Source organism: Vibrio sp. 1-Bac 57 (genome assembly GCF_037546855.1).
Lineage (GTDB): Bacteria > Pseudomonadota > Gammaproteobacteria > Enterobacterales > Psychromonadaceae > Psychromonas.
In genome coordinates this window covers 1-115,343 of record NZ_JALAAC010000003.1, presented here as the reverse complement: position 1 = coordinate 115,343, position 115,343 = coordinate 1, and the positions used below count along the sequence as shown (strand labels likewise).

The following is a 115,343-nucleotide window of genomic DNA, read 5'->3' as shown; positions in this document are numbered from 1 at the left end:
ACCAGTAGTGACATGACTAATAATAAGGGCAATAAAGCACAACTTAATGCTAACGCATTCGCCAATAATAGTTTCCGACTTGATAAGTCACTTTTACTGATTATGCTATAGCTACCCATTGCAATCATTAATATCACCCAAGTGATATTTAAGGCGATACTATCTAATGCAAAGATATATTCGAGGTATAACCCCAGCAAAAATAGTTGTACAAGCATTCGTAGCAATGAAATTATTGTGCTTTTATTGATCCCTAATTTGAAATGGGCATTAATAAAAAGAGGGATTAATAGTAATGATGCAAATAATCCGAGCTGTGGCCAGCTAATATCAATACTTGCTTGCATATCACCCCTTGCTACGGATTTATTTCACAAACCATCTTAGTTGTTAGGATGGTTTGTAATTTTTATCGTAAAATATTGTAGGAATTAAATAATGGTGCTTATTGAGCGTCAACTGGTAGCCAGTCAACGCTAACACCTGATTGATTAAACATCTCTTCACTGAGTCTAATTTTATCTCCCCAGCGTGATAGGAAATCTTCACTTTGTGTAGGGCAATGTACTGCTTTGATACCTGTTTGGATTATTTTTGCTGCGCAATTTGGGCAAGGAAAATGAGTGACCCATATTTCACAGCCTTTTAAGTCCCGTTTTGCGTATAAAATTGCGTTCTCTTCAGCATGTAGGGTTTTGAGTAATTTAATTTCACGATTATCGGTTTCAGCACTATCAGAAATCCCCTGCGGATAACCATTAAAGCCCAATGAAACAATGCGGTTATGTTCGGTAATAACGGCACCTACCTGTGTAGAGGGATCCTTACTCCATGATGCAACGAGCTCTGCCATTTGGATGAATCGTACTGCCCATTTAGAAATCATATTTATTGTAATCCTTTATCATGTTGTTTATCTATTGTGCTGAACAGTCGCTCATGACACAAGCTTTAGTGTTTAATTATTAACAGATAATTAACACTTTATTTTGTAATATGGCAATAAATTAGTAATCAGTAATTTCTGTGTTAAATTATATTTAACCTATGATTAAATAGTTTAGAATATGCTTAATGCTAACCCTTGTATATGATGTTTTTTAATCAATCGAGGAGCAGTTATGACATTCATTTTCTCTAAATTACAATGTAATAAAAATATGATGATATTTGCTGTAGTAGGCGTGTTATGTTTGTTTCCTATTATCTCCTCTCCAATAGCATTGGTCCTAGGGTTTACGCTCGCTACAATAGGATTAGTGCCGACTCAAATTGATGTTGCTAAGCTCACCAAAAAATTGCTGGCACTTTCTATAATAGGGCTAGGATTTGGTATTAATGTTGATCAAGCAGTTCAAGCGAGCGCAGGTAATCTTGGCTTAATTGTAGGCTCTATTTTTAGTACATTATTGATTGGTATGCTGCTAACGAAGGTATTTAAGATTGATGCGAAAACTGGCCACTTAGTTTCTTCTGGTACCGCCATTTGTGGAGGCAGTGCCATTGCCGCAGTCGCACCTGCTATTCAAGCGAATAGTGAACAAACCTCTCATGCCCTAGCCACTGTATTCATTTTAAATAGTATTGCCCTGTTTGTTTTTCCTCTTATCGGTCACGCCTTGGGTATGAGCCAATATAATTTCGGTTTATGGAGTGCGATTGCCATTCATGATACATCATCAGTTGTGGGTGCTGCTTCTGCCTATGGCGATGAAGCATTGCAAATAGCCACCACTGTTAAATTAGCGCGGGCTTTATGGATCATTCCAATTGCTTTCATTAGTGCGATTATTTTTAAGGGTGACAGTAAGAAAATAACCGTGCCGATGTTTATTATTTACTACTGTGTGGCTATCGCTATAGCGCATTTCATACCGCAGTTTGATGCTTTATACCAACATGTATTTTTTGTTAGTAAGCGTTTATTAGTATTGTGTTTATTTTTAATTGGCTGTGGCATTACCGTGCGCACCATTAAAAATGCAGGTTATAAACCAATGTTACTGGGTGTTTTATTATGGATAACCATTGCGACAGTTGTACTGGCTTATATTGAACTAGTTTAGGTCTAACGATAGTTATAACTATCCTCGTTATCTTTATGTTTGGGTCAACGAACACTAACAAAGTGAAATAATATTAATTGCTGTAAGCAGATGATTTAAGGTTCAAGCGTAAGGTTCAAACGAGGCCGCCAACGGGTAAATTTAGCGTAGCAAGCACTGCGCTGTTTTTTTAACTATATTATCATTCGGTCAAAGGTTATAAGGAGTAGGGGGTATTGTAAGGGCGTTTTAATAACAATAAATTTGACCAGTTTTTTTATTCTATTAGCATTTTTGATACTAATGATTGAACGCAATCGCTATCAAGTATCAGCTCCACCTCTCAAGTTTTATCTTTTTGAATATCACTGTTACCTTGTCTTTTTTATTAAAAATTATTATTTGATGTGCCGCTGATCCTGCTAAAAAATTGTTTTTTCACTGTCTAGAATCGGTTTGAGATCTTCATTGTATTGCTCTAAGAAAGGCTTCTGAAATTACTAACATTGAAATACTGTGTTAAAGAATAAAGTAACCTATTCATTAATAAGCAATACTGCGCATCTATTCATGAGGCGGTTTATCACTTTTCTGTGTACTCACATAATAGAATAATAGTGAAAAAGCTAATAATGAAAATGCCGCAGCCATAATACCATGGCTTAAAATAGCTAGGATGATCGCTATGAACACGAGAGTGATCATGAATTTTGTTTTAAACATAAGCCCTTCTATTAGTAGTTGTTGTTTAATGTTGCTATCGTGTGCTGCTGTTATCATTTACTGTTGATATCGTTTACTGGTGAACAGGACCTATTATTAACAAGCTTAAGCAAAAGCGATAATACAAAATTGTTCTAACTAATATCATTCCGGCTTAGTCAATCATTACCTATTAGTATTCTGTAGAGAATGAAGGTTTATAAATACCAAAAGAGGGGCTCTATGAGAAAGACAGATAAAAAAATAGATAATAATTTACGTGTAGCATTAACTGAAGTTTGTGAAATAGCATTGGATACAGTGCAAGACTATCAATGGATAACTCATAGCGTGAAATACGATGCATTTCCGGCTTCTTTACAAATAAGTTGTGGCTTTGGCTCGATACAAGCTATTGAACAGTTACAACGCGATCAGCAAGATGTTGTGTTAAAGAAATTAATTGTGAAACATTTAATGGCAGTAGGGATAAATTTAAAAGACGTTAATAAACAAGTGAAGTTTGTGGTTGCTTGATGATAGGAGAGTCGGCATGTTTGTTAAAGCAAATAATTAACTCAGCGTACTGTTTCACGCTGAGTTAATATAATTTCACACTAAGTTAATCTAGCGGTTCAATTAACCTTTGTATATTTTGGGATTAAATACATCACGTAACCAGTCCCCTAATAAGTTAATCACTAATACCAAGCTGATTAATACAATGCCTGGGAAAATAGTTATCCACCATGCTCCAGAGAATATGTATTTAAAGCCGATACTGATCAGGGCACCTAATGAAGGTTGATCCACTGGCAAGCCAAGGCCTAAAAACGATAAAGCCGCTTCAGACATAATTGCATTGGCAACTTGTACCGTTGAAATGACTAAAATAGGCGATAAACAGTTAGGTAGAATATGACGGAACATGATCCGCATTGACCTAAAGCCCATCACTTGCGCAGCTTCTACATACTCTTTTTTCTTTTCTGCTAATACAGAAGCACGAATAGTACGTGCATATTGAGGCCACTCTGCGACCCCAATGATCACTACTAACATCACCACCGCATAATCAGCAAAAAATTCAGCACCAAAGCTTGCCTTAAAAATAGCCGTGATAATGATCGCAACCATCATCGTTGAAAATGATAATTGAACATCGGCAAAACGCATTAAAAAGCTATCTATACGACCACCAAAATACCCTGCTGATAAACCTATCACTATGCCCAGTACTAATTGCACTGCAACGGCCAAAAAGCCAATCGTTAATGACAACCTTGAACCATATAATATGGTGGATAAAATGTCGCGGCCTTGGTCATCCGTCCCAAGTAAAAAGCGAGATTCGCCGCCTTCTAACCATGAAGGTGGTAGCTCAGAATCCATCAAGTCGATGGACATTAAGTCATAGGGGTTAGTTGGCGAAATAACTGGTGCAAATAGTGCAGCAAGAAAAAAGGTTAAGAATAAAACAAAACTAAACATCGCCACTTTGTCGCGTTTAAAGTGGTAAATAAAGTCAGAATCTTTTAGTTGCTGCCAGCGTGATGGAGCAGTATTTTGTTGAGTAACACTATTCATTTTATGCTCCTTTACCTGTGATGTTAACGGTTGGATTGACTACGCCGTATAACAAATCAACGATAGTATTAGTGACCACAAAAATAAGTCCTACAAAGATCACATAGGCGGTAATAAGTGGCGTATCAACACGATTGATCGCTTCTAGAAATAAGAAGCCAGTACCAGGCCATTGGAAAACAGTTTCCGTTAAAATGGTATAAGCAACCATGGTCCCAATTTGAACACCGCCGACGGTAAGTACTGGCAGCATGGTGTTTTTAAGAGCATGTTGATAATAAATTTTATTCATTGCTAAGCCTTTAGCCGTCGCAAATTTTACATATTCAGAGCTTAATGCTTCTAGCATCTCTGAACGTACCAAACGAATAAACAAAGGCAGCATAATAGAGGCGAGTGAGATACAAGGTAATACTAAATGTAATAAACCATCTTTGGTTAAATAGCCCGTTTCCCAACCGAGTACCGAGATAGTTTCCCCGCGGCCATAGGAGGGTAACCACTGCAGCTCAATGGCAAAAATGTACATTAAGATGATAGCGGTTAAAAATACCGGTATTGAGATCCCGATACTACTGAAGGCCATGATTATTTTTGTCCATAAGCTTTTAGGATGAATCGCGGAATAAACACCAAGGGGAATAGAGACCACTATAATAATGAGAGTGGCGCCCAATACTAATTCCATTGTCGCTTGTAACTTATCTAAAATAACGTCTACGGCAGGTCGCTTAAAGAAATAAGAGTTACCTAAATCTCCTTGCACTGCACTAGTAATAAAACGAGTGTACTTGGTAACATAAGAGTCATTTAAGCCAAGTTCATCGCGTAAAACTTGTCGTTCTGCTTCTGATACGGATTGGCCTACCATTTCTCGAAGTGGATCGCCTAGGTTATCTTGGATTGCAAATGCGACTAGGCTGATCACAAACATTACGATTAATGCTTGGAAAAGTCGCTGGACCAAAAAGGTAAACATCAGTTGTTTCCTATAAAATGATTAACGACCCAAAGGTTGGGTCGTTTTATTGTGGTGTTAAAAAATTAAAGTTGTTTATTTTACCTATTAGGTAGCAAACTAAAATAGGCTCTTTTTATACAACAAGAGCCTGTAATTAAGCAGGCTTTAAATTATCTCAGCCTGAATGCTACCTTTATTTAACAACTAAATCGCCTAAGTACGGGAAGTTTAATGCATTAACAATAGGTGAAACATTTAGAGTAGATTTTGCACCCCAAGCAAGGTTCTGCCAATGAAGCGGCACAAATGCAGCATCGTTATATAGAATTTGTTCAACTTCTTGTAACATTGCGGCACGTTTTGCAGGATCTGTTTCTGCATTGGCAGTGTTTACTAAGCTATCTACTTTAGGGTTTGAGTAATGGCCACAGTTGTAAGCGCCTCTACCCGTTTCCGTATCACGCGTCATGGTTAAGAACTCAGAGAAGTTTGCAGAATCTTCAGTATCTGAATGCCAACCAATCATCAGCATATCCGCGGCACATTTATCAAACTCAGGCCAGTATTGTGCTTTAGGCATAGTTTTTAAATCTACAGTAATACCAATCTTAGCTAGCATTGATGAAGCTGCTTGCGCAATCTGTGCATCATTTACGTAACGGTTATTAGGTGCAATCATTGATAATTTAAAGCCTTTCTCATAACCCGCTTCTTTCATCAATTGTTTTGCTTTTTTCAAGTCATAACGAGGCGTTAAATTTGCATCATAACCGGCATAACCTGCAGGGCCTTGTTGTCCCGCTGTTGTTGCAAAACCTTTCATGATTTTTTTCACAATAGCTTCATTGTTAATTGCATACACAATAGCTTGGCGTACACGGGCATCTTTTAACGCTTCATTTGAACTTTGGTTCATTTGTAGTGTAATAATACGGGTACCAGCAACCGTGGTTAGCTCGATGTTTTTAGTATCGATAACACGTTTTTGATCGTTAGGTGCAACTGGGTGAATTAAGTCCACATCTCCAGAAAGTAGCGCAGCAACACGAGTTGCATTCTCTTTAATTGGCACCAAGGTTAGCTTATCAACATTACCTGGTGAGTTTGTATCCCAGTAATTGTCAAAACGGTCAAATACTACCTTTACGCCTTGCTCACGAGATTCAATAGTAAATGGGCCCGTACCTGAAACGTGTGTTGATGCAAATGAACCACCATGTTTAATGATAATTGATTTATCTACACCGTCCATATCACCTGAATAGAACTTACTGTCCATTGGGAAAAGGTAAGTGGCCGTTTGTAGTACTAATGGGTACGGTTCAAATGAAACGAGCTCAACCGTGTAATCATCTATTTTTACTAGCTTCTCGTACGGTGAAAATACGTTTTTAAAGTCTTGAGACGTTTTTAAACGATTAAATGTCCAAACAACGTCATCAGCCGTCATTGTATTACCTGAATGGAATTTGACACCCTTACGAAGTGTAAAGCGGAAGGTGTTATCATCTACACGTTCCCATTTTTCAGCCAAACGAGGCTCAAAATCAAATTCTTTAGTAAAGCGCACTAGTGGATCAAATAACATGTGTGACATTTGTAGCACACCACCAGAAAGTTGCTCATGTGGATCAAGTGTTACTGGGTCCGAATCATAGGCAATGGTGATATCAGCAGCAGTGGCTGAAAAATTTAACCCTGTAGCAAGTAATGCGATGGCTAATTTTGTTTTTAAAAACTTCATTTACAACTCCTTTTATGAAAAAAACATTTAATTATTAACTTTATAATGGTGAAATTTTGTTTAGATACTACTCCGCAACCCTTTAAACTCAGGCATCAATGAAATTAAATGCTGGCTATAAGGGTGTTGAGGATGGGTAAATAATTGCTCACTCTCGTTTACTTCTAATAATTTTCCTTGTTGCATCACACCGATGCGGTCGCATACTTGGCGTATAACGGGTAAATCATGGCTAATAAATAGCATGGTTAGATTTAGCTCATCTTGTAAATCTTTAAGTAGATTTAGAATCTGTGCCTGTACCGATACATCAAGTGCTGATGTTGGTTCGTCACAAATTAATAAACGTGGTCTGGTTGCTAAAGCACGCGCAATAGAGATACGTTGACGTTGACCACCGGAAAATTCATGAGGGTACTTAACCCCAGCCATTCTGCCTAGCCCCACATGGTCTAATAAATCGAATACGATTTGTTGTATTTGTGATTCATTAGCGGCTAGTTTATGAAAACGAATGGGCTCGGCAATAATATCGTAAATCTTCATACGCGGATTCATCGACGTGTATGGGTTTTGAAATACCATTTGCATTTGACGACGGAAAGGGCGACGTTCACGTTCTGATTTAATCGCCGTTAAGTCAATACCTTCAAAAGTTATTTTGCCTTCGTTAGGCGGAAATAAGCCGGTAATAACACGTGCAATCGTTGATTTTCCTGAGCCGGACTCACCCACTAAACCAAAAGTTTCACCTTCATTAATACTAAAGCTGACGTTTTTGTTGGCTTGAACGTATTCGCGTTTGCTCTCAAAAAATGAATCTTTAGTGACAAAACGTAAACTGACATTTTCAACATTTAATAGTGGGCCATCATAATCACGCTGTTCTTCACTTTGTCCTAACCAATGGTTTTTAATATCCAGAGCTTGCAGTTCATGTGCTTCTTCGATGTAACTTACCAGTGGAAATCGGTCTAGTTTTCTATCTGAACGTGGTACGGCTGAAATTAAGCTACGCGTATATTCATGATCCGGATCGCCTAGCACTTTAGCCGTTTCACCAAACTCAACTAAATCACCACGATACATTACCGCTATTTTGTCGGTTACGTTAGACACTACACCCATATCGTGGGTTACCAACATACAGCCAACATTTTTTTCAATACATAAACTACGAATCAATGTCAGTATTTGATCTTGAATAGACACATCAAGTGCCGTGGTTGGTTCATCGGCAATAATTAAATCGGGTTCACCTGATAATGCGATGGCAATAACCACACGTTGGCGCATACCGCCAGAAAATTGATGCGGATATTGTTTAATTCGAACTTCAGGCTCTGGAATACCCACTTGTTGCATTAAGTTGATAGCACGTTTTAATGCTTCACCTTGACTCACATTTAAATTGGCATGAATGGTTTCTAGTAACTGTTGCTCAACGGTGAAAAGAGGATTAAGCGACGTCATTGGATCTTGGAAAATAAAACCAATTTTATTACCGCGCACCTTACGCATCTGCTCAAGTGTTAAACCTGATATTTTTTCACCATCTAAAAAAACTTCACCAGCAGCAATGACACCGGGAGGGCTTAATAAATCTATGATCGCATTACCAACTGTAGATTTACCTGCACCTGACTCTCCTACAACGCCAACTATTTCACCACGATTGATCGAAAATGAAAGCGATTTGACCGCTGCATGTACACCAAAACGAGACGGGTATTCAATACGAAGGTTTTTAACTTCTAATAACGCCATTTTAATTATTCCCTGCAGGCTTTAAGAATTTTAGTTTGATAAAACCTTGTATATATATGTTTTTGTGATTGAAAACACATTTATAGCATCCTTTTTCTTACTAAATCCAATAAATTTTCAATCGATCACATTAATTTAGGGAATCGATATCGACAATTCTTTCATGCTAATTTTGGCTATGACTTCAAATTAACAGCATTAATTTTGTATGTTAAATAACCGCAAGCGGTTAAGTGGTTTATTTTCAATCGCATTAATCGCCTCATAAATACAACTTTTAGGTAAGCATTTTCCTAATTCTTGTACTTTTTAATGGTTTCATTTTATAACCTCTGTAAAGCTTCGATCGGATACTAATCAGTGTTATATTTACACCTTGAAATCATCAATATTTTTATTTTAGGCTCGTTATGAAACATCAACAGGCTGTTTTTTTACAAGAAATGGGTATTACCCACTGGCAAGTAAGAAAACCGGCGCTATTTAAAACTGAAGAAGCTCTTAAGCAGTTAAATTTATCTGCATGCAAACTGTTAGTCGTGTGTACAGAGGAGGATGCAAAACATGAGTTGATGGCTGCTATCATTAGTGCTTTTCAAATAAAATCTGATCAGGTGGTTTATTGCTCTTTAGCGCAATTTGAGAATCAACAGGGTAATTTACCCACATTGATTTGGTCTACACTTGGAGAGGTTGCTTCTTCACCGTCTCATCAATTATTAAATTCACCTTCTTTAGCTGAACTTGCGACAAATGCAGCGGCTAAAAAAGTACTTTGGAAGCAGTTCTGTGCCTATCAACAATAAACAATCTGTAACATCTATTATTGCCATGGCGATTACCGATCTCCCTGAAGTATTAGCGATTGAGGTGCAGGCTCATAGTCACCCTTGGTCTGAAAAAATCTTTCTGAGTAATTTTGGTAAGCGTTATATTAATCATGTGATCATGCTTGATGATAAGGTCGTCGGTTATTTTGTTGCTAGTTATGTTGCAGGAGAAGTGACCCTGATGAATATTGCTATTTCTCCTGTTTATCAAGGAGCTGGTCTGGGTCGAGCATTGTTAAATTATTTAAAAACCTTTTCACTCTCGCTATCGCAACAGGAAATCTGGCTAGAAGCTAGAGCTTCTAATACGCCTGCAATCAAACTGTATCAAGCGTTAGATTTTGTAGAAGTGGACATTCGGCCTGCTTATTATCCCGCCGATAATGGCCGTGAAGATGCTATTATCATGTGTTGTTATTTATAAACTTATTTGCACCTGCTTATAAACAAACTTTAAAAAGTCATAAAGTAGCTCTTTAAAGTTATAGACCATTGGAAATTTATGATCTCTAAAAATCAGTTAAAACTCATCCACTCCTTAGAGCAGAAAAAGCAACGTAAGAAATTGGGATTGTTTTTAGTACAGGGTGAAAAAAACGTCAGTGAGTTATTTAACTCAACTTTTGAGATAGTTAATTTATTTGCGACCAGTGAATATATTAATCACCATGCAGATACATTAAGTGCTAACAAATTAGTGGCTTTGACCATTGAGAGTACGCAACAAGAGTTACAAAAAGCAGGGACCTTAAAAACTAATAATAGTGTGATCGCAGTGGTTAAATGCAAACAGTATTCTATTCCAGAAATAGGCGAAAACGAATTGATCTTAGTGTTAGATCAAGTGGGGGATCCAGGCAACTTAGGTACTATTATTCGTGTTGCAGATTGGTATGGGATTGAGCATATTATTTGTAGCCCTGACTGTGCGGACCTTTATAACCCTAAAGTGATTGCTGCAACAATGGGATCTTTTGCGCGTGTACAAGTCAGTCATACTGAGCTTAGTGAGTATTTATCTGCACAGGTTAAACCTATTTACGGCGCTTTCTTAGAAGGAAAGAACATTCATCGTAGTGAACTAGCTAGTGCCGCATTTATTGTGATGGGTAGTGAGTCACATGGTATTTCTACTGAAGTAAGTCAGTATATTAGCGATAAAATAACAATTCCTAACTTTGGCCAGGCAGAGTCATTGAATGTAGCAATGGCCACGGGAATCATTTTAGATAATTTTAAGCGTTAGGTTTTTATCCCTTAATAATCCGGTCTGATAGGCCGGATCATGTGAATGAACTCCTCATTATTATTCACCTTATTTTTTCGCATCTGCTTAGTTTTAATCGCCCTATAGCAATGTTCAGACCGCCAGCTTATACCTCAAAAGCTCACACCTTAAAGCTATACCTTAAAGCCACACCTTGAAGTCAGACCTTAAACTAAGGTCTTCAGTTGATAGTTCAGGGTAGAGTCCATTAAACCACGTCACTGAACACTTCTATTGCTATCAAAATAACTTAATAAGCGTTTATTTTTATCCTGATTAAAGTAATAAAGATGACATCAAAGGTAAGTTTAATTTTGTGCCGTAAAAAACACCTTTCCTGCATTTTTGAAAATAGTGTCGTTAAAAGGTTGACAGATGTTAATGATATCTATTATCATCTTTGTCGTTGGCAAGAATACTGTCGTTATAGCTAACAGTAATTAAGCATTGAGCATTTAAGCCATGAAGTTAATGTTGATTGTTGTTAGTTCAGTATTTTGTCGATGGTTGTTACTGAGAGTCTCCATGCTAGGTAACACCAAAAACCATGACTCATGATAATAGATAACGTTTTATTTATTATGAAATTTTGATTGAAGGTTTGCGCACACAGGCGTTCGATTTAGATTGATGCTATTTTTCGCAGGATATGCCAGCTGTTGATAGATAGTAATGAGTTAAATGGTAATCGGTAAAATTAATATTGCAGCTACAAAGGCGGGGGGTTGGAGTAGCCTGCAATATTAATCCCACTTTACAAGTTGATTTCCCAGCTTAGCTATTTTTACACCTCGAAGTATCATAAATATTCATTTCCCTATAAAAAATCTTAAATCTTAACTTTCAATTCTTAATTCTTAATTCTTAATTCTTAATTCTTAATTCTTTCATTTCTATTGATTGTTAACGCTTAATTTTCTTGTTCAGAAAAGACTAAAGTCGACTTACACTTTCGGCATAAATAACGGGTGCCTTTTTTAATATTATTATGCCGACGAATAGTTAATTGATGCTGCGAGCAAGAGCAGTGGTAAATAAATAATTTACCTTGAACATCTGTAATATCTAATTGATGGGTTGTATTGGCAGGTAAATGAAAAACCTGTGTCATGATTTGTTGCCATTCTTTACCGTGTGGTTTGACTTTACCGTAAAGCTGGTAAGTAATTAAATGTGCAATTTCATGGGCAACGACATGCTCAATAAAAATAGCTTTATTTTGTAGATATAAGATTGGATTGAATTTAATCAGGTTTTTTTGTAGATGTGCAGTACCTGCGCTTCGACCACGTTGATTAAAGAAATAAGTGGGGCGAGGAAAAGCGCGATCAAAAAAGCACTCGGCTAAAATGAAACAATCTTCACCTTTCACTGCGAGTGCTTTTTTATCTTCATACGTTAGCATCATTCAATATTAAATCGTTTTTATAAAACGCTTAAATTAAAATGCAGCCGCTTTAAGAGCGTCTACTTTATCTAGTGCTTCCCAAGGGAATTGCTCACGACCAAAGTGTCCGTAAGCTGCTGTCTCTTGATAAATAGGTTTGATTAGATCTAACATTTCGATTAAACCGTAAGGGCGTAGGTCAAAATGTTCGCTTACTAAGCTAACGATTAAGTCTTTTGCTACTTTTTCAGTACCAAATGTCTCAACGCTGATTGATGTTGGCTCTGCAACACCAATTGCATATGACACTTGGATCTCACAACGGTCAGCTAAACCTGCAGCAACAATATTTTTTGCGACATAACGTGCTGCATAAGCTGCACTTCGGTCTACTTTTGAAGGATCTTTACCAGAAAATGCACCACCACCGTGACGTGCTGTACCACCGTAAGTATCTACGATTATTTTACGTCCTGTTAAACCACAGTCGCCTACTGGCCCACCGATCACAAAACGACCGGTTGGATTAATGTGGAATTTAGTACGTTCAGTTAACCATTCAGCAGGTAAAACCGGTTTAATGATCTCTTCCATTACCGCTTCAACTAAATCTGATTGTTTAATATCTTCACGATGTTGCGTTGAAAGTACAACGGCATCAATACCGACGATTTTACCTTGGTCATAAGCAAAGGTAACTTGGCTTTTAGCATCTGGACGTAACCAATCTAGTTGGCCACTTTTACGTACTTCCGCTTGTTTTTTAACAAGGCGATGAGCATATGTAATTGGCGCAGGCATGAATACTTCTGTTTCATTGGTCGCGTAACCAAACATTAAACCTTGGTCACCGGCACCTTGTTCACGAGGATCTGAGCGGTCTACACCTTGGTTAATATCAGGAGATTGCTTACCTACTACGTTTAGTACGGCACAAGAGTCGGCATCAAAACCCATTTCTGAACTTGTGTAACCAATTTCACGTACGGTATCACGTGTGATTTGTTCAATATCAACCCAGGCATCAGTGGTGATTTCACCGCCTACCATGACCATGCCCGTTTTTACGTAAGTTTCACAAGCAACGCGTGCTTTAGTATCTTGTTTTAAAATGGCATCAAGTACGGCATCAGAAATTTGATCGGCGATTTTATCTGGATGACCTTCAGAAACTGATTCTGAAGTAAATAAGTCACGTGACATGTGAACTCCTATTCGGGCTATTTAAATAAATTATTTTGGATGTTTTTACATCTAGACGTCCATAATACATTTTTTTGTGATGGATAACACCCTATTATTTATAAATAAGATAGAACTGTTTGCTTACTTTATTGGTCAAAGGTGGTTAAAATTACTGTAAATTTTCTTAAACATGCTGTGCTATAGGTTATACTCGCTGGCATTTTATTTTACGGTTATGTTTCTTCTGTCTAATCGAGACTCTCTATGCCTTTGTTACATCAAATTAAAACTATGTTTAAAAAAGTGCTTACTTTAGTAAATCACTTACCTCGCTTGCATTTTTGGTTGATCATCTCTTTATTTGTTTTTTTACTGATTATTAGCCTTATTCCTGCTTCTAACCCTAATGGAAAAACAATTAAACGTGAATTAACTCTTCCTATTAGTGAGTCATTAAAAGATGACTATGCGGTTGCTGAGCCAGCAAAAGTAAATCGTGATGCAAATAAAACATTACTTCCTGACTTTTCTGCCAACCGAGAAATAAATATCACTATTTCTGCGGGTGATACGTTAAGTGAAATTTTTTCTAAGGAAGGTTTGTCAGCCGCAGCTTTACAAGAGTTATTAGAGGTTGATACGGAGCATTTACGCCTTGCTAATTTACTGCCAGGGCAAGAAGTACAGCTTTTGGTTAGCCCTAGTAATCAATTATTATCCTTAAAAGTGATTATCGACCGCGCTAATACATTAAGTTTTGTTTTAAAAGATGGTGCTTATGTATCGAACTTAGAAGTTAAAGAGGGCGAGTGGCGCAATAGTTATTATCAAGGCAGCGTTACTGGCAGCTTTTATGTTAGCGCAAAAAAATCTGGATTATCTGCTAGCCAAATCCAACAAGTATCTCGTGCCTTGCAAGATAAGTTTGATTTTAATCGTCAACTTCGTGTTGGTGATAGCTACCATGTGTTAGTGGCTAAACAATATATAGATGGGGTTTATAGTTTTGATAGTGAAGTATTAGCTATTTTGCTTAAAACCCGAGCACGTACCTATACCGCATTTTTAAACGAAGATGGCCGTTATTATGACAAAGATGGTAAAGGTTTAAGTAAGGCTTATCGTCGTTACCCAGTCAACGGACATCCTCGTATTAGCTCGCGTTTTAATCCTCGTCGTTTACATCCGATTACTAAACGAGTAAGTCCTCATAATGGAACTGATTTCGCTGTTCCTGTTGGTACTAATGTCTATGCTACCGGTGATGGCGTTGTGGTAAGGGCTGGTTATCACCCTGCTGCAGGTAATTATATTGTGCTCAAACATGGTCGTAAATATACAACTCGTTTCTTACATCTAAGCAAAATATTAGTACGTAAGGGGCAACGTGTAGAAATGGGTAAATTGATTGCTCGCTCGGGTAATACAGGACGCTCTACAGGTGCTCATTTACATTATGAATTTCATGTTTATAACAAACCGGTTGATGCGATGAAGGTTGATCTGCCTTTATCACAAGAAGTGCCACAGAAAGATATAAAAGCCTTCAACCAACGACGCGACCTTTCATTACGTGAAATGGGCGAGTTGTAGGATAAAATTGATAGTCATTAATATTTATTAATAAAACTAGTTATTAATGTATGGGTTGTTAATTATTAAGCCGATGTATTAAAGAAGAAAGGGTATTGGATGTTATTAAAAAGTGATGCATATGAACAATGCATAAATTATTTTGCTGATAATTTAGCGATATTTGAACAAAAATCAGGTTCACGCACTGGGCAACCTATTTCTGATATCGTTCTTGATCAAGTTTCCGATATGCTGATGAACTTTTGTTCACAACAGCCCCAACTAAGTAATGAAACTCGTTTAATTGTTGTTGCTGAAGGTGACCAATTAGTTGAAGATATTGAGCAGATACTAGGCAAAAGCTGGGAGCGAAAAGCAACCAATGAACAGCAAATGTTTATAGAAGAATATTTTTTATTATTAAAAAATAGCTTGGATTCGCAGGTAGCGCATTTGTAGCTTTTCTTGGTTTGTCGCTACACATAATTGTTATTACAAAGAAAAAGTTACAAAGATAAAACGAAAAAACCAATCTATACGATTGGTTTTTTTATATGCAGATTATATATCAATGCTTTACATCACCACTTTGTATGGTTAAACATTGATAATAGCGCCATTAAGATCGCCATAATGCGTAATCAATATCCACAGATTAACGAATAGTATGATGAAGGTGTACTACTTCTAATAGCTGATCTTCACGTTCAAATCGGCTTTCCATTACTTGACCTAACTCTGAAATATCATGGTCAAAGTTTAACAATGTTTTATCCGATGCATTTTCTGCATAGGTGTCATTAAAATTCAACGCCACATCAGTCGTGGTGGTGATACGAGAATATAACTCTTGAGCAATTTTTAAATTCTCTATGCCATCCATTCTCGATTGTTCAATGATTTGCTCATACACCTCAAAATGTCCTGTTGAAGCATAATCCAATAACTGTTGGCAAAACTCTGTGATCACCTCTTGTTTAGGTAAGCAGCGTTTTTCTTGTTGGTAGGGTGGCAGGCCCGCTAATTCACAATATAAGACAACGAGTTTTTGACGTGCATCTAACCAATTATCTAAAACAGATAGTTCACCACCCCATTCTTCTTTTGCTTGTTTTATTTTTTTAAGCATAAAAACCTCTTCTAAATGAAATAGCTACAAAACTAACTGACTAAAAATTAAGTGAAATAATGGCGCTCGTCAATATAAATTTAGTTTATATAGCAATCACCATAATTACTGTGAGCTTATGCCCAATGTAATTGCTTCAAATACAAATATTTTATATTAATCGTTACCATTGTAACGAATAACTAAAACGAGAAGAAAAAATAACACTTGTTCAATAGTGGTTTGATATTGCACTATACCCGTTACCAATCAAAATGCATTATTCAGTAGCTAACTCGGATATCAAGGCAAGGCGTAACATGATGACAATGACTAGTCCTTATCGAATGTTACAACGCAGCATTGATTTTCGAGTTAGCTACCCATAGGGCAAGTCGTGAGGCAATCATCTTCGTTCCTGTTATAAAACGGGAAAAAGTTTTGATATAACCCGTTAGATCTTCACCTTTATGCCTATAGCTTGTTCACCTCACTGCGAGCTGATTTTTGTATTTTGAATGATAACGGGTATACATTATTTATTCCTCCCCAAAACGAGTATTTAAGATGGCAGAGTTACAAACTGCGTTAGATGAAAACGCATGGTGGTTTATTTTATCAGAAGGCAAGTTAGTTGCGTTTGATAAAGGTGATTTCATTCCCTTTGGCAATGTTAATGAATTACCTTTTCCTGAAGGGGTAACGACTAATAAACGATTGTTAGGACAATATAAAGATCAACCTTGTTATCTAGTAGAAGTTGAAGATAGCTTAGATATTGGTTTAGGTGGATACGTCACATTACGTTCGTTATTGGGGCGAATTGATGATCTGTTATTTGATATGGCTGGGCGTGCATTTCAAATTGCATTGTTTTATAGAACCCATCAATTTTGCGGTCAATGTGGACAAAAAATGCAGCCCATTGATTGGGAAGTAGCGATGAAGTGCTACCATTGCCAACATCGGACATATCCGCGTGTTTCCCCTTGTATTATTGTTGCAATCCGTAAACATAAGCAGATATTACTAGCATTGCACAACCGTCACCAAAAGGAAAACTATCCTGTTTATACAACGTTAGCAGGGTTTACCGAAGCGGGTGAAACTTTAGAGGCTTGTGTTGAGCGTGAGGTTTTTGAAGAGGTGGGGATTAAAGTTAAAAATATCCGTTATGTAAGCAGCCAGCCTTGGCCTTTCCCTCATTCATTAATGATGGGCTTTATTGCTGATTATGATTCAGGCGAACTAAAAGTTGATCCGCATGAGTTAATTGAAGCAAATTGGTATGATGCAAATAATTTACCAGTGATACCAAAGCATGGCACAATTGCACGTAAATTAATCGAAAAAACACTTAAAAGGTGTCGCTAATTGTGTCGCCAATTGTATCGTTAGTTATATGACTAGTTAAAAATTTTGAACGACAAAACAGGATTAAGGCGCGTTCATTTATTTTAAATGTTAGTATGTGCGCCAATAATTAAGCTGATTTGTAAACTCGGCGCGCCATTAATAGACAGAAAAGAAAAGGTTACCAATGACTGAATTAAAAAACGATCGTTATATTCGTGCTTTGTTAAAGCAAGAAGTAGATAAAACACCTGTCTGGATGATGCGTCAAGCAGGCCGCTATCTACCTGAATATAAAGCGACTCGAGCACAAGCGGGTGACTTTATGTCGCTTTGCCGTAATGCAGATTTAGCTTGTGAAGTAACATTGCAACCATTACGTCGATTTGACCTAGATGCAGCGATTCTTTTTTCTGATATTTTAACTATTCCCGATGCAATGGGCTTAGGATTATATTTCTCAGAAGGTGAAGGCCCTAGATTTGAGCGTCCTATCAGCTGTAAAAAAGATGTTGATAACCTGATCATGCCAGATCCTGAAGGTGAACTTCAGTATGTAATGAATGCGGTCCGTACCATTCGTCGTGATTTAAAAGGCGAAGTGCCATTAATTGGTTTCTCTGGTAGCCCATGGACGTTAGCAACTTATATGGTTGAAGGAAGCGGTTCAAAATTCTTCACTAAAATTAAAAAAATGGCATTTGCTGAACCGCAAACATTACATCTGTTATTAGATAAATTGGCAGATTCTGTGATTGCTTATTTAAATGCACAAATTGCTGCAGGTGCTCAATCTGTGATGGTCTTTGATACTTGGGGTGGTATTTTGTCGCCACGCGATTACAAAGACTTCTCATTGCAATATATGCATAAAATAGTGGATGGCTTAACCCGTAACTACGATGGGCAAAAAATTCCGGTGACTTTATTCACAAAGAATGGCGGTCAATGGATCGAACAAATTGCTGACACTGGTTGTGATGCAATTGGTTTAGATTGGACAATTGATATCAAAGAAGCGAAAGCGCGTGTTGGTTCGCGTGTAGCATTGCAAGGTAACATGGACCCATCGATGTTATACGCGTCACCAGAACGTATTCGCCAAGAAGTGGCGACTATCTTAGAAGGTTTTGGTACAGGCAATGGTCATGTGTTTAATTTAGGACATGGTATTCATTTAGATGTACCACCTGAAAATGCGAAAGTGTTTGTAGATGCCGTGCATGAATTAAGTGTGCCTTACCACAAATAAAGACTGTTAATATTTATTCACTAAAAAAACATACTTCGGTATGTTTTTTCGTTTCTAGCCAGTGCTTATTCATCATATGCTTATGCTTGGCATCTTAATATTGATTGTCGGTTAAGGTATTTTTTCTTTTGCAAAGAGCCGTTTATTCTATTGGGATCATAAGTACCTGTCTGAGTGCAGCTTTATTCTCTCCTTTGATTAAATCAGCTAACGTGTATTGATCTAAACAATCAAAGAAAGATTCCATTGCTTGTGCAAACATTCTTTTTAGCTGGCAACTTGATGTGATCACACATTGGTTATCTTTTCCAAAGCATTCAACCAATGTTGAACCTTGTTCTATAGAGCGTACCAACTGGCCTATATTTATATTTTCAGGCGCTGTATTAAGCTTTATTCCTCCATTTTTCCCCCGAGTTGCATTGATATGATTGTTGGCACTAAGTTCCTGCACTACTTTCATCAAATGATTTTTTGATATTTGATATCGCTCAGCGACTTCTTTAATAGTGATAATGTGGGAAGTTTCTTTTGCAGCCGCAAGGTAAATTAATACTCGTAATGAGTAATCGGTAAAACGAGAAATGTTCATATAAAGCACCTATGTAATGATATTTAATAATGGCATTATTTTGTCTCTACCGCCTTAATATCTTAAAGAATTATTTTAAATGCATCGATTTATAAGATACATATAGTTTACATCTTTAATTTTGTATGTAAAATCGCACTCAAATAAGATTCATTTAAAATGCATCTTTTATTTGTACGTTAAATAAAGGATTTTTATTTTAGAAGTTTTTGAATTTAAGGTTGTTAATTAAAGGCTAAATACTCATCAAAAGGAGCATGTTATGGGAGAGTATAAAAAATTGTGGTGGACCCTCTTAGGGGTGCTTGCCATTACCTTTTCATTATTAGGTTACTACGGAACAGAAATTTATCGTACGGCACCACCGATACCAGCATCATTTGTTTCTGAGCGTGGTGATATTTTTACAACGGAAGAAAAAATATTAGACGGTCAAACGGCTTGGCAATCAGTAGGTGGGATGCAACTGGGATCAATATGGGGTCATGGTGCTTATCAAGCGCCCGATTGGACAGCGGATTGGTTACATCGAGAACTTGTTAATTGGTTGGATTTAGCGGCAATGGACGAGTTTGCTAAACCTTTTGCTCTATTAACCGGAGAGCAGCAAAACACATTACAATATAAACTTAAAAATGATTACAGAACAAATACCTATGATCATGAGAAAAATACAGTCACCTTATCAGTAAGGCGTCTGCAAGCGATTGAGCAAACGGGTGAGTATTATAATGCGCTCTTTGGCGGTGCACCTGAATTACAAAAAACGCGTGAAAATTATGCCATGAAAGAGGTGACATTACCAAGTGCAGAGAGAAGGGAGCGTTTAACTGAATTCTTTTTTTGGACCGCTTGGGCTGCCTCAACTGAACGTAGTGACGGTAATGCAACTTATACAAATAATTGGCCGCATGAACCATTAATCGATAATAAACCCACTACTGAAAATATTTTATGGTCTGTTGTGAGTATTGTATTGTTGGTTGCCGGTATTGGTGCTTTAGTATGGGCTTGGGCATTTTTACGAAAAGAAGATGAAAGTGAACCTGTTGCGCCACTCAATGATCCTATCTTATCTTTCGCGTTAACAGCTTCGCAAAAAGCATTAGGCAAATATTTATTCTTGGTCGTGGCTTTATTTACTTTTCAAATTTTTATGGGGGCACTCACCGCACATTATACCGTTGAAGGTCAAGGCTTTTATGGTATTCAAACTTCAGAATGGTTTCCTTATAGTTTAGTGCGTACTTGGCATATTCAATCTGCTTTATTTTGGATCGCCAGTGGTTTTTTAGCGGCAGGATTATTTTTAGCACCTGTCATCAATGGAGGTAAAGATCCTAGATTCCAAAAACTCGGTGTTGATGTGCTTTTTTGGGCACTGGTTCTAGTCGTTGTTGGCTCATTTATAGGTAATTATTTAGCGATTGCGCAAATAATGCCAGCAAATTTAAATTTTTGGCTAGGCCATCAAGGTTATGAATATGTTGATTTAGGGCGATTATGGCAAATTGGTAAATTTATTGGGCTTGTATTGTGGTTAACGTTGATGATGCGTTGTATTGCGCCGACGTTGAAACAGAAAGGTGATAAAAACTTATTAGTTTTATTTATGTTCTCATGTATCGCGATTGGTTTATTTTATGGGGCGGGTTTCTTCTACGGTGAAAGAACACATCTCTCTGTGATGGAATATTGGCGTTGGTGGATTGTACATCTATGGGTTGAAGGTTTCTTTGAAGTTTTTGCTACTACTGCGTTGGCATTTATTTTCTTTAATATGGGATTAGTTTCTCAACGTATGGCGACAGTGGCTTCATTAGCATCTGCCTCATTATTCATGTTAGGGGGTATTCCGGGTACTTTCCATCATTTGTATTTTTCTGGTACGACAACACCTGTTATGGCAGTCGGTGCGACCTTTAGTGCACTCGAAGTTGTGCCACTAATTGTGCTTGGATATGAAGCTTGGGAGCACTATAAGTTGCAAAATCGTGCGCCTTGGATGGACAGTGTGAAATGGCCTATTATGTACTTTGTTGCAGTTGCTTTTTGGAATATGTTAGGCGCTGGTGTATTAGGGTTTATGATCAATCCGCCAATCTCTTTATATTACATTCAAGGTCTTAATACGACGGCAACCCATGCGCATGCTGCATTATTTGGTGTGTACGGTTTCTTAGCGCTCGGCTTTACCTTATTGGTATTAAGATACATTCGCCCTCATTTGAAATTTGATGAGCGTTTAATGAAGGTTTCTTTTTGGTGGATGAATGTAGGCTTAGCACTGATGTTATTTACTAGCTTATTACCCATTGGCATTATTCAATTTATTGCGAGTGCATCAGAGGGGCTTTGGTATGCACGTAGTGAAGCCGTTATGCAAAGTGATACATTAGTTACATTGCGTTGGGCACGTACCATCGGTGACATCGTGTTTATGATTGGTGCATTAGCGGTCACTTGGCAAGTGACTAAAGGTGTCTTTTTTTCGCCAGAAAAAATAGTGAAATCGAAATGTTAACTTAAGCCTCTTTGATTGGTGTTGCGACGTTTGTATTGCTTATAAGTCATGATTCCAATTAACGTATAATGAATAAAAATGACGCTTGTTAGCGTAATACCGAACAGTTAAGAAAAGTTAGTTTATTTTTAGCTGAAGAAGATCAAAATCCTATGACTCAAAAGGTCATAGGATTTTTTTATGGCGTTTTCAGAAGCACTCGCTCGCACTTCGATTAATCGTTTTACTGAATTTTCTTCTTTGTCAGATATCTTAGAGCCAGACGTTATTGAATCTTGCCTAAGCGCATCGTTGGGGAATTGAATTAGGTTATCGCGAAATGAACCGCATATGCTTGAAAGTCGTTTTACATTACGTAGCAATCTACCTGAATTAATTGATCAAGAGTGATGAAGTGTTTTACTTGCTTATAATTAAATTCGTTACAAAATGATACTGATGGCGAAATCACTTAAAGGTGATTTTGCTAATCTATTGGACTTCAGAGGTGCGTCTTTTCGTATTATTCATACTCCGTGATGCCGATATATGCACCAGAAAACGTTCCAAAGATAGTGATAGATATAGCAATAAATGCCGCCCAGTTTAAGCTAGAGGGAAAGCGAGAATGAAGTTATCCTAGGTATTTAAAACCTCTAAGAGTCGATATCCGGTTGCTAAAAGTAAATATGCCTTTCACCTTAAGTGAATGACATTATGCTGCAGAATGTATTTTTATTTTGCCAAGCATAAAACCAATAAATATTGTTTTTATGCTTGTTTGCTAAAATCAAATTAATTCAACTCAACTTAATTCAACTCAAATTTCACCTGCCACCTTTGATGTTTACTTCGACGCCCCGCTAATTTGTTTGTAACCAACTAAGATTTAATCTTTAATCTTAAGTATTCAGACTAACTAATAAATCATTCCAGCTATTTTGCGACCATCTAATTGTCATGAAACTATTATATTAATAGCTAGATTTGTATATAAAATGAACGGTGTGATAATGTATGTTAACTACCGCTAAAACCAATTTAGTTAATTATCTGTTTATTTATGTTGGTTAGATTATATAAATGCTTGGTTATCGACGTTGTAATAAGCCCGATAATGATTACAACCAATGCTTTACTTGTATTTCTTCTCGCCTGAATAAAGCTCTTATTTAATTCAATTGCTATGAATGGCAATTTTGCCATGCAAATGGAGGTGATATGCCGTTATTTATAGAACACCAACAATTAAACATTCGTCGTTTTGTTGATGAAGATAAAAATGACTTTATTAGCTTAGTTCAGCACCCGTTATGTATGAAATACAGCATGACAGGGGTTTTATCAGAGCAGCAAGCGAGTAAGTTTTTTGATACGTTAATGCAGAACAAAAAACACAAAATGTATGCGATTGAAGAAGCTGAAACTGGTCTTGTGATTGGTTGTACTGGATTACAAGATTGTTTTATTGAAGAAGACTTATGTATTGTTTTTACTCTGCGTTTATTGCCCGAATTTAATCAACATCAAGATTTACACCCTGCATTAAAGCAGTTAATAGAACAACTCACTTCCCTACATCAACTCCCGAAACTACAAGCAGTGGTTGCTAAGAAAAATCAGTTTATTATGCAACTGCTGGCAGATTTGAGCTTTGAAAAAGTCAAAGTAGTCACCTGTCGTGGCATCGATAGTTACTTATATCAAACTTGTTGATCCATCGATTACCGTCTTATTTGAATAAATAGTGTTATTTTTTGTATTTTTATTCAACAAAACGAATAAAAGTGCTTTTAATTCGGGTAGAATGCCGCGCAAGTTCAACTTTTTGGAAAAGCCAATCACTTGAATTTTTCACCGATGAAAACATTAACCGAGGAATGTGGAATATAATGGAAAATAGCCGAACAATTAAACGCGCACTGATCAGTGTTTCTGATAAAACTGGTATTGTAGAATTTGCACGCGAACTAGCAGCTAATGGTGTTGATATTTTATCAACAGGCGGTACTTGTAAGTTACTTGCTGAAAACAACATTAAAGTAACTGAAGTATCTGATTACACTGGTTTTCCTGAGATGATGGACGGCCGAGTAAAAACATTACATCCTAAAATTCACGGTGGAATTCTTGCTCGTCGTGGTATCGATGAAGATATTATGACGGCAAACGATATTCAAGCAATTGATATGGTTGTTGTAAACTTGTACCCATTTGCTGCGACAGTAGCAAACCCAGATTGTACATTAGAAGACGCGATTGAAAATATCGATATCGGCGGTCCAACAATGGTACGTGCTGCGGCAAAAAATCATAAAGACGTTGCGATTGTTGTTAATGCTTCTGATTACTCACGTATTTTATCTGAAATGAGTGAAAATAACGGTAGCCTAGTTTACAAAACACGTTTTGATTTAGCGATTGCAGCTTACGAGCATACTGCACAATACGACGGTATGATCGCTAACTACTTCGGTACTATGGTACCAAGCTACGGCGAAAACAAAGAAGGTGATGAAGAGTCTAAATTCCCACGCACTTTCAATGCACAATTCCAGAAAAAACAAGATATGCGTTACGGTGAAAATTCTCACCAAGCCGCTGCTTTTTATGTTGAAAACAACATTCAAGAAGCATCAGTATCAACTGCAACGCAGTTACAAGGTAAAGCATTATCTTACAACAATATCGCCGATACAGATTCAGCATTAGAGTGTGTTAAAGAATTCTCTGAGCCAGCCTGTGTGATCGTTAAACATGCAAACCCATGTGGTGTTGCTGTAGCTGGCACAATCTTAGATGCCTATGAAGGTGCTTACAAAACTGACCCTACATCTGCATTCGGTGGCATCATTGCGTTTAACCGCGAATTAGATGCTGCAACGGCTGAAGCGATTACTTCACGTCAATTTGTTGAAGTAATTATTGCACCATCTGTTAGTGCAGAAGCTGCGGCAATCGTTGCGACTAAAAAGAACCTACGTTTATTAGAATGTGGCGAGTGGGCTAAGCAAACTACAGAGTTTGATATTAAACGTGTTAACGGTGGTTTATTAGTTCAAGACCGTGACCAAGGTATGGTGGGTTTAGACGACCTTAAAGTTGTGTCTAAACGTCAACCTACAGATGCTGAAATGTCAGATTTATTATTTAGCTGGAAAGTGGCTAAATTTGTTAAATCAAATGCAATTGTTTACGTTAAAAACAGTGCTACCGTTGGGGTAGGTGCTGGCCAAATGAGCCGTGTTTACAGTGCAAAAATTGCAGGTATTAAAGCTGCTGATGAAAACCTAGTGGTTGAAGGTTCTGTTATGGCATCGGATGCATTCTTCCCCTTCCGTGACGGTATTGATGCAGCAGCAGAAGCTGGTATTAGTTGTGTTATCCAGCCTGGTGGTTCAATGCGTGATGATGAAGTTATCGCAGCAGCGGATGAGCACAATATGGCAATGGTATTCACGGGAATGCGCCACTTCCGCCATTAATCTTATTTTGCTTTGTGATTTGGCTCGTCCTCTGCGTTGAAAGTACTCACTTGCAGTAGCAAGCTCCGCGCTTTCGCCTTGATGACAAGCCAAACCCCTTAGCAAAAAACACAATTAATTATTGTGTTATTAAGCAATCAAGTAGCAAGCTCCTTGCTGCCTCTTGATTGTTAGTAAAATTACTTAACACAATTAGATTAATCAATTTGAATATTGTAGGGCGAACTTTGGTTCGTCTTTATTATTTTAGATAACTTATTTTTAAGGTTCCTATTATGAATGTACTGATTATTGGTAATGGCGGTCGTGAACATGCGTTGGCATGGAAAGCGGCACAAAACCCTGAAGTTAAAAATATCTTTGTAGCACCAGGTAATGCCGGTAGTGCCTTAGAAGATAAAGTCACTAACGTTAATATAGGTGTTGAAGATATTGATGCATTAGTTGCTTTCGCAAAAGACAATAATGTTGAATTAACCATTGTTGGCCCTGAAGCACCGCTTGTTATTGGTGTGGTTGATGCGTTCCAAGAAGCAAACTTAGCATGTTTTGGTCCGACCAAAGGTGCCGCACAGTTAGAAGGCTCTAAAGCATTTACTAAAGACTTCTTAGCTCGTCATGATATTCCAACAGCTTGGTACCAAAATTTCACTGAAATTGAGCCGGCTTTGGCTTACGTTCGTGAAAAGGGCGCTCCTATTGTGATTAAAGCCGATGGTCTTGCTGCAGGTAAAGGCGTGATTGTAGCAATGACATTACAAGAAGCTGAAGATGCTATTCAAGATATGCTAGCGGGTAATGCATTTGGCGAAGCGGGTCATCGCGTGGTCGTTGAAGAGTTCTTAGATGGCGAAGAAGCATCATTCATTGTAATGGTTGATGGTAAAAATATCGTGCCAATGGCAACTAGCCAAGATCATAAACGTGTTGGCGATGGCGATACTGGACCAAATACCGGTGGTATGGGCGCATATTCCCCTGCACCAGTTGTAACGCCTGAAATGCATGATCGCATCATGGATCTTGTTATTCGACCGACAGTTGAAGGTATGGCTGCTGAAGGTAATACTTATACTGGTTTCTTATATGCCGGTCTTATGATCATGGCAGATGGCACACCTAAAGTAATCGAATATAACTGTCGTTTCGGTGATCCAGAAACACAACCAATCATGTTACGCATGCAGTCTGATATCGTTACTTTATGTCTTGCTGGTGTAAATGGCGAACTTGAAGATATGGTTGCTGAGTTTGATCCACGTGCTGCTATTGGTGTGGTATTAGCTGCTGGCGGTTACCCTGCTGATTACACTAAAGGGCATGTTATTTCAGGTATTCCTGAAGCCTCTGAAGGCCTAAAAGTATTTCACGCAGGTACTGCTGAAAAAGACGGTCAAGTGGTGACAAATGGTGGTCGTGTACTTTGTGCTACAGCATTAGGTAATACAGTGACAGAAGCGCAACAGAAAGCCTATGAGCTTACTAAACAGATTAGTTGGGATGGTATGTTCCATCGTAACGATATAGCTTACCGTGCGATTGCACGTGAAAATAGTAAATAACTCAGCTTATTTGTAAGTTAACTAACTTCTCTCATGATTGTTCAGAGAAGTTAGTTCCTAGCAAAGTGTTAATCCCATCTACTTATTACACCTACTCATTACCTCTGCGAATTTTTCACCTCATGGATTACTGGTTTTTGCATCATCAACGGTAACGGCTTTAGGCAACTTTTTACATGTTAACGACTGCTATTCAACTAGCTTACTGATCACTGCTACATCATTATGCAATGTTTTATGTACTGGGCATTTATCTGCAATTTCTAAAAAGCGAACTTTCTGTTGTTCGTCTAAATCGCCTACAAAACTGATATTACGCACAATCGCTTCTATGCCATTTTGTTGTTCGCAGTTATTGCAATCATCTTGATAATTACGGGTATGTGTAAGTTCAACTTTGATATGTTGTATGGGTAGTTTTTTGCGTTGCGCATACATTCTTAGGGTCATTGATGTACATGCGCCTAGACCGGCGAGTAGATGCTCGTAAGGATCTGGTCCTGTATTTTTCCCGCCTACGCTAACGGGTTCATCAGCTAACCAATAGTGGCTTGATGTGCTTACATGCTGGGTAAATTTGTGATCTTTTTCTTCAACCAGAACATGCCCTTTAGGCAGTGTTTTTTTGTCACTGTTTGTTTGCGTGTTTGTATCGTTGTTAATATACCGACTAGCCCATGCTGCAATAACATCTGCTGCATATTCTGAATCATTTTTCTGGCTTAATAAGTGGTCTGCATTATCTAAGCTTACGAAACTTTTAGGGTGTAATGCTGCTTGGTATATTTTTTCAGCTTCACTGATATTAACGATGCTGTCTACTGGGGAATGCATCACTAACAGCGCTTTTTTGAGTTTGCTAATATGTTGATTACCATAGCTATTAATATCATCTAAGAACTGCTTCTGTATGGTGAAATTTCTGCCTGCAAGTGTTACTTCTGCTTCGCCTTTATCGTTAATGTCATCAATGTGTGCTGCAAAATTATGAGCGACATGTGCAGCATCAGATGGAGATCCTATTGTCACAACAGCAACGGATTCCGGTACTTTTTGAGCAACGCCTAATACGGCAGCACCACCCAAACTATGCCCAATTAGTAATTTAGGTGCATGATACTCTTTACGTAAAAAATCAGCGGCTGCCACTAAGTCTTGTATGTTTGATGAGAAATTTGTATTGGCAAAATCTCCATCGCTATTACCTAACCCGGTGAAATCGAAGCGAAGCACTGCAATCCCTTTGGCCGTTAACGCTCTGCTAATGCGAGATGCAGCGGCAACGTCCTTACTGCATGTGAAGCAGTGAGCAAACAGCGCATAGAACCTGACGTTTGCTTCAGGAGTCTCTAACAGTCCACTCAGTGTATGACTACCACTAGTGAATTCTACTTTCTGACGCATAGTACATTCCTTCTTTAGTTGATTACTAATAAGTACATAGATGACTAAACATTAATGAGGCTGTTATATATAACATGTTGTTTAACAAAATGATGGTTTGTGTTGTTTTTTATAGCGTTAGTTTTATTTGAAAAGTATTGGTGATTTGTTACCTGCAATCACATTAAATATAGGAAGTGCCATCAACCATAGAAAGTGTGATTAAAAATAGGAAAGAATTAAAGCTAGGAGGGGGGAATTAAAGTGTCTAAAAAAGCCCTCAAAAGAGGGCTTCTAATAACATATCCATTCAACTTACTTATTTAAAAGCAATTTATTTAAAAGCCATTTATTTAAAAGTAATACGCTGTAAGCGAGTGGTCAGTTATTTTAAATACAAATACTCGAAAGTATTTTATCCGCGTAACAAAAGATTATTTGTTTACCGCTTCTTTAAGAGCTTTACCAGAAACAAAAGCAGGAACGTTAGCTGCTTTAATTTGAATGTCAGCACCAGTTTGTGGATTACGACCAGTACGTGCTGCACGATGATTTACTTTAAATGTACCAAAACCGATAAGTTGAACTGGTTCACCATCTTTTAGGCTATCAGTTACGCTAGCTAAAATTTGCTCTAGGGCAGCTTTAGCTTGTACTTTAGTTAGGTCTGCTTTTTCTGCGATATCTGCAACAAGTTGAGTTTTGTTCATTATTTGACTTCCATTAGTATAAAAAAATGCATAAGAATTTAAACATATTATTTAATGTATTGCATTCATTCCTCGCAAGTAAAGGATAATAATCATTTAAATTAGTAAAATAGGGGTTTATTTACTTTATTGTGTTAAAAATCACACAACAGTGCGGGTGGTTGTGCCCTGCGGTTCAAATTTTGTTCGCCACATAGCACTTTGCATGACCCGAATATTACGCAGCCTAGTCGCCTAAACGAATTTTTTTGATAAAGATTATGTCGTTTGGGGAGGACTCTGAGGATAAGCTCTACTGACTATTTATGCTGCGTTTTGCTTAATTATGCACATCGTGACATATCAAATGTCATCTTGAGCGGCACTGTATAACACCATTTTAAACTACAGCGTATTACTGCACATAACTACTTAAAACTAACTACATATAACTACATATGACTTAGCTATATAACAAAAATCTATTTGGCCTTAATTAAAAAGCCAGCAACATATAGCAAAAATAGTTCTTAAAAATAACCCTCAAAAATTAACTGTTCTGAACATTGACCATTGAACATTGAACATTGAACATTAAATGTCTACTGTAGAGATACCAATATTGGTACTTTCAAGAGACTTTATATAAGCACGAATTGATTTAATGAGTTCCGGACTACGTTCATTATTTAACATTTTTAATAGGGTTTCTTGAACTGCTAAATGTTCAATAAATAATGGCTCAAGCAACAAGGTTGCTTCATCAATTTCTTGATCTGTTTGTAATTCAATAAAACTAGCAATGGTTGCAAAGCTGGTTTGGCTTGCATTTAATGCTTCCTCTTTGGACTTAGTAGAAAACGAGTTGAAGATACAGTTAGTAATCACACAAAAATCGACAGCTGGATAAACGCCATAGAAATCATAATCATTGCTTTCTGGGATAATCGCATCAAAATTTTCTTCTTGGATGGTAAAGTTTATTTTAGCGCCTTTTACGGTCAGTTTTTCCCAAAAAAGTTGTAGGATATTTTCAGCCGTTTCTCCATGTTCACTTCCAATTGCTTGGCTAAACATTTTAAAGTGAGTAATATTTTGCTCTGCTAATGCCATGCAAAAAACATTTTGTTGCCAAGCTTGTAAATTGGAAAGTTGATCATTGATGGGAAGAGATAGCATAGTAGTCCTATTTGCAAAGGCAAAAGAAGCTAAGGTTATAGGCAAACTTGAAGACTGTCTGCAGATATTTTGCGATTTTTATTTTTTCCTTAAAAAAAGATATAAAAAAAGCGACTTAGAAAGTCGCTTTTTTAGATTCTAGAGTAGAGTTAGACTTAACCCATGCCGTATTTTTTCAATTTTTTGCGTAACGTACCACGGTTAATACCCAACATAGTTGCTGCACGAGTTTGGTTACCACGAGTGTATTGCATAATGATATCTAACATTGGCGCTTCAACTTCTGCCAATACTAATTCATATAATTCAGTTGTGTCTTGACCATTCAATTTTGCTACATAACCAGATACAGCTTGACGTACTGAGTCACGTAGTGGACGTTGAGTTATTTGCCCTGTAGCAGGAATACTAGTTGTTGTTGTCAGTGCTTCTTGAGAAATATTTTGTTCAAACATGGCTGTTAACTCTTTTAATTACAATTGATTTAAATAAGTTTCTAATACGTTTAATTGCTCACTAGCATTTTCTATCGCATTAAATTTTCGCTTAAAATAACCTAACCTGTCTTGCGCTTGCAAATACCACCCGACATGCTTCCTAGCGATTCGAGGTCCCATTACATCACCATAAAAAATATGCAAAGCCTGCACATGATCTAATAGCATTTGTGTAATTTCCGTTTGTGCCAAACGCTGTGCATGTTGCCCAGTGTTTAGAAAGTGGTTAATTTCATTGAATATCCAAGGGGCACCTTGTGCACCTCGTCCAATCATGATGGCATCAGCTCCTGTGTAGTCCAGTACAGACTTAGCTTTCTCCACAGAAGTAATATCACCATTTGCAATCACAGGGATTGTTATACTTTCTTTAATTTTTTTTATCGTGTCATACTCTGCTTCACCTTTAAAAAGGCACTGTCGAGTACGACCATGCACGGTTAGTGCTTGGATACCTGCTTGTTCAGCAATCTGTGCAATCTCTATCCCATTTCTATTTTCTGGATCCCAGCCAGTGCGAATCTTCAAAGTAACAGGCACATCAACGGCATCAACAACACTCTCTAAGATAGCTTTCACTAACTCAGGGTGTGGTAGTAATGCAGAGCCTGCTTTTTTCTTATTCACTTTTTTGGCGGGACATCCCATATTAATATCAACGATCTGAGCACCTAGCTGCACGGTCAATCGTGCGGCATTAGCCATTGCTAGCGGTTCAGAACCAGCAATTTGTACAGAACGAATACCTGATTCGTTATGGTAATCCATTCGTAACTTAGATTTAGTACTATTCCAAACACGAGGATTGGATGAAAGCATTTCTGACACAGCTAGCCCAGCACCTTGTTTGCGACAAAGTTCTCTGAACGGCCTATCTGTGACGCCTGCCATCGGCGCTAAAATAAGATTATTGTCTAATTGATACTTTCCAATGCGCATATTCTAAGCGTTCTCTAAGTTAAGGCGGCGTAGTCTACGCATTTTTTACTGCAGAATAAAGGTTAATAATTAAGCATTTTGAAATTATTTCGCTTGCAAATTGAGCAACACTTTGTTCTCAGTTATTTATAATCGCTTTAAGCGTGCTTAATTCCAGATAAACGCGCCCATTCATCTTTGATTTTTGCCTCATCCATAGCAAACCATTGGCTATAAACTTCAATCAATTCTTCAGCTTGTTGCTCTAAAATACCTGATAATGCTAAAGCACCATTAGCCTTCACTAAGCACTCAATACTGCTTGATAATTCACGTAACGGGCCCGCTAGAATATTTGCCACAACAACATCTGCCACAATACCTTCAGGGACGTCGTCTGGTAAATATAACTCAAGTTGTTCTGATACGTTGTTACGTTGTGCATTATCTCGGCTTGCAGTGATCGCTTGTGGGTCTATATCAATGCCTATGACGCGTTTTGCACCCAGTTTTAGTGCTGCGATAGCCAAAATGCCTGAGCCACAACCAAAATCGATAACCACCTTATCTTGCAGGTCCTGAGCATCTAACCAAGACAAACAGAGTGCAGTCGTTGGGTGAGTACCGGTGCCAAAAGCAAGGCCAGGGTCAAGCATTACATTAACCGCATTTTCATCGGGAACGGGCTTCCAACTTGGGCAAATCCACAAGCGTTCACCAAATTGCATGGGATGAAAGTTATCCATCCATTCACGTACCCAGTCTTTATCTTCTAGTTGCTCAACTTTAAATGCAAAGTCTTCCGCAAGTAGGTTACTCTCTTTTAATAAAGCAATAACGGGTAGCATATCGGCATCAGCCTCATACAAACCAGTGACGTCGGTATCACCCCATAGGCGGGTTTCACCTGGCATTGGTTCAAAAATAGGGGTGTCTTGCGAATCAGTAAAGGTAGCCGAGAGGGCGCCATTATCCATTAATAGTTCACCAATCTCTTCCGCATTTACATTGCTTGCGTTTAATTTAAGTTGGATCCAAGGCATGATTATCTCTTTTTTAGTTGAGTCAATAGATAGCGCGCAAGAATACAGGGAATTTATTAATTAATATAGCGTCGTAAAATACGGTTTGCTGATCCTTGTATATTGAATGGAATGTGCGCGTAAGTTTAAAATTATTGTTTTATCATTGATTGTTATTCAATATTTGCTTACTTTAGTAGGATTTTTCTGATCTTTACAAATAACTTTCTGATCTTTAGTAATAGTTTCAGACAGTTCATTGTAAAGTATCATCTTATTTTGAAAATAACAGTTTGTTACGAAAAGGGTATTTCGATGAACAAAATAGTGATTATTGATGATCACCAGTTATTTTTATATGGTCTAAAACTAACCTTAGAAAATGAAAATAATTTGGTGGCTACATTTGATAGCCCAATTGAGGCGCTAGTAGCAATAAAAGAAATTCAGCCAGATTTAATTCTGATGGATCTATATATGCCTGAAATGAATGGTTTGGCAATGATCGATGCATTAACAGAGGCGCAGATAGCTTCTCCTGTGCTTGTATTGTCAGCTAGCGAAGATTATCACGATGTGTATCAGGCTTTAAAACATGGTGCGGTAGGTTTTATTCCTAAGTGTTATTCTCCAGAAGCTATGTTAGCTGCCTTGAAAACCGTGCTTAGCGGTGAGTTGTTTGTGCCTGAAGAAGTCGCAATAAAGATTAATCAGATTGAACAAGTTGAGGCTGAAAATGAACAAAAATTACATTTATCTGATAGACAAATGCAAATTTTGAAGTTAATTCATGAAGGTAAAAAGAACCGAGAAATAGCTGATGTATTATGTATTTCTCAGGATACAGTAAAATTTCATCAAAAAAGGCTATATGCGACATTACAGGTATCAGGCAGTTCGAGTCGTATAAAAGCTGTTGAAAAAGCACTTGAGCTTGGTTTGTTTAAATCTTAACTTGGTTTATTTAAATATTAATCAGGCTTATTTAAATCTCAATCAGGCTTATTGATGCTTTTTATTTTAGTAATTGTTTTAATAAAAACCTTAAAGAAGCGGGTTTTACGGGTTTATTGAGTACTTTATAGTTTATCCCTTTGCCCGTTTCTTGCACTTCTTGTAGTTTTCCTGGATCAGCCTCACCCGTTAATAATACCGCCGGAATGGTATCTTGCTGACGAATCGCTTTAATAACATCAAGTCCTGTTTTTTGGTTTGGTAATCGATAATCTGAGATCACTAAATCGTAGCGATTACTCTTGTACTGTTGTAAACCTGCTTCAGCTGTACTTGCACTGTCGACAAGGTAACCCCAATTTTCAAGTAACATACTTAAAGCGCTTAAAATGCCTGGGTCATCATCAATTAATAATATTCTGTAACTAATCGAGTGACTAGCAAGTTGATTCAAATTAATCGATGTCGGCGCAGTAGCGACGGTTTCTAACGGTAATTGAAAGCAACTACCATTAGGCCCTGTGATTGCCACTATCTGTGTTTTACACAATGCAGCTTTACGTTGAGCGATTGCTAACCCTAACCCAATGCCTTTACTTTTATTATGTAACGGATTATCAGCTAGTGCTACTTCATCAAATAAATGTTCATAGATAGACGTTATGATCGGCTCACCTTGGTTCCATACCTGTAATAACGCATTACCCTTGTGAGCTCTAACCGATAATAATATTTTTGCTGCATTTTCTTGCTTACCATGAACAATCGCGTTACTAAGCAATGTCTCCACAATTTCAATTAATAATTGTTTGTCCATTTTTACGGTAATGTCAGGTACGCGACCAGTGATATTAATGTCTAATCCAGAAGCTTGACGTTGATATTTTTTGACTAAAGGTAATAGTGTAGAGGCGACATTAAATTCAGTCAGCGAAGGAGTGATTGCATTGCCATCTAAGCGTGCTAAATCTAATAAGCTAGATAACCAACGTTCCAGCTCCTCTGACGCTAATTTGATGTTATTTGCTAGCTGATAGTGAGGGGTATCATTAAGTTTATTTTCTAACAAGTGTCCATATAAAGATAAGCTACTTAGTGGCTGACGTATATCGTGAATTATACGGTTTAAATAACGAGCACTATGCTGACTAAGGATAGTGTCTTTTTCTGGTTTTATATCTGTTTCTTGTTTTGGTGATTTATTATTCCGCATCTGTGTATTCACAGTGAGATAGCACATAGTGATAAGAAAAGTGCTGTTAAATAGAAATACTAAGGCATCACTTTCCCCCAATACACATGAAAATACATAACAAACTGTTAAAAATATATTGTTAAATATTAATAGTGGAATGCTGTAGGAAAACAAATAAGCATAAAATAGAGGCAGTAACAGCGTTAAATATAAGAAGCTATTTTGATAGGTTTGTTCTTGGAAATGACTATTAATAGCCACAAATAGAGTGATTAAAAGCGCACTGATTAGAATAATGTTTTGTGCTAATTTGTCTTTTTTATAAATCAGACTGACGAGCGCCATTATGCATAATAATAAAATAGTTAACGGTATATAGAATGCAGTAGTAAAAGTAGGCGGTGAGTCAAAAACAGTATAGCTTTGTGCTATGCCGATTGAGAAAAAGAAAATGAATGATGCAATGATAACAATATTAAAAGTGCGAAATGATTGCCATCTAACATGATTTTTGGGTACTTTTATTGATTGCATCTGATTATTCATTTATTAGTATTAAGTGATTGCTTCATTGATCTTCCCATGCGCTGTAGTGATTCTATTTTGCATAATGGAAATGAATCAAGAAGTGTATTCAATGAAGTCTGTAAAAGATAGCTAAAAAATAAACGATAGGTAAAAAAAAGCCTAACAAAGTTAGGCTCGCCTGCAATATGTCTTTTTATTACAAATTTAATAAAAAATCCATTTAAATGGCATTAAAGTGGGTGTACTACTATGCCTCAATTCCTTAAGACCCATATAGAATGCCTCAAGAGTGGGTATAAAGTAACTACCCGTTCGGGTAGTTTTGACATATTCTTGCACAATCTTGAATGAAAATTAGGCGAACAGCTGTGTTAATGAACAGAACCATTAATCGATTATTTTTCAGGTACAAATTTTTGCGCACTTTGTAAGGCAAATGAGTAACCTTGTGCACCCATGCCACAAATAACAGCACAAGCGACATCTGATAAATAAGAATGATGTCTAAATTTTTCACGTTTATGGATATTAGATAAGTGTACTTCCACAAACGGAATCGCCACGCCTAATAGCGCATCACGAAGGGCAACGCTAGTATGTGTAAACGCAGCAGGATTGATAATAATAAAATCAATTTCTCCAGCGCTGTCGTGAATTTTCTCAATCAGTTCATATTCGCGGTTGGATTGAAGGTGAGATAATTGAATATTTAAGTGAGTGGCTTCTGACTCAAGCGATTCAATAATATCTGTTAGGGTTTGGCTACCGTAAACTTCCGGTTCACGTTTCCCTAATAAGTTAAGGTTCGGTCCATTTAATACTAATACTTTCACTTGCTACTCCTTTTGAACAGAAGTCTCATAAAAAAACTCCTCGAGAACGGTTAGGTTATCGAGGAGTTTAGCGAGAAAGCCAGCAATTGGCTATGTCGGATTGATTAAAATCAGTTGCCGTTAAAGCCTATCTAATTTCTTGATTTTCTTTAATCAACTTATCAACCACACTTGGGTCGGCTAAAGTTGATGTATCACCTAATTGATCACTTTCACCGGTTGCAATTTTACGTAATATACGACGCATAATTTTGCCTGAACGTGTTTTAGGTAAGCCTTCTGCCCAATGTAAAATATCAGGTGTAGCAATCGCACCAATCTCTTTACGTACCCATTGTTTCACTTCAGCGTAAAGCTCAGGAGAAGAGTATTCACCTGAGTTTAGCGTCACATAGGCATAAATACCTTGGCCCTTAATTTCATGAGGAACGCCTACAACAGCGGCTTCTGCAATCTTAGGGTGTGACACTAATGCGCTTTCTATTTCAGCGGTACCCATTCGGTGTCCTGAAACATTTAGTACGTCATCAACACGTCCTGTGATCCAGTAATATCCATCTTCATCGCGGCGTGCTCCATCACCTGTGAAGTACATGTTTTGGAAGGTTGAAAAATAGGTTTGTTCAAAGCGGTCATGGTTGCCATAAAGCGTACGCATTTGACCAGGCCAGCTATCTAGCATCACTAAGTTGCCTTCAATTGCACCTTCTAAAATATTACCTTCATTATCAACTAATGCAGGTTGCACACCAAAGAATGGGCGCGTTGCAGAGCCTGGTTTGAGATCCGTAGCACCCGGCAGAGGAGTAATTAAGATACCACCGGTTTCTGTTTGCCACCATGTATCAACAATAGGACATTGCTTATTACCAATTTTATCGTAATACCATTGCCATGCTTCAGGGTTAATCGGCTCGCCTACGGACCCTAATATACGTAATGAGTTACGATGAGTCCCTTGTATTGCTTCGTCGCCTTTTGCCATCAATGCACGAATAGCAGTAGGTGCAGTGTACAATATCGTCACATTATGCTTATCAACCACTTCACTCATACGAGCTGGAGTGGGGTAGTTTGGTACACCTTCAAATAACAGCGTAGTCGCGCCATTCGCTAGGGGTCCATAAACTAAGTAACTATGACCAGTGATCCAACCTACATCGGCTGTACACCAGTAAATATCACCTTCTTGATAATCAAACACATATTTAAAGGTCATCGCTGCATACACTAAGTAGCCACCGGTAGTATGTAATACACCTTTAGGTGTGCCGGTAGAGCCTGATGTGTATAGAATGAATAGTGGATCTTCCGCATTCATTGCTTCTGGTTGACAATCTGGTAGTTGTGATTGAGTGACCGTTGTCCAATCTAAATCTCGACCTTCAACCCAATTAACGTCACCGCCAGTGTTTTTAAATACAATGACATGTTCAACACAGTCAGTACCATCACGCGTTAATGCTTCGTCTACATTTGCTTTTAGTGGGACTGTACGTCCGCCACGTCGACCTTCATCGGCAGTGATCACTAATTTTGAACTACTATCAACGATTCGACCTGCAATCGCATCAGGAGAGAAACCACCAAAAACAATAGAATGCACTGCACCGATTCGAGTACAGGCTAACATTGCTACTGCTGCTTCAGGCGTCATTGGCATGTATAAACAAACCACATCGCCTTTTTTAATGCCCTGTTCTTTTAAGGCATTAGCAAACTGACAAACTTGTGTATATAACTCTTGGTATGTGATTTTTGCATCTTGGTCAGGTGAATCCCCTTCCCATAGTAATGCAACTTGGTCAGCTTTCGTTCCTAAGTGGCGATCGATACAGTTAACAGAAACGTTTAATTCACCATCCTCAAACCATTTAATATTGACATTGCCTGGAGCGTAAGAACTGTTTTTGACCTTGGTGTAGGGTTTTATCCAATCTAGAATTTTACCTTTTTCACCCCAAAATGCCTCTGGATCTTCGATAGATGCTTTGTATTCAGATAGATATTGGTCATTGGTTAGCAAGCTATTTGCCGCTAACTCAGGTGAAACTGGGTAAATAGTATTTCCGCTCATTGTTCGCTCCGTTATTACATAATAATCAATTGCTCATATTTTTATTTTTTAGGTATAGCTTAATAAATAACCACAGCATTCTAATCGAGAGGGAAAATAGTTATTGTGAGGAATGCCTATGTTGTTAAATAAATGTTATCTCTCATTAGGTTAGCGTCGTTTATGAGATCAACATCAAAAATAATAAGTGTTTTTTTGAGTGGTTGAGGAGGTTTTTTATTGTTTTTTTATTAACTTTTTTGACTTTTTATCTAAGCTCTAATAACTGACTAATTAATCAGGTACCCAGTATTAACCAAAATATGAGTATAAAAATGGCATTATTTAAAGGTTATTGGGTCATGAGCATACGGGTAACTTTTATTTAAAGATGGTTAGCCAAAAATGATCAGCCCGAATAAACGTATTGGTTAGTTTGCAATATTCAGTTAAATACTGGAGGTCAAATGAAAATCAAACAACAGGGTTTTGCTATTTTAATCACCGCAATTGTATTAAGTATTGCGGGAGTCGCCTATACAGCGAGCATGGCGTATTTACAGATCATCGATAATCAAGTGTTGGGTAACTACTATCGTAATAGTGAGGCTTTTGTAAATGCAGAGTCGGGCATTAATTTAACCTTAAGCAAGCTGAAAAATGTGTCAACTGCCACTAATATGCTTGATAACCTACCTTACATTTACACCGCTTCACTTAATGCTACGACTTCATATCAGGTCACTGTAACTCAACTAAGTAGCAATAAATTACACATTATTTCCGTCGGACATTCACAAGATGGCACTGCATCAAAGCAAGTTTCGGTGCAAGTTTATTACGATATCGCGTTTAATATTCCCACTGCACCTCTTTCTAGTAATGGAAAATTACAAATTAATGCGGCGGATTCAATCAATGATGGTTGTGAAGGTTTAACTGTCGCTGAATGCCGTTCTCCGGGGAGTATTGCGGCACAAATTACGCTTAGCCAGCCAAGCTTTACATTACCTAGCACTGTGCTTGCTCAGGAAAATAACGATCAACCAGTACCTGATTTTTGTTTGGATGATTCATTACAGGGCGATAACATAGACCTTAGTGCTATCTATGGTTCGCTGTTCGATCAAGATGGGCTGTCTCGCTTTAAACAAATTAACCTCAACCAGTGGGGCAGTGCAGCTTCGGCATCCGGCTCTGTTTTTGATCAAGTACAACCGATTGAAGATATGAATAGCGCCACTTCACTATTTGAAAATACGTTTGGTATCACCTGGCAAGACGCAAAAGGTGAATTAACAAGCTCATCGCAAGTGGCGCATATTGATATGGGAAACCTAAATAACGGTAGTTGTTCTGAGCAGTTGCAGAATGTGGATGACCTCATTGATATTATTTATATCACTGGAGATTGTGATATTAAGCAACAACATACATCGACAAATAGCGCGGGTAATAAACACTTTACTATTGGCTCAGCAGATGACCCTAAATTGATTTTCATGGAAGGAGGTTCTTTTACTGCCTTGCCTAATACACACAGTGCGGTGATCGGTTTATTGTATTTATTACCGGACTCTGAAGAGGTTATCGATGAAAACGGTAATCTTGTTTATATTGATGGCATTAAACAAACTGCGCAAGACATGAGTATTGATTTAGCGGGTATTCAAGTAAATGGCGCTTTATTAAGTGAATACAGTTGCTCGGTGAGTAGCGTAGTAAGCAATAATTTTAACAGCGATAACTTTAACAACAACTTTAACAACAACTTTAACAACAATAATAGCCTGCCACCTTTATCAATCCGTTACGATAAAAATGTACTCAATCAACTTTATAAAAAATTAGGGATGACAGACGCCACAAGCAATTATCAATTAGTGGCAGGAACATGGAGAGATTTCTAATGACCAATAATAAAAACAAACCTCAAAATAGAGGCTTTTCATTAATTGAAATTTTAATTGCTCTGATAGTGGTCAGCTTAACGACGGTTAACATCACAGGCTTACAAAAGAAAGTGACAGAACAGCAGCGTGACAATATCGCACGTACAGCGATGATGTCATTAGTAACGGGGAAAATGGAACAGGTATTGAGTATTACAGATATTAATCAGTTATCTGATCTGCATGATGTGTCTGAAACTAATATAGACATTGCCAATACTAAATTCTCAATATCGTGGGCGATTGCAGATGTTGTAGCTGGTTTTGATCATGGTGGCGATTTTAAACAAGTGATGATGGATGTTTCATGGCTTAATGCTCAGGGAGAAGTAGAAGACTTTACCCATGCTCAGCAAGTTAATTTAACGTTGCTGACATCAGAAACAAATAATGCTTCATCAACCAACCCATACGCACCGACGATTGCCTCATCGATAGGGCTAAATGAATTTATTTATTTTCAGCCAAAGCTTGAATATCAACAAGGATCGTTTGTTATTCATGATAGCTATTTATACCAAGCCTCTGCTGACTACGCGATGGATCTGGAACATCCTCATTTGGTCACTGACCCTGACACTGGGATCACTAGCGCAAGTGAAGGTTGGATAGGTTTTGGAGTCATTGATGATCCCGCATTAGCAAGCCACGATGATTTAGCCGTGTTATTTACGGAATAATAACGATGTTATGATTTTGTGATAAGTAAGCTTCGTTGATATGTTATTCTTGAACTATTAAAGAACACAGCACTCTAATCGACATCATTTACATGAAGGAATGTTTGGCCAATGATTGAAAGCCAACTGATTATATTACAACAAGCTAAAACGTATTTAACGTCTGTTTCTGAACAGCAATATACACAAATTATTTCGCCTTACTTTATGAGTTCTGCGGGTGCACACATGCGCCACATTCTAGATCACTATTATGCGATTATTAATGGCTTGTCAGAAGGACTAATTGATTACGATAAACGCAGTCGTGGAGGCATTATTGAAAGTTCTCCGAAAGCTGCCCTGCAGTCGATACAAGAGATCTCTGATTTTTTAAATGCATTAACAGCGCAACAATTGCAACAAACTATTAAGTTATCAACTGAAATTTCAGTAACAGATAAGCAAGTTGCAATAGTGGATACAAGTCTTGCCCGTGAGATTATCTTTACTGGTAGTCATGCAGTGCACCACCTAGCAACGATTAAGCACATTGCACAAGCTCAGGAAATAGACGTAGAAGGTAGTTTAGGTATTGCACCTGCAACGGCCACTTTTTTACGCGCAGGTTAATATAATGTGTACATTAACGTATCGTTTAAATGATCAAGGTTATCAGCTTTTTTTTAATCGAGATGAGCAGATAACACGTCCCCAAGCTATTGCTCCTAGTATTGATACAAGTTTAAATGCCGCTTATCCCATTGACCCAACCGGTGGTGGCACTTGGATTGCAGTACATCAAAGTGGTGTGAGCCTTGCATTATTAAACTATTACCAAGCGCAAATCGACCCAAGCCTTAAGAGCTTCGTAAGTCGTGGCGTTATTATTCCGCAATTACTAAAACACGCCGACAGTATTCATCAACAATTATTGAATATGGACTTAAGTGTTTATCAAGCCTTTCAATTATGTGTTTTTCATTCAAACTTATCCGCACAAACTGACAGCTCAGAACAAGCATTTCAATATATTTGGGATGGACAGCAATTGACATTCTCAGCTTTATCAACAGCAGACTCATTGCCCATCACCTCATCAGGTGTCGATTATGAAACCGTGACAGCCTATCGTCGTGCACAATTTCAATTGCAAATAGATACTCAAAAATCCAGTGAAAATGATTACTTTGATTATCACCAACATCAAGGGCAATCAGGAAAGTGTTCTGTGAAAATGTATCGAGAGGATGCTAAAACAGTGAGCTTTACGCAGATTTCTGTTAATCAATCACTACCATTAGGCGAGAAAGTAAAGGTTGAATATTTGGATTATTTAAATGATCTATCTGCACTAGCGAAATCAATTACTCTATAGGGAGAGTAATTAACTCGCTAATTATATATCCGTTACCATTCAAGATGCTTGCCTCACAACTTGCCCTGTGGGTCGTTAGCTCGAAAAGCAATTCAGCGTTGCAACATTCGATAAGGACTAGCCATTTAAGATGTAAATACTTGTTTTTACATCTACCGGCAGAGGATTAACGTAGTTAATCGCTCGATAGGTCATCATGTTACGCCTTGCCTTGCTGTCCAAGCTAACGACTGAATAAAGCATCTCGATTGATAACGGGTATATAGTGCATTTTATCATCTGTTAGCGGCAGATTTGTTTTTGTTAACAGCTAATGATTTATTGTTAATCATTAGCTGTTCGTTCTTTGCTTTTAGTAATGAGGCGGGCGCATCTCTTCTTTTTCAGAAGCTAATTGATTCGGCTCACTCTCTTTTAACTTAATAGCTAACAAAGCCACTTGTTCAATCAACTGCTGTGTACGGCGTTGTTGTTCAAAAATCTCTTTATTTAATGTGTCTATATTATCTTCTTGAAAAGCCGCTTTCATTTCCAATTGTTCAATACGTTGTTCTAATTCTACTTGTTTGCTATCCATTGTGTCTCTTATAAAGGCGCTAGGGGCCAAATTTCTAATAATCCAGCAGAGCTTTCAGTCACAATTGCTGAATCACTCCATAATGTCGCTGAGTATACTACAGCTGTTTTAGGACGTGTTTCTTTTCTTGGGGTCACCGTCCAATCTTGTTTTGCTAAACCTGTTTTGGTATCCCATAACACTACTTTCTTGGTGCCATTACCGGTCAACAAATAATTGCCATCTTTGATGAATCGTACCGAGGAGAAAATAGATTGTCGAGCCCTATAAATGAGTGTGCTTTTTAATTTCCCTGTTTGTAAATCCCATATTTGAGAGGCCTTTTGGTTATCTGCTATAAAAGCAAAACGACCATTTTTTTCTAACCTAACCATGCTAATACGTTGTGTAAATTCAAATTTCTGTATTACCTGCGCGCTATCGGTATCCCATAAAAAAGCTTGATGATCGTTACCACCAGATAATACATAACGGCCATTACTGGACATGTCGATGCTGTTTATTTTTTCACGGTGTAATGGCGCTTCTAAACGGCGTCCAGTGCGTAGATTAATATGAACTAACTTACCATTAACCTGTCCATAAACAACGAATTGGCCATTTTCAGACAATTGGATATCTCTGATTGGTGAATCAGAAACTTGATAAAATCCCAGTGATTTACCTGTTTTTGTATCCCATAATGCAAATTCGTCACGGCTGGCAGATAATGCAACACTGTTATTTGATGATAAACGCACAATAAAAACATCGTTGTTTTGTCCCTGGTGATGATACCAGTTGAAAAGCAGTTTATTATGCCGATTATCCCATAAACTGATGCCATGGTGGATCGACGATGTCAGTGAATAATCTCCATTTTGAGAGAGTTCAGCTGCAAAGGCACCTTGCACAGCATGTTCATATTGCTGAGTCGGTTGCGAATATTGTTCACAAGCCGTTAAAAACAAGCAGCTTGTGAGTAAAATAGTTTTTAAAGTATTAGCTAATGGCATGATTAAATTGTCTTTGTTGATAAACAGCTTTAAGGTTAGTATAAGTAAACTGTTTTAGATACTTGCTTTACAACTTTTTGAAGTAAAATCAAAGCTATCTGTTTTAATTTAATATTTGGAGTAACAATGAAAAACGTTTTTAAAGTTTCTTTATTAGCAGCAGCAGTTGCAATTACTGTTGGCTGTAACCAAGAAGAAGAACAAGTAACTTCAACTCAAGAAACTGCTGCGGTAAGTTTTAAAAATGATAATGAAAAAGCGGCCTATGCAATTGGCGCATCATTTTCTCGTTATGTTTCTACTACACTAGAGAAGCAAGCTGAATTTGGTATGACACTAGATAAAGAAATCATTCTGCAAGGTATTACAGATACATTACGTGATAACTCTAAATTAACAGATGAAGAGATGATCGAAACGCTAAAAGCATACGATACAAAAGTGAAAGCGGCTGCTGAAAAAGTACAGCTTGAAGCGGCAGAAAAATTAGCTGCTGAAGCAAAAGCATTCCTAGATGAAAATGCAAAAGCGGAAGGCGTAACCGTCACTGACTCTGGTTTGCAATACTCAGTGATCACTAAAGCAGACGGTCCAAAACCTGCTGCTGAAGATACAGTGACAGTTCACTATGTAGGTACATTAGTTGACGGTACTGTTTTTGATAGTTCTGTAGAGCGTGACCAACCAGCTAAATTCCCACTAAACCGTGTTATCCCTGGTTGGACGGAAGGTGTTCAGTTAATGAGTGTTGGCGAGAAATACAAGTTCGTTATTCCTGCTGAATTAGGTTACGGAGAGCAAGGTGCGGGTTCAATCCCACCGGGTGCAACGCTTATTTTTGAAGTTGAATTATTAGATATTGAAGCTGCTGATGCACCAGTTGCTGAAACAGAAGAAGCACCAGCTGCAGAATAGTTTTATCAAAAAATAGCTATTTTAAGTAGTGTTATTGAAAGGTCGCGAAAGCGGCCTTTTTTATTACTGGCATTTCTTATTGCCCTTTATTACTACCATTTCTTATTACCATCTATAGCGGTTATATTTTGTTGATATGCAATGTATTCAAGTGTTTCAGGGCGTTTTTATTCTTTAGCCTTAACCTACATCATTACGTTCAATGCTTTGTAAAACCCATTGTCCAGACCTAAAGGATAAATGACAAACACTGGCGTTGTGGACGTTAAACATCCGGGGAGCATCCACTGGAATTTGCAGTATTTTTTTAATTAACATCACTATTGATAAACCATGTGTCATCACCGCAATCGACTGTCCTTGATGCAGTTTGTTCAACGCATTAATTTTATCAAACAAACGCATTTGCACCTCGGCTAAGGTTTCTCCCTCACCAATTCTATAATCTAATTCAGCCGAAAATAAACGTGTCAGTTTCTCTCTATCTTTATCCGTTAGTTGGCGCTTTGCTTGACCATCCAAATAATCATAACTAATTTCACGAAGTAGAGGACAAGTTTGTAATGGCAATTGCTTGGCCTTTGCAAGGGGCGTTGCCGTGGCGATAGCTCGACCTAAATCACTACTATAAAATTGTTGTAACGGAATATCATTAAAATAACTAACTAGATTAGATGCTTGTAAGTGGCCCGTTGCAGTCAAAGGGCTATCGGAATGACCTTGAAAACAGCCAAGTTGGTTAAATAATGTTTCACCGTGGCGAATTAAGTATAAATCAGTCATCGTAACCTCTTCTCAGAATAAACGTTTATTAACGTCCCTTAGTGCTCACTCAAGTTATCGTTGTGGTTTTGGAACTCGTTATTGTCAGTATTGATCTTGATGTCTTGTTGATGGATATTACGCTGAAATAAGCCTCTAATTCAAGAGGGTGGAATAGCTTAATAAGCTCCATCATAAACCCGAACATAAACAGCAGATAAAGACACAATCAGTGCGACAAAAAACGGCCCATCGTCTGCTATTTATTTCACTGAGGAATTCCCCCTAAAAAAGGCAAATAGTGTATCCTTAGCCGATAATTTTTTAGCAGAAAAGATAGTTGCAGTTAAAGCCTATTGATTCAATGTTTTATAATAAGAGACTCTAAAAAAACGAAGCAGAGGTTGGGATAATTTATCTTCGTTTGCTTCAAAAAAATATTGAGTCAAAGTACCAAGTAGCAAATTAACTGTGTTTAAGGTGAACAATGTTTGATGTAATTATTATTGGCGCAGGTGCGTCAGGTTTGATGTGTGCAATTGAAGCGGGCAAACGTGGCCGTAAAGTCTTACTCATTGAACACGCAAAACGTATTGGCCAAAAAATAATAATGAGTGGTGGCGGGCGTTGTAACTTTACCAACTTATACGTAGAGCCGAGCAACTTCCTATGTAGTAATCCACACTTTGTAAAATCAGCATTAAGCCGATACACACAGTGGGACTTTATTGCGCTGGTGGACAAACACAATATCAGTTGGCATGAGCGAGACCACGGGCAACTATTCTGTGATGATAGCGCAAAGCAAATAGTAAAAATGCTGTTAGATGAAGCACAAGCGGCAGGTGTTACCATTAAAACGCAATGTGAAGTCATCGACCACCAGAAAATAGCAGACAACGACTTTGCCGTACAAACCAACCAAGGTGATTTTAAATGTCAGTCATTAGTGGTTGCGACGGGCGGTTTATCTCTGCCTAAATTAGGTGCTACACCTTTTGCTTATCAATTAGCTGAAAAATATAACTTACCCGTTAAACCAACCCGTGCAGGCTTAGTGCCTTTTACATTACAACCGGTACTCAAAGATAAACTCATTGAATTATCTGGGATTAGTTTTCCCGCTACCGCTACTGCCATTAAAAAAGATGTGGCAGGTAAAGAGTCAGATAAAAAAGGGCATGCTAAAAAAGAAACGCCCATGAGCTTTAGTGAGGCTTTGTTATTTACTCATCGAGGCTTGAGCGGACCGGTTATTTTACAAATATCAAACTACTGGCAGGCTGGTGATACCATCTTGATAGATCTATTACCCAGTCAAGATCTGCAAAGCTTATTGACACAGACACAACAAGATCGCCCTGAACTAGCGCTTAAAACATTGCTGTCTCAACACCTACCTAAACGAGTGGTAGAGTGTTTGCTAGGCTTGGCTGAAATTGAAAGTCGTCCGTTAAAACAGTTCAATGAAAAAGAGCTACAACAAATTGTGGCATTATTTCATCAATGGCAACCGTTAATTAATGGCACCGAGGGGTATAGAACGGCAGAAGTCACACTCGGTGGTGTTGATACTGATGTGATCTCCTCTAAAACCATGGAATGTAAATCCGTTAAAGGCTTATATTTTGTGGGTGAAGCAATGGACGTGACTGGTTGGCTCGGGGGCTTTAATTTTGCATGGTGTTGGAGCTGCGGCTGGGCAGCAGGACAAGATGTGTAGTTGTAGTAATGTGTGGTAGGGTATTTAAATTATAGACAAAGGTAATTAAATTTAGACAAACTAAGGTTTGTCTAAATTTACTGGTAGGGGTTGGAATTAGAAGGGGGGCATGTCAACTGACTTATGCTTGTATGACTGTTTAGTTTGCTAGCTTAAACTTCTTCTGAAAAACCTAAGCTCGCTTTTAATACCGAGTGTAATTAGCTAACTCGTTTTCGCCCCCAAAGCAATTTAGAAACCTACAAACTCGTGGCTAATATTACTCAGCCACAAAAACTTAGTATGTGTAAAGTGATTAATGGACATCAAATAACAAGTCCAGCCTAATTTAGTTCTTTTTGTAATAATCAGAAAAATTGTCAATATAACTTTCCCAAATTGGCGTCTCACCAATCACCTCTTTTATCGTATCTATGAATTTATTCACTAATGGGGTTGGGTTACGATGCGGGTATAGTGCATGAATATCGCCTAATGTTTCAGGCAAGGTGTAATTGGTCAGCAGTGGCACCAGTCCATATTCTTTGATATTTTTATCGAGCATATAAGCGCCCAGCATTCCATAGCCAATACCCGATTTAATGGCATCAAGAATAAGTTCCGGCTCATTAACTCGATATTTCCCTTGAAGCTCCCATATTACGCCAGGCGTTAATTTCGAGTCAGCACCAATGGTAATTCGATTCACAACTAAACCGTCATTTGCATATACAACGGCCGGTAGTGCGAACAATTCTTGTGGTGTTTTAGGAGTCCCATATTCTTTTAGAAAACCTTTTGAAGCCAATAAAATTGGTTTATTTTCTGATAGCTTTCGCGCGATTAAATTGGAATCCTGTACCTCTCCAATACGAAAGGCAATATCATATTTATCTTCGATTATACTGCGTTTTTTATTATCTAAAATGAGTTGAACATGGACATCTGGATAAGCTTTCATAAATTTTATGATAGCTTTTTGTACGTATTGTTTGCCAAATAAAGTCGGGCTGGTGATTCGAAGCAGGCCCTTAGGCTGACTGTGGAAAGATTCAACAATCCGGTGAGTATCTGCAATGGTTTGCCTCACTAATTCTGCTTGTTTAAGTACTTCTTTTCCTGCTTCTGTTAATGATAATGAACGTGTTGAACGATTAAGTAAACGAGCTCCTAGTTCATCTTCTAACATTTTTATTTGTTTAGATAATGATGATCTATCTATATTTCGAAGATTAGCCGCTTTGGTATAAGAACCTTGCTTAACGACATCGAAAAACAGATCTAATCTTGTTGCTATATCCATGATAAAAATCCTCGTCAGCACAAAACTACATATCGGCTTATTGTTTGCAATATCCCACTCAAAGTAGCCAGTTAGCACTTTTTATTACACTTAGACTTCTATTGTAGCAAATAACCCCCTAATCAATGGGAAAAACCTCTGATTATCTGATGTGTTTTTTATGGAATAATAACAACCAATTAATCAATACAGTGAATGACTGAGTTGATACCTTATTCAATATTGGAGTTAATACCATGAACACATTTACTATTCATACCCTGGAAACTGCACCAGAAAAAAGTAAACCATTATTAGCGACTTCTCTTAAAAAGAACGGCATGATTGCTAATCTGCATGGCATCATTGCAGAATCTCCAGAACTGCTTATTGCCTATAATGAACTCAATAATCTTTTCATTAAGTCTTCATTTAATGCAGAAGAATTAACCGTCGTATGGCAAGGAATTAATATCGAACATGGCTGTACTTACTGTGTGCCTGCTCATACTGCTATTGCAAACATGATGAAAGTAGACCCTGCATTGACAGAAGCATTGCGAGATCAACTACCAATGCCAACACCTAAATTACAAGCGTTGTTAGATTTGACATTGAGTATTGTTCGCAAACGTGGACAAGTATCAACAGAGGAGCTGAGTGCTTTTTATGATGCAGGCTACGAGCAACGACAAGTGCTAGATATTATTTTGGGACTTTCTCAAAAGACCATCAGTAACTATGTAAACCATATTGCTAATACGCCAGTAGATAAACCATTTCAAAAATTTGCATGGCAGAAGAAAGTATAAACCTGACAATATGAACATACTCATGCATCATCATGACTGATAGTGATTAACCTAAACCTAAACCTAAACCATAATATATTAGCCTATCGTTTACGGTAGTTTTTTGGAGATAATATGAACTTACAATTAACAACTGAAATCCCATCAACGACTAAATATACTCATCAATTTATCGATATTTTAGGATCTAAGATGGCTTACATAGACGTTGGCGAAGGCGATCCTATTTTATTCTTACACGGTGAACCAACATCATCTTATTTATGGCGTAACATCATGCCACACTTAGAATCGCAAGGTCGTTTAATTGCACCTGATAATATCGGCTTTGGTAAATCTGATCAGCCAGAGTTAAATTATACATTTGAAGATCATTATCTATATTTTGATGCATTTATGAAAAAAATGGACCTTCAAAACATTACCTTAGTTGTCCACGATTGGGGCTCTGGACTTGGTTTACATTATGCTCGTTTGAATGAATCAAGGATTAAAGCGATTGTGACGATGGAAGCGCTTATGGCACCTCTTCTTCCGGCAAAGAGCTACGAAGATTATCCTCATAAAAAAGCTGAATTTTCTAAAATGGTTCGTGATCCTATTAAAGGACATAAACTGATTATCGAAGATAACTGGTTTCTCGAAGTTGCGCTACCGGGTGCTATTGTTCGTCCGTTAGACAAAGCTACACACGAAGAGTATCTAAAGCCATTTCCGACTGAAAAATCCCGTATACAGGTTTACCAATGGCCTTTGGAAATACCGATTGGAGGTGAGCCCGCAGTCACTACCAAAGTGATCAGCGACTACAATACTTGGCTTGAAAATACTGACATTCCATGGTTATATTTGTACGCAACACTGGGCTCTCAAAACCCACCAGAAGCCGCTGATTATTGGGAAACTCGCGCTAAAAATATACAGATATCTTATATTGGTGAGGGTATTCACTATGTGCAAGAAGACAACCCTTATGCAATTGGCAGGGCTATCTATGATTGGTATCGTCGTATTAATAAATAATGATGGGGCATTTGATGAGTAAGCGATGCAGCGTAAAACATTTTTAATAGCGCTGTACTTAAACTCTTATTAACGAGATATGCTATAGGAATTCTTGTATGGTGCATTTCAGTGTTTACCATAACCCCAACTTCAAATCTCTAAAGAGTCCTTGGAGGCGACCTAAATGGTGGCCTTTTTTGTATCTATCGGTATTTTTCTAGGGCGGTTTGTGCCCCAAAAGGCCTTAGAAAACTAAGTCGAAACTGTACCAAACGATTTGGAAAACTATAATATTTGGTCAATTTTTCTTCGTAACATAAAGTGAAATGGTCAACTAAGTTTGGTTATCTAGTTAGCGGATAATCACGATTATCATTTTTTAGAAAATAGAGGCGTTATTTTAAAAAGGCAAATGGAAGGTTTCTGTGGGGTTTTTATCGTACTAAAACAAAAAACGCAGCGAAGCTGCGTTTTAATATGATTGGTTTAATCGAATAGGCTAATTTAAGTTAGTTTCTTCTTCTTCAATTTCATCATCACTTTCAGGTTCAATCAGTTCAGGCTTTTCATGCAAATCTGCTTTTAATTGACCTTTACGGTTTTTTAACACGGTATCTAATTTTTTAGCCGCATTCGAAATAGCTGGGTACATAACTGCATTGTTGCCTTTAACAGCAACGCTGGTTCCTTCATAATTGGTGCTAATCTCAACATTAAACTCACCATGCTCTTTGGAAATGATCACATCTAGCGAGATAAGTGTGGGGAAATGCGTAGATATTTTAGCGAATTTTTCTTCTAAGTGCTCTTTGATGCTATCAGTAACATCAACATGGTGACCGGAAATATTTATTTTCATAGATTGCCCTTAATAGATTTATCGTTGGTTACCTCTGTATACTTGCATAAATAAACTCTTTGTACAAATACAAGCGCATATAATTAGAACTCAAATAATTGGAGCGTCTTACCCTTGTTTAAGTTAATAGAATTTACATAGTGACCTAATCACTCGCATTAAGAGATAACAGGGTCTATAGGTGTCTAAACATGCCTCAGTTTGTGAAAATACACATGGTCATTTTATCCAAAAGAAAGCCTCACATTAGTAAATTAATTTGGTCACTATGTAATGATTTGTAGGTTCCCTTATGCGCGTAAACGACTTAGAATTTCGATACTATAATTCAATGTCAGCCTTTTATAATAGGTTAGATATTTAGACGATTAATTTAAGGTTTCTAGATTGATAGTAAGAGGGGATGTGAGTTATTCAACTAGCCGATAAAGATTGTCTTCGTTTTAATTACATCAAACTGTTTATTTTAATGTTTATAGAGTAAGTCTTTGAGCGAAGACATTTACTTGAGTGCGTGAATTTGGCCAAAATCAGTTGACCACACACCAACTGATTTAGGAACTTGGGGATAAACATACAACTTTTAGAAGTTAAAGGTTAGAAGGTAAGGTTAAAGAATTTGCCTTGATGAGGCGTAAATTACATATAAACCTTACTCTGCTTGCTCATTATTAATAGATAACTCGATTTGCTCAACGTAATTTTTTGTTGATAACAATGGAAGTGGACGACCCAAACCGAAGAAAGCATTGACATGTTTGATGGCGGGTATCTTTCCACTTTCTTTAAATACAGCTGTTGTAGTCGCTTTAAGCTCAGCTAAATTGATGCGATGTTCCGCGCCGAATGTTTCAACTGGTTTATAGGTTGTCTTTTCTGAAAAAATATTTGCGAAGTCGCTGTATCCCATTTTTATATCCTTAAATATCATTATTATTGTGGTACTAATTCATCTTAATAAGTGTACTTACAAAGGTAATCTACTCTTTAAAAAGAGGCTTCTTGATCATCATTAGAAAACACTTCATATCTTGAGATTAACTATTAACAGAACCTCAATAGTTAATTTAATATAGTTGCTTTTTTTTGATCTAGTTACGTTATTTTAGTGTAATGATTACCTTCGTCATGATCCATATTTTGGCACTAAATGCTTTAACGAGGATTGTTACTTATTCGCTTTTTTATTATCTGTTGGAGTGTCAGGTTGCTGCTCGGCGCGAAGCGCTTTTTGTGCGCGTTCATCAAGTGGTACACAGCAACGTTTGTTTTCTGGGGTTAACCCCATTTCATCTAACCAGTCACAATAGTGTTGCCATGCTTTTTTTATTATTTTCATAAAACCTCGAGTTATATTAATAATCTAGCTACTAGCTGTGCATATAATACAGCCTCAACTTGTCTTTTTACAATGCCTCTTATCGCTACTTCATATTCCGTTTATTTGCAGTATCTAACTGTTTTGTTTAAATCCTCACCTAGTCGAACACTCTGCAATAACTTAAAGTTTTACTTTGTTTATTAACGAGTCTCACTTACTGTAAAGGTAACAGGATGTTATTCATTGTGATTGAAATTATAAGCTCAGCGAGTCGTTTTATGCAGGAGTAAAATAAAGGAGCAAAAATGAGTTTAGAAAAAGTACGACAACAGGCACAACTGAGCTTTTGTGAGAATGGTAAAAATATTGAAGTAGGTGATCTTAAAGGCTTCCCAATTACATTAGCAGAATTAAAGTCGACAAACAGTGAATCTCATTATGTTGTTGAAACCTTTGACTCTGGGCTGACTGGCGTTGTCTATCATCTCCAGTTTGCAAATAGGCACTGGACACTTAAGCTAAAAAGGTCTGCTAGCCTAGTGAATAATGTCGACGGTCAAACATCCTTTCTTAATGAGGTGCAGCGTCGCCATGATTTTAGCGTTTTAAAGCAAACTAAAGCGGCTGATTTTAATCATATAATTGAGACCAAATTTGCATCATATACTGAAGGGATTATTCTTTCTCCATGGATTGTAGGAGCACCTCCTCAACGTTTTAATAAAACAATTTTTGAACAAATTTTTACATGTATTTGCAATTTAGAACTCAACGGATTTTTTGAGTGGGATTTATCCCCTGGCAATATTTTATTGGACAATAATAATAGGATTAAGTTGTTTGATTTTGGTTATATGTATCAATTTAATCCACTCAAGCACTTTAATAGCAATGGTCAAGATACTCCTTTATTCCACGGTATCGAACGCTTTGAAACACGCTTCTTTTTTGATTACTTATTAAAAAATCCTCTTCAATTGTCTAAGGAAGAGTTATTTGAATTATATCGTCTGGAAAAACAATGTGCGTTACAGGCCTATTTGCTTAAGCTTCAAAACCTGAAAAATGCAGCAGCTGATGCTAGTGTTCTTAGCCATCAAAACAATATTAATTTGAAATGGGAAAAAGCACTGAGTAACGAAGAAGCGTTAAGAGAGTTGTATTTAGTTGAAAATTATCGCTCTAACGTACTGGACTTGTTGGATGATTTGCATGGTCAGTCATGTAATATTTATACGCTTAAAAAAGCAGATTTGATTTTAAGTTTTATCCATGATTACTTTATTCAGCTTCTTAATAACAATGCCTTTTTCTTTGGTGACGAAAAATTAAATCAGGAACAACTAATCGTTAAATATACTGAGCTTCGTAACCAAGCCATAAGTTTCCAATTAGGCTCTGAAAAATAAGTAAGTTTTTAAGAAAAGGTAAGTGCTGTGGCTCTACTGAGTTGAATTTATTCAATAAGTTGAATGACAAAAAGATCATTGTCATATACTTACTTTTAACAATTATCATCACGCTACCCTTTAGCAATGCAGTTCCACTTACTTAAAGGTAGCTTTTTATGATGTCATTCAAGTAATTTAGGTAGCGATTCCAGAACGCTGTATTCCTTTTTAGGGCCCTTAAATACTAACTAACAATCTTATTTCTACCGCTATTTTTTGCTTTATAAAGTCTCTTATCTGCTATTTCTATCAAGGCCTCAGCTGAAGCATTGGGATGTTCCTTGAGGTCAGCTACGCCAAAGCTCATGGTTATGTGCTGATTTTCAAAGACGGGGATAGTAGAAAATTCCTGTTGAATATTATTAAGTCTTTCAAGGACCTGTTCCGTTCCCATATCCAGAAATACCAAGGCAAATTCTTCGCCTCCATAACGCGCTACTATATCTTTTGCAGCTCGTGTATGTTTTTTGAGGTTAGCGGCTACGGCGACTAGTGCGCAGTCACCTAAAGTATGTCCGTAATCGTCATTGATACGTTTAAAGTAGTCAATATCACCCAGTACAAAGGTAAGTGAGTGTGCTTTGTTTTGTGCTGATTTAAATGCTTTTTCGAATACGAGGTTAAAGCCTCGACGGTTATAAAGTGTTGTTAACTCGTCGGTGAGCGAGCTCTCAAGTAAATTCTCATTTTCATCCTGTAAATAAGACGTTCGCTCTGATACTTTTTGTTCTAGGTGTTGCAATATATCTAAAAGGTTTTCGGCCATTGCATGTAGACCTTGATTGAGCGAACAAATTTCGCGGATCCTGCTCATGGGTTGTGGGAGTAATAGAATACTTTCAACTTTTTTATCATTAGCGGCTTTATTAAGTTGTTGTATCGGTTTGCCTATATACCAAGCAATCGCGGAGCCAATGATTGCAATACAAGCAAATAGAGAGAGCGTAATGAAAATAGTGGTTTGTGTGTATTCAGTTAATATTCCTTCATGGTAAGAAGAAGGAATAAGCACTCCAATCAGCCAAGTTTTTCCATATTTTAGTTGGATGTTACTGACGCGATATAAGTAGGCTTCTCCATCAAGATTAAGATGATATGAGCCTTTTTTAAAGTGCTGGCTAGCCATCTTAAACAAGGGATTTGGGTGGTTGTTGAGATTTAGCCTAGTGTAGGTTCCTTCCGTAATATTGTACAAAGCATCTTTGCTTGAAGTGGCAATCAATGCACCATTTTCTTCAGCTAAAAAAATGTAAGCGTTATCCACTAGCTCTAACGATTCTAAATAATCATCTAATTCAATCAACGCAACACTGGTTGCCGTGACACCTAATACTTTGCCATTTACATCATAAATAGGAACCGATAAGCCGATCCCCAATGTTGGACGACCATAATAGGGATGAATATCACTCCAAGTTATCGTTTGGGCTTTTAAAGCATCGAGGTAAAAGGGTCTTCCCCTTGGGTCGTAACTAAAAGCGGGATCGGTTTCTATCTTGGCGCCAATACTCTTTTTAGGGTGATAGTTAAATCCTTCCATGGTGAAAGGTTTGTTAATAAAATTTGCTGCAATGTTGTGTTGTATTTTACCAATGGGATCGCGTGCAGATGCGAGATAACGACCGTCCGCTGTGGCAACGGAAATAAACGTCATATGTTCAAAAGGGGTAGCTTGCTCGTAAAAGCGGGTGGCGATGGGGGTTAAGTTATTCAGTAATTCAGGTTTGTTAGTAAAGGCATCACGGTTAATTTCTAAAATGTCGCTGAGTGGCGCAATGAAATCTCCCACCCTATCATCAATTCGATTTTCCACCTCCTTGATATATTGCTCGCCTACATTATTAGCTATATTGGAAATGGTGACGGTGGATACAAAGTACATCAGCACACCTGCAATAAGTGCAAGTAGTACGAAGGGTGTAATAATTAACCAACGCAGGGGAATAGACTTCACTGAGTATTCTCTCTATTTATAATGGAATATTTTAATATTAACTAAACTAGAAGGCATTTTTATTAATATAAAATATAGTACGTTATGCGTTGATAACAATAGTTTTATCCATTTAAATAAATGATACAACACTGAACTCACGTGTTTTTTAATTAAATAAAGTCAATAAATAATATTAATAAAGCCTTTTTAAATGTAATAACCTATAAAGTGTGATCTCTGTTCTTAAATGTATTGTTAAAATCTATAAAAGTTCAATTTTTTCTTCGCTTTTTTATTAAAAAAACCTTAGTATTTCCACGATGTTACCACTTAGGTGGTATTTTTTTTATTGGAAATAAACTATTTGTACGCAAATAGAGGTGAATGGATGCAACAAAGCGATACAGATACTCCCGCAAATAATAACTCTACCTTGTTAGTAAAGATAAAAAATATCTCTTTTACGGTGGTGTTGATTATGTTGTCGCTTGGGCAGTGGAATGATACTAAAGAAGCCGTTGTTAGTGTTTATGAGGAAGTGATTTCAAGGTTTACCAACGAAATAGAATATAAGCGTATTAGCAAATTGCGGATTGGACTTACTGAGCGTTATACGGAGCAAATCCTAGGATCTCCTCAAGTCATTAAACCTTCTAAATTAGATGATGATCTTCAATATTATTATTACAACAGTGAAAAATTTTTATTGGTTACTTTTATTAAAAACCAACGTTTGAATGGTTTTACCGTATTCAGTAAAAAAGCTGATTTTTTAGCACCGGTTGCTTATATCAACAAGCAACTTAATACGCTGGATATTAAACAATACCTACCTTCACAGGAGTCAATACTAACTAATGTCGGTAGTTTGGAATATTTCTCAGAAAGTTATGAGTTAAGCCGTAACTTAATGTTCTATAACTTATTGTTAGGGCATGTGAACTACAGCAATGCGCCTACACCTTATAGCCAAACTATTATTGACGTTAACCATGAGTTGAACTCAGTTGAAGAGTTTGATTTTTCCTCAGTGACATTTTCATCACCATTAATACCCAATTTTTATTCTATTACTGAATTGTCTAACGAAATAATGCTGGAATCTCTATTAAGCAATTATGAGATGAGTGCGTTATTTAACAATCATTATTAATTACTTCGTTATTTAAAAAAAGGATCTCCAATGTTTAAAAAAACAGCACTCACATTCTCGTTAGTAACGGTATTAACTGCTTGCCAAAGCACTTCAAGTGTTAACGATGTGCAGTCATTAGCTTGTTTTTACCCTGACGCGCCAAAGGAAGAAGCGCCGCAATGGGTGTGTGGTGTAACACCAACAGGATTGGAAATTAGTGCGACAGGCTATGCTAAGAAAAATGTAGCAGGGGCAAGTATTATGAATGATATTTCCATCAATGACGCACGCGTGAATCTAGGTCGTCAATTCGAAGTTAATGTACAAAGTATTTTAAAAACGGCTTCAACGTCTTCTACTAATACAACTACTGAAGGTGTTAGTGAAAATGTAGATGAATACTTTGAAAATGTCACAAAAAGTATCTCAAGCACCACTTTAAATAACTCAAGAATCATTACTAAACGTACTAGTCCCGCTGGTGGTTTGTATACGTTAGTAGGTATGGACAAGGCGACTTTCGATATGAACTTTTCTAAAGTGATCCAAAAAGCAGAAGCAAAGGATGCCGAGTTATGGTCTAAGTTCAATGACAAAAAGACCGCTGATGAACTTGCAAACGTGCTTTCAAAATTAAAAAACAAATAATATAGGAAGCCACATCACTGATATTTTCTGAGTGATGTGGCTTTTCTGAGGTCATATGAAAAAATTTATAACTAGCCTATTCGTTATCTCTTTAGCACTTAGCCCACTGGCAAGTTCAGACAATGTATTTGATGAATTTGATGCAGAAATGAATGAGTTTGAATCCCCTGACAATGACAAAATAGTCGAAGAGTATATTTCTTTTGTTAGTGGGTATTTAGCTGAATATGACACTTGGAGAAAGGAGTATTTAAACGGGTTCGATTACAAACAAACTCAAATTATTATGCAATGGGGTGAAACTACTGCAAAAGATATAAATAATGTTGTTTATTCTGAAGACTTAAAAACCAGAGAACTTGTTGACTACGATAACAATCAGGCTGTGGTTGAAATACTCGTTCCTGCGGATACTACTGCAGCTGAGAGTGAAAAAATATTAACGTCATATCTTGCTAAAAATGAAAATAAATCAGAAGTAAAACAAGCTCTTGATAAAGTCGTTAAGGCCAAGAATATTCAGTTAAATGAGATTAAATTCGATACTGAACAAGAAAAAAATGCCAAGGAAGTGATCAAAAAGCAAACGCTCGCTTATAAGAATGAAGCAGATCTAAAAGCAGATAAGCTACAAGAAACTCAAGCAAGTGTGCCTGAAAGTATTATTGAAAAATCTGTTGAGTTACAAAAAAAGACTCTAGAAAAAGAAGAGGCACAACGTATTGCAACTGTTGAAGCACAATATGCAGCGCTGAGAGAAAAAACAAAGGTGACACCGCCTACTTATAAAGTTCTTAAATATACCGCTAAATTACCGGCTAACAGCCTCAGTAAAAGAGCCAAAAAATACAAGCCATTTGCTGAAAAAGAGAGCCAACGCTTCGATATTCCCGTGGCGCTAGTGATGGCTATTATGCATTCCGAATCTGCTTTTCAACCGAAGGCTAAATCAGCGGTTCCTGCTTATGGTTTAATGCAAATAGTGCCACGCACTGCCGGTCATGACGTGAATAAAATGATTCGAAAAATAGATAAACCAATGCAAGTTAAAGAGTTGTATGTGCCTAGTATTAACGTTGAAACGGGCAGTGCTTATTTGAGTATTTTAGATAAACGTTATTTGAAGTCGATAACCGATCCAAAGAGTCGTTTGTATTGCACTATTGCAGCCTACAACACCGGCGCGGGTAATGTCGCAAAAGTCTTTAATAACAGTGGTAACACCAGAAATATTAACAAAGCGGCACGGGTTATTAATACTTTATCTCCTGAGCAAGTGTATAACGCTTTAATGAATAAATTGCCTTACGATGAAACTAAGCATTACTTAAAAAAAGTGTCTAAACGAATCGCCTTATACGAAACAAAATCTGCAATATAATCTGCTATAGGAAAAATGATGATTAAATGTAAGCAGTATTTTAAGCCTTTATTTGTTGCTATGACAGGGCTTGTACTTTTAAGTGCATGTTCATCTAACTCAGGTAATGAAGATGTACCTGAGTGGGTGCTTTCACCTACTCAAGATAATCAACAATATATGTATGGCGTTGGTGTTGGCAAGGGGCTTGAAGAAGCCAAGCAACATGCATTAAAAGAGATTGCCGGTAAATTTTCGGTCAGTGTTAACAGCGATACATTACACAAGCAGTCTTTACATAATGGGCAAGTAGATCAGCTTTTTTCACAAAAAATTAATACTCAAGTGAAAAATATTGAGTTTACGCACGTGGAGCAAAAAAAGGCTGAAAAGGTAGAACAACAATATTTTGTAGAAATTGCTATCTCGAGAAATGAGTTTATTAATGATAAAAAATCTAAGCTGACAACCATCACCAATCACATAGATACTAGGCTGCATAATATAAGTAGTAAAAGTAAGATTGAACAGCTTTACGCCTATAACAAAGTTCAAGCCAGTGTAGCTGAAGCTGAGCCGCTATTGTATTTGATTGCAGTTGCCGATAGTGAATTTGATTTAACACCTTATACGCGTTTATTTCAGGAGTATTCATTAGCCGAAGCGCAATTGCTTGCAAGTACCCACTTTTATATTCAATCAACGAGTAATGTATCCCCCATTGCAGAACAACTAAATGACCTGATACAAACACATGGGTTCCAAGTTGCTAGCCGTAAAAGCAAAGCTGATGCCATTATTCAGGTGCAAGGAAAAACAAAGAACAGTTTGGCTTTTTCTGTTTATAGCACACGTATTAACTTTAGTTTCTTAGTTAAATCCAACTCCGGCAAGGTTTACAGCAAAAAATCATATCTGCTTAATGGTTCTTCTGTGACGGCCTACCAACAAGCTTATGAAAGTGCCGTGAGTAAATTCTTAACCGTGGTTGAAAACCGCTCCGATGTTTATCAGTTATTGGGATTTGATGAGTAAACGATACTGATAACGAGTATAAATTAATTAAATAAGCGCATTTCAGCATATTTAACTTTGCATATTAAAAGGAAGTAGTACATGAAGAAAAAATTATTAGTTGTCGCAGTATCTGCAACGTTGGGCCTTACTGGTTGTATGCAAACAAAAGAAAATATTCGCGAATATACTGATGTTTCAATGCAAAAAGCAGATATCTTACCAAGCAAAGAAACCCTTGCTGGTGCGAAGCAAAAAATAGTGATTTTTCCTGCAGATACAACAGATTCTCCATTAGGTAAATCAAGCCATACCGGTACTGCTATTTCCACTGCATTAGAAACTCATCTTGCGGAGGTAGGGGTTGAAATAGTAGATAGAAATATTGCAAAAAAGCTTAAAAAAGAACTCGCCCTAGCAGAGTCAAAGGGTAAGTCGCAATATAATGGTCCTGATGTTGCTAACTATGCTATTACGGGTAATGTTTCAAACGCTTCTCTCTCTTATGATTTTACAGCGCGAAAGTCGTACACAAATGATGATGGTAAAACCAGTGTGACACCTGCGCACTGTCGTTTCACGGCGACGGTTGCTGCTAATTTAAAACTCTATAAATTACCAGGATTAGCTTATTCAAAAACCATTACAACAGAAGACAAAGCTTCCTTTTCAACCGATACTAGTAACAGTCGATGCCCTATCAGTAATGCATCTGCTAATGCTTTAATACGTAAAGCAGCTAAAGCCGGTGTTGAGAGTAATAGAGCAAAATTCCAAAACTTCTTTTCACCTAAAGCCTACGTGTTAGAGCGAAAAGTAAATGGCGATAAAAGTTTATTTAAAATATCAGCAGGTAAGAATTTTGGCTTTAAACCTGAATCAACGATTACCTTTTATAACTTAGAAGTTAAAGCGAATCCATTAACTGGTGATGTTGCTATCGAGGAATATGCAGTTGTTGAAGGTACGATAACGAGCAACCTTATTAGTGATCATTTTGCTTGGATTTTAGTGGATGACGAATATGCAGATCAAGTTAAGTTAGGCGACTACGTTAAAGTTAAATATGAGAAATCTACCTTCGGTGATCTTACGACTAAAATGACCACTAGTTTTAATAGCGGCTTAAAAAACATGTTTAACTAAGGTTGGTTTAACTAAGCTTGGGTTAATTAAGTTTAGGTTTAACTCAATATAGATTAATTAGCCACTGTAGTCAGCCATAAAAAAATACATCAGGTTTATTTTTATGGCTGATTTTTTACTTGTCTTTTCCTGCTTTTGTTCATCTTCTTAATACTTACACATTTTCAATTAAGCATATTCAATTAAACATGCCCATTAATTAACTTTGTACACTTTCAGTAAGCGCGCTAATAGCTTTAAATTTAAAGGTGTTTGTCAATTTATAACCGTGAATTTAAAACACTGAATTACAAGCTGTTAGTTTAGAGGAGCGAGTTTAAAGCCAATAGTTTAGATGAATGAGTTTAAAGCACAGGGAACTGTATTTTACCTGTGCTTTAACAAATAAACTTTAGACTTTATGATGTTGTTTATTGCATTTGTAATTGAAACTGTTCGATAATTTGTTTATGTTTTTGCGCTAAAACACCTTCTTTCACAGTAGGAATTCGCATTAAATCGATTTCTTTATTGCTCTTAGAAAACTCGCTTGCAAAATGCGCCGCTAGTTCATGTTTACGACTTTGTTGAGACAAGTCTGCAATATCTGCAATATCAATATTAGGGTCAAAACGATGAAAGCCTTGATAACTAAAATGTTTATCTACATGTAAATCACTTAGGCGAATAAACTCCTGCATTAAAGAGCGGCTCAATGCATTTAAAGACAGTTCATCTACCATTAAATAAAGTGTCGCATTATCCATCTCTGGTAAAGTGCTGCGTTCTGTTTGTTGGACTTTTATATCGACCAACCACAAACCATTAGGGCGTTGTTGCGCTTCTAACAAGCTGAGTTGGCTATTGTCATAATTTATTTTATTCAGTACCTGGTTTATTTTTTGTTCTGTACTTGTTGTCGCTATAGGCTCACTTATACATTGATCTTTATCGTAAAACTCTGCCATTAAAGGAAGATCAATATGAGTGTTAAAAGGCGTGGTTGTACTATCGTTAAGTGTTAATTTGAATAGCTCTCTAACTTCATGTTCGCGTGATTTTTTTATCGCTAAAAAAACACTTTGAATAATTTCAGAGGTAGGCAGTTCTGGCTCTACACGCCATTTTCGACCAAATAATAACTTAAGCTGGCTTTCTTTTTGAGTTGATTTTTTATGGTAGTTATCGTGACCTACAACGCCTACTTGTATATAAATACCCGATAGTTCCTGAGCTGCAAACACAACATATCTCGGATCATACTCAATATCACAAATGAGTGCTTCGACACTTTGCAGAGTATGGTGATAGGTTAAGTAGTGTTGGGGCACACAGTAGTCACCATTACTTAGTAAAATTTTTGGCGCTTTAGGCATCACCTTTTCACCTAAACGCAGGGGAACTTCTTTAACCATCTGAAAAACCTTGTCATGTTCATATCTGAGCCAATACGTTATTGGCTCAACTAAAGTTCACTGAATATGCAAAAGACCTCGAATATCAATAAAAAATTTCAGTTATTAATATCCAAAACGAGTGGCTTCAAAGCGATTTAATAATCTATGTAACGAATAACAAAGGAATAGGGTGATAATAATTGCCACTGCAATGCTACTGATACGATAAAAAGCACTAAATATTAAATCATTATCAGGACTTAAATATTGTCCGAAAAGAATGCCTAAGGTGGTCATAGCACCAAAACCAATACTTGAACCTCCTCCTTCTCGAACATGAAATTGACTAAATAACATCAGACCAATCCAGAAAATGGGAACGACTAATAACAATTGGCTGGACCAGTCATAAAGCAAGATTTGTACACTCACTCCAAAGGTGACACCAATGATTGTTCCTACCGCCCGTTTACGAGCATAACCAATCACACCATTCCAATGCATTGGGAATAGGATCAAGATTGTACTGGCTTGAGCTGACATTGAATCTTGTAAGTTAAATGTCTGAAAAATAAGGAATGAAATAGTGGCAATGGTTGCGCCTAACAAAGCTTCGTGACGCATCCTGTGTGTCGCTTTGGGCCCAGGTTTATGAGCTGTTCTAGGTTCTGTATCGGGTATAATGGCCATCATGACATAGGCAATGATCACAGACAGAACCGTTGCCCAAAAATTATTAAATAGCAGTTCATTTAAGTTGGTATTTGGGTAGCTGGCAAAGTGCAACATAATGCTGAGCATTAAGACGCCATTTGCTCCAAATAGAAATAAAGCGCCTCGAGACATAAATGCAAATCGATAAAGAAATAATAAAAATACAACCAGTGTCATCATTCCCGGTGACCCCATTAATAAACTACCGATTAATCCTACCTCAATAATAGCCATCACCGATGAAGCGATAAGTTGGCGCATAGCATGAGCAGACATAACGGGGACTAAACCAAGTAAGATCATTGGGGTAACGGTATAGAAAATTCCATACTGCCAATCAAATATTTTACACAGTGCAAAACCTAGGGTTGCGCCTGTTGCAACCCGTAAACACTGGCGTAGGTCATTGCTGGTTAATGGGTTTTTACGTGTTTGCATGATAATGCGATACCTTTATTGTACTTTTTTGTCTGTGTCGGCCTGCCGTGAAAGTTCTTTTGAACCCCATGCGATAATAAACCGAACCATGGTTAAGCTCATGAACATAGAAATGAACTTAGCCATGAATGCAAAATCAGAAGGACTTTGTTTTATCACTAGTAGATATAATGCAACAGCCCGATTATTTTAATCTGTGCTTTGGCGAATAAAGCGAGAAGACTATTATCAGATAATAGCTGTACCGTCGCTCTAGCTCCTGCAGGGAGCCGGTTCGCTAGTGGCTGGTCTAAAGATAAATGCAACCTTAAACGTTGTGCATCTCGTACCCAACGCGTGGACTGTTGTGGAGTTGCTAAACGGCCATTTGCATCAAATTGACCCGCACTCACTCCTGCATCGATACCGCTTACGGTCGCTGAATATAGATGGCCTGGGTCACCATCAAAGGTCACTAATGCTGTTGAGTTAATATTTACACCTCGTAAACTCTTCTCTCTAAAGTCGGCGATAATATCTACTCTTTCAGAGACCAAAGCGAGTAACGGTTGGCCGATTGTCGCAAAGCTTCCCACCTCTAATTGAAGGTTGGTGACAATACCATCTTGATCCGCATGGATTTGAGTGTAAGAAAGGTCCAACTTAGCTTGTGCTAAACGGTTTTGTGCTTGTCGTAATTTGAGATTTTTCTCCCCATAACTACCACGACTAATTTTCAGTTTTTGTAAGCGGGCATTAGCGGCTAAAAGGTTCGCTTCAGCAGTGTCTGCATCACTATCTACCTGATCCTTTTGTTGTCGTGAAACACCATGAGAAACAAATAATGCATCAAGACGTTTCGCTTCACTACGTTTCTGCTGCGCATTACTTTTACTTGCATTTACATCTGCTTTAGCTGCCGCGAGTGAAGCATCTAACTCTGCATTATCTTGCTTGGCTTGCTCTAGGGCTAATTGAGATTGCGCGAGCGCCAATTGATAAGGAGCAGGGTCTATTTGGAAAAGTAAATCTCCCTTTGCCACTGTTTGATTGTTGGTGACTGCAATGATGTTAACTTTACCGCTAATTTGCGGTGTTACTTTAGTCACGACTCGTGTTGCCATTGCTTGGGGTGTTAAAGGGATAATATTATCGGCCAGTAAAAAATAGCTAAAAATCATCATAAATCCAAGAATAGCGATTTTTACTAAACGGGCAAATTGTTGATCTGGTGTCATCTTAGTTCTCATCAATCGGTTGAAGTGATATTCGCCAGTTTTTCGTTGGCGTTAACAGTAATTAAACTCATAATACGTTCGAACTCATTAAGTTCAGTTGGGCTTATTCCTTCAAGCAAATCCATGCGGACTTCAATGATCCGTGCTTCTATTTTTTTTAAAATCTCTTTTCCTGCGGGCGTTAGTAGCACAATTCTAGCTCGCTTATCTTTATCGCAGCTGTGTCGCTCAATCAATCCTTGTTGTTCTAATTGCCCCAAGGTACGCATTAACGAAGGTAGTTCGATTTCTAAAGCATTGGCTAATACTTTTTGGCTCACTTTGTCACCTAACCGCAATAATTTCCAAAGGGCGGTCCAACGTGGATAGGTTAACCCCAATGGTGCAAGCTCAATATCTGCAACATTACGCCATAACCTATGCAAGCGGGCGAGATGTTCAGCAAGTGATAGTTCCTTTAATCGCTCTAATTCTTGTCGCATATTTCTCACCCATATAAAATATAGTTAGCAAGCTAAGTATTATACTTGGTTAGCAGGCTAAGTAAACTTTCATTTGTATTTGAAAATAAATTAACGATGTTTGGGTTTTAAAGCGGTAAGAAACTAAACGGGGGAGTACATGGCAAAATCAATCGTTGATAAATGAGGGAGTTATGCCTTTATTATCAGAATCTAGGTTTTTTATTGCTTGGCTTAACTCGTGTCATTCAAATGTTAAGATTCAGCTAATGTCTTTCAATATGGAGGGATATGCGAGAACTAACATTATTGATTAGTTCTCGACAATTGACCTAACCTTTTACAGCAAGCCTAAGTTTTTAGCATGGAACTGTAGGTGTGAATCAATATAACTGCTGATGAAGTAATAACTGTGGTCGTAACCTTCACGCATATTGAGTTGGAACTGGTTTAATTGAGTGTTAGCAATCGCGGCTAAATTTTCTGGTTTTAGCTGTTCTTGTAAAAACGAATCGTTGCTACCTTGGTCAATTAAAATAGGTTGATGTTTTTCTTGCTGTGCTAATAATTCACAACTGTCATAGGTTTTCCACTCTTCAACATTATCACCTAAATAAGCGCTAAATGCTTTTTCTCCCCATGGGCAATTAATAGGGTTACAGATTGGACTAAATGCACTGATTGATTGGTATAACTCAGGATTACGTAAACCAATGGTTAATGCGCCATGACCACCCATAGAGTGACCGCTGATCACACGTTGTTTGGTGACTGGGAAGTTAGCCTCTATTAAAGCTGGCAGCTCATTAACGATATAATCGTACATTTGATAATGCTTATTCCATGGTGCTTGTGTCGCATTCAAATAAAAACCTGCACCTAAACCAAGGTCGTAAGCTTTATCTTTATCGTCGGCTACATTATCACCACGTGGGCTGGTATCCGGTGCAACAATCGCAATACCTAACTCTGCTGCTAACTTTTGTGCGCCTGCTTTTTGCATAAAGTTTTCGTCGCTACAGGTTAAACCTGACAACCAATACATGACTGGTACTGGATTATTACTGCTTGCCTGCGGCGGTAAATAGATGGCAAAACGCATTTCACAGTTAAGTATGTTTGATGAGTGAGTATATTGTTTATGCCAACCTTCAAATAGTTTATTACTGCTGATATTTTCAAGGATCATAATATTGCTCGTTTTTAAATGAAGTAGACCAAACAGAGATCCTGCTTGGTCTATCAATGAGGATTTTAGCTATATACGTTAGTTATATGTTAGTTACGTATGTTAGCTAGGTACTTTATTTACGTATGCTATTTATGGTCGAAGTGAATAACACTGCGGATACTTTCACCACTGTGCATTAAATCGAAAGATTTATTGATATCTTCCAATGGCATAGTATGGGTAATAAAGTCGCTCAACTTGAACTCTCCAGCCATATAACGTTCAACAATTGCTGGTAATTCAGAGCGACCTTTAACACCACCAAATGCAGTACCTCGCCATACACGCCCAGTCACTAACTGGAACGGACGAGTAGAAATTTCTTTACCAGCGCCAGCAACCCCAACGATCACTGATTCACCCCAACCTTTATGACAACACTCAAGTGCGCTGCGCATTACGTCAACATTACCGATACATTCAAACGAGTATTCAACACCGCCATCGGTCATTTCAACAATTACATCTTGGATAGGTTTGTCGTAGTCTTTAGGATTAATACAGTCGGTTGCACCTAGTTGTTTTGCTAGTTCAAATTTACTTTCATTAATATCAACACCAATGATTCTATTTGCGCCAGCCATTTTTGCACCGATGATAGCCGATAAACCAATACCACCTAAACCAAAGATGGCAACGTTATCGCCTTTTTCAACTTTAGCTGTATTTAATACCGCGCCCATACCTGTGGTAACACCACAACCTAATAAACATACTTCTTCAAGTGGTGCTTCTTTGCTTACTTTTGCTAATGAGATCTCTGGTAATACTGTGTATTCAGAGAATGTTGAACATCCCATGTAGTGGAAAATTGGTTGTCCGTCTTTATAGAAACGGCTAGTGCCATCTGGCATTACGCCACGGCCTTGTGTTTCACGTACTGCGCTACATAGGTTAGTTTTACCTGATTTACAGAATTTACACTCACCGCACTCGGCCGTATAAAGTGGAATTACATGATCTCCGACACTAACACTAGTAACACCTTCGCCTATTTGTTCAACAATACCACCACCTTCATGGCCTAAAATAACAGGGAATAAGCCTTCTGGGTCTTCGCCAGACAAAGTAAATGCATCGGTATGGCAAACGCCAGAAGCGACTACTTTAACTAATACTTCACCTTTTCTAGGTAACATTACATCAACTTCTTCAATCACTAGTGGTTGATTTGGGCCCCAAGCGATTGCTGCTTTTGATTTAATAAATTGGTCTGTCATATTTACTCCGGTTATGTGTGTATTGCATTTTAATAGGTCTATTATATTTGTTTCTGGATTAATGATAATCTACCTAAAATGAAAATTACTTTTACTAGGTGGTAACAATGAAGTGGCAAGGTATTAATGAATTTGTAGCGGTAGCTGAAACCCAGAGTTTTTCATTAGCCGCTAAAAACCTCAATATATCAACCGCACAAGTAAGCCGTCAAATCAGTGCGCTGGAAAAACGTTTAAAGGTAAAACTGTTCTACCGTACCACACGTAAAGTGTCACTAACACAGGAAGCACAGCTATTTTATCAGCATTGTCGTCATCTATTAGATAGTCTTGATACCGCAGAACAAGCGATAACCAATCTGCAAAGTAGCCCCCAGGGGAAAATAAAGCTAACGGTGCCAGTTACCTATGGAGAGCAAAAAATATTGCCATTAGTGAATGACTTTGTAGCATTACATAACGAAATTGAAGTGACTACCGAGTTGACTAACCACCGTGTTGATTTAATTGATGGCGGCTTTGATATTGCTATTCGTTTAGGGCAATTACAAGACTCAACCTTAATCGCCAAACGATTGAGCCAACGTTTTAATTATGTGTGTGCCACGGAAGATTATTTACAAACACACGGCCAACCTCACTCGTTATCGGAGTTAAAACATCACAATTGTTTATTGGGCACGCGAGACTATTGGCGTTTCATTGAACAAGGCAAAGAAAAAGCGGTGAGGGTAAAGGGAAATTTACGCTGTAATAGTGGCTTATCACTGGTGGATGCTGCATTAAAAAATATTGGTATTGTGCAGTTACCGGATTATTACGTGCAAACATATATAGAATCAGGCCAGTTAATGACCATTTTGGATCAGTTCAGAGAACCCGCAGAGGGCATTTGGGCGGTCTACCCACAGAATCGTTATATGTCACCTAAGATCCGTTTGTTAATCGATCATCTTGCCAAGCATTTACAATAAAAAATAAAGCGCGTACCAGTCTCCTAATACACGCTTTATGTTGTCAGCATTGGTTAATTAACTTCAATTCTAGTTTATTAGCTTAAGCATTTTTCCATTGTGTTTTACGATTTTTTTTCCAATTTCTTTGCTGTTTTGACCAGTAGTCATTACTGGTTTCTATGCCATGTGGAAAACAATGATTACATCCCATCTCTTCACCAACACAGATTCTGGAAATAAAAGTGCCTGAAATTTTACGAGGCATTGCTGCTAAGCCAGCTTCATTTACACCGTACGCTGAAATTAATTTATTTTCTTTTTTCATTTTCTCTCTCCTAGGAAATACCTAGAACAGAGAACCTTTTAGAAATTGTATTAACATAATTCCCCCTTAATCACTCCATTGAGCGCACATCACCATTAACTCTATTACAAGTTGGTACAACTTACAGAAGTGCTCAATGGGAAGAATTTACCATAGCATAATATGCCTAAAAATTAGTATAAAAATGTTGTTTGCTATTGATTTAATTGTCTTTAATCTATTTTAAGAATTTGGAAGTAATGGTCAGGAATAGTCGATGTGTTAAAAAGCTGTACATTGTTCGGATCAAAAAACAATCTGGTGCCCGCTCATTTGATTTCTGTAGGGATAGGTCCTCTTCTGAGCAAGAGAAATAAAGTCGCCGAGAGGACGAAAAAACAGCTCAAGCAGGATTCCCACGGAGACCATGGGAACGAGAAATCATGCTAATTGATTGCTGATTAGCTATGCCATTACACCAAAATTATACCGCACCACCAAAACTACAGCGCTACTAAATAGAAATAGAGTAAAGAAATAAAAACACTCCAAAGTAAACCTTACTTCAGTACCTTTTGTAGCCATGCTGAAATATCTCTCAACTGCTCAGCAACTACCGTATGTGGCATTGGATATGAATACCACTGTACTTGATATCCAGCATTAACTAATAATTGATTAGCCATTTTACCAGCGCTAAAAGGCACCACGTCATCTTGCTCACCGTGTTGATGTAAAATCGGTGTTTGCTGATTTTCAACGGTTAAAGATGCAGGTAATTGATCACCATTAGGTAAGTAGCATGACATCGCTAAAATACCCGCTAGTTTTTGCGTATATCTTAATCCAGTAAATAAGCTCATCACTCCACCTTGGCTAAAACCAGCCAATACTATTTTGTCACTGGCAATTCCGCTATCAAGTTGCTCTTGTATTAATCCTTGAATGATTTTTTCTGAATCAAGTACATCTACAATATTTGCTCGATTATGTAAATCCATGCTTTTAATGTCATACCATGAGCGCATTACTGCACCTTGATTAATGGTCACTGCTTGTTCCGGTGCATGTGGGAAAACAAAGCGAATTTGATGATCCTGTGGTAATCGTAAGACCGGAACTATCGGTGAAAAACCAGCGCCAGAATCGCCTAATCCATGTAACCAAATTACACAGCATGTTGCTTTTGATGAAGGTTCGATGGTGATCCTATCTAATTGTGTTACTGACATTTGTGTGTCCTTTTTCGCTTACTTTGAGTGTTTCTGTGTGTACTTTAATCTGCACTATGTATAAATTTTTACCAGTTATTGTTTTTATTAATCAAGCGGTAATGCGGTTTTTTTAACAACTTCACGTAATACAAAACTTGAATGCACTCCGGTTACCCCTTCAAGCTTTGTAATGTGCCCCAATAGAAACTTCTCGTAATGCTGCATATCTCGTACTACTACTTTTAATAAAAAGTCTGCTGATTGCCCTGTGACAATTAGGCATTCTAAAACTTCTGGTAATGATGTGACTTCTCTTTCAAAGTTTTCAAATCGTTCTGGGGTATGCCTATCCATACTAATGCCGATCATTGCGGTTAGGTTTAAACCCAAGGCTGCTGGTTTTAATAAAGTAACGTGTTTATCAATAATGCCTGATTCTTCTAGGCGTTTTACACGTCGAGAACAGGGGGTAGGAGATAAGCCAACACTGTCAGCTAACTCTAAATTACTGATCCGTGCATTACTTTGCATTAAGCGCAATATTTGTTTGTCAGTTCGGTCTAATTTGATCACTGAGTGCATGCTTTAACCTCTGTTTGGTTTTAATCACTACTATTGTTGGTTTAAATAGGTTTTTGTTGCGATAATTTGCCATTAAATAAGCGAGTTTGCAATCATTCACTCCATAAAATTGTTTATAGTTTCACTATGGATAGCGAGCGAAGTTTCTAACCGGAAACGGGTGGCAATAACCTTACCATGCTGAGCCAACTCGCTGATTCTTTTGTTTTATCTTAACCAGAGATAAAATAAAAGAGTCGTAACCAACTACTATGCAGACCAAAGACTAAGTAGGACAGAATAAGATAGCAACAAACCGTTAATCGAAGAATAGTTTTAGGGAATCTCTTATGTCAATGAATAGCAATCAGCCATCTAGCTTCAATCATAAAAAGTATCGTGCTTTTACACCTATTCAGAAAACCGATAGACGTTGGCCAAATCGTACAATTACCCAGGCACCAGAGTGGTGTAGTGTTGATTTAAGAGATGGTAATCAAGCGCTGATCGAGCCAATGAGTCCAAGCCAGAAATTAGAGTTGTTTAAGCTATTAGTTGATGTTGGTTTTAAAGAGATTGAAGTGGGTTTTCCAGCCGCTTCAGCCCCTGACTTTGATTTTGTTCGTCAATTGATTGAGCAAGATTTAATTCCAGATGACGTAACGATTCAAGTATTAACACAGGCTAGAGAGCCTTTAATTGCACGTAGTTTTGAAGCCTTAAAAGGCGCTAAAAAAGCGATTGTACATTTGTATAATTCAACCTCTACGGTGCAACGTGAACAGGTTTTTAAAAAGTCGCGTGAAGAGATTAAGAGTATTGCAGTGCAAGGTGCGAAATGGGTAAAAGAGATGGCGTTACAACAGCCTGATACCTATTGGTCTTTCCAGTATTCTCCTGAAAGCTTTACCGGTACAGAAATGGACTATGCATTAGAAGTATGTGATGCGGTGATAAATGTGTGGCAACCGACGGTTGATAACAAAGTGATCATCAACTTACCTGCGACAGTAGAAGTATCAACACCTAATGTTTATGCCGACCAAATTGAGTGGATTAACGATAATATTAGTCATCGAGAAGCAGTAAGGATCAGCCTACATACACATAATGACCGTGGCTGTGGTGTTGCTGCCGCTGAGTTAGGTGTGCTAGCAGGTGCAGATCGTATTGAAGGGACTTTATTAGGTAATGGTGAGCGTACTGGTAATATGGATATTGTCACCATGGCGATGAATATTTACAGCCAAGGCATTGACCCTGAATTAAACTTCTCAGATATGGATCGTATTATTTCAACCGTTGAGCGTTGTACGCAATTAGCGGTTCATCCTCGTCATGCTTATGCTGGTGAGCTTGTGTTTGCAGCCTTTTCAGGTAGCCATCAAGATGCGATAAATAAATGTATGAGTATTGATGCTGAGCAGCGAGAGCAAGATCCTGATGCACATTGGCAGGTGGCTTATTTACCTATTGATCCTCGAGATTTAGGTCGTTCTTATCAACAAGTTATTCGTATCAATAGCCAGTCAGGCAAAGGCGGTGTTGCTTATGTACTTGAGCAAGATTACGGCATTCAAATGCCACGTTGGATGCAAGTTGACTTTAGCCCATATATTCAAGAGTTTGCAGAAAAAAGCGAAGCAGAAGTAGGTCCTAAAGCGATTAAAGATATTTTTTCTAGTACTTATTTAAATCCACAACAAGCAGCTAAAATGGCTGATTACCAATTAAACCGCGAGGGTAATGTAGATACTTTACAGGTTGAATTAGAAATCGCAGACCAAGTTGTTGGTATTAAAGGCGAAGGTAAAGGTGTGTTAGATGCCTTTGTTAAAGGACTAAGCGCTAAGATTGGCTATGACATTGTATTACTTGATTATAATGAGCATGCTATGCCAAGTAAATTAGGCGCTGAAAATGAACAAGCCGAGGCAATGGCTTACGTACAAATTAGCATTAAAGGCCAGCGTTACTGTGCTGCATCACATTGCGAAGATATTGTGACTGCATCAATGCAAGCGGTATTAAATGCATTAGGTCGAAGTGGTGTAGAGATAGAATCGATTGTCTCGTTATCTGCTTAGAGCAAAGAAATGATAATTCGCTAGTGTTATAACGCAGCGATTAAAACGAAGGCTTCAACGATCATTTGATGATTATTGAAGCCTTTATGACATTAGCCTTATTACATTAGTGATAGACCGATTAAGTTAGATTTTTATTAATAGCCTATACTCGATTAATTAAGCATCAGCTACACCAGCCTCCAATTAAGTTAAGCCAACCTTCATCAAGCTATGTCACAAATGACCAGCTCAACAACTTTGAGCTAACTCTTCGAACAATACCCTAACCAAATAATACGCTATTAAAAAATATGCCAATAAAAATATGGCCATAAAACCCTATGGACTGATTAGTAGAATAGATAAAAGTGTCAGTTACGCGTTGCTAGCATGTTGCTGAGACGAGGTTTTTTCGATTGTTAATAGATCAGTAGGATAAAAACGTTTCCGTATCATTGATAAGTTCAACTTTAAAAAGTAGAATGCGAATCATTATCGTTCGTTTTTATTTTTAAAGGTCATTATGTCAAATATAGTGTTATTAAGTGATGATCCACAAAGTACTGTGTCACTCACTGAAGTACTAAGCAGCAAAAAACACCAAGTCACTTGTTTTAGTGATGGTGAAACAATTTTAAACTTTCTGCAGCAACAAAGTGTTGATCTTGTATTAGTTGATAACTACTTGTCCTCAGCGCAGACTTTAAAACTAATTACGACGATATGTAAAAATTTTGCCACCCCCATTTTATTGTTGAGCGAATCAACCGATCCAACTGCTGTACTCGATGGTTTACAAGGAGGCGCAGATCAATACCTGACAAAGCCTTTTTCCGCTAAAACACTATTAGTGCATATTGATGCTTTGTTACGCCGAGTCAGTTTAGATAGGCAACGTTTAACATTTCATCATTGCAGTAAACAGTTTTCACTGAGAGTCGCACGCCTACCTTTAACCGAAACTGAAGTCTCCTTAGTACAATACCTAAGTAAAAATGATGGTAATGTTATCTCTAAAGCAACCTTACAAAAAGAGGTGTTGAAAAAAGATATATCAGCTTTTGATAGAAATTTAGATGTGCATATCAGTAACATACGTAGAAAAATGTTGAGTGCAGGGCTATCAAAATTACATATCAAAACCGTGCACGGTAAAGGTTATACTTTTTGTGAAAAAATCAGCCAACTTTCTCTTGGATTTTTTTATTTTTAACATTTTTATATTTCAATTTAATACTTCTACTGCCATCTCTTCTATTTTTAAACGCTAACCAACTCTAGCGAATGACTGGATTTACTTTGTTGCCCTCAAAAGCAGCATAGTAAATCCAGATTATCTGTGTTTTTATTTTCGAAAATGTAAATAATGTAATTTTGATGTTATTGATAATTATTATCATGTAAGTTTTGCGTTGTTTCCATCAGTGCATGAGATTTATCACTCAAATGGAATTGCGATTATTTCCTAATTGAGGAAATGAAAATTAACACTTTGGAGAAGTGAAACATGTTTAAAAAAAGTCAGTTAGCATTATTCGTAGGGGCGACGCTTGCCTCATCAATGGTTTATGTTAACGCTGCTGAAAAAGAGCTAAATCCTGAAGATGTAATGGTTATCACTGCTGAGCGTGCAAACTATAAAGCCGATAATAATACAGGCTCTATGCGTATGGAAATGACGCAACTTGAAACACCGGGACAAGTTACGGTGATCGATGAGCAATTAATTGATGAGCAGCGTGCGACAACATTAGGACAAGTTTTAAAAAATGACTCAAGTGTTTCAGCGGGCGGTGATAGCCGTAACCGTGAGCGCTTCTCTTTACGTGGTTTTGAATTAGGTAGTAGCAGTGGTTTTTTACGTGATGGCAAACAACATTGGTCTCATTACCGTCAACCTGTTGAATTATTAGAATCTGTTGAAGTATTAAAAGGGCCAGCTGGTTTGTTATACGGACAATCAGCACCTGGCGGCCTTATTAACATGGTCTCTAAAAAACCTACCGCTGAAACGCAAGTTGTATTTAGCCAAGATATTGGTTCAAACAGCGCAACACGAAGCACGCTCGATGTCAGTGGTGCATTAAATGAAGATAAAACATTACGCAGTCGCTTAGTTTTATCACAACAAAATTATGATTCATGGAGAAGCTATAGTGATGGTTCTACACCTTCTACAGAACGTTTTGTAGGTGGATTATTTGTTGATTATGATATCAATGATGCCGTCACTGTTTCTGCACATTATGACCGTACAACAGATGACGGAAGTGTTGACTCTGGTGCTTATGTTGTTGATGGTAAATCAGTATTAGGCGATAAGTATATTTGGGATACGCAATGGTCAAACATTGATAATGAAGTTGAGAATGTAGGCCTTGGTGTCGATGCACAATTAAATCAAAATTGGTCGTTGAATGTTAGTTATAACTATCAAAATTTTAAGCGTCATGATGTAGAGAGTTACCCCGTTGAAACAACGTTTGATGGAACAACTTATTCACAAGGCGGTAGTGACCGCAGTGACCATTGGATCTTCCAAACTGCAAGTGCTGATTTAGTAGGTGAATTTAATACTGGCAGTATTGAACACCAATTATTAATTGGTAGTAACTGGTTAGGCTACAGCTATGAACGTGAACAGTATTCGTTAAACAGCACTACAACAACAGTTGGTGAACCAAATGACTCTGCAACTATCAACACTTCTGCAAGTGTAAAAACAAGTGACAGTGAATATAACGCTTATGGTTTTTATGTCCAAGATATGGTGACCTTAAATAAACAGTGGCAAGTCTTAGGTGGACTTCGCTATGACTTAAAAGTTACACCAGGTGAAGATGGTGAATCTGATGAAAGATTAGATGCAATTGTGCCTAAACTAGCATTGATTTATCACCCTGCAAATAATGGTTCTATCTACTTAACTTATTCTGAAAGTTTTGAGCCATTATCTGATGTTTCAGATAGTAAAGCGACTAACGACGGTGCTTCACTTGATCCAGTGACAGGTAAACTTTACGAATTAGGGACGAAATGGGAACTGTTTGACGATAGGTTGTTTGCTTCTGCCGCTATTTTTGAAATTACGCAGGAAAACTCAACCATTAATGTGGGTACTTCAGAATCATACGAAGTCACGCAAGCAGGCGAACGAGTTCATCGTGGTGCTGAATTAGCATTCCAAGGTAATTTAACAGAGTCATTATCATTGAGTGGTACGGGTACTTACCTTGATGCTGAATACACTACTGATGCAAATTATCAGGGTAATCGACCTGCTGATGTGCCTAAGTTTTCCGCTAGTGTTTGGTCTCGTTATCAAGTTACCAGTGATACGGATCTTAACTTAGGTGCTACCTACGTGGGCTCTCGTTACAGTGATGCTGCTAATACCTACAAAAAAGATGCTTACACACGCATTGATTTAGGTATTTCTCATACACTTCAATATGACCAAAACCTCGACATGGTTTTCCGTTTAAACGTAGAGAACCTATTTGATACTGATTACTACGCTGGTGGCGGTTCAACAAGTGATGATTACGCGAGTAACGGTGCACAAAACGTAGTGGTTGGCGAAGGACGTAACTTTATGGCAACAGTACAAGTTCGTTATTAATCAAAACCCATCAACTGTTTGAGTAGATGCTCAAACAGTTGATACACCTATTTACAATCTAATCGTCCTGTCTTTTATTTACAACTTCACCTTATTGTTTATTTGCATTACATAGAAAATGTAAAGAATGTAAATTTATTTATCTCTTAAATGATAATGAGTTACATTTGCGTTTTTATAATCTAATAAAATAAGACATCAACTTTCATGGTCAATTCGCTCAAAAATAAAAAAGTGCAGTTATGGGCAAGGCGTTTACATATCTACGTTTCAATGGCTTTATTATTAGTTGTTTTATTTTTTGCTGTTACAGGTATCACTTTAAATAGACCTCACTTGTATGTTAGTGAACAACCAAAAGTCGATCAGCAAATATTGGCCATACCTGATTTTTTATTTGCAATAACAGGCGATCATTTAGTCGTTGATAAAACAAAGCTATTAGCTTACTTAGCAGATAAAACCAATGTCACCGGAAAGCCTTCATCTGTGCAGTTGTTCAGCGAAGTTGAAGAAGGGGAATTGGTTGAAGGTGAGGTTTCTTTAGATTACAAAGGCCCTGGTTTTAACAGCACAGTCTTTATTGATTTAGTCACGCAAGAAGCGGAAATAGAAACAACACATTATGGCGTGATTGCAGTCTTAAATGACCTACATAAAGGCAGGAACAGTGGCCAAGTATGGGCATGGTTTATTGATATTAGCGCCCTATTAATGATTTTTTTTGTGTTAACAGGAGTGTGCTTGTTAGTACCGAAGAAAAAGAGTTTTAGCTTGGGATTAAAATGGACTGCATTTGGCTCCGTTATCAGCCTACTGATTTATCTCTTCGCTGTACCATAAAAAGTCCTGTGAGTTATTTCTGAAATTAACAACATATCAACAAAAAATACAGTTAAGAAAATTTAAACAATGAGAGTGAGAAAATGAAGGGAATTTATTTTAGTTATTGGCTATTGGGTTTAATGGTTGCCTTACCGAGTTGGGCAAAAACTATTCCAGCATCAGCGAGCATGGGCGTTGAGTTTGAATTACCTCAAGTGGAAGCAAGTATCTATGCTCGGCCCTATGTTGCAGTGTGGATTGAAGATAAAAAACGACAGCCTGTACGCACTATACAACTTTGGGTTGGTGATGATGAATGGTTAAAAGACTTACGTAGTTGGTGGCGTAAAGTTGGGCGTGATGACCGCTCGGTTGTTGATGCCGTCACTTCTGCTACTAGACCCGTTGGACAACATCGCTTTACTTGGGATGGTTTAGATCAGCAAGGAAAACGTGTTGAACAGGGTGATTACACTTTTTATGTCGAAGTTGTACGTGAGCACGGTGGACGTAATTACATTCGACAAAAAATAACCTTAGGTGAAGAAAGCTTTGATTTGCAAATCGCACCTACCGAAGAGACTGGCAACATTGCTTTACATTATCAGCTTAATTAATGGGTTTTATATTTTCCAGTTACTAAGTCGCAGTCAGCCATTAACAGCCATCTATTAATAGTTACTAATTATTAATTACTAATCACTAATCAACAATTACTTAAGAGAGAGAACAATGCTAAATAAAAAATTCAATGCCGTTGTTGTAATGGCGTCAATGTTAGTCGGATTAACACTATCAAGTGTTGCTAGTGCACATCCACGTTGGGTATTACCTTCTCATTTTACTATTTCTAAAGAAGGTGGCGATTGGCTAACTTTTGATGTGACAGCGTCTCATGGCACCTTTGTGATGGATAAACCTGCGGGAAGTGAAACAGCACAAGTGGTTATGCCCGATGGCCGTAAAGAACGTCCTGACTTTGTATTGCGTGGTAAACGCCGCTCTGTATTTGATTTCCACTTTACAGAAGAAGGGACACACCGAGTACAAATTAATGGTACGCCAAGCTACGTAACAAGCTATAAAGCTGGTAAACGTGATACTCAGAAAAGATTACGTGCGGACAAGGTTGAGCGAGTTGCATTATTACCTGAAGGTGCGCGTGATGTAAGCAGCACATTAAACTACACGCGAGCAGAAACCTACATTACTGTTGGCAAGCCAAGTGAAAAGCCTTTCCCATTAGAAGGTAAGTACCTAGAGCTTCAACCTACTACTAAACCTGCTGATATTGTGGCGACTGAGCCTGTACGTTTTCAATTATTCTTTAACGGTAAAGCCCAAGCGGGTGTAAAAGCAGAAATTACACGTGATGGTACTTTATACCGTAACCAGCAAGACCAAATTGACGTTGTTAGTGATGAGCAAGGTTTTATTGAGTTTACGCCAGAGATTGCTGGCCGTTATATTTTAAAGGCATCACATAGAGCCCCTATTATGAATAACCCACTAGCAGAAAAAATGAATGCTAGTGTGCACCTTACTTTTGAAGCGATATTACCGTAGTGGTTGCCCGCGTGAGTGCAGTTACTCTGCTTAAAAAAAGCCTAATTGGTATCGGTCTTCTTTCTGTTAGTCAGCTTGCTTTTGCACATTATCCACTAATGCATTGTTCAATTGTTGGCGACAAGATTGAATGTGAAGCGGGTTATAGTGATGGCAGTAAAGCGGTCGATTATCAGGTCAATATGTACGATTACGACGATAACTTAATTGCTAAAGTGAAAACGGATAAACGTTCTATTGCTACTTTTAGTGATGCGCCCGATGAATACTATTTGGTATTTGATTCTGGGCACGAGTATCCCGTTGAAGTGGATAGTGTTGAGATAACTGAGAAATGACCATACAAGCAGTTGTCAGCGAAAATAAAGGGCATGAAGGTTACTGGATAGCGACGTTATGCCTTTTAATTTTGCTAATAGGCGCACTGTTATTACCCTATAACAGTGCACATCATCAACATCAGTCTTTAGCTGATCATCAAGTGCTGATCACTGATCTGCCTTCTCCTCCTTTAGCTATGATTGCTGAGCTGCGGTTAGCCCATGAAGAGATCCGTTATTTTTATCAGATGCAACAAGATTGGTTAGCGGTAACGCAATTGGATCAAGATTGGATTGCTCCCTTTGTAAAAGATAAAAGCTGGGCGCATCAAGGCGAGCATGATTGGTCTTTAGTTGCTGCTGGAATATATCAAAGTACACCGGCTAAAGGTGGCATACGTTATCTTTTAAATAGCCGTAGTGATCAAGTTGATATTTGGTTGCAGGAAAAACCGCAAGCAAGTGTAGCTACCGCTTTTGATCTAAATGCTTTAGCCACATCAGGTTGGACTCAAGTGGTGTTTAGTGAGTCACAACTTACAGAGCAACATACTGAACATTAAAGTATTACTTACCAGTAAAACGACGCTGGACATCAGCATTAGGAAATTTCCATGGCGACATTATTAATTATGCTTAAACGCTTCTCATTGCTTTTATTGTTAACGCTGACGAGTTTGCAAAGCTATGCACAAGTTGATCTAAAAAATGAGCAAAAGATTCAACCTAAGCAACTTAAACAACTTAAACAACAAAGCAGCGAACAGAATCGACAAGAAAAAAAACTAACGGTTGGCATTACGTTACAACCTTATTATAGCTACGTGAAAGCAGTGGTTGGTGACCAAGTGAATGTATTGCCCCTTGTTGATGAAGGATTTAACCCACACAACTACCAACCTCAAGCCAATGATTTACGTCGTTTAAATTTAATGGATGTCATTGTTGTTAATGCTATTGGGCACGATGATTTTGCATTAAAAGTGATTAAAGCTGCTGACCGCGATGATCTTATTATTATCAAAGCGAATAAAGATGTGCCTCTCTTACCTGCCATGGGGCAATCTGTCGGCAATGGTGTTGTTAATCCACATACCTTTGTAGGTGTGGCAACAACCATTCAAAAGGTTTATAGCATTGCCAATGAAATGTCTAAAATAGACCCAGACAACGCTAAGTTATATCGTGCAAATGCACGAGCTTATGCTTTGAAATTTAGAAAGATGAAACATAAAGCAATGATGGACTTAAGCGATATTAATACCGCAGGTATGAAAGTTGCGACTACACATAATGCCTATGGTTATATTCTGCAGGAGTTTGGTGTACAAGTCAGTGCTGTTATCGAACCTGCGCACGGTGTTGAGCCAAGTGCAAGCCAACTGCAAGAAACCATCGAAAAGATTAAAGAATCTGGTATCGATGTATTGTTTTATGAGCTAAATATGCCAAACCGTTATGTTGATACCATAGAAAAAGAAACAGGAATTAAGTTATACCGTTTCTCACACATGACCCACGGAGCTTATCGAGCGGACAAAGTTGAAGTGGAAATGCGTCAAAATTTAAATACGCTAGTGGAAGCGATGAAGTTTACTGCAGCACAAAAAGGTGGTGTGTAGTGGGCCCCTCTATTTCATTAAGTCATGTTAGTTTACGCTATGAAAATAACATTGTGTTACAGGATATTTCAGCCACATTAGGTTCCGGTGAATGCCATGTAATCATGGGCCCTAATGGAGGAGGAAAAACGTCACTATTACGTTCGATATTAGGATTAACTCCTTTTAAAGGAGAGGTGAATATCCATTGGCCTAAGGGTAAAGGTAAAATAGGGTATGTGCCACAAAAAGCGACCTTTGAGCCTAGCTTGCCGTTAACAGTATTAGACTTTATTTTACTTAATCAAAGTCGCTCCCCTTTATTTTTTAACTTTAATAAAAAACACAAGGTCAAAGCGCTGCAACAGTTGGCACGTTTGGGAATGGAAGATCGCGCCATGTTTAGAATGGGGCAATTGTCTGGGGGCGAGCAGCAACGAGTTTTATTTGCACAAGCCTTGTTAGATGATCCTGATTTATTGATTTTGGATGAGCCTACCAATGGTATGGATGACCAAGGTGTACGTTATTTTGAGTCATTGATTGCTGACCTTGTGAAAGAAAACAAAACCATTTTGGTTGTACATCATGATATTAGTGCAGTACGCCGTTTGCAGGCCGTGGTGCATGTAGTGAATGGAACTTTATTGGAAAGTGGATTGGCAGAAGACGTGTTAAAGGCAAATAAAATAGAACGATTATTTAATCATTATCGTACCCACTCAAACCATCAAAACGAGGAAGTCGCTTAATGGATTGGTTACGTTTATTAGCAAACCAAGGCGCGCAAGCTGGCTGGTTAAGTGAAAGCTTTGCCTATGGTTTTATGGTCAATGCTTTAGTGGCTGCCTTGTTCGTTGGACCACTGTTGGGTGGATTAGGTACATTAGTGATTGCTAAACGTCTTGCATTCTTTTCAGAGGCGGTAGGGCATGCCGCATTAACGGGTATTGCTATTGGCGTATTATTAGGGGAGCCCCCTGAAAATCCAATCATTGGCTTGTTCTGTTTCTGCATGATCTTTGCATTGTTATTACATTTTGTACGTAACCGCACAGCAGTACCTTACGATACTTTAGTCGGGGTGTTCCTTGCTGTTGCATTGGCCGGTGGTGCCGCATTATTAATGTATGTTGCACGTAAAATTAATATTCACATGTTAGAGAATGTATTATTTGGTTCAATATTAACTATCACTGACTTTGATTTATTAGTATTAGGTGTCAGTTGCCTACTTATTATTGTTGGGTTGATGTTCACTTTTAATCGTATTTTATTAGCTTCAATTAGTCCTGATATCGCTAAAGTTCGTGGTTATAACACGCACTTTTATGATTACTTATTTGTAATGATGATCACCTTAGTGACTATTGCTGCGGTGAAAATTGTTGGTGCAGTGTTAGTGGGGGCGTTGCTATTAATACCCGGTGCAACGGCACGTTTAATGACTAGAAGCATGGGTAGTTTTGTTCTGTTGTCTTCATTATTAGCTACGTTAAGCTGTTTAATTGGTACTTTGTTACCAATGGAATTAAAGCTTCCTATTCCCTCTGGCGCGTCAATTATTTTAGTGGCAGCTAGCTTCTTTTTAATCGCAACGGTTTATCGAATTGTGGCGAGGAAATAATAATGAATCTCTTAAATAAATTAAAAAATTCACCTCTGTTTAGCCGAATTTTATTATCTATATTGTTCTTATTGCCTAGTCAGTTAATGGCCAAGGATATAGTAACCACTACACCAGTGACTTACATGTTGGCGACCCAGTTAATGAAAGGTACAACAATTAGCACAACCTACTTAGCACCTAAGCGTTACGGTATTGATCGTTTAAATAATTGGTATGCAAATAAAGGTGAGCAAAAAGCATATCAAGCAGGAGAGCAAGCCACTGTTGCTATTACATTAAGCGCACTATGGCAGCAGGATCCTTTGTTCATTTATGCGCGTCAGGGGAATATCAAACTAATTGAGATAGATGCTTCACAATCACTCTCTCCTCGCAGTCGAGGCATCGCATCGGTTACATTACCGAGTGGAGAGAGTTCAATTTATGCGTGGTTAAATCCAAACAATTTGAGCACCATGCTAAGTATTGTGAGTGAAGATTTAAAGAAAATTTGGCCAGAAAAAGCGCCTGTAATTGAAAAAAATCAACAACAGTTATTGATTGATATTCGCTCGCTGATTAACCAACAACAGCAAACTTTATTTGATAAAGAGATTGATTCCGTTGTATTGCTTTCGGATCAATTAGAAGACTTTGCTTCGGCAAATCAGTTGTTTGTAGTGGATCGGTTATTTAAAGATGAGTTGGAATGGACAGCGCAGGATAAAGCGAGTTTAACAACGTTATTAACAGAATCGCCTGAGTTGTGGTTAGTCACAACGCGTAAGGTATCAGCTCAACTAAAAGCATTATTACCTGATTTTGACCAGATATTGGTTGTCGATAGTATCGACCGTTGGGGAAGGGCTGGGATCACCGAAGATAAACCATTGCAGCGCTGGTTGTTTTAAAAGCTCTCGTGTTTTAAATGCAGTCTGTTTTTACAATATTGTCGTTATGCATTGAAAGTTGAATCTGCCAGGCGCTAATGACTGCAGCTAATATTAGCTGCGGTCATTACTTTGAATAAACGTTCATTTACGTCTTTTAATATGCAATAACGAGTACAGTTTTGATTGCAGTTTTTTATCCGCTCGGTCTTTAATTTTGGCTTCACCGGCTTTCTCTATTTCAATAATCCCTGAACGATTCAAGGTAATTCTATAACGTTCAAACTGTGCATCATATTGGCCTTGGTCTAAGGCGACAATAACGTTAATTTGGTAGCGTCGTTCAATAGAAGTAGTTTGGATCTTTTCTTTATTTGAGGTGCTTTCTAAGCGTTCAAATACTTTGCCTGTTCCACCTTCCACAAACCGAGTTAATGGGCGTAGACTAAAGAATATATTTTCTTCAATGGTATCGTAACCTGCCTGAAAACCTTGTCTGCTGATACGTGATTCAATACGGTAATGCAAAAGCTGCGCACTCTGTTTATTTTGACTATGACGCTCAGCTAACAAGTCCCTACTTTGTTGAGGCAGTTTCTTACTGATGCTGTAATCTAGCCAAACTTTTTGTCTGGCTATTTCCTGTTGATTAGTCGAATCGAATAATGTGCGAGACCATTTAGGTTTACCACGCCGTATCCAACGCCAAAGCATATTTTTAAACTCGTCTTTAAAAACTTCACGCACACCATAAATGATTGCCAATATAAATATCATTAACGTGGTTAACTGGCTAAACGCACCTTGCGTTTTAATAATCAACACTAACACCACACTCATCAATAGTGCGGTCGCAACGCCCGTTACTAATTTTCGAGTGTGATTACCTAATATTAACGTTCTACTTTTAAAGATTACCCCGTATTCAATTAAGCGACGTAATAGACGCATTTTATTAGCAATACGGTTTGGATCTTTTAAAGTGGCTTCAGAGTTATAGCCCTTTTTTTTGCGATACTGATTTTCTTCATCGCAAATAGCCAACAGCGCTAAACGTGTTTCACTAAACTCGCTGTTACGTGGTTTTTTGACCAACATTCGCATGATGGTTTGTTCAGTATGCCAAGATAGGTAATTGTCTACATTTTCATAGATAGAAGTGAGCTTGGCACTGGTTGGTTGATGGCTTCGGTGCTTCTTTAAAATATCTAAACAATGCTCTGTTAAATCAACAGCAGCATGATAAAAGTCAGCTAAACCTTCACTATCGTTAATTGCCAATACTTCATTTGCATCGGTATCTAATGCTGAAATATATTGGTATGCGAAAAGGTTTAAATTACTTTTATATTCAGCGGTCGAGCGTTTCATACGACTGGCAAAACGACGGTGTAATAGAGGTAAATGCAAGCCATTGGTGTGGTAAGCGCGTCGTCCGTTAATGCCCGCATTAAAATAATCAACTTCGCTTAAGGTGTCTTTATTGATGCCCATCTCTTTTGGAAGTGAAAAATATAAGTCAATACGTCTAAACGTCCCTTGTTTCATATGATGGGTTAGTTTAATCGATAATTTTTCATCTTGTTTTAAAGTGAAGTTGGGCAATGGTTCCTCCTTAGTTGTTGGAAAGTATATCTCATAGTAATTAATTGTAATGAGTAAATATTAAAAAATTATTAGGTTAATTGAACAAAATCAATTGTTTTTACAGGGCCATTGCAAAATCTCAAAGCTAGGCTTCAAATGGTGAAAATATGATGCTTCATTTTTATATGGGTATTGGTAATGCGAGGTCTGTTATTTGTAATGATAATAGTCCAATTTTATGACCGTTTAGTTCATTTATTTATCTCATAGGCATTAATGCAGCCATATTCTACCACAATTTGAGTAAAAAACGTGCAGATAAGTGAGGTGTAAAGTTAGTCATTTATTTAAGTTAGTCATTAAATAGAGCAAAATAGAGCGATAGATATTGATAATGAGAACAAGTCTATTCATTCACATCGCAGAGGGCTGGTAAATTAATACTTTAAGCTTGGCTGAATTTTGGTTATATTAAGTAAGCTTTTAGTGATTTTCGGTTGTTAATAATAAACGCTTGAAACAAGGGCTCGGTATTGTCGAGTCAAAAATCATAGTTTTCATTTAACTAAATTCAACTGAATTTTACCTAATATCACTATGGGCAATCTGCTATGCAAAAAAATCTAAATACTAATCCAAGTGCTAATTTAAATACTACAGCACCAACTCCTTCATCAAACTCTGAACAATCAGCGATTAACGCGATTCGTGCCAGTTTCTTACATTTTATTGAAGATCCTGCTCAGCTCGACAATGCACAAGAAGCTTATCAATATATTGAAGATGGTTTGATGGTGATCGAAAATGGCAAAATAAAATCATTACAAGCTTTCGAACAAAAAAATGCAGACTTATACGATTCGGTTGAAGATAAGCGTGGCAAATTAATTATGCCTGGTTTTATCGATACACATATCCATTATCCACAAACTGAGATGATCGCCGCTTACGGTGCACAATTATTAGAATGGTTAGAAACCTATACTTTCCCTACCGAAAAACAATTTTCTGATAAAGAGTACGCGCAAAAAATATCTGAATTTTTTATTCATGAGCTTCTAAAAAATGGCACAACTAGCGCATTAGTATTTGGCACTGTACACCCTGAATCAGTTGATGCTTTGTTTGAAGAAGCGCAAAAAATAGATATGCGATTGATAGCAGGCAAAGTAATGATGGATCGCAATGCACCAGACTATTTATTGGATACCGCACAATCGAGCTATGACCAATCTAAAGCATTGATTGAAAAGTGGCATAATAAAGGGCGTTTGCAATATGCAATCACTCCGCGTTTTGCGCCTACTTCAACCGCTGAACAATTACAGTTTGCAGGACAGTTAAAAGCCGAATACCCGGATGTTTATGTGCAAACGCATTTATCAGAAAATATAGATGAAATTAATTGGGTTAAATCACTTTTCCCAGAGCGAGTAGGGTACTTTGATGTTTACCAGCATTACGGACTCACTGGCAATAAATCTATCTTTGCACATTCTATCCACCTTACTGAAAACGAGTGGCAAGCAATGGCTGAAACGGATTCAGTAATCGCATTCTGTCCGACTTCAAATTTATTTTTAGGCAGTGGATTATTTGATCTAGAAAAAGCCGATAAAAATAATATTCGTGTTGGCTTAGCAACAGATGTAGGCGGAGGCACTAGCTTTTCACAGTTGCAGTCACTTAGTGAAGCTTACAAAATTATGCAGTTGCAAGGCAAAAAATTGTCGGTCTTTAAAGGCCTGTATTTAGCAACCTTAGGCAGTGCAAGATCTCTCAGTTTAGATCATAAAATAGGAAATTTTGTGACAGGTAAAGAAGCAGATTTTGTGGCATTAAACTGGGCAGCGACGGATTTACAAAAGTTACGATTAAAGAACTCTAACAACCTACAGGATAAGTTATTCGCTTTGATGATGTTAGGTGATGAGCGTAATGTTGAAGCAACGTATGTTGCCGGGAAATTAGTTTATAGTGCTGTATAAGGGCGTTTTGAATTGGCATAATAAGGGGATTTAATTATTTTTTGTTTATCCCTATCTATAGGTGAGCAAAGAATTTACACTTTACACTTTATGCCAATTTAGATGGCCATTAAGACAAAAAGTATAATGTTGGTGCTAATTTAATATTTGTGAATTTAGCACCTTTTGTCTGATTGCTCTCATTTAGTCTGTAACAGGAAATACCATGAAACTAACTCAATTAACCGCTGTAATTTACGACAAACTTTACACTGATATTACTCAGTTTAGAGAAACCTTTGACCTGCCTTGTGCTGCGCCAGAAACCTTGGATGAAAAAGCAGATGCATTACATAGCTCATTGATTATTGAAGAATTAACAGAGTTGGCAGAAGCGCCATGTAAAGTTGAACAAGCCGATGCAATTGTTGATAGTGTCTATGTTTTAATGGGACGAGTGGTTCACCTTGGCAATAAAAATGTGGAAGATAATATCGCCATTAGCTACTTAGTTGATCTGTTTTTAAATGTAGCCAAGCAACGTGATATCGATTTTATGGCGTGTTGGAATGAAGTGCATTCAAGTAACATGAGTAAAGTGTGTCGTAATCAGCAAGAGTATCTTGAAACGGAAGCTTTTTATGCTGAGCAAGGTGTGAAGTTAGTGGATAGTGTTAAAGGTGAATTTATCATTGCTAAGTGTGCTGAAGATGTACAATTAGAAGGTAAATTAGTTCGCCAAGGTAAAGTTCTTAAATCGGTATTTTATCGCCCTGCGGATCTTGCTCCCCTAGTTAATGTTTAATAGCTAAGTGGTAGCTGGCTAAGTCGTTGTGACTAAGCAGCTGTTAATAACTAACTGTGAATAAGTAGCAGTGAATTAGCAACCCAACAAAAATTCACTGAATAAATTTTAAACCGCAGTTAGTAAATTACTCACTGCGGTTTTTTAGATCATCTAAAGTTAATTTCTACATGACGCCCATTAGCGGTTGCAACATTCTCATATTGCCAGCCATAGTGCTGAACTAGTTTCTCGGTTAACTCTAACCCTAAGCCAAAACCCAGCTCATCCTCATGTTTATCATCACGAATATTTTGATTGTTGATCACGAGGTGGCTCTTAGATTGCTGGATCGTTATAGTGCCTTCTTGAGTATGCTGTAAAGCATTTCTAATGATATTAGTGATCACAATTTGACACAGTGCCTCAGGTAAAGAATGGATACTGATATCAGTTTCAATCGTGACATCTACATTTTTACCATTCAATAAATAAGTAAGTTGTTCTAATAATTGCTGTGTCATTAAACCCAATGAAATTGATTTAACTGGAATAGATTTATCGGGTTGGCGGTTTAACCACAATAGTGTTTCGGTTAAATCTGTCATGGTAATACTTGCTCGCTCAATACGATCTAATACCACCAGTTGTTTTTCACTACTAATACCTTTTGATATCATTTTTCGCAGTAATTCAGCATTTGTGCGTGTAACGGCTATAGGCGTGCGTAATTCATGGCTAGCATAACCTAAAAAGCGTTTTTCTCGTTTTAAACTTGTTTGTACTGATTGTAAACTCGATTGCACAATCTTCGCTAAGCTATTCAGTTCACTATAATGAAAATCAGGTGCAGGAAGAGACAATTGTTTTTTATTTAATTGCTTAGCCCAAAGCATTAGCTTTTCTACTGGATTAGCTACTTTATGTAAAATCAGATAAGGCGTTAAAGTAAATAGTGCCATGACAGACAATGCAATTATTAATAGGTTTATAAAAGGAGGGGGGCCATCAAACCCTGTGTTAGGTTGATCCTTCGTTGTAAAAATTGTTGAGATAAAACGCACTTGGCCATCAACATTCAATTTTATAGCAAAGTAAACCGCTATAGGAGGCGTAAAAGGGGGCATGCCATCCATCGCTTTCAATAGCTCATTTTCTTTTATATCGTTCGGATCTAATTTTTCTTGAATAATACTAGGCAAATCTTGCCATCTATTAGCGACCACAAAGTCATTAATACTGATTGGATTTCCTTCGGAAACATTTTCAATATTAGCAATTGATCGCATCGAGTCACTCATCGCAATATTAACACCGTAAACAAAGTATTTATAACTAACAAAAGACATAATTGAAATTGTCGTAACACCGGCCACTAGCATCATGGCGAAAAAATATAACTTGAGGCTCGGGATTATTTTCATTACGACTGCTCACTTTTTAAAACAAAACCATGGCCAACAAGCGTATGGATTAATTTTGTTTTGTTTGTATTGGTATTGTCATTATCGCTTTTACCATCCACCGATTTTCTTAAGTTGTACATGTGTACTTTTAAGCTATTACTATCAGGCTGATGGTCGCCCCAAACACTTTGGACTAACTTTTCTCTACTTACTGGGTTGGGACTAGCAAGCATTAATGTTTCTAAAATTTTAAAGCTGATAGGGGATAATTTTAAGGGTATGCCGTCACGTGAGGCGGTTTGTTGTTTGGCATTTAATTCTAAACCACAAACATTGAGCATTTTAACTTGCCCACTACGACGACGAGATAATACCTGTACTCTCACAATTAACTCTTCCATCGCAAAAGGTTTCACCAAATAATCATCGGCTCCTTTGGAGAAACCTTGCAATTTATCATCCAATGTATCTTTTGCTGTGAGCATTAATATAGGCACATCAATGCCCTGTGATCTGAGTTTTTCACACACTTCTAAGCCATTCATTTTAGGCATATTTAAGTCTAAAATAACGACATCGTAATTGTTTGTTGTGATCAGATTAAAACCTGACAAGCCATTGGTGGCATGGTCACATTGAATATTTTCTAATTCAAAGTAATCAATCACAGCGGTTGCCAAGTCAATATCATCTTCTACTAATAATAACTGCAACTTATCTGAATCCATGATTATTCCTTCATTTGTGTAATCGGTAGAACTTTACTTGAGGTAAATACGATAACAATTGTAAGGTTAATAGATGGTTAAGACCAAACAATTAGTTTTTATGATGATTGACGTTGTGACGTTGTGTAGCTTGGTAGGTGATGACACAAGAAAAGCGACTCATTGAGTCGCTTGTAAATATATGCAGATTTTTTAGAGGTTAATTACTATTTAAAACTTAAGCTTGTTATTAACGTACACCAACTAAAATTAAGCCGGGTAAGATAAAGAAGGTGCCAATAACATACCCAAAGGCGAGGAGTTTATTTTCTGTGCCCACTTGAGCCAGCTTCTCTGCACCTTTTAACGGTAGTTCACGTAGGAATGGAATTCCGTAGATGACCACGACTGCTAAGAAGTTAAATAGGAAATGCACTAGCGCAATAGTTAACGCAGCTTCGGCCATTGGGCCTGAGATAGCTGTGGCTGCTAATAATGCGGTGATTGTTGTACCGATATTTGCACCTAATGTGAAAGGGTATATTTGACGGGTGGTGAACATGCCGCTACCCGCTAATGGGATCATTAAGCTAGTAGTCGTTGATGATGATTGCACCATCACTGTCATTAAAGCGCCTGAACTGATACCTGCAATAGGACCTTTACCTAAAGCATTATGCAAGATGGATTTTGCTCTACCCACTAATACTTTTTTCAGTACTTTACCTAAGAAAGCGACTGAGAATAAGATAAGTGCAACGCCAGCAATGACCATTGCAATACCGGCCATTTTCCCTGGAATAATAGAAGCCATATCTGAAATTAGGTTCACGCCTGGTTTTGTTAAAGGTTTCATAAAGTTAAAACCTTTAAGCGACATATCCGCGCTACCAACCAATAAATGTGATGCGGCACCGGCCATTTTTTCTAATAAACCAAACATCAATTCAAGCGGTAAGAAAATAAGCACTGCAATTAAGTTAAAAAAGTCATGTACTGTTGCTGCACTAAAAGCTCGTTTGAAGTCTTCCTTATCACGCACGTGCCCGATGGATACAATAGAGTTAGTGATCGTGGTACCGATGTTAGCGCCCATGATTAATGGGATTGCAATTGAAACGGGTAAACCACCGGCCACTAAACCAACGGTTACAGCTGTGACGGTAGAAGATGATTGTACTAATGCTGTTGCTAGTGTGCCTAGAATCAAGGCAACAAGTGGGTTACTTGCAAATTGAAATATCTCTTCAGCCCCTGCAGCACCCCCTGAAAATAATTTAAACCCGCTGCTAACCGTGCTCACGGCAACTAACATGCAATAGACTAAAAAGATCACCGTAGACCAATTAATTAGTTGTTTTAAAGTACTGTTGTTATTTTCATTATTCATTTTATTAAGCCTATTATTAGGAAGCTATTTAGTGCACAAAGGTTATGTATTTTGTTAATGCGCCGATTAGAACAGAGTTTTGTTACAGAAATATTTCAGTTGTCATAAAAAATTCGTTAATTTTAAAATAATGATGATTATTGATTTGAAAATCATAATAGATAGAGGTTTTATTCGGGTTTTAAAAAGGGCTGGATGATTGGTGCGAGCTGATAAGTAATAAGTAATAAGTAATAAGTGAAAAGGGACAAATAATAAAGAAAAAGCAGAGTGTGATTAAACACTCCGCTATATTTTAATGGTTAGCTATTTAACATTTTTTATTAAGCACCTGTTCTCTATCATCTGTTATTAAGTACCTGTTCTTTAACTGCAATAAAACAACGATAAAAATAATGATAAAAATTAAAGCTGCTCTTTCAGCTGATAAAGCATTGCCAACGCTTGTTTTGGGGTTAAATCATCCGGATCTAAGCTGGTCAATAAAGTGATAGCTTGATGAGGCTCTGGCTGTGAAAAGTCTAAACTACATTGTACCGACGCTTGCTCTGTATTACTTTCGACTAACGCCTGAGAGTTAAGTTGTGCTTGTTGTTGCGATTGTAGTGAAGAGGCTTCTAACTGCTGTAACTTTTTCTTCGCATTATCTAATACTGATTTAGGTACACCTGCTAATGCGGCAACTTGTAATCCATAACTTTTATTCGCAGCGCCTTCCTGTAAAGCATGTAAAAACGCAATACTATCACCATGCTCAACAGCATCTAGATGCACATTAACTAATTCAGGAATAGTTTCAGGTAAGCGTGTTAACTCAAAATAGTGCGTTGCGAATAAGGTATAGGCCTGGATTTTTTGTGCCAATTGTTCAGCACAAGCCCAAGCTAAAGACAAACCATCAAAGGTACTCGTACCACGACCAATTTCATCCATTAACACTAATGAGTTTGGCGTTGCATTATGTAAGATATTAGCTGTCTCGGTCATTTCTACCATAAAGGTTGAGCGACCACTTGCGAGGTCATCGGAAGCGCCAATACGTGTAAAAATACGATCAATCGGACCAATCGTTGCACTTTGTGCAGGAATGAAACTACCAATGTGTGCCATTAACACCATTAACGCAACTTGACGCATATAGGTTGATTTACCACCCATATTAGGACCGGTAATGATCAACATACGTCGTTGTTGATGCAAGTTAACAGGGTTGGCTATAAATGGCGTTTTACTCACTTGCTCAACCACTGGGTGACGGCCTTCTTCTATTTCAATTCCACTTTGTTGCTGCAAAACAGGGCGCACATAATTTAACGTTAATGCACGCTCAGTTAAGGTGTTTAATACATCCAACTCGGCTAAAGATTTAGCGGTAAATTGCAGATTTTTTAAATGTGGTAGTAATAGATCAATCAGTTGTTCATAAAGCTGTTTTTCTAATGCTAGCGCTTTACCTTGGCTTGATAACACTTTTTCTTCATGTTCTTTTAGTTCGGCAATAATGTAACGTTCTGCCCCTTTAAGGGTTTGGCGGCGTACATAATGTTCAGGCACATGTGCCGATTGGCTGCGACTTATTTCAATAAAATAGCCGTGAACACGATTATAGCCAACTTTTAAAGTGCTGATACCGGTGCTTTCTCGTTCACGTTTTTCTAGTGCTTCTAAATAATCCGTTGCACCTTTAGATAAGTTGCGCCAATGATCTAGCTCACTGTTGTAACCTTCTTTGATCACGCCACCATCTCTAATCAATACCGGCGGATTATCAATAACAGCCGTTTCTAATAGATTCAATAACTCAGGGTAGTTACCCATCTCTTCGCTAAGGTCAGCTACTAGATCTTGAGGTAATTGCGTGATTAAGTGTTGTAACTCAGGCAGTAAAGAGAAAGCACAGCGTAAACGTGTCAAATCGCGCGGACGAGCAGAACGTAACGCAAGGCGAGCAATCACTCGTTCAATATCACCAATTTGTTTAAGTGGTATTGAAAGTGCGTCGGTTAAGTCGAAATCCATTAGCGTTTGGATCATGGTTTGACGGTAGTTGAGCACCGTTAAATTACGAATCGGCTGGTGGATCCAACGTTTTAATAAACGGCTACCCATCGGAGTTACTGTGGTATCTAGTACTTGCGCCAGGGTATTATCAGTACCGCCAGCTAGGTTGAAGGTCAGTTCTAAATTACGACGTGTCGCCGCATCTAAAATAACCGTATCTGTGCTTTGCTCTAATGTGATCGACTGAATATGTGTCAATACAGTACGTTGTGTATCTTTTAAGTACTGTAATAATGCACCTGCAGCACAAATAGCAAAATGTGCTTTTTCAATACCAAAACCCACTAAGTCCTTGGTGCCGAGTTGTTGAGTTAAGATATTTTTACAGGTACCTAATTCAAACTCCCATTCAGGGCGACGGCGAATAGTGGGTAAGTGCTCAATTAAATCAACACATTCAAAATTATCTGGGTACAGTAGCTCTGCTGGGTTGAGGCGCTGTATTTCAGCTTGCAGTGATTCAGTTTTATTAACTTCATTAACAATAAAACGGCCACTACCAATATCTAAGGAAGCAATACCAAAGGTGTCGCCTTGCTGATAAACTGAACATAATAAATTATCTTGTTTATCATCCAATAATGCTTCATCGGTGAGCGTACCAGGGGTGATGATACGTACAATCTTACGTTCAACAGGTCCTTTACTGGTTGCTGGATCGCCAATTTGTTCACAAATTGCAATCGATTCACCGAGCGCAATTAGCTTTGCTAAATAACCTTCCACACTATGGTAGGGAACGCCGGCCATAGGGATTGCATTACCGCCGGTTTTACCGCGTTGAGTGAGGGAAATTCCTAATAACTGAGAGGCTTTACGAGCGTCATCGAAAAACAGTTCGTAGAAATCACCCATGCGATAAAAGAGTAAGGTGTCTGGCACTTCACTTTTTAAGGTTAAAAACTGTTGCATCATCGGAGTATGTTGTTTTAATTCTTGCGCTGTTGGCTTCATAATGAATACACTTAATAACTATTTCTAAAAAAGGCGGAAAATTATGTTTACTGAAAAAACCGTTAAAGAATTGGCGCAAGTATTAGGAGAAAAACTCACTAATGCAGGTTTAATTGCGACCACTGCAGAATCCTGTACCGGTGGTGGCGTAGCATACGCTATTACAGAAATTTCTGGAAGTTCGCTGTGGTTTGATCGTAGTTTTGTGACTTACAGTAATGGTGCTAAAACACAAATGCTGGGCGTAGATGCCGGTCTGATTGATGAGTTTGGCGCCGTTTCAAAAGAAGTCGTTAATGCGATGGCGATTGGTGCCGTGAAAAATTCTGATGCTGATATTGCCGTTGCGATAAGTGGTATTGCTGGGCCTGATGGTGGAAGCGATGAAAAACCTGTTGGTACTGTATGCATTGCTTGGTATAACGCACACAGTGGTCACAAAACGGAAACCTATTTATTTGTGGGTGATCGTTCAGAGGTCAGAACTCAAGCCATTCGTTTAGCTTTATTAGGGTTAATCGATAATATAGAAACAAATTTTTAATAAAAACACTTGATACTGTATAAATGAGCAGTATACTGCATAAATATACAGTAAATTATAGAACATCACTGGAGAGAATATGAGTCAGGACGCGAATAAAGATAAAGCATTAGCGGCGGCATTAGGCCAAATTGAGAAACAATTTGGTAAAGGTTCAATCATGCGTCTGGGAGACGGTGCAGCAGCAATGGAAATTGAATCTGTTTCAACTGGCTCATTAGGTTTAGATGTTGCGCTAGGCATAGGCGGCTTACCTTACGGACGTGTTGTTGAAATTTACGGACCAGAAAGCTCTGGTAAAACGACGCTAACATTACAAGTTATTGCTGAAGCACAAAAACAAGGTAAAACTTGTGCATTTATCGATGCAGAGCATGCACTTGACCCAAGCTATGCAAGAAAATTAGGCGTTAATGTAGACGACCTTCTTATCTCACAGCCGGATACGGGTGAGCAAGCATTAGAAATATGCGACATGTTAGTTCGCTCAGGTGCAGTGGGTGTTGTGATTGTCGATTCTGTTGCAGCCTTAACTCCAAAAGCTGAAATAGAAGGAGACATGGGTGATTCACACATGGGTCTTCAAGCACGTTTAATGTCTCAAGCATTACGTAAATTAACGGGTAATATCAAGCAAACCAATACTATGGTTATCTTTATTAACCAAATTCGTATGAAAATTGGTGTAATGTTTGGTAACCCAGAAACAACTACCGGTGGTAACGCTTTAAAATTCTATGCTTCAGTTCGTTTAGATATCCGTCGTATTGGCGCGGTTAAAAATGGCGATGAGATAACGGGTAATGAAACGCGCGTTAAAGTAGTTAAAAACAAAGTATCACCTCCGTTTAAACAAGCTGAGTTCCAAATTTTATATGGACAAGGTATTAATAATTACGGTGAGTTGATTGATCTAGGCGTTAAGCAAGAACTAGTCGAAAAATCAGGATCTTGGTATTCATATAATGGTAATAAAATTGGCCAAGGTAAAACTAATGCATGTAAATTCTTAGATGAAAATCCAGCTGCTGCTAAAGAGTTAGATGCTAAGTTACGTGAAATATTATTAGCAAAACCTGACTTGAAACCAGAATCAAAAGAAGTTGAAACAGAAGCACCTGAGTAACTAGTTTAATGATTTAATAAGTTACTGGTTAACAGCGACTAACTCGCGATAAATAAAAACCGATGCCCACAAAGCATCGGTTTTTTTGTTACAGCAATTTTTAAACCATCAAAATCTTTAATAACAAAAATACTAGCATGCCAAAGAAGATGGTTTTTAATAGGCTCTTTGTCACTAAGCTAATAATGACACTAATAATAGCGGCTAATAAATAAACATTACTGAAGCTGAAGTCCATTTCTCCAAAAGGCATCACCACTGCGGGCACTATGATTGCTGTTAAGACAGCAGGAGGAACAAATTTTAATGATTGTTGCATCCAGACAGGGAAAGTAATTTTTCCTGCAAAAGCAAACATCACAAAGCGAATGCCAAAAGTGATCACAAACATTCCCAATATTAACCAAAACTCATTCATACTTGCTCTCCTTGATTAATCGACATTTTCTGAAAATGAACAACAGATAAACCTGCGGCAACCCCGATTAATGCACTGATAATTAATCCTAATTTATTAGGTAAATAAGCAAAGTATAGTGAAGCAATAGCTGCACAGAACATTGCACTAAACATTGCCTTAGTATTTAAATAAGGGATCACCATGCCAATGAAAGTGACAGACATCGCAAACTCTAATCCCCAACTTGTCATATCTGGAATGATATTACCCAGTACTAAACCGATTGCCGTAGCTGAACTCCAAGTAATATAAAAGCTAAACATAGAGCCCAGATAAAAGAAGTGCGCAAATTGATGGTCGTCACCTAATGGGGAGCCAGGTTGGTAACGTTGGCTCATATTAGCAAAGGTTTCATCGGTTAAACCAAAGGCTAATAGTGTGCGTAATGCAAATGGTAAATGGCTTACACGAGGCACTAATGCTGTGGCGTATAATAGATGGCGTAAATTGACCACAAAGGTGGTTAATAAAATAATCTCTAGCGGTGCTTGCACTGCAATTAATGCCAATACAATAAATTGAGCGGACCCTGCAAATACAATCAGTGACATTGCCATGGTTGCCCAAACAGAAAGGCCACTGGTTGGCGCTAATGTGCCAAATAAAACACCAAAAGGAATTGCGCCTATGATCAATGGAATGGCAGCTTTGCAACCTGCTTTCATTTCGGCTTTTTTAAGCTGTTGGTGATTGATAGCACTCTCCTTGTATAAATGGGTAGAATATTTGTAAGTGATAAAATTACTGTATCACTACAATAGAATATTGCCCGTATTTGACCACAACAGAATGATTAATAAAACCTTCTTATTCATCTCAATAAATTATTTAATGATAAGTAGTTAACGAATTTGATTTTAAAATGTTTTAAGATGAATAATCCCTTTTTTGTATTGATAGCATTAAATGAAGGGGAGGATTGAACATCGTGGTGGTTATGCTTTACCAAAGATAATCGACTAATAAACTCAATTATTGAAAGGATTGTAAATGACAAATTTGACTATCGTTGCGAGTATTATTGTTAAACAAGGGCAGCGTGACTTTGTAAAAAGTGAAATGATTAAACTAATTGACCCAACACTCGTTGAAGCTGGCTGTGTAGAATATCGTTTACACCAGAATAATAATAACCCTGAGCACTTTCTTTTTTATGAATGTTGGCAATCTCGAGAAGCGTGGCAAAAACATAGGGAAAATACGCATATGTCAGAATACCGCGCCGTGGTTGAAGGATCTATCGAATCATTTGATGTCAGTGAAATGACTGAATTAAACTGATATTTAACCCGTTATAGCTTTAATATTAAACCTGCTCACTGCTAGGTTTATTGTTTTTACATCTTAGAATGATTACGGGTAATAGCGGATCTTATTAGTGATCATTTTCACTGCTTTCAATGTTTTATTCAAGGTCATGCCAAAGAGGTTTCTGTGCAAATTTATCACTGATGAAATCAATTAATAAACGGCAACGGTGAGATAAAAAACGTGTTTGTGGATAAACCGCATAGGCATGTAAATTGGGCAATTGATGATCCGTTAATATCGCGACTAATTCCCCGCTAGCGATGGCTTGATGAACAATAAAGAGTGGTAATGCTACAATTCCCTGCCCATTAATGGCGGACATTTTTAAAAAATCACCGTTATTCGCTTTAATTTTTGCACTGATATCAAGTTGATGTTGTTTATGCTGCGGGTCTTGGATGTGCAATTTATTGTGACCATTTTGGGTATATTGTAATAAACGATGTTGACTTAATTGTGCGAGATTTTTAGGTTGCCCATATTGTTTTAAATATTCAGGGCTTGCACATAAACAATGGCGGATCGTCGTTAGCCGTTTTGCTTTTAACGTTGAATCTTTTAAGTCTGAAATACGAATAGCAAGCTCGTAGCCTTCTTCCACTAAGTCAACATGGCGATCAGAGAAGTCGATATCGATACAAAGGTTATCGTGCAATTGACTAAATTCATCAAGAATAGGCGCAAGGTGCGTTAAACCAAAAGACAAAGGGGCGGTTAAGCGTAATGTGCCTTCAATATTGGTGCTGATACCACTTGTTTGGGCATTTAATTCGGCTATATCATTAAGAATAGTTAACGCTTTTTGATAATAAATTCGCCCTGCATCGGTAAGGTGAGATTGGCGAGTGGTACGTGATAACAATTGCGTATCGAGTTGCTGCTCAAGTTCGACTAAGCGTCGACTCACGGCAGATTTTGCAATATCTAATTGCGCTGCTGCTTTACCAATGCCTCCCGCTTCTACGATACGAACAAACAGTGCCATGTTTTCCATCTGTCCCATTCATTGTTCTCCATATGGCAATTATAAATTCAAATTATTGCTGTTTATTGTTAATACTTCAACAGTTATGATTTGTTTATTGATAATATTTGATCATTAATAAGCTTTATCCATTAACAACCTTTATTCATTAACAGCAACAGGAGGAGGAAACGATGAATGCGATAACCGAATCTAATAGGCATGACGCACTTAATAAGTCAGATAATCGTAGTGAGCGGAGCATTAAAAAAATTGTTTCTGGTGTGAAAACATCCGATGGTGACGGTGTTAAGTTAACGCGTCTTATTGGCTCTTCACAGCTAGATATGTTAGATCCCTTTTTATTATTAGACTGTTTTGAAAGTGATCAGGCTGAAGACTATATTGGAGGCTTTCCTACTCATCCTCATCGAGGCTTTGAAACGGTGACATACCTGCTAAATGGTAAAATGCGCCATAAGGATAGCGCTGGTAATGAAGGCGTTATTGAACCCGGTGGTGTGCAATGGATGACCGCAGCTAGAGGTATTTTACATTCTGAAATGCCAGAGCAAGAATATGGTTTATTAAAAGGATTCCAGTTGTGGGTGAATCTGCCTAGCCATGCCAAAATGAATAAACCACAGTATCAAGAGTTTTTGCCAAACGCCATGGCACATGAGCAATCAAATAACGGAACAAAAATTAATGTGATAGCAGGAACGACTAATCAAGGAACCACTGGCGCCGTTACTAATGTTTATAGTGAACCTTTGTATTTAGATGTTCATTTACCTGAAGGGCAAGTATTAACACAATCGATTACGTTAAATCATAATGCATTCATTTATGTTATTGAAGGTGAGGTCAGCGTACAAAGTGCGGATCATTTTGATGCTATTGCAGCGACAAAGTTAGCTGTTTTAACTGACGGCGAGCAAGTTTCTATAGTAGGTGGGCAGCAAAGTAGCCGATTTTTATTAATCGCCGGTAAGCCTTTTAATGAGCCTGTTGCACGTCATGGACCTTTTGTTATGAATACAAGAGAGCAGTTATTACAGGCTTTTGATGATTTTAATCAGGGTAAGTTTGCCTAACTAAGCCAATCTAGCCAATCAAACTAAACTAAGCTTAACCAAACTAAACTCAGTAAAGCTTAACTTAGCCAAACTAAGCTTAGTCAAAAAATAGAGGAATATGTTATGGGATTATTAGTCGATGGACAGTGGCATAACCAGTGGTACGATACCAAATCAAGCAATGGTAAATTTGTTAGAAGTGAAGCACAATTTAGAAACTGGATCACCGCCGATGGTCAAGCTGGGCCAACCGGTAAAGCGGGCTTTAAAGCAGAAGCAGGGCGTTATCATTTATATGTTTCGTTAGCGTGTCCATGGGCGCATCGCACCTTGATCTTTAGAGAGCTAAAAGGTCTGCAATCCATGATTGATATCTCCGCAGTGAACTCTCTAATGGCTGAAGAGGGGTGGACCTTTAAGCCGGGACCAGGTGTAATTGAAGATACTGTTAATCATGTTTCACTGGTTCATGAATTATATACCTTGGCAGATGTGAATTATTCTGGGCGAGTGACTGTGCCGATTTTATGGGACAAACAACAAAAGACAATTGTGAGCAATGAATCGGCAGATATTATTCGAATGTTTAATAGTGCCTTTGATGGTATTGGTGCCAGTGAAGGAGATTATTATCCAGCATCTGTACACAATGAAATTAACGAAATAAATGATTGGATTTATAGTGATATTAATAATGGAGTGTATCGCGCAGGTTTTGCTACAACGCAAACGGCCTATGAAGAAGCGGTAAACGGTGTGTTCGAGGCTCTAGATAAATTAGAACTGCGTTTGAGTACACAACGTTATTTACTTGGTAAGCAATTAACCGAAGCAGACTGGCGCTTGTTTACTACTTTAATACGTTTTGATGCTGCCTATGTGGGACACTTTAAATGTAATAAAAAGCGCATTGCTGATTACCCATCACTGTCTCATTATGTTCGTGATTTATACCAGCATCCAGGCATAGCTAAAACAGTGGATATTGATTATATCAAAGCACATTATTACGGTTCACATGAAACCATTAACCCGACGCGAATTATTCCTGTTGGTCCTGATGTTGATTTTATGCAAGCACATGATCGATTACGCTTTGCTTAAACCAATTACTTTATAAAAATCACTTTATAAAAAATACTTTATAAATCGAAGGTAAAGCTTAAAAGTAATGAAGTGATGCAATACAAGAAGTAATAAAATAGCCCTACATTCAACTTTCAATATTTTAAATTTAATATTAGGGCTATTTTTATTGAGCTCAGTTTAGCGAACCTAGTTAATAAAACAGATTAGTCCATAAACATCGTCAATAACTCGTTCAAATATCTATGTCCTAATGGTGTTACTTGACAGGTGTCTGCTGATACTCGCATTAAGCTTTTCTCAGCAGCTTGCTGTAACTGCTTATCTAATACACTACGTGCTAAACCGGTATAATCTTCAAATTCAGCCAATGGAATGTTTTCCATTAAACGTAATCGATTCATCATGTATTCAAAAACCAGCTCATCTTTAGGGACTGTATTGTAATCATCCATATAAGCACGTTGCGGGTCTAAGTATCCTTTAGGGTGCTTGATCTTCGTGGTGCGAAGTACTTTATTTTCGAGGGGTAATGATATTTTACCGTGTGCACCACAACCAATGCCCAAATAATCACCAAAACGCCAATAATTTAAATTATGCTGACATTGCCAATTGTCTTGGCTGTAGCCCGATATTTCATATTGGTTGTAACCGTGTTTCGCTAATAATTTCACACCTGCTTCTTGAATCTCCCATAGTGTTTCATCATCGGGTAAAGTAGGAGGGTGAGAAAAGTATTGTGTATTAGGTTCAATAGTCAGCTGATACCAAGATAGATGAGTTGGTTTTAAGGCAATCGCCGTTGCTAAGTCACTCATGGCATCTTCTAACGTTTGGTTTGGTAGGCCATGCATTAAATCTAGGTTGAATGTTTTCATTCCTACATTATGTGCCTGTTTAGCTGCGGTTTTTGCTTCCTCTACACCATGAATTCGACCGAGTTTGGTGAGCTTATCTTGTTGGAAGCTTTGCACTCCAAAGGAAAAACGATTAATACCCGCTGTTTTGAAATCAGCAATTTTTTGGTTCTCAATGGCTCCTGGATTAGCTTCTAGGGTGATCTCTATGTTTTCACTAAAGGGAATAAGGTGCTGAATATTTTCTAATAACCATTGAATACCCGGTGCTGAAATTAAACTCGGTGTACCGCCTCCAATAAAAATACTGAATAAGTGACGTCCTTGTACAAAGCTTAAATCTTGTTTGAGATCGTCAATAAGCGCAGTTAAATATTCTTGTTCTGGGATCTCTCCTTTTAACTTGTGAGAGTTAAAGTCGCAGTAAGGGCATTTTTCAATACACCAAGGAATATGCACATATAGGCTGAGCGGGGGAAGTTGTAACATTCATTTTTCCAAGCTAAAAAAAGCGACTGAATCAGTCGCTTTAAAAGTGAGTTTAAACGCTAATAATAAAGCTATCGTTTTATTGCCCATATTAATGGACCTGTAAATTAAAATAGCGATTAAGCAGATAATTGCTTTTGTAATAACGCGACTAATTGCGTTAGCGCTTTACCGCGATGGCTTAATTCACTTTTACGTTGTTTGCTTAATTGTGCAGAAGTTGATTGCTCGCTTTCAACCCAGAACACTGGATCATAACCAAATCCATTTTCACCGTCCACGGCTTCTGTAATGCTACCTTCCCAAGTACCTTGGCAAATAATCGGCGTAGGATCTAACTCATGGCGTAGATAAACTAAAACACACTGAAAGCGCGCTTTACGCTGTTCAGCGTTAATGCCTTCCAGCTTATTTAATAGTTTATCAATGTTATCTTGATCTGTAGCTAATTCACCAGCATAACGAGCGGAATAAATGCCCGGTTGGCCATTTAGAAAATCAACTTCTAAACCTGAGTCATCGGCAATCGCGGGTAAACCTGTTAATTTTGCTGCATGTCTTGCTTTGATAATGGCATTTTCAACAAAGGTTGTACCTGTTTCTGGTACATCCGGCACATTAAACTTGCTTTGTGGTAATACCTCAATAGAAAAGCTATTTAATAATTCGCTCATCTCTTTTACTTTGCCTTGATTGCCGGTGGCAAGTACCCATTTTTGTTTCATGTTCTGTCCTTAATCAACATAGAATTTATGTTGAAACTTAAGTGTGTTCGATTTCTTTTCTGTTTTGACATTGATTTCAAAATTAACAATTTCTTCATTAGTAAAAGGGTATTCGGCTAGATAATAAATCGCTTTACCTTCTTTTATCTGCCTAAACTCAAGCTGATGAGTTTGACCGATTAAGTTTTTTCCCGTACCTTTTAACGTCGCTTCAACGGCTTGTTTATTCTGTTTACTATCAAGAACAGAAATATTTAATAACCCATTATTCTTACTACGTTTGATATTGTATTGAGTGGCAATACTTGGCTCAATAAAAGTACTTGGTAGGGCAATGTAGTGCACTTCTAGGTTAGCAAATTGTTTAAACTGGTCTGCTGTTGCCTGCAAGCTTGTAAATAATAATGTAGTGAGTAATAACGTATTAAATACGAACCCTTTAAACACTGAGCCTTTGGTTATCATTTTTTTAGATAATACTATTGAGTTAAACATATAATCCCTTATTGTGAAAAAATAGAAGGTAGGTTTTTAGGCTGTTTAATACGCACTAATTTATGTCGACTTTGTAAGCCTTTTTCTACATTAATTGCACTTTTTGCTACTTTAAATTGTTTACTTAAAAACTTCACTAAGTGAGCATTCGCTTTGCCATCAACGGGCGGTGCAGTAATGGCTATTTTTAACTCTTCACCATGTTGTCCAACAAATTGATCGCGGCTTGCTTTAGGTTGTAAATAAAGGCGAAGCACTAAGTCCTCGCCTTGATATGAGTAATAACTTGGTATTTGGCTCATTTATTACTACACCACTTTTTCATTTATAAATTAACCCAATATTTGAGCTAATAGATCGTTGAATAATTTTTCTAAAAATTGTAAACCTAACAATACCACAAGCATTGATAAGTCTAAGCCGCCCATTGCAGGAATAACGCGACGCACTGGGCTTAAAAGTGGCTCAGTTAATTGAATCATTACTGCTTCAATTGGATTTTGCCCTTTACTTACCCAGCTTAAAATAGCGCGTATCACTAATATCCAAAAAAGCAGTTTGAATGTGGTGGTGATAACAATTGCCAGAGCTGAAATCAACATTGCTATAACGGTGATATCAAAGTTTAACACTAGGCTCAATACAAATATTTTGGCCACGGCAACTACAAATGCAAAGATAATCGTCGCAACGTCTAAGCCACCCAATCCTGGAATAAAGCGACGCAGAGGGGCAACAACCGGTTGTGTTGCTTTCACAATAAATTGGCTAAATGGATTATAAAAATCTGCGCGTGCGAGTTGTAACCAGACACGCAATAAAACCACCATAAGATACAGGTCAAATAGAGTATCGATTAAAAAATTAACTGCATTCATTTACTTACTACCTCGTTATAGGACTATTAAAATAGTTTTTCCATTTCTTCACCACGGTCGGATGCTGCTTGCATTGCTTTGGCAACAATCTCAGGCAAACCCTGTTCATTAAAAGTACGTACTGCTTCAGCCGTTGTACCACCTTTAGATATTACGTTGTTTCGTAAAGTTGTTAAATCCAAGTGTTGATTTTGTTTTACCATCTCAGCACTACCAATCGCAGATTGTTGCACTAACAGACGCGCATCGGCTTCACTAAACCCCATTTCGATGGCTTTTTTCTGCATCGATTCCATAAATAGGAAAAAATAAGCAGGGGCTGAACCGGCTGCTGCAATTACTGCATTAATTTGTGATTCTTTTTCAACCCATACAATTTCACCGACAGCACTCATCAATTCACCTGCGAAGTGTTTATCTTGTTCAGTTGCTTGTTTTGAAGCAAATAACCCTGTCATGCCTTTTTGCAAAAGAGATGGCGTATTAGGCATAGTACGGATCACAGCCGTTTCTTTACCTAAAATAGATTGAAAACGTGATACTGAAACACCGGCTGCAATGGAGATGATTAATTTATTAGTGAGATCAACACCGTCATCAACAAGCGCTTGGCAAACATCTGCCATCATTTGCGGTTTAACACCTAATACGATCACATCTGCCCATTGCGCTGATTGTTTATTATCTTGGCTGCTTGTAATTGAAAGTTCAGTTACCAATTTTTGGGTGTTGGTTAAGCTGGGTGCCGATGCACAGATTAATTCTGCTGGGTAACCGCCTTTTACTAAGCCGTTAATAATACTACCCGCCATATTACCTGCACCAATGAAGGTGATTTTTTTATGCTGCATTATCTTTTCCTTACTGTTAATTTATCTTGCGCCAAATATATCGGTGCCAATTCTCACCATAGTACTACCACAGGCAATCGCACTTTCCAAGTCACCACTCATGCCCATCGATAATGTATCAATGTCTGGATATCGTTGTTGTAATGTTTGATAAATATCATGTAGCGCAGTGAATTGTTGTTCTATTATTTTCGGGTCATCGCTATTTTGTGGAATAGCCATAATGCCACGCAGTTTTAAACGCGGTAGACCCTGAACTTGTTCTGCTAATTCAATGACCTGTGATAGCGTGGTGCCGGATTTACTTTCCTCACCACTGATATTAACTTGCAAACAAATATTAAGTCTTGGCATATCAACAGGGCGTTGTTGATTCAAGCGCTCTGCTATTTTCAAGCGATCAACACTTTGTACCCAGTCAAAATTTTCCGCAACTGGGCGAGTTTTATTCGATTGTAGCGGGCCAATAAAATACCAAAAAATAGGCCTGTCAAATTCGCTATCTTGTTTAATTTGTTGAATTTTTTCTATGCTTTCTTGCACATAATTTTCTCCAAAGTGAGATAATCCCTGTGCAAAAGCTTGTTTGATCAACGAAACTGGCTTGGTTTTGCTGACAGCAAGTAACTGAACTTCGCCTTCGCGCATTGCTTTTATGCTAGCTTGAGCTATTTTTTGTTCTACTGCTTCGATATTGTTAGATATATTAGTCATATTATTAGGATTTTAAATTATGGATATAACGGAATTATTAGCCTTTAGTGTAAAGCATAAAGCATCAGATCTACACCTTTCTGCAGGTGTTCCTCCAATGATTCGAGTTGATGGAGAGGTACGCAAAATAAATGTTCCTGCATTAGAGCATAAAGAAGTAAACAATTTAATCTACGACATCATGGATGATAAGCAACGTAAGGACTTTGAAGAACAGCTAGAAACTGACTTTTCCTTTGAAATTCCAGACCTTGCTCGTTTTCGTGTTAATGCTTTTAATCAAAATCGTGGGGCTGGTGCAGTATTTCGTACGATCCCAAGTAAAGTGTTAACGTTAGAAGAAATTAATGCGCCTCCTATTTTTAAGAAAATTTCTGACTTGTCACGTGGTTTAGTTCTAGTGACTGGGGCAACAGGGTCTGGTAAGTCAACGACCTTAGCGGCCATGATTGATTATATTAATGATCATCGCCATGAGCACATTCTAACCATTGAAGACCCGATTGAGTTTGTGCATGAATCTAAAAAAGCATTGATCAATCAACGCGAAGTTCATAAAGATACCCTAAGTTTTGAAAGTGCATTACGTAGTGCATTACGTGAAGATCCCGATGTTATCTTGGTGGGGGAAATGCGTGATTTAGAAACCATTCGTTTGGCTTTAACGGCAGCAGAAACGGGGCACTTAGTATTTGGCACATTACATACCACGTCAGCAGCCAAAACCGTTGACCGTATTGTAGATGTATTCCCCGCCGCAGAAAAGAGCATGGTTCGTTCGATGTTATCAGAGTCTTTACGTGCTGTAATTTCTCAAACATTACTCAAAAAACACGGTGGTGGACGAGTCGCCGCACATGAAATAATGATGGGGATCCCTGCAATTCGTAACTTAATTCGTGAAGATAAAGTAGCGCAAATGTATTCGGTTATTCAAACGGGTATGGTGCATGGTATGCAAACACTGGATCAAAGCTTGCGTAATTTAGTTAGTCAAGGCACTGTTTCTTATGAAGATGCCGCGACCAAAGCGATGGATCCAAAATCTCTCTAGGAAATGCTAATGCTCGATGAGTTATTAAGTGAGTTAGTCAAGAAAAAAGCCTCTGATTTATATATTGCGGTGGGGTTGCCGCCTACGATTAAGGTCAATGGTAAGCTAATATCGTTAAACGATCAGAGTCTAACTGAGGACGGAATATATAATTTACTGGCCGAAGTGGTCGAAACAGAACGTATTACTGAATTCAAAAAGAAAAAAGAAGCGAACTTTGCGCTTAACTTACTGAATATTGGTCGTTTTCGTGTCAGTGCTTTTATGCAAAAAGATACGCCGAGTATGGTTATTCGGCATTTGAAAAGTAAGATCCCAACCTTCGAAGAGTTATTTTTACCTGAGCAATTAAAAAAAACCTGCATGGAAAAGCGAGGCTTGATTTTATTTGTGGGCGCTACTGGTTCCGGTAAATCTACAACTCAAGCAGCTATGATTGGTTATCGTAATCAGCATGCATCAGGCCATATATTAACCGTTGAAGACCCGATCGAATTTGTGCATGAACATGGCCGTTCAGTGGTTACACAACGTGAAGTTGGGCTTGATACGGATTCTTTTGAAGAGGCATTACGTAATTCATTACGCCAAGCCGCTGATGTCATTGTACAAGGTGAAATTCGTACTTATGAGACCTTACACCATGCAATTACGTTTGCTGAAACGGGGCATTTATGCATGGGGACTTTACATGCTAATAATGCAAATCAAGCTTTAGATCGTATGCTGCGCATGGTGCCAGAGGAAACTCAACGTCAGTTTTTGTTTGATCTATCAATCAATTTAACTGCGGTGATTGCGCAGCACCTAATTCCCACTTCAGATGGAAAAGGTAGTATTGCAGCTTTTGAAATTATGCTTAATACACCTACATTAGAAGAAGCAATTCGTAATGGAGACCTGCATTTACTAAAAGATATTATGAAGGTTTCGGGTACCTATGGAATGCAAACCTTTGATCAGGCATTATTACGTTTATATTTAGAGGGAAAAATTGGTTATAATGAAGCGTTAGCTCATGCTGATTCAGCCAATGATTTGCGCTTGAGAATTAAGCTAAAAGCAAAAGAGAATGGAATAACTACTAATTCTGAGACATTAAGTGATCTCCATATCGTCTGATATCTGTTGATTAAATGATACCCCAAACAAAGCGAACTTATTGATCGCTTTGTTTTTATAGATTAGGAAAAAACATGATAGTTGTAATATCTCCAGCCAAAACGTTAGACTTTGAAACTCCTGCTACAACATCAGAGTTTACCACTGCAAATTTATTAGAGCAGAGTCAGTTATTAATAAATCGTTGCCAACAATTATCTATGCAAGATGTAGCTTCATTAATGAAAGTGAGTGATAAAATTGCAGGATTAAATGTTGCTCGCTTTGCAGAGTGGAAAAAACCTTTGAAGTTAGAAAATAACGCCAAGCAATGTTTATTTGCTTTTAAAGGTGATGTTTATACTGGTTTAGAAGCGGAAACATTAAGTGATAACGCGTTACAGTATGCGCAACAGAATTTGCAAATATTATCAGGCTTATATGGGTTATTACGTCCATTAGATTTAATGTTAGCTTACCGACTTGAAATGGGAACACGTTTAGATAATGAACGAGGTACTAACCTTTATCAGTTTTGGGGTGATTTAATCACTGAGCAGCTGAATGTTAATTTAACGGCACAAGATTCACCATATCTGGTTAACCTCGCTTCCAATGAATATTTTAAAGCGGTAAAAACAAAGGCATTAAAAGCTACTGTGATCACGCCTATTTTTAAAGATCAAAAAAATGGTCAATATAAAGTAATCAGTTTTTATGCTAAAAAAGCGCGTGGATTAATGGCTCGCTATATTATGGAGAATGAAATTACTGATATTAAACAATTAAAAGAGTTTACTGTCGGCGGGTATTATTTTGTAGCTGCAGCATCCACTGAGACCGATTTAGTCTTTCAACGTGATGAGCAATAATAATTAATTGATGAATAGTAGAAAGCCCAGTTATGGAGTCAGTTCAAGTGGCTCCTAAAACGTGGGCTTTTTAATTCTTATTGGATCTCGATTTTAATTGCCAGAAGCTTTAATCTTAAAATAAAAAATATTTCCAGGTTAAAGCTCAGTGTAGTGTTCTTGTAATGACTTATTCCATACTTTTCTATTTTAAGTTAACGTTATTCAGTGCTATTCAGAGCAATTTAATAGAGCATCAAGTTTTACTGCAACACCGTGATCTTTAGAAGATACCGTTACTTCAGCATCGGGCAATGCTTTCAATAAATCTTTTTGAGCATTGGCCATCAAGATTGCCTTGCCTGCACTGCGTAACATCTCCACATCATTCATTCCATCACCAAAAGCAATACACTGTTGAGTATTTAAGTTCATGGTTTTTAAGACAGCATCCACCGCAGCACCTTTATTAGTAGTTGCTTCCATGACTTCTAAACATTTATCTAGTGAGAAAGTCAGGTTAACTCTGCCTGCAAATTGTTGCTTCAACTGTTTGTAAATAACATCCAATTTATCTCTTTCTCCCCAGAAGAATATTTTGATGGTATTCGATTTATCTATTGTTTTTAAATCAACAGCCTGACAATAAAAAGCGCTATCAATGGTCATTCCTACTAATTCTTGAAGAGAAAAATTAGCATACCATTGATGGTCAGTGAATAAGTTTATTTGTACCGTTGGGTCAAAGTCTTGCTCGCAAATAGCGGTTGCAATATCAGTCGGTAAATTTTGTTTTAAAATAATATCACCTGCTTTGTTATGCACTCGTGCACCATTTGAGGTGATCAAATAAATAGGGTCGCCTAACTCCTCTTGTATTTTCTTTGCTTCTATATAATGGCGACCTGTTGCAATAACAAATTTTCTATCGTCTTGTAACCAACGATCAATACTTTCTTTCGTTTGTGCTGATACTTTATGATCTGGACCGAGTAATGTGCCATCAAGATCTGAAATAGCTATTTTGTACATGTCAGCTTACCTTGTTGAGATTGTTTGAAAAAATCAAGTACTGCAGCGATAGCAGGTATCCTGTATTTATCTTGTTCTAATAATAATTCATGCTTTGCATTAACAACTTCTATAAATTGGTTGTGTTCGCAGCGCTGGTTATTTGCAAAAAATACCTGTTGTCCTTCTGCCTTCACAATCGAGTCAGCACCAGCTTGAACAATGATCATAGGGATATCGATTTGCGAAGCTTGTTGAATCGCTTTTTCACTGGCGTATAAACTTTCATTCACCCAGCGCATGCTTGGTCCTCCAAGTTGAGTTTTAGTGTTTATTTCAAAAGTGTTCAATGCCGAGTGATAACGTTTTTCACTGCTGGTTAAACTGTTACCTTCAAAAGGGTTACTAAAGTAAGGACCTGAACCTGGGGCATAACATGCTAAATCACTAAACCAAGTGCAGATTAAATCACTCATATAACTGATCAACTTGGCAAGAAAAGTAGGCAGAGCACCTAGGTTGATAGAGAACATAGGACTAAAAAATGCACTTGCTTGAAATGGGTGTGTTTGCTGTTGCAGATACAGCGCACTAATAGTGCCACCCATTGAGTGAGATAATAAAAAACGTGAATGGTATTTTGTGTCTAATTGTAATGTTTCAACAAAAGTCGTTAAATCTACCACATAATCTTGGAATGCTTGCACATGGCCACGATGCGCATCTCCGCCAAGGCGACTAGATAAACCTTGGCCTCGATGGTCAATTAAAAAAACATCATACCCCTGTTGGTTTAATTCAAAGGCGAGTTCTTTATATTTGAGTGTGGACTCATTTCTACCTTGGCTGATCACCACTGCGTTAGCTTGGCCAGTTTTAATATGAACGGTATGGATAGTGCCACCATTGATACTTTCAAAGGTGTTTACTTTAGCATTCTCATCCCAAAATCGATTAATTGTGGGTGAGAATTGGTCATCAAGCAGCGCTTCTGTATTTAGGAGGTATTTATTATCTAGAAAATTTTCAGTTTTACTTTCTAGTTTTGCTTTATTTTCTAACTGTGTCTTATCTTCTAACTGTATTTTATCTTCTAACATAGTAGGGCTGGCCTGCATTGTTGGATGAAACAATATGGATAGAATAGGCAACAACCTTACAATACGAATCAAGCACACCATATAACACCCATTTCTAGTCCAATGATTTTTAATCTTAATGTAATGTAGCACAATCATGAACCCATATTTTAGGCATAAAAAAACCACACTTCAGAAGTGTGGTCTATTAATCAGAGTTGAATAAGGTTTACTTTGCTAATTTTGCTTTAATAAACGCAGTCACTTCTTCAATCTTAACTTCTTGTTTTTCGCCAGAAGCACGATCTTTATATTCGATAACACCGTTATCAATACTACGATCGCCAATGACTAATGTGTGTGGGATACCAATCAGCTCTGCATCGGCAAACATAATACCAGGGCGTTCTTTACGATCATCTAACAGTACTTCAATACCGGCTGCTTGTAACTCTGCGTAATATTGTTCTGCTAAATCAGCAACACGATGTGATTTTTTCATGTTCATTGGTACAATCACAACGGAGAAAGGCGCAAGTACATCATTCCAGACAATGCCATTTTCATCATTGTTTTGCTCAATCGCTGCTGCCACAATGCGTGAAATACCAACACCGTAACAACCCATGGTCATCACTTGGTTTTTGCCTTGTTGATTTAATACTGCTGCATTCATTGCCTGCGCATAAGTATCGCCTAATTGGAAAATATGGCCCACTTCAATACCGCGTGCTATCGATAGCGTACCTTGACCACATGGACTTGGATCCCCTTCAACCACGTCACGTAAATCTGCGACTTCATAATCTGTAATATCACGATCCCAGTTAACACCTGTTAAATGCTTACCAGTTTCATTGGCACCACAAACAAAGTCTGCTAGTTTTTCAGCTGCACGGTCAACGATAGTGCGGATAGTCAAGCCTTTAGGTCCAATTGAACCCGCTTCACAATTTGCTGTTTCTAGAATTTGTTGAGCATTGGCAAAACACAGTGGACTTGCAATGCCTTCAATATGTTCAACTTTGATTTCATTTAAGTTGTGGTCACCACGTAACACTAATGCAATTACTGGAATAGTTTTGCCTTCCTCTGCTTCGCCTTGTACTAATAATGTTTTAATAACTTGTGAAGGAGCAATGTTAAGTAACTGACTAACATCTTCAATTGTATGTGCATTAGGTGTGTCGATAACGTTAATATCTGCGGTGGCTGCTGGGCGATCAAATGCAGGTGCAATAGCCTCTGCTTTTTCAATGTTTGCTGCGTAATCACTTTTATTTGAAAATACGATAGCATCTTCACCACTCTGTGCTAACACATGGAATTCATGCGAAGCACTACCACCGATACTACCTGTATCTGCAATTACTGCGCGGTATTCTAAACCTAAGCGATCAAAGATTCGGCAGTAGGCATCAAACATAGTTTGATAGGTTTTTTCTAAGCACTCTTGATCCAAATGGAAAGTGTAAGCGTCTTTCATGGTGAATTCGCGTGTACGCATCACACCAAAACGTGGTCGAGTTTCGTCACGGAATTTAGTTTGAATTTGAAATAAGTTTAATGGTAACTGTTTGTAGCTATTAACTTCTTTACGTACTAATTCAGTGATCACTTCTTCGTGTGTTGGTCCTAAAACAAAATCACGGTTGTGACGATCTTTTATACGTAATAATTCTCCACCAAATTTATCCCAACGCCCTGACTCTTGCCATAAATCAGCAGGCTGCACAACTGGCATTAAAATTTCTACAGAACCAGCACGTTCCATTTCTTCTCGTACAATGTTTTCTACTTTACGTAAAACACGTAAACCAGTTGGTAACCAAGTATACAATCCCGATGCTATCTTGCGGATCATACCTGCGCGTAACATCAGCTGGTGGCTGGCAATTACTGCATCACTTGGTGCTTCTTTTTGAGTGGATAATAAATAATTGGTAGTACGCATGGTGATCCTTGTTGATAGTTAGCTATCGTATTGCGAATATAAAAGTTGGCTGATTTTAACAGTCGATTGCTGTGGACTAAAGCATTGTTAATCGATTTATCTAAATAATATTGTTTTTTTAGCTGGAATTTAGTTAGTTTTAGAGACTAACTGAGAGGAACCCCTATGCAACGTTACTTAAAGCCAGCAAAACACAGTTTGATCATCATGTTGATATGCGTTGTTTTACTATTGATTAATGGCATTTTCATCGTTAACCGTTTTGGTATTGTACCTCGAGAAGTAAGTCATTTATCTGGTATTGCATTTGCACCTTTCCTGCACGGTGATTGGGCTCATTTATTAAGCAATTTTTTTCCTTTTGTTATTTTTTCAAGCTTGATTGGTTTACATAGCTTAAAGCGCTTTTGGACGGTATTTATTTTATCGATATTAATGACTGGCAGTTTAGTTTGGTTATTTGCGCGGGGGGAGAGCATTCATATCGGAATGAGTGGCGTAGTGTATGCTATGTGGGGATATTTAATCGCCTATGGTGTTTTGAAAAAGCACTTTAGAGATATCATCGTGTCTATTTTAGTTTTAGTGCTCTACGGTGGTTTAGTGTTTGGCGTGTTACCAAGTGCACCTAATGTTTCCTATGAAAGTCACTTTTTCGGTGCATTGGCTGGTGGAGTTTTAGGTTATTTTTTGTCGAAACGCTAATCATTAAACATAGTCAACGGATAGCACTGTGATCGTTGAGGCTGTACATTGCCATTTGATATTAAAATCAGAAAGAAGCATCCCATAAATCTTATTATCGGCTTTCGACTTTTTATAAGCAGGGCGAGGATCCTGTTGTAACACCTCTTTAATAAATAGCTGTAGGCCCGAGTAATGTGATGGCAGTGATTGAAGCTGTGATACGGCATCTTGACTAAAATCTACCGCTAATAGCTTTTCCGGTGATGTTTGTGCAAAACCTGCTTTAGCATTAGGTATCGAGTCGGCATAGGGAATATATGGCTTTATATCTATAATCGGAGTGCCATCGACCAAGTCGATACTGCTTAATGAAAGAAATATTTTTCCATCTCGTTGTATCACCCCATGATACTCAACTAATGATAAGCCAATATTATTGGGCCGATTAGGACTGCGAGTTGCAAATATACCAACACGTTTATTCCCGCCTAAGCGTGGTGGGCGTACTGTAGGGCTCCATGTAATATCAGTATCAAAACTTGGTGCATTTTTATGAAATTCAAAAACCAACCATAAATGGCTAAACGCTTCCAACCCATTAAAGGCATTAACATCATCATAGGGTGGCAGCATCTCTAATTCTGCTTTGGCGCTTACTACTAGCCCTGGTTGCCTAGGCACTGCAAATTTCTCTTTATAGGGAGAATGAGTTATTGCTATCACTTGATGTTGGTAACTAGTCATTAGTAGGCGCTTCAACATTTAAAGCGCGTCCGTAACAAATTACATTACTGACACAGGTTTCATCTTGCTTGAAATTAATACAAGATTGAAAAACAACTCCATTTGCATTCATGTCTGCTGCATTGATTCTAGCTTTTGTACGAGCTTCTTTTTCACTTGCGGGTAGGTCGATGGTAGCCTCTTGGCAACTACTTCCTTCAACAGCACCCAATACCGTATATTCGAGATCTAGTAGTTCCTTTTTGTCATAAACCGTGACTTGTGAAGGCTTGAAATAAGTATCAAAGTTTTCTTTATCAACATTTGAATTAAATTGGTAATTACTACAACCTGATAGTAGGCCAATAAAAGCTAGAGTTATAAGTCTATTCATTGTCGTCACTCTTTATTAATAGTAGGGGATAATAATGGATGGCATAATAACATCATTAAACATCCCAGAACTAGAGAAGTGAAAATGAGTAAATTAAAACCCGCAGTATTTTTAGATAGAGATGGCGTTATTAATAAAGATAGCGGTTACGTTTCAGAGATAGACGACTTTGAGTTTATAGAAGGTGCTATTGAAGCGTGTATCGAATTCAAGAAAAAAGGATATCTGTTAGTTGTGATAACCAATCAATCAGGTATTGCTCGTGGTTTGTTCTCTGAAGATCAATTCCATACATTAACGGAATGGATGGATTGGTCATTAGCGGATCGTGGTGTTGATTTAGATGGTATCTATTATTGCCCTCACCACAATACAGAGGGTAAAGGTGAATTCAAAGTTGATTGTGAATGCCGTAAACCAAAACCTGGCATGTTAATGAATGCGATTGCGGACCTTGATATAGATATAGAAACATCAATTTTGATTGGCGACAAAGTCTCTGACTTACAAGCAGGCATAGCAGCAGGCATTAAAACAAACTATTTAGTTCGTACTGGTAAAGCAATAACAGAAGAAGGTGAAAGTTTAGCATCAGCTATCTTCGATGATTTGACTGAAGTTGTTAAAAACATTTAATAACTCTGTGGATAAGTTGCATATATTTGTGTGTAACTTGTGCTCAAGAACAGTATAAAAATTAATTGCAAATAATCGCAATAAAACACTTGCCAATGTGATCTCAATCCCTATAATGCGACCCCACAGACACGGGGTGTAGCGCAAGTTACT

111 protein-coding genes and 1 pseudogene (1 of these 112 running past the window's edge) are annotated in these 115,343 nt (G+C 37.8%); 55 read left to right on the top strand and 57 right to left on the bottom strand.

Going from position 1 to position 115,343, the window contains the following annotated elements:
• Both MT391_RS03055 and MT391_RS03050 read right to left on the bottom strand, forming a co-directional pair.
• Positions 1-347 carry the start of an ABC transporter permease gene (locus MT391_RS03055; RefSeq protein WP_166368186.1) on the bottom strand. Its footprint begins 442 nt before the window's first position, so 347 of the gene's 789 nt are visible here — the first part of the coding sequence; the start codon lies at positions 345-347; its stop codon lies off the left edge, out of view.
• A gap of 98 nt (positions 348-445) precedes the next feature.
• Entirely contained in the window at positions 446-886 is a 441-nt protein-coding gene (locus MT391_RS03050) for a dCMP deaminase family protein (protein ID WP_166368184.1), read from the bottom strand.
• 235 nt (positions 887-1,121) lie between these two features.
• On the opposite strand from MT391_RS03050, the gene MT391_RS03045 reads away from it, so the two are divergent.
• Entirely contained in the window at positions 1,122-2,066 is a 945-nt protein-coding gene (locus MT391_RS03045; protein ID WP_499496881.1) for a YeiH family protein, read from the top strand.
• Between the two features lie 543 nt (positions 2,067-2,609).
• Here the strand turns inward: MT391_RS03045 and MT391_RS03040 are convergent.
• Complete coding sequence (locus MT391_RS03040; RefSeq protein WP_166368180.1) at positions 2,610-2,768, bottom strand: hypothetical protein; 159 nt, start codon at positions 2,766-2,768, stop codon at positions 2,610-2,612.
• Positions 2,769-2,990: 222 nt separating this feature from the next.
• Here MT391_RS03040 and MT391_RS03035 point away from each other — a divergent pair, with 222 nt between their 5' ends.
• A complete protein-coding gene (locus MT391_RS03035; RefSeq protein ID WP_499496880.1) occupies positions 2,991-3,284 on the top strand; it encodes a Fis family transcriptional regulator in 294 nt (97 codons plus the stop codon).
• Between the two features lie 102 nt (positions 3,285-3,386).
• Here the strand turns inward: MT391_RS03035 and MT391_RS03030 are convergent, their stop codons facing one another.
• The 4 genes from MT391_RS03030 to MT391_RS03015 all read right to left on the bottom strand — a co-directional run bounded on the left by MT391_RS03030 (position 3,387) and on the right by MT391_RS03015 (position 8,806).
• Positions 3,387-4,334 carry an ABC transporter permease gene (locus MT391_RS03030; protein WP_166368176.1) on the bottom strand — a complete coding sequence of 316 codons (948 nt, stop codon included), beginning with the start codon at positions 4,332-4,334 and terminating at the stop codon, positions 3,387-3,389.
• A 1-nt stretch (position 4,335) separates the two neighbouring features.
• Positions 4,336-5,313 carry an ABC transporter permease gene (locus tag MT391_RS03025; protein ID WP_499496879.1) on the bottom strand — a complete coding sequence of 326 codons (978 nt, stop codon included), beginning with the start codon at positions 5,311-5,313 and terminating at the stop codon, positions 4,336-4,338.
• Positions 5,314-5,488: 175 nt separating this feature from the next.
• Entirely contained in the window at positions 5,489-7,039 is a 1,551-nt protein-coding gene (locus MT391_RS03020) for an ABC transporter substrate-binding protein (protein WP_499496878.1), read from the bottom strand.
• A gap of 60 nt (positions 7,040-7,099) precedes the next feature.
• Entirely contained in the window at positions 7,100-8,806 is a 1,707-nt protein-coding gene (locus MT391_RS03015) for a dipeptide ABC transporter ATP-binding protein (protein ID WP_166368170.1), read from the bottom strand.
• 410 nt (positions 8,807-9,216) lie between these two features.
• Between MT391_RS03015 and MT391_RS03010 the strand changes: the two genes are divergently transcribed.
• The 3 genes from MT391_RS03010 (at position 9,217) to MT391_RS03000 (ending at position 10,882) form a co-directional block, all read left to right on the top strand.
• Positions 9,217-9,612 (top strand): DNA polymerase III subunit psi, encoded by a 396-nt coding sequence (locus MT391_RS03010; RefSeq protein ID WP_499496877.1) that lies wholly within the window; start codon positions 9,217-9,219, stop codon positions 9,610-9,612.
• Positions 9,596-10,060 (top strand): ribosomal protein S18-alanine N-acetyltransferase, encoded by a 465-nt coding sequence (gene rimI / locus MT391_RS03005; RefSeq protein ID WP_346774304.1) that lies wholly within the window; start codon positions 9,596-9,598, stop codon positions 10,058-10,060. The genes MT391_RS03010 and rimI overlap by 17 nt, the downstream gene beginning before the upstream one ends.
• 78 nt (positions 10,061-10,138) lie before the next feature.
• Complete coding sequence (locus tag MT391_RS03000; protein WP_166368166.1) at positions 10,139-10,882, top strand: TrmH family RNA methyltransferase; 744 nt, start codon at positions 10,139-10,141, stop codon at positions 10,880-10,882.
• 931 nt (positions 10,883-11,813) lie between these two features.
• Here the strand turns inward: MT391_RS03000 and MT391_RS02995 are convergent.
• Complete coding sequence (locus MT391_RS02995) at positions 11,814-12,311, bottom strand: SprT family zinc-dependent metalloprotease (RefSeq protein ID WP_499496876.1); 498 nt, start codon at positions 12,309-12,311, stop codon at positions 11,814-11,816.
• A gap of 33 nt (positions 12,312-12,344) precedes the next feature.
• Positions 12,345-13,493 carry a methionine adenosyltransferase gene (gene metK, locus MT391_RS02990; RefSeq protein ID WP_499496875.1) on the bottom strand — a complete coding sequence of 383 codons (1,149 nt, stop codon included), beginning with the start codon at positions 13,491-13,493 and terminating at the stop codon, positions 12,345-12,347.
• A gap of 246 nt (positions 13,494-13,739) precedes the next feature.
• Between metK and MT391_RS02985 the strand changes: the two genes are divergently transcribed.
• Together MT391_RS02985 and MT391_RS02980 are read left to right on the top strand one after the other, a co-directional pair.
• A complete protein-coding gene (locus MT391_RS02985) occupies positions 13,740-15,068 on the top strand; it encodes a peptidoglycan DD-metalloendopeptidase family protein (RefSeq protein WP_499496874.1) in 1,329 nt (442 codons plus the stop codon).
• 99 nt (positions 15,069-15,167) lie between these two features.
• A complete protein-coding gene (locus MT391_RS02980) occupies positions 15,168-15,509 on the top strand; it encodes a DUF3802 family protein (RefSeq protein ID WP_499496873.1) in 342 nt (113 codons plus the stop codon).
• 196 nt (positions 15,510-15,705) lie between these two features.
• Here MT391_RS02980 and rsd read toward each other — a convergent pair whose 3' ends face one another.
• Entirely contained in the window at positions 15,706-16,179 is a 474-nt protein-coding gene (gene rsd / locus MT391_RS02975; RefSeq protein ID WP_499496872.1) for a sigma D regulator, read from the bottom strand.
• A gap of 546 nt (positions 16,180-16,725) precedes the next feature.
• On the opposite strand from rsd, the gene nudC reads away from it, so the two are divergent.
• The gene (nudC, locus tag MT391_RS02970; RefSeq protein WP_499496871.1) at positions 16,726-17,532 is read left to right on the top strand and encodes an NAD(+) diphosphatase; all 807 of its coding nucleotides are present in this window, start codon (positions 16,726-16,728) and stop codon (positions 17,530-17,532) included.
• A gap of 166 nt (positions 17,533-17,698) precedes the next feature.
• Complete coding sequence (hemE, locus tag MT391_RS02965; RefSeq protein ID WP_166368154.1) at positions 17,699-18,763, top strand: uroporphyrinogen decarboxylase; 1,065 nt, start codon at positions 17,699-17,701, stop codon at positions 18,761-18,763.
• A 142-nt stretch (positions 18,764-18,905) separates the two neighbouring features.
• On the opposite strand, the gene MT391_RS02960 is transcribed toward hemE, so the two are convergent.
• Positions 18,906-19,355 (bottom strand): RrF2 family transcriptional regulator, encoded by a 450-nt coding sequence (locus MT391_RS02960; protein WP_160064118.1) that lies wholly within the window; start codon positions 19,353-19,355, stop codon positions 18,906-18,908.
• A 262-nt stretch (positions 19,356-19,617) separates the two neighbouring features.
• Here MT391_RS02960 and MT391_RS02955 point away from each other — a divergent pair, with 262 nt between their 5' ends.
• The 6 genes and pseudogenes from MT391_RS02955 (at position 19,618) to purD (ending at position 26,905) form a co-directional block, all read left to right on the top strand.
• Positions 19,618-21,879 (top strand): nitric-oxide reductase large subunit, encoded by a 2,262-nt coding sequence (locus MT391_RS02955; RefSeq protein ID WP_499496870.1) that lies wholly within the window; start codon positions 19,618-19,620, stop codon positions 21,877-21,879.
• 180 nt (positions 21,880-22,059) lie between these two features.
• Positions 22,060-22,182, top strand: coding sequence for a hypothetical protein (locus tag MT391_RS02950; RefSeq protein ID WP_277344343.1), 123 nt, complete (start codon positions 22,060-22,062; stop codon positions 22,180-22,182).
• Positions 22,163-22,567 (top strand): annotated as a pseudogene (locus tag MT391_RS02945) (IS4 family transposase); the annotation flags it as partial. The gene MT391_RS02950 and the pseudogene MT391_RS02945, both read left to right, overlap by 20 nt.
• Positions 22,568-23,079: 512 nt before the next feature.
• Positions 23,080-23,574 carry a GNAT family N-acetyltransferase gene (locus MT391_RS02940; RefSeq protein WP_166368148.1) on the top strand — a complete coding sequence of 165 codons (495 nt, stop codon included), beginning with the start codon at positions 23,080-23,082 and terminating at the stop codon, positions 23,572-23,574.
• A gap of 176 nt (positions 23,575-23,750) precedes the next feature.
• Positions 23,751-25,343 (top strand): bifunctional phosphoribosylaminoimidazolecarboxamide formyltransferase/IMP cyclohydrolase, encoded by a 1,593-nt coding sequence (gene purH / locus MT391_RS02935; protein ID WP_299663175.1) that lies wholly within the window; start codon positions 23,751-23,753, stop codon positions 25,341-25,343.
• A 275-nt stretch (positions 25,344-25,618) separates the two neighbouring features.
• A complete protein-coding gene (purD, locus tag MT391_RS02930; protein WP_166368146.1) occupies positions 25,619-26,905 on the top strand; it encodes a phosphoribosylamine--glycine ligase in 1,287 nt (428 codons plus the stop codon).
• A 189-nt stretch (positions 26,906-27,094) separates the two neighbouring features.
• Here the strand turns inward: purD and MT391_RS02925 are convergent, their stop codons facing one another.
• The 6 genes from MT391_RS02925 to prmA form a co-directional block, all read right to left on the bottom strand.
• Positions 27,095-28,309 carry a bifunctional alpha/beta hydrolase/OsmC family protein gene (locus tag MT391_RS02925; protein ID WP_166368144.1) on the bottom strand — a complete coding sequence of 405 codons (1,215 nt, stop codon included), beginning with the start codon at positions 28,307-28,309 and terminating at the stop codon, positions 27,095-27,097.
• Between the two features lie 413 nt (positions 28,310-28,722).
• On the bottom strand, positions 28,723-28,998 hold the full coding sequence (locus MT391_RS02920) for an HU family DNA-binding protein (protein ID WP_028868279.1): 276 nt from the start codon (positions 28,996-28,998) through the stop codon (positions 28,723-28,725).
• Between the two features lie 573 nt (positions 28,999-29,571).
• Positions 29,572-30,156, bottom strand: coding sequence for a YjaG family protein (locus MT391_RS02915; protein WP_166368143.1), 585 nt, complete (start codon positions 30,154-30,156; stop codon positions 29,572-29,574).
• A gap of 155 nt (positions 30,157-30,311) precedes the next feature.
• On the bottom strand, positions 30,312-30,611 hold the full coding sequence (gene fis, locus MT391_RS02910; RefSeq protein WP_025563271.1) for a DNA-binding transcriptional regulator Fis: 300 nt from the start codon (positions 30,609-30,611) through the stop codon (positions 30,312-30,314).
• A gap of 18 nt (positions 30,612-30,629) precedes the next feature.
• Complete coding sequence (dusB, locus tag MT391_RS02905; protein WP_166368141.1) at positions 30,630-31,592, bottom strand: tRNA dihydrouridine synthase DusB; 963 nt, start codon at positions 31,590-31,592, stop codon at positions 30,630-30,632.
• Positions 31,593-31,729: 137 nt separating this feature from the next.
• The gene (prmA, locus tag MT391_RS02900) at positions 31,730-32,614 is read right to left on the bottom strand and encodes a 50S ribosomal protein L11 methyltransferase (protein WP_499496869.1); all 885 of its coding nucleotides are present in this window, start codon (positions 32,612-32,614) and stop codon (positions 31,730-31,732) included.
• A 294-nt stretch (positions 32,615-32,908) separates the two neighbouring features.
• Between prmA and MT391_RS02895 the strand changes: the two genes are divergently transcribed.
• Positions 32,909-33,547 carry a response regulator gene (locus MT391_RS02895; protein ID WP_499496868.1) on the top strand — a complete coding sequence of 213 codons (639 nt, stop codon included), beginning with the start codon at positions 32,909-32,911 and terminating at the stop codon, positions 33,545-33,547.
• Between the two features lie 61 nt (positions 33,548-33,608).
• Here MT391_RS02895 and MT391_RS02890 read toward each other — a convergent pair whose 3' ends face one another.
• The 3 genes from MT391_RS02890 to acs all read right to left on the bottom strand — a co-directional run bounded on the left by MT391_RS02890 (position 33,609) and on the right by acs (position 38,180).
• Positions 33,609-35,276, bottom strand: a complete 1,668-nt coding sequence (locus MT391_RS02890; RefSeq protein WP_499496867.1) for a hybrid sensor histidine kinase/response regulator — start codon at positions 35,274-35,276, stop codon at positions 33,609-33,611.
• A gap of 389 nt (positions 35,277-35,665) precedes the next feature.
• Positions 35,666-36,103, bottom strand: a complete 438-nt coding sequence (gene aroQ, locus MT391_RS02885; RefSeq protein ID WP_166368133.1) for a type II 3-dehydroquinate dehydratase — start codon at positions 36,101-36,103, stop codon at positions 35,666-35,668.
• Positions 36,104-36,230: 127 nt separating this feature from the next.
• Positions 36,231-38,180 carry an acetate--CoA ligase gene (acs, locus tag MT391_RS02880; protein WP_499438989.1) on the bottom strand — a complete coding sequence of 650 codons (1,950 nt, stop codon included), beginning with the start codon at positions 38,178-38,180 and terminating at the stop codon, positions 36,231-36,233.
• Positions 38,181-38,626: 446 nt separating this feature from the next.
• On the opposite strand from acs, the gene MT391_RS02875 reads away from it, so the two are divergent.
• The 4 genes from MT391_RS02875 to MT391_RS02860 all read left to right on the top strand — a co-directional run bounded on the left by MT391_RS02875 (position 38,627) and on the right by MT391_RS02860 (position 42,148).
• Positions 38,627-40,069, top strand: coding sequence for a hypothetical protein (locus tag MT391_RS02875; protein ID WP_499496866.1), 1,443 nt, complete (start codon positions 38,627-38,629; stop codon positions 40,067-40,069).
• The gene (locus MT391_RS02870) at positions 40,069-40,791 is read left to right on the top strand and encodes a type IV pilus modification PilV family protein (protein ID WP_499496865.1); all 723 of its coding nucleotides are present in this window, start codon (positions 40,069-40,071) and stop codon (positions 40,789-40,791) included. Before MT391_RS02875 ends, MT391_RS02870 begins: the two co-directional genes overlap by 1 nt.
• Before the next feature lie 111 nt (positions 40,792-40,902).
• The gene (locus MT391_RS02865) at positions 40,903-41,403 is read left to right on the top strand and encodes a DinB family protein (RefSeq protein ID WP_499496864.1); all 501 of its coding nucleotides are present in this window, start codon (positions 40,903-40,905) and stop codon (positions 41,401-41,403) included.
• Between the two features lie 4 nt (positions 41,404-41,407).
• Positions 41,408-42,148: an NRDE family protein gene (locus tag MT391_RS02860; RefSeq protein ID WP_499496863.1), complete on the top strand. Its 741-nt coding sequence runs from the start codon at positions 41,408-41,410 to the stop codon at positions 42,146-42,148.
• A 352-nt stretch (positions 42,149-42,500) separates the two neighbouring features.
• Here MT391_RS02860 and MT391_RS02855 read toward each other — a convergent pair whose 3' ends face one another.
• Positions 42,501-42,725: a SlyX family protein gene (locus tag MT391_RS02855; RefSeq protein ID WP_166368121.1), complete on the bottom strand. Its 225-nt coding sequence runs from the start codon at positions 42,723-42,725 to the stop codon at positions 42,501-42,503.
• 8 nt (positions 42,726-42,733) lie between these two features.
• On the bottom strand, positions 42,734-43,720 hold the full coding sequence (locus MT391_RS02850; protein ID WP_166368119.1) for a WD40 repeat domain-containing protein: 987 nt from the start codon (positions 43,718-43,720) through the stop codon (positions 42,734-42,736).
• Positions 43,721-43,846: 126 nt separating this feature from the next.
• On the opposite strand from MT391_RS02850, the gene fkpA reads away from it, so the two are divergent.
• The gene (gene fkpA / locus MT391_RS02845; protein ID WP_166368117.1) at positions 43,847-44,635 is read left to right on the top strand and encodes an FKBP-type peptidyl-prolyl cis-trans isomerase; all 789 of its coding nucleotides are present in this window, start codon (positions 43,847-43,849) and stop codon (positions 44,633-44,635) included.
• 180 nt (positions 44,636-44,815) lie between these two features.
• Here fkpA and MT391_RS02840 read toward each other — a convergent pair whose 3' ends face one another.
• Positions 44,816-45,418 carry a histidine phosphatase family protein gene (locus tag MT391_RS02840; RefSeq protein ID WP_499496862.1) on the bottom strand — a complete coding sequence of 201 codons (603 nt, stop codon included), beginning with the start codon at positions 45,416-45,418 and terminating at the stop codon, positions 44,816-44,818.
• 466 nt (positions 45,419-45,884) lie between these two features.
• On the opposite strand from MT391_RS02840, the gene MT391_RS02835 reads away from it, so the two are divergent.
• Positions 45,885-47,120, top strand: coding sequence for a BaiN/RdsA family NAD(P)/FAD-dependent oxidoreductase (locus tag MT391_RS02835; protein WP_166368113.1), 1,236 nt, complete (start codon positions 45,885-45,887; stop codon positions 47,118-47,120).
• A 328-nt stretch (positions 47,121-47,448) separates the two neighbouring features.
• On the opposite strand, the gene MT391_RS02830 is transcribed toward MT391_RS02835, so the two are convergent.
• Positions 47,449-48,402 (bottom strand): LysR family transcriptional regulator, encoded by a 954-nt coding sequence (locus tag MT391_RS02830; protein ID WP_499496861.1) that lies wholly within the window; start codon positions 48,400-48,402, stop codon positions 47,449-47,451.
• 236 nt (positions 48,403-48,638) lie between these two features.
• Here MT391_RS02830 and MT391_RS02825 point away from each other — a divergent pair, with 236 nt between their 5' ends.
• Both MT391_RS02825 and MT391_RS02820 read left to right on the top strand, forming a co-directional pair.
• Positions 48,639-49,193: a carboxymuconolactone decarboxylase family protein gene (locus MT391_RS02825; protein WP_499496860.1), complete on the top strand. Its 555-nt coding sequence runs from the start codon at positions 48,639-48,641 to the stop codon at positions 49,191-49,193.
• Positions 49,194-49,307: 114 nt separating this feature from the next.
• Positions 49,308-50,216, top strand: a complete 909-nt coding sequence (locus MT391_RS02820) for a haloalkane dehalogenase (protein ID WP_499496859.1) — start codon at positions 49,308-49,310, stop codon at positions 50,214-50,216.
• A 481-nt stretch (positions 50,217-50,697) separates the two neighbouring features.
• On the opposite strand, the gene hpf is transcribed toward MT391_RS02820, so the two are convergent.
• The 3 genes from hpf to MT391_RS02805 form a co-directional block, all read right to left on the bottom strand.
• Positions 50,698-51,057, bottom strand: coding sequence for a ribosome hibernation-promoting factor, HPF/YfiA family (gene hpf / locus MT391_RS02815; RefSeq protein WP_499496858.1), 360 nt, complete (start codon positions 51,055-51,057; stop codon positions 50,698-50,700).
• Positions 51,058-51,709: 652 nt separating this feature from the next.
• Positions 51,710-51,967 (bottom strand): hypothetical protein, encoded by a 258-nt coding sequence (locus tag MT391_RS02810; RefSeq protein ID WP_166368089.1) that lies wholly within the window; start codon positions 51,965-51,967, stop codon positions 51,710-51,712.
• A gap of 258 nt (positions 51,968-52,225) precedes the next feature.
• Positions 52,226-52,396 carry a DUF5363 family protein gene (locus MT391_RS02805; RefSeq protein WP_499496857.1) on the bottom strand — a complete coding sequence of 57 codons (171 nt, stop codon included), beginning with the start codon at positions 52,394-52,396 and terminating at the stop codon, positions 52,226-52,228.
• A gap of 287 nt (positions 52,397-52,683) precedes the next feature.
• Between MT391_RS02805 and MT391_RS02800 the strand changes: the two genes are divergently transcribed.
• Positions 52,684-53,787 (top strand): AarF/UbiB family protein, encoded by a 1,104-nt coding sequence (locus MT391_RS02800; protein WP_499496856.1) that lies wholly within the window; start codon positions 52,684-52,686, stop codon positions 53,785-53,787.
• Positions 53,788-54,013: 226 nt separating this feature from the next.
• Here MT391_RS02800 and MT391_RS02795 read toward each other — a convergent pair whose 3' ends face one another.
• Positions 54,014-55,783, bottom strand: coding sequence for a sensor domain-containing diguanylate cyclase (locus MT391_RS02795; protein WP_499496855.1), 1,770 nt, complete (start codon positions 55,781-55,783; stop codon positions 54,014-54,016).
• A gap of 370 nt (positions 55,784-56,153) precedes the next feature.
• Between MT391_RS02795 and MT391_RS02790 the strand changes: the two genes are divergently transcribed.
• The 5 genes from MT391_RS02790 (at position 56,154) to MT391_RS02770 (ending at position 61,068) form a co-directional block, all read left to right on the top strand.
• Positions 56,154-56,918 carry an ETEC_3214 domain-containing protein gene (locus MT391_RS02790; RefSeq protein WP_166368081.1) on the top strand — a complete coding sequence of 255 codons (765 nt, stop codon included), beginning with the start codon at positions 56,154-56,156 and terminating at the stop codon, positions 56,916-56,918.
• A 30-nt stretch (positions 56,919-56,948) separates the two neighbouring features.
• Positions 56,949-57,548, top strand: a complete 600-nt coding sequence (locus MT391_RS02785) for an LPP20 family lipoprotein (RefSeq protein ID WP_028870413.1) — start codon at positions 56,949-56,951, stop codon at positions 57,546-57,548.
• 55 nt (positions 57,549-57,603) lie between these two features.
• Positions 57,604-58,929 (top strand): transglycosylase SLT domain-containing protein, encoded by a 1,326-nt coding sequence (locus tag MT391_RS02780; RefSeq protein WP_299663060.1) that lies wholly within the window; start codon positions 57,604-57,606, stop codon positions 58,927-58,929.
• Positions 58,930-58,947: 18 nt separating this feature from the next.
• The gene (locus MT391_RS02775; RefSeq protein ID WP_499496854.1) at positions 58,948-59,943 is read left to right on the top strand and encodes an LPP20 family lipoprotein; all 996 of its coding nucleotides are present in this window, start codon (positions 58,948-58,950) and stop codon (positions 59,941-59,943) included.
• 81 nt (positions 59,944-60,024) lie between these two features.
• Entirely contained in the window at positions 60,025-61,068 is a 1,044-nt protein-coding gene (locus MT391_RS02770; RefSeq protein ID WP_499496853.1) for a hypothetical protein, read from the top strand.
• Between the two features lie 410 nt (positions 61,069-61,478).
• Here MT391_RS02770 and MT391_RS02765 read toward each other — a convergent pair whose 3' ends face one another.
• The 6 genes from MT391_RS02765 to MT391_RS02740 all read right to left on the bottom strand — a co-directional run bounded on the left by MT391_RS02765 (position 61,479) and on the right by MT391_RS02740 (position 67,725).
• Entirely contained in the window at positions 61,479-62,462 is a 984-nt protein-coding gene (locus MT391_RS02765; RefSeq protein ID WP_499496852.1) for a hypothetical protein, read from the bottom strand.
• A 105-nt stretch (positions 62,463-62,567) separates the two neighbouring features.
• Positions 62,568-63,596, bottom strand: coding sequence for a DUF2955 domain-containing protein (locus MT391_RS02760; protein ID WP_499496851.1), 1,029 nt, complete (start codon positions 63,594-63,596; stop codon positions 62,568-62,570).
• A 158-nt stretch (positions 63,597-63,754) separates the two neighbouring features.
• Positions 63,755-64,813, bottom strand: a complete 1,059-nt coding sequence (locus MT391_RS02755) for an HlyD family secretion protein (RefSeq protein ID WP_499496850.1) — start codon at positions 64,811-64,813, stop codon at positions 63,755-63,757.
• 11 nt (positions 64,814-64,824) lie between these two features.
• On the bottom strand, positions 64,825-65,295 hold the full coding sequence (slyA, locus tag MT391_RS02750; RefSeq protein ID WP_499496849.1) for a transcriptional regulator SlyA: 471 nt from the start codon (positions 65,293-65,295) through the stop codon (positions 64,825-64,827).
• Between the two features lie 319 nt (positions 65,296-65,614).
• Positions 65,615-66,463: an S-formylglutathione hydrolase gene (gene fghA / locus MT391_RS02745; RefSeq protein WP_166368065.1), complete on the bottom strand. Its 849-nt coding sequence runs from the start codon at positions 66,461-66,463 to the stop codon at positions 65,615-65,617.
• Positions 66,464-66,591: 128 nt separating this feature from the next.
• The gene (locus MT391_RS02740) at positions 66,592-67,725 is read right to left on the bottom strand and encodes an S-(hydroxymethyl)glutathione dehydrogenase/class III alcohol dehydrogenase (RefSeq protein ID WP_166368063.1); all 1,134 of its coding nucleotides are present in this window, start codon (positions 67,723-67,725) and stop codon (positions 66,592-66,594) included.
• A gap of 107 nt (positions 67,726-67,832) precedes the next feature.
• Here MT391_RS02740 and MT391_RS02735 point away from each other — a divergent pair, with 107 nt between their 5' ends.
• Positions 67,833-68,699: a LysR family transcriptional regulator gene (locus MT391_RS02735; protein WP_166368061.1), complete on the top strand. Its 867-nt coding sequence runs from the start codon at positions 67,833-67,835 to the stop codon at positions 68,697-68,699.
• An 82-nt stretch (positions 68,700-68,781) separates the two neighbouring features.
• Here the strand turns inward: MT391_RS02735 and MT391_RS02730 are convergent, their stop codons facing one another.
• The 3 genes from MT391_RS02730 to MT391_RS02720 all read right to left on the bottom strand — a co-directional run bounded on the left by MT391_RS02730 (position 68,782) and on the right by MT391_RS02720 (position 70,781).
• Positions 68,782-69,006: a phosphate ABC transporter substrate-binding protein gene (locus MT391_RS02730; protein ID WP_166368059.1), complete on the bottom strand. Its 225-nt coding sequence runs from the start codon at positions 69,004-69,006 to the stop codon at positions 68,782-68,784.
• Positions 69,007-69,545: 539 nt separating this feature from the next.
• On the bottom strand, positions 69,546-70,217 hold the full coding sequence (locus MT391_RS02725; RefSeq protein ID WP_499496848.1) for an alpha/beta hydrolase: 672 nt from the start codon (positions 70,215-70,217) through the stop codon (positions 69,546-69,548).
• An 87-nt stretch (positions 70,218-70,304) separates the two neighbouring features.
• Complete coding sequence (locus MT391_RS02720; RefSeq protein WP_499438920.1) at positions 70,305-70,781, bottom strand: Lrp/AsnC family transcriptional regulator; 477 nt, start codon at positions 70,779-70,781, stop codon at positions 70,305-70,307.
• Between the two features lie 329 nt (positions 70,782-71,110).
• Here MT391_RS02720 and leuA point away from each other — a divergent pair, with 329 nt between their 5' ends.
• The 12 genes from leuA to MT391_RS02660 all read left to right on the top strand — a co-directional run bounded on the left by leuA (position 71,111) and on the right by MT391_RS02660 (position 83,283).
• The gene (leuA, locus tag MT391_RS02715) at positions 71,111-72,847 is read left to right on the top strand and encodes a 2-isopropylmalate synthase (protein WP_166368053.1); all 1,737 of its coding nucleotides are present in this window, start codon (positions 71,111-71,113) and stop codon (positions 72,845-72,847) included.
• 505 nt (positions 72,848-73,352) lie between these two features.
• A complete protein-coding gene (locus tag MT391_RS02710; protein ID WP_499496847.1) occupies positions 73,353-74,042 on the top strand; it encodes a response regulator transcription factor in 690 nt (229 codons plus the stop codon).
• 294 nt (positions 74,043-74,336) lie between these two features.
• Positions 74,337-76,451 (top strand): TonB-dependent siderophore receptor, encoded by a 2,115-nt coding sequence (locus MT391_RS02705; RefSeq protein WP_166368049.1) that lies wholly within the window; start codon positions 74,337-74,339, stop codon positions 76,449-76,451.
• 207 nt (positions 76,452-76,658) lie between these two features.
• Positions 76,659-77,294, top strand: coding sequence for a PepSY-associated TM helix domain-containing protein (locus MT391_RS02700; RefSeq protein WP_499496846.1), 636 nt, complete (start codon positions 76,659-76,661; stop codon positions 77,292-77,294).
• A gap of 83 nt (positions 77,295-77,377) precedes the next feature.
• Positions 77,378-77,893, top strand: a complete 516-nt coding sequence (locus MT391_RS02695; RefSeq protein ID WP_299663097.1) for a DUF2271 domain-containing protein — start codon at positions 77,378-77,380, stop codon at positions 77,891-77,893.
• Positions 77,894-78,008: 115 nt separating this feature from the next.
• Positions 78,009-78,842, top strand: coding sequence for a DUF4198 domain-containing protein (locus tag MT391_RS02690; protein ID WP_499496845.1), 834 nt, complete (start codon positions 78,009-78,011; stop codon positions 78,840-78,842).
• Between the two features lie 11 nt (positions 78,843-78,853).
• Positions 78,854-79,180, top strand: coding sequence for a hypothetical protein (locus MT391_RS02685; protein WP_499496844.1), 327 nt, complete (start codon positions 78,854-78,856; stop codon positions 79,178-79,180).
• Positions 79,177-79,725: a DUF6162 family protein gene (locus tag MT391_RS02680; protein ID WP_499496843.1), complete on the top strand. Its 549-nt coding sequence runs from the start codon at positions 79,177-79,179 to the stop codon at positions 79,723-79,725. Before MT391_RS02685 ends, MT391_RS02680 begins: the two co-directional genes overlap by 4 nt.
• 51 nt (positions 79,726-79,776) lie before the next feature.
• Positions 79,777-80,784: a metal ABC transporter solute-binding protein, Zn/Mn family gene (locus MT391_RS02675; protein WP_499496842.1), complete on the top strand. Its 1,008-nt coding sequence runs from the start codon at positions 79,777-79,779 to the stop codon at positions 80,782-80,784.
• Complete coding sequence (locus MT391_RS02670) at positions 80,784-81,515, top strand: metal ABC transporter ATP-binding protein (protein ID WP_499496841.1); 732 nt, start codon at positions 80,784-80,786, stop codon at positions 81,513-81,515. Before MT391_RS02675 ends, MT391_RS02670 begins: the two co-directional genes overlap by 1 nt.
• Positions 81,515-82,390, top strand: a complete 876-nt coding sequence (locus MT391_RS02665) for a metal ABC transporter permease (RefSeq protein ID WP_499496840.1) — start codon at positions 81,515-81,517, stop codon at positions 82,388-82,390. The genes MT391_RS02670 and MT391_RS02665 overlap by 1 nt, the downstream gene beginning before the upstream one ends.
• A gap of 2 nt (positions 82,391-82,392) precedes the next feature.
• On the top strand, positions 82,393-83,283 hold the full coding sequence (locus MT391_RS02660) for a metal ABC transporter substrate-binding protein (RefSeq protein ID WP_499496839.1): 891 nt from the start codon (positions 82,393-82,395) through the stop codon (positions 83,281-83,283).
• 123 nt (positions 83,284-83,406) lie between these two features.
• Here the strand turns inward: MT391_RS02660 and MT391_RS02655 are convergent, their stop codons facing one another.
• Entirely contained in the window at positions 83,407-84,867 is a 1,461-nt protein-coding gene (locus MT391_RS02655; RefSeq protein ID WP_299663109.1) for a hypothetical protein, read from the bottom strand.
• 593 nt (positions 84,868-85,460) lie between these two features.
• Between MT391_RS02655 and guaD the strand changes: the two genes are divergently transcribed.
• Positions 85,461-86,837 (top strand): guanine deaminase, encoded by a 1,377-nt coding sequence (gene guaD / locus MT391_RS02650; protein ID WP_499496838.1) that lies wholly within the window; start codon positions 85,461-85,463, stop codon positions 86,835-86,837.
• 205 nt (positions 86,838-87,042) lie between these two features.
• Positions 87,043-87,621 carry a nucleoside triphosphate pyrophosphohydrolase family protein gene (locus MT391_RS02645; protein ID WP_499496837.1) on the top strand — a complete coding sequence of 193 codons (579 nt, stop codon included), beginning with the start codon at positions 87,043-87,045 and terminating at the stop codon, positions 87,619-87,621.
• A gap of 149 nt (positions 87,622-87,770) precedes the next feature.
• Here the strand turns inward: MT391_RS02645 and MT391_RS02640 are convergent, their stop codons facing one another.
• The 4 genes from MT391_RS02640 to mutS form a co-directional block, all read right to left on the bottom strand.
• Positions 87,771-89,024 carry a sensor histidine kinase gene (locus MT391_RS02640; protein WP_499496836.1) on the bottom strand — a complete coding sequence of 418 codons (1,254 nt, stop codon included), beginning with the start codon at positions 89,022-89,024 and terminating at the stop codon, positions 87,771-87,773.
• Complete coding sequence (locus MT391_RS02635; protein WP_499496835.1) at positions 89,024-89,734, bottom strand: response regulator transcription factor; 711 nt, start codon at positions 89,732-89,734, stop codon at positions 89,024-89,026. The genes MT391_RS02640 and MT391_RS02635 overlap by 1 nt, the downstream gene beginning before the upstream one ends.
• A gap of 229 nt (positions 89,735-89,963) precedes the next feature.
• Positions 89,964-91,103, bottom strand: coding sequence for a Na/Pi symporter (locus MT391_RS02630; RefSeq protein ID WP_166368025.1), 1,140 nt, complete (start codon positions 91,101-91,103; stop codon positions 89,964-89,966).
• A gap of 405 nt (positions 91,104-91,508) precedes the next feature.
• Positions 91,509-94,118 (bottom strand): DNA mismatch repair protein MutS, encoded by a 2,610-nt coding sequence (gene mutS, locus MT391_RS02625; RefSeq protein ID WP_499496834.1) that lies wholly within the window; start codon positions 94,116-94,118, stop codon positions 91,509-91,511.
• A gap of 43 nt (positions 94,119-94,161) precedes the next feature.
• On the opposite strand from mutS, the gene MT391_RS02620 reads away from it, so the two are divergent.
• Together MT391_RS02620 and recA are read left to right on the top strand one after the other, a co-directional pair.
• Positions 94,162-94,662 carry a CinA family protein gene (locus tag MT391_RS02620; RefSeq protein WP_166368021.1) on the top strand — a complete coding sequence of 167 codons (501 nt, stop codon included), beginning with the start codon at positions 94,162-94,164 and terminating at the stop codon, positions 94,660-94,662.
• Positions 94,663-94,741: 79 nt separating this feature from the next.
• Positions 94,742-95,788, top strand: a complete 1,047-nt coding sequence (gene recA / locus MT391_RS02615; protein WP_166368011.1) for a recombinase RecA — start codon at positions 94,742-94,744, stop codon at positions 95,786-95,788.
• Positions 95,789-95,888: 100 nt separating this feature from the next.
• Here recA and MT391_RS02610 read toward each other — a convergent pair whose 3' ends face one another.
• Together MT391_RS02610 and MT391_RS02605 are read right to left on the bottom strand one after the other, a co-directional pair.
• Positions 95,889-96,206 carry an AzlD domain-containing protein gene (locus tag MT391_RS02610; RefSeq protein WP_499438898.1) on the bottom strand — a complete coding sequence of 106 codons (318 nt, stop codon included), beginning with the start codon at positions 96,204-96,206 and terminating at the stop codon, positions 95,889-95,891.
• Positions 96,203-96,913 carry an AzlC family ABC transporter permease gene (locus MT391_RS02605; RefSeq protein WP_499496833.1) on the bottom strand — a complete coding sequence of 237 codons (711 nt, stop codon included), beginning with the start codon at positions 96,911-96,913 and terminating at the stop codon, positions 96,203-96,205. The genes MT391_RS02610 and MT391_RS02605 overlap by 4 nt, the downstream gene beginning before the upstream one ends.
• Positions 96,914-97,238: 325 nt before the next feature.
• Between MT391_RS02605 and MT391_RS02600 the strand changes: the two genes are divergently transcribed.
• Positions 97,239-97,529 (top strand): putative quinol monooxygenase, encoded by a 291-nt coding sequence (locus MT391_RS02600; protein WP_499496832.1) that lies wholly within the window; start codon positions 97,239-97,241, stop codon positions 97,527-97,529.
• A 124-nt stretch (positions 97,530-97,653) separates the two neighbouring features.
• Here MT391_RS02600 and MT391_RS02595 read toward each other — a convergent pair whose 3' ends face one another.
• Positions 97,654-98,562: a LysR family transcriptional regulator gene (locus MT391_RS02595; protein ID WP_499496831.1), complete on the bottom strand. Its 909-nt coding sequence runs from the start codon at positions 98,560-98,562 to the stop codon at positions 97,654-97,656.
• Positions 98,563-98,717: 155 nt separating this feature from the next.
• Between MT391_RS02595 and MT391_RS02590 the strand changes: the two genes are divergently transcribed.
• Complete coding sequence (locus tag MT391_RS02590) at positions 98,718-99,620, top strand: pirin family protein (protein WP_166368001.1); 903 nt, start codon at positions 98,718-98,720, stop codon at positions 99,618-99,620.
• A gap of 105 nt (positions 99,621-99,725) precedes the next feature.
• Complete coding sequence (locus MT391_RS02585) at positions 99,726-100,706, top strand: glutathione S-transferase family protein (protein ID WP_166367999.1); 981 nt, start codon at positions 99,726-99,728, stop codon at positions 100,704-100,706.
• Positions 100,707-100,894: 188 nt separating this feature from the next.
• Here MT391_RS02585 and hemW read toward each other — a convergent pair whose 3' ends face one another.
• The 7 genes from hemW to MT391_RS02550 form a co-directional block, all read right to left on the bottom strand.
• Positions 100,895-102,037 carry a radical SAM family heme chaperone HemW gene (gene hemW / locus MT391_RS02580; RefSeq protein WP_499496830.1) on the bottom strand — a complete coding sequence of 381 codons (1,143 nt, stop codon included), beginning with the start codon at positions 102,035-102,037 and terminating at the stop codon, positions 100,895-100,897.
• A 119-nt stretch (positions 102,038-102,156) separates the two neighbouring features.
• Positions 102,157-102,762: an XTP/dITP diphosphatase gene (locus MT391_RS02575; RefSeq protein ID WP_499438889.1), complete on the bottom strand. Its 606-nt coding sequence runs from the start codon at positions 102,760-102,762 to the stop codon at positions 102,157-102,159.
• Positions 102,763-102,771: 9 nt separating this feature from the next.
• Positions 102,772-103,227: a DUF4426 domain-containing protein gene (locus tag MT391_RS02570; protein ID WP_499496944.1), complete on the bottom strand. Its 456-nt coding sequence runs from the start codon at positions 103,225-103,227 to the stop codon at positions 102,772-102,774.
• A 38-nt stretch (positions 103,228-103,265) separates the two neighbouring features.
• Positions 103,266-103,559, bottom strand: coding sequence for a DUF167 family protein YggU (gene yggU / locus MT391_RS02565; protein ID WP_166367993.1), 294 nt, complete (start codon positions 103,557-103,559; stop codon positions 103,266-103,268).
• A gap of 30 nt (positions 103,560-103,589) precedes the next feature.
• The gene (locus tag MT391_RS02560; protein WP_499496829.1) at positions 103,590-104,135 is read right to left on the bottom strand and encodes a YggT family protein; all 546 of its coding nucleotides are present in this window, start codon (positions 104,133-104,135) and stop codon (positions 103,590-103,592) included.
• 26 nt (positions 104,136-104,161) lie between these two features.
• Complete coding sequence (gene proC, locus MT391_RS02555; protein WP_499496828.1) at positions 104,162-104,986, bottom strand: pyrroline-5-carboxylate reductase; 825 nt, start codon at positions 104,984-104,986, stop codon at positions 104,162-104,164.
• Positions 104,987-105,007: 21 nt separating this feature from the next.
• Entirely contained in the window at positions 105,008-105,700 is a 693-nt protein-coding gene (locus MT391_RS02550) for a YggS family pyridoxal phosphate-dependent enzyme (protein ID WP_499496827.1), read from the bottom strand.
• Between the two features lie 19 nt (positions 105,701-105,719).
• On the opposite strand from MT391_RS02550, the gene MT391_RS02545 reads away from it, so the two are divergent.
• The 3 genes from MT391_RS02545 (at position 105,720) to yaaA (ending at position 108,727) form a co-directional block, all read left to right on the top strand.
• Positions 105,720-106,754: a type IV pilus twitching motility protein PilT gene (locus MT391_RS02545; RefSeq protein WP_166367985.1), complete on the top strand. Its 1,035-nt coding sequence runs from the start codon at positions 105,720-105,722 to the stop codon at positions 106,752-106,754.
• A gap of 3 nt (positions 106,755-106,757) precedes the next feature.
• Positions 106,758-107,876, top strand: coding sequence for a PilT/PilU family type 4a pilus ATPase (locus MT391_RS02540; protein WP_499496826.1), 1,119 nt, complete (start codon positions 106,758-106,760; stop codon positions 107,874-107,876).
• Between the two features lie 74 nt (positions 107,877-107,950).
• Positions 107,951-108,727, top strand: coding sequence for a peroxide stress protein YaaA (gene yaaA, locus MT391_RS02535; protein WP_499496825.1), 777 nt, complete (start codon positions 107,951-107,953; stop codon positions 108,725-108,727).
• A 210-nt stretch (positions 108,728-108,937) separates the two neighbouring features.
• Here yaaA and MT391_RS02530 read toward each other — a convergent pair whose 3' ends face one another.
• The 3 genes from MT391_RS02530 to MT391_RS02520 form a co-directional block, all read right to left on the bottom strand.
• The gene (locus MT391_RS02530; protein ID WP_499496824.1) at positions 108,938-109,738 is read right to left on the bottom strand and encodes a Cof-type HAD-IIB family hydrolase; all 801 of its coding nucleotides are present in this window, start codon (positions 109,736-109,738) and stop codon (positions 108,938-108,940) included.
• The gene (locus MT391_RS02525) at positions 109,726-110,898 is read right to left on the bottom strand and encodes an alpha/beta fold hydrolase (protein ID WP_499496823.1); all 1,173 of its coding nucleotides are present in this window, start codon (positions 110,896-110,898) and stop codon (positions 109,726-109,728) included. Before MT391_RS02525 ends, MT391_RS02530 begins: the two co-directional genes overlap by 13 nt.
• A gap of 127 nt (positions 110,899-111,025) precedes the next feature.
• A complete protein-coding gene (locus tag MT391_RS02520; RefSeq protein ID WP_499496822.1) occupies positions 111,026-112,750 on the bottom strand; it encodes a proline--tRNA ligase in 1,725 nt (574 codons plus the stop codon).
• A 165-nt stretch (positions 112,751-112,915) separates the two neighbouring features.
• Here MT391_RS02520 and MT391_RS02515 point away from each other — a divergent pair, with 165 nt between their 5' ends.
• Positions 112,916-113,455: a rhomboid family intramembrane serine protease gene (locus MT391_RS02515; RefSeq protein WP_499496821.1), complete on the top strand. Its 540-nt coding sequence runs from the start codon at positions 112,916-112,918 to the stop codon at positions 113,453-113,455.
• 3 nt (positions 113,456-113,458) lie between these two features.
• Here the strand turns inward: MT391_RS02515 and tsaA are convergent, their stop codons facing one another.
• On the bottom strand, positions 113,459-114,181 hold the full coding sequence (gene tsaA / locus MT391_RS02510) for a tRNA (N6-threonylcarbamoyladenosine(37)-N6)-methyltransferase TrmO (RefSeq protein WP_166367971.1): 723 nt from the start codon (positions 114,179-114,181) through the stop codon (positions 113,459-113,461).
• Positions 114,174-114,554 carry an Rcs stress response system protein RcsF gene (gene rcsF / locus MT391_RS02505; RefSeq protein ID WP_166367969.1) on the bottom strand — a complete coding sequence of 127 codons (381 nt, stop codon included), beginning with the start codon at positions 114,552-114,554 and terminating at the stop codon, positions 114,174-114,176. The genes tsaA and rcsF overlap by 8 nt, the downstream gene beginning before the upstream one ends.
• Before the next feature lie 84 nt (positions 114,555-114,638).
• Here rcsF and gmhB point away from each other — a divergent pair, with 84 nt between their 5' ends.
• Entirely contained in the window at positions 114,639-115,190 is a 552-nt protein-coding gene (gene gmhB, locus MT391_RS02500; RefSeq protein ID WP_499496820.1) for a D-glycero-beta-D-manno-heptose 1,7-bisphosphate 7-phosphatase, read from the top strand.
• The last annotated feature ends 153 nt before the right edge of the window (positions 115,191-115,343 follow it).

Excerpts from the sequence above, each read along its gene's own strand:
- MT391_RS02645 (WP_499496837.1), top strand. The coding sequence starts at position 87,043 with ATGAAACTAACTCAATTAACCGCTGTAATTTACGACAAACTTTACACT.
- MT391_RS03010 (WP_499496877.1), top strand. The coding sequence starts at position 9,217 with ATGAAACATCAACAGGCTGTTTTTTTACAAGAAATGGGTATTACCCAC.
- MT391_RS02780 (WP_299663060.1), top strand. The coding sequence starts at position 57,604 with ATGAAAAAATTTATAACTAGCCTATTCGTTATCTCTTTAGCACTTAGC.
- recA (WP_166368011.1), top strand. The coding sequence starts at position 94,742 with ATGAGTCAGGACGCGAATAAAGATAAAGCATTAGCGGCGGCATTAGGC.
- MT391_RS02720 (WP_499438920.1), bottom strand. The coding sequence starts at position 70,781 with ATGCACTCAGTGATCAAATTAGACCGAACTGACAAACAAATATTGCGC.
- acs (WP_499438989.1), bottom strand. The coding sequence starts at position 38,180 with ATGAGCGGAAATACTATTTACCCAGTTTCACCTGAGTTAGCGGCAAAT.
- MT391_RS02520 (WP_499496822.1), bottom strand. The coding sequence starts at position 112,750 with ATGCGTACTACCAATTATTTATTATCCACTCAAAAAGAAGCACCAAGT.
- MT391_RS02850 (WP_166368119.1), bottom strand. The coding sequence starts at position 43,720 with ATGCCATTAGCTAATACTTTAAAAACTATTTTACTCACAAGCTGCTTG.
- MT391_RS03050 (WP_166368184.1), bottom strand. The coding sequence starts at position 886 with ATGATTTCTAAATGGGCAGTACGATTCATCCAAATGGCAGAGCTCGTT.
- dusB (WP_166368141.1), bottom strand. The coding sequence starts at position 31,592 with ATGCGCATTGGAAAGTATCAATTAGACAATAATCTTATTTTAGCGCCG.
- prmA (WP_499496869.1), bottom strand. The coding sequence starts at position 32,614 with ATGCCTTGGATCCAACTTAAATTAAACGCAAGCAATGTAAATGCGGAA.
- MT391_RS02920 (WP_028868279.1), bottom strand. The coding sequence starts at position 28,998 with ATGAACAAAACTCAACTTGTTGCAGATATCGCAGAAAAAGCAGACCTA.
- MT391_RS02665 (WP_499496840.1), top strand. The coding sequence starts at position 81,515 with ATGGATTGGTTACGTTTATTAGCAAACCAAGGCGCGCAAGCTGGCTGG.
- fkpA (WP_166368117.1), top strand. The coding sequence starts at position 43,847 with ATGAAAAACGTTTTTAAAGTTTCTTTATTAGCAGCAGCAGTTGCAATT.
- MT391_RS02610 (WP_499438898.1), bottom strand. The coding sequence starts at position 96,206 with ATGAATGAGTTTTGGTTAATATTGGGAATGTTTGTGATCACTTTTGGC.
- MT391_RS02700 (WP_499496846.1), top strand. The coding sequence starts at position 76,659 with ATGGTCAATTCGCTCAAAAATAAAAAAGTGCAGTTATGGGCAAGGCGT.
- MT391_RS02675 (WP_499496842.1), top strand. The coding sequence starts at position 79,777 with ATGGCGACATTATTAATTATGCTTAAACGCTTCTCATTGCTTTTATTG.
- MT391_RS02545 (WP_166367985.1), top strand. The coding sequence starts at position 105,720 with ATGGATATAACGGAATTATTAGCCTTTAGTGTAAAGCATAAAGCATCA.
- hemW (WP_499496830.1), bottom strand. The coding sequence starts at position 102,037 with ATGTTACAACTTCCCCCGCTCAGCCTATATGTGCATATTCCTTGGTGT.
- MT391_RS02575 (WP_499438889.1), bottom strand. The coding sequence starts at position 102,762 with ATGAAACAAAAATGGGTACTTGCCACCGGCAATCAAGGCAAAGTAAAA.
- rsd (WP_499496872.1), bottom strand. The coding sequence starts at position 16,179 with ATGCTTAAAAAAATAAAACAAGCAAAAGAAGAATGGGGTGGTGAACTA.
- MT391_RS02840 (WP_499496862.1), bottom strand. The coding sequence starts at position 45,418 with ATGACTGATTTATACTTAATTCGCCACGGTGAAACATTATTTAACCAA.
- MT391_RS02765 (WP_499496852.1), bottom strand. The coding sequence starts at position 62,462 with ATGGTTAAAGAAGTTCCCCTGCGTTTAGGTGAAAAGGTGATGCCTAAA.
- MT391_RS02710 (WP_499496847.1), top strand. The coding sequence starts at position 73,353 with ATGTCAAATATAGTGTTATTAAGTGATGATCCACAAAGTACTGTGTCA.
- MT391_RS03020 (WP_499496878.1), bottom strand. The coding sequence starts at position 7,039 with ATGAAGTTTTTAAAAACAAAATTAGCCATCGCATTACTTGCTACAGGG.
- metK (WP_499496875.1), bottom strand. The coding sequence starts at position 13,493 with ATGTCACGTGACTTATTTACTTCAGAATCAGTTTCTGAAGGTCATCCA.
- MT391_RS02695 (WP_299663097.1), top strand. The coding sequence starts at position 77,378 with ATGAAGGGAATTTATTTTAGTTATTGGCTATTGGGTTTAATGGTTGCC.
- MT391_RS02835 (WP_166368113.1), top strand. The coding sequence starts at position 45,885 with ATGTTTGATGTAATTATTATTGGCGCAGGTGCGTCAGGTTTGATGTGT.
- MT391_RS02595 (WP_499496831.1), bottom strand. The coding sequence starts at position 98,562 with ATGGGACAGATGGAAAACATGGCACTGTTTGTTCGTATCGTAGAAGCG.
- MT391_RS02730 (WP_166368059.1), bottom strand. The coding sequence starts at position 69,006 with ATGAAAAAAGAAAATAAATTAATTTCAGCGTACGGTGTAAATGAAGCT.
- MT391_RS02640 (WP_499496836.1), bottom strand. The coding sequence starts at position 89,024 with ATGAAAATAATCCCGAGCCTCAAGTTATATTTTTTCGCCATGATGCTA.
- MT391_RS02980 (WP_499496873.1), top strand. The coding sequence starts at position 15,168 with ATGTTATTAAAAAGTGATGCATATGAACAATGCATAAATTATTTTGCT.
- purH (WP_299663175.1), top strand. The coding sequence starts at position 23,751 with ATGGAAAATAGCCGAACAATTAAACGCGCACTGATCAGTGTTTCTGAT.
- tsaA (WP_166367971.1), bottom strand. The coding sequence starts at position 114,181 with ATGACTAGTTACCAACATCAAGTGATAGCAATAACTCATTCTCCCTAT.
- MT391_RS02860 (WP_499496863.1), top strand. The coding sequence starts at position 41,408 with ATGTGTACATTAACGTATCGTTTAAATGATCAAGGTTATCAGCTTTTT.
- MT391_RS03015 (WP_166368170.1), bottom strand. The coding sequence starts at position 8,806 with ATGGCGTTATTAGAAGTTAAAAACCTTCGTATTGAATACCCGTCTCGT.
- MT391_RS02775 (WP_499496854.1), top strand. The coding sequence starts at position 58,948 with ATGATTAAATGTAAGCAGTATTTTAAGCCTTTATTTGTTGCTATGACA.
- MT391_RS02915 (WP_166368143.1), bottom strand. The coding sequence starts at position 30,156 with ATGCTATCTCTTCCCATCAATGATCAACTTTCCAATTTACAAGCTTGG.
- MT391_RS02950 (WP_277344343.1), top strand. The coding sequence starts at position 22,060 with ATGGCGTTTTCAGAAGCACTCGCTCGCACTTCGATTAATCGTTTTACT.
- yaaA (WP_499496825.1), top strand. The coding sequence starts at position 107,951 with ATGATAGTTGTAATATCTCCAGCCAAAACGTTAGACTTTGAAACTCCT.
- MT391_RS02725 (WP_499496848.1), bottom strand. The coding sequence starts at position 70,217 with ATGTCAGTAACACAATTAGATAGGATCACCATCGAACCTTCATCAAAA.
- MT391_RS02550 (WP_499496827.1), bottom strand. The coding sequence starts at position 105,700 with ATGACTAATATATCTAACAATATCGAAGCAGTAGAACAAAAAATAGCT.
- hpf (WP_499496858.1), bottom strand. The coding sequence starts at position 51,057 with ATGAAAATAAATATTTCCGGTCACCATGTTGATGTTACTGATAGCATC.
- MT391_RS02740 (WP_166368063.1), bottom strand. The coding sequence starts at position 67,725 with ATGACAGACCAATTTATTAAATCAAAAGCAGCAATCGCTTGGGGCCCA.
- MT391_RS02760 (WP_499496851.1), bottom strand. The coding sequence starts at position 63,596 with ATGCAAACACGTAAAAACCCATTAACCAGCAATGACCTACGCCAGTGT.
- MT391_RS02530 (WP_499496824.1), bottom strand. The coding sequence starts at position 109,738 with ATGTACAAAATAGCTATTTCAGATCTTGATGGCACATTACTCGGTCCA.
- MT391_RS02800 (WP_499496856.1), top strand. The coding sequence starts at position 52,684 with ATGAGTTTAGAAAAAGTACGACAACAGGCACAACTGAGCTTTTGTGAG.
- MT391_RS02735 (WP_166368061.1), top strand. The coding sequence starts at position 67,833 with ATGAAGTGGCAAGGTATTAATGAATTTGTAGCGGTAGCTGAAACCCAG.
- MT391_RS03025 (WP_499496879.1), bottom strand. The coding sequence starts at position 5,313 with ATGTTTACCTTTTTGGTCCAGCGACTTTTCCAAGCATTAATCGTAATG.
- MT391_RS03045 (WP_499496881.1), top strand. The coding sequence starts at position 1,122 with ATGACATTCATTTTCTCTAAATTACAATGTAATAAAAATATGATGATA.
- gmhB (WP_499496820.1), top strand. The coding sequence starts at position 114,639 with ATGAGTAAATTAAAACCCGCAGTATTTTTAGATAGAGATGGCGTTATT.
- MT391_RS02960 (WP_160064118.1), bottom strand. The coding sequence starts at position 19,355 with ATGAACATTTCTCGTTTTACCGATTACTCATTACGAGTATTAATTTAC.
- MT391_RS02810 (WP_166368089.1), bottom strand. The coding sequence starts at position 51,967 with ATGGGATACAGCGACTTCGCAAATATTTTTTCAGAAAAGACAACCTAT.
- MT391_RS02525 (WP_499496823.1), bottom strand. The coding sequence starts at position 110,898 with ATGGTGTGCTTGATTCGTATTGTAAGGTTGTTGCCTATTCTATCCATA.
- MT391_RS02830 (WP_499496861.1), bottom strand. The coding sequence starts at position 48,402 with ATGGATATAGCAACAAGATTAGATCTGTTTTTCGATGTCGTTAAGCAA.
- MT391_RS02770 (WP_499496853.1), top strand. The coding sequence starts at position 60,025 with ATGAAGAAAAAATTATTAGTTGTCGCAGTATCTGCAACGTTGGGCCTT.
- MT391_RS03035 (WP_499496880.1), top strand. The coding sequence starts at position 2,991 with ATGAGAAAGACAGATAAAAAAATAGATAATAATTTACGTGTAGCATTA.
- MT391_RS02605 (WP_499496833.1), bottom strand. The coding sequence starts at position 96,913 with ATGAAAGCAGGTTGCAAAGCTGCCATTCCATTGATCATAGGCGCAATT.
- hemE (WP_166368154.1), top strand. The coding sequence starts at position 17,699 with ATGACTGAATTAAAAAACGATCGTTATATTCGTGCTTTGTTAAAGCAA.
- MT391_RS02825 (WP_499496860.1), top strand. The coding sequence starts at position 48,639 with ATGAACACATTTACTATTCATACCCTGGAAACTGCACCAGAAAAAAGT.
- MT391_RS02890 (WP_499496867.1), bottom strand. The coding sequence starts at position 35,276 with ATGCAATCAATAAAAGTACCCAAAAATCATGTTAGATGGCAATCATTT.
- MT391_RS02755 (WP_499496850.1), bottom strand. The coding sequence starts at position 64,813 with ATGACACCAGATCAACAATTTGCCCGTTTAGTAAAAATCGCTATTCTT.
- fis (WP_025563271.1), bottom strand. The coding sequence starts at position 30,611 with ATGTTTGAACAAAATATTTCTCAAGAAGCACTGACAACAACAACTAGT.
- MT391_RS02895 (WP_499496868.1), top strand. The coding sequence starts at position 32,909 with ATGAACAAAATAGTGATTATTGATGATCACCAGTTATTTTTATATGGT.
- MT391_RS02660 (WP_499496839.1), top strand. The coding sequence starts at position 82,393 with ATGAATCTCTTAAATAAATTAAAAAATTCACCTCTGTTTAGCCGAATT.
- MT391_RS02570 (WP_499496944.1), bottom strand. The coding sequence starts at position 103,227 with ATGATAACCAAAGGCTCAGTGTTTAAAGGGTTCGTATTTAATACGTTA.
- MT391_RS02635 (WP_499496835.1), bottom strand. The coding sequence starts at position 89,734 with ATGGATTCAGATAAGTTGCAGTTATTATTAGTAGAAGATGATATTGAC.
- fghA (WP_166368065.1), bottom strand. The coding sequence starts at position 66,463 with ATGATCCTTGAAAATATCAGCAGTAATAAACTATTTGAAGGTTGGCAT.
- guaD (WP_499496838.1), top strand. The coding sequence starts at position 85,461 with ATGCAAAAAAATCTAAATACTAATCCAAGTGCTAATTTAAATACTACA.
- MT391_RS02705 (WP_166368049.1), top strand. The coding sequence starts at position 74,337 with ATGTTTAAAAAAAGTCAGTTAGCATTATTCGTAGGGGCGACGCTTGCC.
- MT391_RS02515 (WP_499496821.1), top strand. The coding sequence starts at position 112,916 with ATGCAACGTTACTTAAAGCCAGCAAAACACAGTTTGATCATCATGTTG.
- MT391_RS02870 (WP_499496865.1), top strand. The coding sequence starts at position 40,069 with ATGACCAATAATAAAAACAAACCTCAAAATAGAGGCTTTTCATTAATT.
- MT391_RS02995 (WP_499496876.1), bottom strand. The coding sequence starts at position 12,311 with ATGATGCTAACGTATGAAGATAAAAAAGCACTCGCAGTGAAAGGTGAA.
- MT391_RS02540 (WP_499496826.1), top strand. The coding sequence starts at position 106,758 with ATGCTAATGCTCGATGAGTTATTAAGTGAGTTAGTCAAGAAAAAAGCC.
- MT391_RS02985 (WP_499496874.1), top strand. The coding sequence starts at position 13,740 with ATGCCTTTGTTACATCAAATTAAAACTATGTTTAAAAAAGTGCTTACT.
- MT391_RS02680 (WP_499496843.1), top strand. The coding sequence starts at position 79,177 with ATGACCATACAAGCAGTTGTCAGCGAAAATAAAGGGCATGAAGGTTAC.
- MT391_RS02955 (WP_499496870.1), top strand. The coding sequence starts at position 19,618 with ATGGGAGAGTATAAAAAATTGTGGTGGACCCTCTTAGGGGTGCTTGCC.
- MT391_RS02785 (WP_028870413.1), top strand. The coding sequence starts at position 56,949 with ATGTTTAAAAAAACAGCACTCACATTCTCGTTAGTAACGGTATTAACT.
- nudC (WP_499496871.1), top strand. The coding sequence starts at position 16,726 with ATGGCAGAGTTACAAACTGCGTTAGATGAAAACGCATGGTGGTTTATT.
- yggU (WP_166367993.1), bottom strand. The coding sequence starts at position 103,559 with ATGAGCCAAATACCAAGTTATTACTCATATCAAGGCGAGGACTTAGTG.
- MT391_RS02630 (WP_166368025.1), bottom strand. The coding sequence starts at position 91,103 with ATGAATAATGAAAATAACAACAGTACTTTAAAACAACTAATTAATTGG.
- MT391_RS02925 (WP_166368144.1), bottom strand. The coding sequence starts at position 28,309 with ATGCGTCAGAAAGTAGAATTCACTAGTGGTAGTCATACACTGAGTGGA.
- MT391_RS02585 (WP_166367999.1), top strand. The coding sequence starts at position 99,726 with ATGGGATTATTAGTCGATGGACAGTGGCATAACCAGTGGTACGATACC.
- rcsF (WP_166367969.1), bottom strand. The coding sequence starts at position 114,554 with ATGAATAGACTTATAACTCTAGCTTTTATTGGCCTACTATCAGGTTGT.
- MT391_RS02940 (WP_166368148.1), top strand. The coding sequence starts at position 23,080 with ATGCCGTTATTTATAGAACACCAACAATTAAACATTCGTCGTTTTGTT.
- MT391_RS03000 (WP_166368166.1), top strand. The coding sequence starts at position 10,139 with ATGATCTCTAAAAATCAGTTAAAACTCATCCACTCCTTAGAGCAGAAA.
- MT391_RS02820 (WP_499496859.1), top strand. The coding sequence starts at position 49,308 with ATGAACTTACAATTAACAACTGAAATCCCATCAACGACTAAATATACT.
- MT391_RS02865 (WP_499496864.1), top strand. The coding sequence starts at position 40,903 with ATGATTGAAAGCCAACTGATTATATTACAACAAGCTAAAACGTATTTA.
- MT391_RS02590 (WP_166368001.1), top strand. The coding sequence starts at position 98,718 with ATGAATGCGATAACCGAATCTAATAGGCATGACGCACTTAATAAGTCA.
- purD (WP_166368146.1), top strand. The coding sequence starts at position 25,619 with ATGAATGTACTGATTATTGGTAATGGCGGTCGTGAACATGCGTTGGCA.
- mutS (WP_499496834.1), bottom strand. The coding sequence starts at position 94,118 with ATGAAGCCAACAGCGCAAGAATTAAAACAACATACTCCGATGATGCAA.
- MT391_RS02855 (WP_166368121.1), bottom strand. The coding sequence starts at position 42,725 with ATGGATAGCAAACAAGTAGAATTAGAACAACGTATTGAACAATTGGAA.
- MT391_RS03040 (WP_166368180.1), bottom strand. The coding sequence starts at position 2,768 with ATGTTTAAAACAAAATTCATGATCACTCTCGTGTTCATAGCGATCATC.
- MT391_RS03030 (WP_166368176.1), bottom strand. The coding sequence starts at position 4,334 with ATGAATAGTGTTACTCAACAAAATACTGCTCCATCACGCTGGCAGCAA.
- leuA (WP_166368053.1), top strand. The coding sequence starts at position 71,111 with ATGTCAATGAATAGCAATCAGCCATCTAGCTTCAATCATAAAAAGTAT.
- MT391_RS02620 (WP_166368021.1), top strand. The coding sequence starts at position 94,162 with ATGTTTACTGAAAAAACCGTTAAAGAATTGGCGCAAGTATTAGGAGAA.
- MT391_RS02600 (WP_499496832.1), top strand. The coding sequence starts at position 97,239 with ATGACAAATTTGACTATCGTTGCGAGTATTATTGTTAAACAAGGGCAG.
- slyA (WP_499496849.1), bottom strand. The coding sequence starts at position 65,295 with ATGCGACAAGAATTAGAGCGATTAAAGGAACTATCACTTGCTGAACAT.
- MT391_RS02875 (WP_499496866.1), top strand. The coding sequence starts at position 38,627 with ATGAAAATCAAACAACAGGGTTTTGCTATTTTAATCACCGCAATTGTA.
- MT391_RS02690 (WP_499496845.1), top strand. The coding sequence starts at position 78,009 with ATGCTAAATAAAAAATTCAATGCCGTTGTTGTAATGGCGTCAATGTTA.
- MT391_RS02790 (WP_166368081.1), top strand. The coding sequence starts at position 56,154 with ATGCAACAAAGCGATACAGATACTCCCGCAAATAATAACTCTACCTTG.
- proC (WP_499496828.1), bottom strand. The coding sequence starts at position 104,986 with ATGCAGCATAAAAAAATCACCTTCATTGGTGCAGGTAATATGGCGGGT.
- MT391_RS02560 (WP_499496829.1), bottom strand. The coding sequence starts at position 104,135 with ATGAATGCAGTTAATTTTTTAATCGATACTCTATTTGACCTGTATCTT.
- MT391_RS02805 (WP_499496857.1), bottom strand. The coding sequence starts at position 52,396 with ATGAAAATAATAAAAAAAGCATGGCAACACTATTGTGACTGGTTAGAT.